The sequence below is a fragment of the Propionimicrobium sp. BV2F7 genome, from assembly GCF_000510445.1.
In the GTDB taxonomy this organism is placed as follows: domain Bacteria; phylum Actinomycetota; class Actinomycetes; order Propionibacteriales; family Propionibacteriaceae; genus Propionimicrobium; species Propionimicrobium lymphophilum.
This window is the reverse complement of the sequence record NZ_AZIS01000002.1, coordinates 1-112,628: the sequence shown is the minus strand read 5'-3', so window position 1 is coordinate 112,628 and position 112,628 is coordinate 1. Positions and strand designations below refer to the sequence as shown.

The following is a 112,628-nucleotide window of genomic DNA, read 5'->3' as shown; positions in this document are numbered from 1 at the left end:
AAGAAATCACCCATCGCGTGAATCTGCGGTTCGACGCCAGAGAGCGCCTGGGCCCAGTCGTCTGCAACCAAGTCAGAAAGGGGATGTCTCGTCATATCAGTTCTCCTGGGATACGTGCGGGATTCGCGTCGCAAGGACCGCGACCAACAACATGATTACCGAACCCACAGCGATTGCGGCCTGCATGTTGAACAAATCGACCATAGCGCCGGCGGCCAGCGGGCCGATGATGTTTCCCAAATCCGAGGACATCTGGAAAACCGCGACCGGAGTGCCACGGCCTGCTACATCGCCGACGATAGAGGCGGGCGCTGTGCCTAACATGGATGCGCCGATCGAGAACACACACATGGCGATGGTCAGCCAAACCACGTTCGGCATCTGCGGGAACGAAAGGCTGACCAGCCCGCAGATGATCAGGCCGGCGATAAGGATCGGCTTTCTGCCAGCCTGGTCGACAGCACGGCCGACTGGGTTGATCACCAACATCTGGAACGCCGCTGCGATGGCGAATACGATTCCGGTGGTGGTTGTGGGCTGGCCGAGAATTTCGACGATGAGAATCGGCAGCAGCGTCGAACGGACGCCGAAGGCCTGCCAGCCGGTGGAGAAGCTCGCCAAGCAGGCGATTTGGTAGCGCTTATCTTTCCAGACCTTGCCTAGCGAGCCGGTTGTTGGCCCGCGCCCGAAACGGCTGGGCGCCTGCAATGCGAAGATCGCGACGATTGCTCCGATGAGTAGCGTGCCCGCGTAGAAAAAGAAAGGCGCGCGGAGCGAGATGGCGACGAATATTGCGCCGACCGCAGGCCCTGACATGTTGCCGATCAGGGAACCGGACTGGAAGAGCGCAGTTGATCTTCCCCTGTTCTGACGGGTTGTGGCCGCGAAAAGTTGAGACAATCCGGCGGTGGAGAAGAGTGCTGAACCGATGCCGCCCGCGCCCCGGAAGAGCAGCAACTGGAGATAGCTTTGGGCCATTCCGCAGCCGAAGCTGGATGCGCCCACAATCAACATTCCGATACCGAGCGCGGTTCGCTCGCCGATCTTTGAGTTGATGATTCCGCAAAACGGGCCCATCAGAAGACGCATGATGGCGAAGAACGAAACGATCGCGCCCACCTGGGTTGCGCTAGCGCCAAAATCCCTTGCGTAGATGGGTAGGACCGGAACAACGACGCCGAATCCGAGGGCGACGAGGAAAGAAATTATCGTCAAAATCCAGGCATCACGGGGGATAGCTACTTTTTCGCGCACGCATGTAACGCTATCTCGAGTAAATGAATAGGACTAGGCTGGGGGCACTAGTGGTCTTTCAAATGGACGGGAAAAGATGGACTCTAAACTCGACACCTACACACCCAAAGCCCTAAAAGTGGGCGCCGCGTGGAGCTGGCGATTCCTGGCTATTGCTGGTGCCGTAGCCGTTCTCTGGTGGCTGGGCAGCTACCTTTCTGTGGTCGTTGTGCCGGTCATCCTGGCCGTCATGGTCACAGCCGGGTTAGCTCCGTTGCAGCGGACGTTCATCAAGTGGCGCTGGCCGTCTTGGTTGGCGGCATTGACGCCGATGCTGATCATCTTCCTAATCTTCTGCGGGCTGGTCACGTTGGTCGGAGCCCAGATCGCGGGCCAGTGGCGGATGCTCGTCGACCAGGCGGTACTCGGCTTTGGAGGAGTCGTTAAATGGCTAGGCGATGGCCCCCTGCACGTTAGCCAAGACCAGATCAATGATCTGTTGAATCAGGCGATCCATGCCGCAAACAATTCCCGTCAACAGATCGCTAGCGCCGCTGCTTCTGCGGGTAGCAGTGTAGGCAAGTTCTTTGCGGGCGCCGCCACCTGCGTATTCGCGACCTTCTTCTTCATGAAGGACGGCAGGCATTTCATGAACAAAGCCGCTCACAGGCTGCCGGTTTATGCCCAGAAGAGCTTCGTGCCTGCAGTGCGTAACGGCTGGAAGTCCCTCGTCGTCTACATGCGAGCCGCCGTTATCGTCGCCGGCATCGACGGTGTTGGTGCTGGAATCGGTGCTTTAGTGCTCGGTTCGAACATGTGGCTGGCGATTTTGGTGCTCACCTTCATCTGCTCCTTCGTTCCTCTTGTCGGTGCCTTCGTCGCGGGCACGATCGCCACAGTCGTGGTGCTGGTCACGCTCGGCTTCTGGAAGGCGGTCATCATGCTGGTGGTGTTCGTCGCCGTCATGTCGATCGAGTCTCATGTGTTGCAGCCGATGATTCTTGGCCGCGCGGCAGAGATTCATCCACTTCTGGTCTTGTTGGGCATCGCGGTGGGCAGCATCTTGGCAGGGATCGCTGGTGCGCTCTTTGCCATCCCCATCGTGGCCTTCTTGTCCGGAATGATCAGACACTTGGTCGAGCTATCAGACGCGAAGCGCAGGAGCCTGGCAACTGCGCAATAACCCTCCTCTCGCGCTCGTGCGCGGAGTAGGTTTGTTTCATGGCAGGCTGTGAGTTCAGGCGATCGGTTTTGAGTGAACTTGCCGATGGAAAGATCTCCGTCGACGAGGCTTGGGGCAAATTATTTGCTGCCGTTCCAGAAGATGGCTGGCCGGAGGAATTCTACGAGGCCCCCGAGCTGGCAAGCGAAAACCTCGGAACCGGTTCGGCGCGCCCCGACGTCGCCAACCAACTTGGTGATGTCGCATCGCAACTAGGTTCTTTTGTTACGGGCGCCGCCAAGGCAATTTTCGGTGGCCGCCTGCCCGGGCAGTCGGTCCCGACTCCGGTCGAGGACACCTCGAAAGAAGAGGCTGCTTTCTCGACTGACGACAGAGTCTCCACGAAGCGAGTGCGAATCAGGGCGATATCAAGGCGAGTGCGGGTGATAGCAGATCCGAAAGTCGCCACAGTGTCCGTTGATGGCCCGCACAAGCTTCGCAGCAATGGCAATGTTCTCGAGGTCGTAAGCGAAGGAGAATTAACCGGAAATCTGAAGATCAACGTGCTTAGAGGCCTGGACGGTATCCGGCTGGTCGAGCTTGTCGTCCGGGTCAACCCACGAATCGTCGTAGACGCTGAGGTGACGAGCGGAAGGCTGGTGACTCAGGGAGTGGAGAAGCTAGGCAGTATTCGGGTGACGGGTGGCAGCTCGCGGCTGGTGGGTGTGCATCATCTTGACGACGCGCTTATGCAGGCGAGCACTTCGCACATTTCTGGAAGCTTCGACACCTCCAACTCGGTTCTGCGGGTTGAATCCGGGTTGGCCACCGTCGAACTCGTGAACGCGGACGTAGCGGTGACCGCATCAGCACATCTTGGCCGTGTCAGCTGGCCGGATGGACAAAACGGAGTCGACGAGTACGTGGCAGGTGTCGGAACCGGCCGCTTAAAGATCATCGTCGTCATGGGCAAGGTGAATGTTGCTAAGGCATAGCTTTGGCCAACAAAGTGCGACGAGGCGCATATACATGTAAGCAATTGTTCATTACTTAAATTACTTAGGATGTACTTACTAATCTTCAAGTAGCAATAGTTAGTTCGGCTGCGCAAAAACTAGTTGCGGTTGGCCGGCAAAAGAAAGGTTGATCCGATGACGTATCGAATGATTTTGAATCAGACCTCTTACTTCGGACGAGGCGCTATTAGCAACCTTGCCGACGAAGTGAAGTCGAGGGGCTTCGAGCGTGGCCTGTTGATTACCGACAAGGTCTTGCTGGAAACCGGAGTGGTTAAAAAAATAACCGATATTTTGGATGCCGCCGGTGTTAAATACGATGTGTTCTCCGACGTGGCTCCTAACCCACCTGTCGAGAACGTGAAGGCTGGTGTCGCGGCTGCCAAGAAAATCGATGCACAGTTCCTCATCGGTCTCGGTGGTGGTTCGCCGCAGGATACCGCAAAGGCTGTGGGCATCATCGTCGAGAACCCTGAGTTCTCTGACGTGCTTTCGCTTGAGGGCGTTGCTGCGACGAAGAATCCCGCACTTCCAATCATCGGCATCCCCACCACGGCCGGCACGGCATCCGAGACCACAATTAACTACGTCATTACCGACACGGACGCCAAGCGCAAGTTCGTCTGCGTCGACCCGCACGACATTCCCGTGATCGCCATCGTCGACCCGGACCTGATGGACACCATGCCACGTTCACTCAAGGTGGCTACCGGGCTGGATGCGCTTACTCACGCCATCGAGGGCTACATCACACCTGGAGCTTGGGAACTTTCCGATAGCGTTCACCTGACCGCGATCCGCTTGATCGCCGCGAACTTGCGGGCGTCCGCCGACGGAGATAAGGAGGCTGGCGAAAAGATGGCCTACGCCTCGTACATCGCTGGAATGGGGTATTCCAACGTAGGTCTAGGCCTGGTGCACGGCATGGCGCACCCGCTCGGTGGCCGTTACAACGCGCCGCATGGTGTGGCAAACGGCATCCTGCTTGCGCCCGTGATGCGCTACAACGCCGGGTACACCGGCGAAAAATATCGCGATATCGCCGAAGCGTTCGGCGTCGAAGGCGCTGCGACCATGCCGCTTGACGAGGCCCGCAAGGCGGCATGCGATGCGGTGGCGAAGCTAACCGTCGATCTTGGCAACCCGACCAAGGTCTCCGAGATCGGTGTTACAGAAGAGGGCTTGGATGCCCTCGCCGACGACGCTTTCGCAGACGTGTGCACTCCCGGTAACCCGCGCAAGGCCACCCGCGACGAAATTCGAGAGCTTTACACCTCTCTTCTCTAGGGACTGTCAGAAGAGTAAATAGTTTGGGCGGCCGCGATTGTGGCCGCCCGAACTTTGTTGAAGTGCCGTGATCCGTCTCTCGGCAGCCCTTGAGGTGGGCGGACCCGGAAATGAAACAAGGTCTGCTCGATCGGGGCTTTAAGCTTCCGTTTCGGCAGACCTTGCTCTTAAAATCTGGGCTTTTTAATTTTACGGATTAGAAATTTTATTTGTCCTCGAAGGGCTCTACGTTAATGATGGTGACCTCGATGGTCTTGCCGGTTGGGGCCTTGTAGCTGACCTCTTCGCCCTTGCTGTGCCCGACCACCGCTGCACCGAGTGGGGACTGCGGGCTGAATACCTGCGTGTCAATGTCTTCATCCAGACCGAGCATCTCGCGGCTGCCGAGCAGGAAAATGTCGGTGTCGTCTTCGTCGCCGAAATATGCGACGGTCACCAGGGTGCCGACGGCTGCCTCGTCCGGGTTAGAGGGTGCCTCACCAACCTCGGCCAGACGCAGCATGTGCTCCAGCTGGGCGATGCGGCCCTCTTGCTGGCCCTGTTCCTCGCGCGCGGCGTGGTAGCCGCCGTTCTCGGAAAGGTCACCCTCTTCGCGAGCTGCCGCAATTTTCGCCGAAACCGTCGGACGGCCGACCTCCTTTAGGTAGGTCAGTTCCTCTTCGAGCTTGTCATAGGCTTCCTGGGTAAGCCAGATTACTGATTCTTCGGACATTCTGTCAGCATAGCGCGAAAGGCAGAAAAGACGGTTTTTTAATTTCTTAAACTGCTGTGACTAGCTGATTTGAGATGTCAACGCCTTGGTGCATCATTGAACCTATGGGTTCCGGTTCTAAATCTTTGGCTGCCGATGGCTCTCAGCTTAGAGTCCTTCACTTCCACGCTCACCCGGATGATGAGTCCAGCAAGGGCGCTGCGACCACGGCGAAGTACGTAGCTGAGGGGGCTCGCGTGATGATCGCAACTTTCACGGGTGGCGAGCGCGGCTCAGTGCTGAACCAAGCCATGGATAGGTCGGACGTTTGGGCCAACATCACTCAGATTCGCAAGCAGGAGATGGCCGAGGCGCAGCGAATCCTTGGTGCGGAACACATTAATTTGGGTTTTGAAGATTCGGGGCTGCCTGAAGGCGATCCGCTGCCACCGCTACCGGTTGGCACTTTCGCAACCTACGATCCAAAGGATGCGGCAGAGGGCGCAGTTAAGTTGATTCGCGAGTTCTGCCCGCACGTCGTCACTACTTACGACGAGGCTGGCGGGTATCCGCACCCGGACCACATTCAGACGCACCAAGTCAGTGTCGTGGCCCTAAAACTTGCCGCAGACGAGTCTTATGCCCCCGAGCTTGGTGAGGTGTGGAAGACCCCGAAGGTCTACTATCAGATGGGCATGCATCGTGCTAAGTATGCAGCTTTGAGCGAAGCGATGATCGCTAAGGGGCTCGAGTCTCCCTACGCAGAGCGTCTCGTCAATTGGCAGGACCTCAACTACGAGCACCGAATCACCACCCGAATCGAGTGTGCGAAATACTTCCCGGTGCGCGACAGCGCGCTGCGCGCACACGCCACCCAGATCGATCCGCACGGTCATTGGTTCGCCGTGCCCCGCGAACTCGAGAAGAAAGTTTGGCCGACGGAGGACTGGCAGCTCGTCTACAGCAGTGTGCCAACCAAGATTCCCGAGAACGATCTTTTCGAAGGGCTGCGCCCGGCGGCTGCGGACCTCGCTGACCCTGATCCCGAGTGGATCATTTAATTGCACATCGATTTGGGTATTACCCCGCGCTCCGCATAGGATATCTAGTCGGCTCGTGCGTTTAGTGTGTCCAATTACGGGACGCTCTTAGCCGCGAGAATCGATAAGACGAAAACGGCTTCGCAATTTGAAGTCGTCCGATCAAGCCAAAAGTGGGACGTTCGTCACGAAACACTTTGGAAAATGAGAGGGTAATGGCCAAGAAAGAAGGAGCGCTAGAGCTCGAAGGCGTCGTGACCGAGGCCCTGCCTAACGCGATGTTCCGCGTTGAGCTGGACAACGGGCACAAGGTGCTAGCAACCATCAGTGGCAAGATGCGTCAGCATTACATTCGTATTCTGCCGCAAGACCGCGTAGTGGTTGAGCTTTCTCCTTACGATCTGAACCGCGGTCGTATCGTTTATCGTCACAAGTAGTCGCTAGATACTTCTGATACTGGCTAGTCCAGTTCGGGGTGTTTGGCGCGAAAAAGCAAGCAAAAGAGGAGCAGCTCGAAATGAAGGTTCAGCCGAGCGTTAAGCCGATCTGCGACAACTGCAAGGTGATCCGTCGCCACGGTGTTGTTCGTGTGATCTGCACCAATCCGCGCCACAAGCAGCGCCAGGGCTAATTGTTGATGCCCGACCGGGCCAACAACAGCTCCTGGTGAGGTCGACAACTGAATAAGGAATAACAACGTGAGAGCAAGGCCGTTGCGCAAAAGCTGAACGGTCGAACCCCTGGACGAAGGCCAGGGCCCGGGCGAAATTTAAAGACCCCCATGCAGGGTAATTTTCTTGGATGGTGAACGGGAACGCCTCACGCACACACCTTCGCAGAGCGGGGATGCAAACCCGTTCGAGAAACTATTGAAAGGTAACCGCCACATGGCACGCCTCCAAGGAGTCGATCTGCCGCGCGAGAAGCGCATCGAGATCGCACTTACTTACATCTACGGCATAGGCAAGACCCGTGCCGCGCAAACCCTGGCAGCTACAGGAATCAACCCGGACACCCGCGTGAAGGATCTCACCGAGGAAAACCTGGTTGCTCTGCGTGATCACATCGACGAGAACTACCACGTCGAAGGTGACCTGCGTCGCGAGGTTGCAGCAGACATTCGTCGCAAGATCGAGATCGGCACCTATCAGGGTCGTCGTCACCGCGCCGGACTTCCGGTTCGTGGTCAGCGCACCCGCACCAACGCACGCACTCGTAAGGGCCGCAAGAAGGCCGTCGCCGGTAAGAAGAAGGCAACGCGCTAAGCGTTAGCAGTCTACCTAACTGCCAAGGAGAAATTTTATGGCTACAAGCCGCAAGGGCGCCGGCAAAATAAAGCCGCGCCGCAAGTCTCACAAAAATGTGATCGCTGGAGCAGCGCACATCAAGTCGACTTTCAACAACACCATCATCTCGATCACCGACGCCGGTGGCCAGGTTATTTCCTGGGCTTCTGCTGGCACGGTTGGCTTCAAGGGCTCGCGCAAGTCGACCCCGTTCGCCGCTCAGATGGCAGCCGAGGCCGCAGGCCGTCGCGCCATGGAGCACGGTTTGAAGCGCATCGACGTCTTCGTCAAGGGTCCGGGTTCGGGCCGCGAGACCGCGATCCGTTCGCTTGGTGCCATCGGCCTTGAGGTCGGTGCCATTCAGGACGTCACCCCGATGCCGCACAACGGCTGCCGCCCGCCTAAGCGTCGTCGCGTCTAACCCGAAACCGAAAGGACTGGTACATCATGGCCCGTTACACAGGCCCAATCACTAAGAAGTCCCGCCGTCTCGGGACAGACCTAGTTGGCAACGACAAGTCGTTCGAGCGTCGCCCGTACGCGCCTGGCCAGCACGGCCGTGGCCGCGTTAAGAACTCCGAATACTCGATGCAGTTGAAGGAGAAGCAGAAGGCTCGTTACGCATACGGCGTTCTAGAGAAGCAGTTTCTGCGTTACTACAAGGAAGCTGCTCGCCGCGAAGGCAAGACCGGTGACCTGCTGCTGCAGATCCTCGAGTCTCGTCTCGACAATGTTATTTACCGTGCTGGCTTTGCGGCTACCCGCCGCCAGGCTCGTCAGCTCGTTAGCCACGGCCACTTCCAAGTCAATGGCGTCCGCGTTGACGTCCCCAGCTACCGCGTAACTCCGTTTGACATCATCGATGTGATGCCCAAGTCCAAGGACATCACTCCGCTGGTTGTCGCCCGCGAAACTTGGGGCGAACGCGAGGTTCCGGCTTGGTTGACCGTGCGTCCTAACAAGATGCGCATCTTCGTGCACCAGCTGCCGACCCGTGATCAGATCGTCATTGACGTCAACGAACAGAACATCGTCGAGCTCTACTCTCGTTAATAGCACAAATACCTGGGGCCGGGGAGGTCCCGACCCCAGGTGCTTCTGCAAGCTAAAAAGGCTTGTTGGGGCGAACCAATCGCGTCATCAGATGAAGGTTGGCGCGGGAAGGAAAATCAATGCTTATTGCTCAGCGTCCGACACTGTCGGAGGAGTACATCAGCGACAGCCGCAGCCGCTTCGTTATCGAGCCGCTGGAGCCTGGTTTTGGCTACACTCTCGGTAACTCGCTGCGTCGCACGCTGCTGTCGTCGATTCCCGGCGCGGCAGTCACCAGCATCAAAATTGCTGACGCTCAGCACGAATTCGCGACGCTCCCGGGCGTTCTCGAGGACGTGACTGAGATCATCCTGAACCTCAAGCAACTGGTTGTAACCAGCGAAGAGGATGAGCCCGTCGCCATGTACCTGCGCAAGTCTGGTGCCGGCAACGTGACCGCAGCCGACATCGCTGCTCCCGCTGGCGTGGAGATCCTTAACCCGGACCTGCACATCGCTGAGCTCAACGAGCATGGTTCGATCGACATGGAGCTGATCGTTGAGCGTGGCCGTGGCTACGTTTCTGCATCCCAGAACAACAGCCCCGATCACGAGATCGGTCGCATTGCGATCGACTCGATCTACTCTCCGGTTAACAAGGTCAGCTACAAGGTTGAGGCCACCCGCGTTGAACAGCGCACCGACTTCGACCGTCTGATCATCGACGTTGAGACTCGTCCGGCCATCAGCCCGCGCGATGCACTGGCTAGCGCCGGCAGCACTCTGGTTGAGCTGTTCGGCTTGGCCCGTGACCTCAACGTGAACGCCGAGGGCATCGAAATTGGCCCTGGCCCGGTTGATGAGCAGCTGGCAAATGACCTTGCCCAGCCGGTCGAGGATCTTGATCTTTCCGTTCGCTCCTACAACTGCCTGAAGCGCGAAGGCATCGAGACTGTTGGCGAACTCGTCAGCCGTTCCGAGCAGGATCTGCTGGACATCCGCAACTTCGGCACGAAGTCCATCGATGAGGTCAAGCAGAAGCTTGCCGAGATGGGGCTTTCCCTGAAGGACAGCGCCCCGGGCTTCGACCCGCTAGCCGCTGCCGAGGAGTTCGGCGATCTGGCCGACGACGAAGAGTCCGAGGAGACCGGCGAGGACTTCGCCGAGACCGAGCAGTACTGATGCCACACGGCTTGCAAGCTGTGAAGATTTAAGAAATTTGGAGAACTAATATGCCTAAGCCAACTAAGGGCCCCCGCATCGGTGGCTCGCCTGCACACCAGCGCATCATTTTGGCTAACCTTGCCTCCCAGCTCTTCGAGCACGGCAAGATCAAGACCACCGAGACCCGCGCCCGTCGCGTGCAGCCTCTCGCTGAGCGCCTGATCAGCCAGGCCAAGCGCGGCGACCTGCACTCGCGTCGCGTCGTAAACCGTACGATCACCGACAAGGGTATCGTGCATGTGCTGTTCACCGAGATCGCTCCGAGCTTCGAGGGTCGCGACGGTGGCTACACCCGCATCACCAAGGTCGGCAACCGCAAGGGCGACAATGCCCCTATGGCTGTGATCGAGATCGTCACCGACAAGCTCGAGCCGAAGGCCAAGCCGGCCAAGGCTGAAGAGCCCAAGGTTGAGGAAGCCAAGGCCGAAGAACCTAAGGCCGAAGAGGTCAAGGTCGAGGAAGCCGAGGCTGAAGAGGCTAAGGACGAAAAGGCTGAAGAGGCCGACAAGTAAAACATTTCCAAAGGCCCGGACCGTCGATTAGGCGGCCCGGGCCTTTGAGCATAAAAAGGAGCGAACCTTGCGCATCGCCCAGCTGGCTAATTTCGTGAGCCCCACGTCTGGTGGGATGAAAGTGGCTATTGATCAATTGGGCAAGGGATACGTAAAAGCTGGGCACGAACGGCTTCTGATCATCCCTGGAAACAAAGACCGGGTAATCGAAGATGATTGCGGCACAACAGTTACAATCCGATCGCCGAGAGTGAACTCCGTCTACCGAATGATTTTTCGTCCGGACAAGGTCTCGAATATCCTCGATGAATTCCGTCCCGACGCCATCGAGTGCTCCGACAAGTGGACCCTAACGGGCAGCGCCAAGTGGGCGAAGAGAAACTCTGCTTCATCCGTGCTGCTCAGCCACGAGCATTTAGACGATATGCTTTCTGACTGGCTGGGCACTCGTTTCGGTGTGACGAAGGCTGTGAAGGCCCTTAACAGGTCTCTGGCGCGTAAATTCGATTCAGTCGTGGTGACCAGCGACTACTCCCGGGGAGATTTCGCCGGTATTGATGTTGATCTGCGTAAGGTCTCTCTCGGTGTGGACCTGGAAACCTTCAGCCCTTGCTTCGGGCTGCCGGCGTCACCCCTGAAACTTTGCTACGCGGGACGGATGTCTCACGAAAAACACCCTCACCTGGCCATCGGAGCTGCCGTTGAGTTGGCCAGGCGCAACGTTTCGTTCGAGCTGCACGTGTTCGGAAAGGGGCCGGACCTATCGAAGATGCAGAAACTTGCGGAAGGCGCTCCGGTCTATTTTCATGGTTTTTTGTCAGGCAGGCAGGAACTAGCCGAGCAGTACGCCAGCTCGCACATCGCGCTTTCCGTGTGCCCTACCGAAACCTTCGGCCTCGCTGTTCTAGAAGCGCTCGCGTGCGGGACACCTGTGGTTACGGCAGATCGTGGGGGAGCGAGCGAGCTCATCGACCCCGACTGCGGCGAGAAGGGCGAGCCAAGCCCCGAGGGTATCGCAGATGCTGTGGAGCGGCTCGCCGGCAGACTTTCGGATGAGGTGCGCAAGGCGGCCAGGCGTAGGGCTGAAGAATTCAGCTGGGAAAAGAGCGCAAAAAAGATGCTAGAAGTCCATGAAAGTTTGCGTACCAATAGCTAAAAACAATCTATTAAGCCGAAATTTATTGGTATAGCTAACCTTACTAAAGCCCATTTCTAGGCTTACCCTTTCCTTACTTTCCTTGTCAGAGGCTGATTAAGTCAATTACTTTAATGATTGTCAACTAAATCTATATTTAGTAATTCTTCACATCACGAAGGAGAGAAAAATGGCTACTCTAACAGCAATTAAGTCTTGTTCAGCCACCACTTGTGCGTTCAACAACGGCGGCTGCACCGCTGGCGCAATCACCATCGGTGGCACTAACGGTGCCGCCAAGTGCGGCACCTTCATTGAGCTCGACGCCCGTGGCGGCATGGGCTCTGGTGAGAACGGTGTTGGCGCCTGCCACCGTCTCGAGTGTGCTCACAACAACGATCTGATGTGTGCCCTCAAGGAGATCAAGCTGGTTGGCAACACTGCTTCCTGCGAGATGTACGAGGCTCGTTAAGCAAAGCAAAAAATATGTGGCTCCCGGATACTTCCGGGAGCCACATATTTATTAGTAAGGCCTTATTCAGCTAGAGATGAATTCTTTATTTTAAGCAATTCGTATTCGAATTCTTTAATGTCTTTAACCGGTTTATCAAAGGCTGCGAAAACCGTGGTTATCTCGTCATTCTTAATGTGAGTCAGAGTGACACCGAGGCTATCGATGTCGGCGCAGACCACCTTGTTGGCAATATGCTGACAGATCGATGCCTGCGGGCAGCGGCCACAAATCTTTCCTGGCAGAACACCATTCTCGACCGCGATGCAAACCTTGCGGAGAACGTCGTTGGTGCCCAGAGACATCGAGCAGTCGATCTCGTCGGATAAAGTAGGAAAACTCACGGCCCTAGTGCTCGCTGTTATGGACTCGGGGCATACTCTCGTCACACCGGACGGCTGATGGAGTAGCAACTTATCGATTGATACGATGCCGATTCGCACTTTGGTCTCCGCCACGAAGCTCGCAATCCGTTCAGGCAGCTTGCCCGCACTAAGCATCTCTTTGCCGTCTGCGAGGCTAATCCACTCGACTTGGCCCAGTACGTGAGCGGAAGCCGTTACAACGCGAATGGATGGATCCATGCACTCCCTGATGATCTCGATGCGGACGGGATTGACCGTTTCCATTTTGTTCGCGGGGTCGGAATCCTGCGCAACGTACGCGATCAAAAACTCGTCGTCGACACTCATCCCATGCAGTAGAGAGCCGATCTCAAACTCGGGGTTCTCCTTGTAGAACAGCGCAGAGGCTCTTCCAGTGCCTGACAGCAGCCTGGACGCGAGAGAGCGCGACAACTCATCGAATGAGTATTGATGGTAACCGTTCATCTATCCTCCTGATAGGCGAGCCTAACCTATCAGAGAAGAAAAAGTGAATGTAAAAAATGGGCCGATTCTCATCGACCCATTTTCTAAGTTGGTGGTTAGCGCAGACCTAAGCGGGATGTGCAAGCCGGCCATGCGCCCCAGCCCTGCACGGCTTGAACCTTTTGGGCGATCGCGATCTGCTGTTCGCGGGTTGCCAGGTTCGCGGTAGGGGCGTAGGCGCCGCCACCAAAGGCATTCCAGGTTCCAGGGTTGAACTGCAGGCCACCGTAGTAGCCATTGCCAGTGTTGATCGACCAGTTGCCGCCCGCCTCGCACTGTGCGATGCTGTCCCAGACCGATCCGTTGGAGACGGCTGGAGCTGCCGCGCGCTTGGTGCCAACAGTGACGTGCTTTGCCTGAGCCTCTTCCAGCACCTTCTCGGAGACGACGGAGCGAGACTCTTCCTTGCCATCTACGATCACGATCTTGTAGACGACAGTCTTTCGGCCGTCTTTACCGGCCTTGGTCTCGCGGGTGACGCCCGCGTCGAGGTTAGCGTCTTCGGTCTTCTTGACCTCGCGGTCGATGCGCTCTTCGACGGTCTCTTCCTTGACCTCAACGCGCTTCACGACGATCTCTTGGCCTTCGGCGATCGCCTCGTCGAGACCGGGCTCTACGCGGTCATCGTCGTCGAAGTCGATCTTCTGTTCCTCCAGCAGGTCGCGAACGGTCGGGGCCGAGGTCTTCAGCTCGGTGGTCGAACCGTCGACAGTAAGTTTGACGTTCTTAGGGGTGGTCGCGGTCAAGGTTAGGCCTTCGCGACCGATAGGAGTGGATCGGCTAACGGAAATTTCGTGATCAGTGCCGCGTAGACCCAGCTGGTTGAGCAGCTCGTCGACCGTTGTGGCCGTGGTCCATATCTCCTTGGTGACTCCATCAATGGTGATCTTTACGAGGCGGCCGAATTTAACGTCCACCATGGTGCCATCGGAAATTTTGGAGTCCGCAGATGGGATCACCTGATCGTGTTCGCCGATCTCGATGTTGTGCTTCTTCAGCGCGTCGGAGACCGTGGTACCCCAAACGCTTACAGCTTTAGAGTTGCCATCAACAGTTAAGGTGATGTCCTTGTCCATTGCGCTAGCAAAACCGCCAAAACCGAAGGTGGTTACGGCGATGGCGGAAGCCGATGCGATAGCTAAGGTTTTCTTCTTCATCTGTTCCTTAAGTCGGTGTGTCTTTGGTGACTTGAGTAACGATAAAACAAATCCTGAGAAAAACCAAAGAATTCTTAATAATTCTTGGAAACTCTGTTCCTGGGCTGTGTGGAGTAAACGTTAAAAGCGAGCCTTGGCTAGGCGGTAAAGCTTAAAAAAGGGAAGCTGAGGAGGATTCCTAAGTTTTCTTAAGAAACTTAGTACCAGCCATTGGCGTCGGAGTGCGCAAGAGCCTGTTTCCAGCCGCCGTAGCGAGCCTTGACGTAACGGTCTCCCCATTTAAGTGCGTGCACGGGGTCGGTCCAATTGGATCCGAGCTTTGAACAGGGGAGAGCTTGAACCAAGCCGCAGGCGCCACTGGATGCGTTTATCGCGCCCGGCCTCCATCCAGATTCGCGCTGAATTAGTTTGTATGCCGCGGCAAAATCGTCGACAGAGATGCCCGCATCGCTCATTAGCTGCATCCTGTCCTCGTGGCCGACCAGGCCAGCGATCTCCATGGTCCCGACGGCCTTTTCCTCGGCCTTTGGATCCTTGACGATCTTCTCTTCAAGCACTTGCCTGTTTTTCTCGACCCCGTTGACGATCGTCACTCGCGCCCGGACTATCTTCTCGCCTTTGACGCCCTCCACGATCACGCGCTCAACGCCCTTAGGAAGGTTGGGGTCGTCGGTTTTCTTGATCTCGAAATCGATCGGTTCGCTTTCTTCCTTGTTCTCAACCGAGACGCGGTCGACAGTGATGACCATGCTGCCGGTGATCTGTGTGCCGAGACCAGGGGAGAGCTTGTCGTGTTGGCCGAGTTTGATTGATTCGCCCTGCAAAACTTCCGCGACCGTGCCCGCAGTCGTCAAAATTTCCTTTGATTCACCGCCGACCTTCAAGGTGACGGATTTCGGTGTGAAAACAGTGAGAGTGATGCCTTCGCGACCGATGGGTAGCGAACGATCCACGGAAAGCCTGTTCGCCGAATCCCGCATGCCAATTTGATTGAGCGCCTCGTCCAGGGTGGTTGCCGTCGTCCAGAAAGTCGTCACCTTGCCGTCGACCGTCATGGTGATCGGCCTGCCGTATTTGACCTCGACGACGTCGCCCTCGCCGATCTTCGCGTCCTTAGACGGCCAGACCTGGTCGTGCTCTCCTAGCTCGATTCCGGAGGCCGAAAGCAGACTAGAGACCGTGGTGCCGAAAAAGTTTGCCTGCTCGACTTTGCCGTCAACGCTGAGCATTACCTGCCGATCGAGATTTGCGCCTACAGCACCGATGGCAAAACCCGTTGCCACTACGGCGCCTGCGAGCAAACTTACCGACAGCCTACGCATGAAATTCCTCTCACTGCATCGACCGCAAAAGCGGGATCGCAGTAAACATGACACCCTTACCTAAAGACTAGGTAGGAGATGTCAATTGCTCAACACCTCGCCAAAAAGTTTCCAAAAAAAATAAGCCCGGCGACTCAGTCGCCGGGCTTAACAGGTTTTAGGTTAAAACCTGTTTAACATTTTTAATTATTTAGCAGAGCGTGCGGCATCGAAACGCTCAGCAACGTCGGTCCAGTTAACGATGTTCCAGAAGGCGTCAACGTAGTCGGCCTTAACGTTCTTGTACTGCAGGTAGTAGGCGTGCTCCCACATATCCAGCAGCAGTAGTGGAACCGAGCCAACCGGAAGGTTGTTCTGGTGATCGTAGAAAGCCAGAGTGTTCAGACGCTCGCCGATTGGATCGTAGACAAGTGCGCCCCAGCCGGAGCCCTGGATGGACTTGGCGGCAGCATTGAACTGCGCGACCAGGTTGTCATATCCGCCGAAGAATTCGTCAACTGCTGCGGCAAGTTCGCCTTCTGGGCGCTCCGGAGCGTCGGGAGATAGGTTCTTCCAGAACACGGAGTGGTTCTGGTGGCCCGCTAGGTTGAAAGCGAGATCCTTCTCCAGCTTGCTTATGGCACCGAAGTTTCCCTTTTCGCGGCACTCAGCCAGCTGCTCGAGAGCACTATTGGCGCCGTCGACGTAAGTCTGGTGGTGCTTATCATGGTGCAGCTGCATGATTTCGCCGCTGATATGCGGTTCCAGCGCGCCGTAGTCGTAGTCGAGTTCGGGCAGTGTGTAGATAGCCATAAATTCTCCTTATGTTTTGGGCTAGCTGGAGGGGCGGACGAAAACAACAATTAGTTGCCGGTTAGCTTGTCCTTAATAGTGGAGGCCGCGTCCTTGATTGCGTCTCCAACCTTGCCGGCCTCAGCCTTGATTTGATCGCCAATACCTTCGACCTGAGCCTGCTCGTTGCCAGTGGCCTTGCCTGCGGCCTCTTTTGCCTTGCCCTTGAGCTCTTCAGCCTTGTTCTGAACGTCGTCTGTGAAAGCCATTTCTAACTCCTTCTCGCGCTAAGCGCTGTTGAAAGTTTCAGCAATTTTTGCTTACTTACACCAGGTTAAACGAGAAGTAATTCGGAATTATTCCAAAAAAATAATTTTATTTTTCGGTCACTTACGCATGCGTGACTTTCAAAACGCGGAAACCCTTAGCCGATGCGAACTTTTCGCTGCTGAAGCCTTGCTGCTTTAGCCAGTTCGACAGCGAGTCTGCGCCAAGATTCTTGCCGACCACCAGCCAAGCGATCCCCCCGGGCGATAGTTTTGGCAGCCAGGTCAACAGCAATTCGTGTAGCGCCTGTTTGCCAACCCTGATCGGGGGGTTGGACCAAATCTCGTCGTAGTAGCCGTCCGGGCGTTCTGCGAGCAGCTTTTCCGGCGTGGCGGTGGTTACCTTGACGCCGGCTTTTTGGGCGTTTTCTTGGGTTAGGCGAAGCGCTAGTTCGTTGACGTCGATGGCGTCGACGTCGGCCCACGGACATTCTTTGGCGAGCGCTACAGCGATGGGGCCAAAACCGCACCCGACGTCTAGAAGCCGCTTAGCGTCTTCTTCTGGTGGGGTGGTTCGGGTCAGGAGCACCCTGGTGCCGAGGTCTAGGCGGTGCGAACTGAAGACGCCTGGGGCAGAGACGAAGTCGTATTCGCGATCCCAGATCTTTGCTCTCACCTGGTTGCGTTCGCCGGTGTCATCTGGCGTGACGAAATAATGACTCATCGCTGTTCCTTTCCGGGCAGAACGCGCTTAGATTTGGCCTGCGAAACCCTCTCCGCCAGCTTGTCGTCGCTCGGGTAGGCGACCTCTTCTAGGGTTAGCCCCCGTGCGGGCATCACCAAAACTTCGGAGCTGCGCTTAGTGGCCGATAACAGATTGGAAATCCACTTCACGCTTCGTTGCCCCGATCCTACCGAGCATAAGGCCCCGGCTAAGGAGCGAACCATGGAGTGACAGAAGGCGTCAGCTTGAACGGTCATTTCGATGGTGCCACAGCGATCGTCAGCTCTCTTGACCGACATTTTTTGTAGACACCTGATGCTCGTTGCGCCCTCGCGGTATTTGCAAAAGGCGACGAAATCGTTCAACCCGAGCAGCTGGTCACACGCCTCGTTCATTCGAGCTATATCGAGGCTGTGGCGAACCGGCGAGGTGAATCCCCTGAGCAGGGGGTCTTGGAAGCTATCTACGTCCCAGACACGGTAAACGTACCTGCGCCAGAGGGCGGAAAAACGGGCGTCGAAGTGTTCTGGGGCGACGCTGATCCGGTTGACCCTGACGTCTTCGGGCAAGATTCTGGTGAGCCTGCGCCGTAACTGCCTGGGGTCCACATCCGAGGGGAGATCCGCGTGCGCCACTTGTGCTCTTGCGTGAACCCCCGCATCGGTCCTGCCCGCGACGGTCAGCTGTGCGGGTTCATCGAGGCGCAGTACGGTGGTGATCCAGTGCTCGATTGTGCCCTGGACCGTGCGCAGGCCCTCCTGGTGGGCCCAACCGTGGAAGTCGGTGCCGTCGTAGGAGATGTCGAGTCGAAAACGGGTTGAAGACACGTTGCCAGATTCTACTTGAGCTAGCGCCAGCCCGGCCAACAAGTGAGCTGCCAGCCTCTTGCCACGGCCTTCGAGTAGGCGCCGCTCATGGATTTCGCGGCATCCTTCCTTTGGTCCGATGGGCTAGCTGCCAGGACCAAGGCCCAGCTGTCCGCGACGTCTTTTTCTAGGCCCGCCCAGATCTCTTTGTGTTTTGCGGGATCTTTGAGGCCCTCGATCTCTACGGTCACAGGACCCGGAGTTGGGGAGGTGACTTTCGCCAGGGTTTCGTCGCGTTCTCTGCGCGCCTGTTGGAGCCTAGCGGCCATAGAGTCGTTGTGGCTTACCCCATTCATGGCCTCTAACCCGGCGACCAGGTCTTGCTGATTGTCCAGCAATACCGCTTGGGCGTCCCCCAGATCGCTAGGCGATAAGATGCTCGGCGAGGAGCCTTTGAGGTTTACGTCCAGCTCGTTGCCGTTGTCAAGCGCAGAAGCGACGATGCTGGCTGTGGTGTGCAGGCTGGCGTAGAGCAAGGAGACCGAGGAATCATCGCTGATCACGTGGTCAAGATATTTTTTAGCCGCAGCTTTCTCCTGCTCGGCAAGCTGAGCAAGCGTGGCTTCGGTCGCCTCGATGGGCCCCACGCTCGGTTTTGCTCCAAACGGGTAGCCCTGGGAAAGCACCTGCGCGTGCTCCAAATGCATCGTGGCTACGTCGCCCAACCAGGGATGCTCGGTGCTGAGACCCTTCGCCATTGAAGCCAGCATCTGTTCGATCTGGGCTGCCTCCTGTTGCTCTTGGGAGGCGCTGATTGATGCCTTTGGCGGCGACGATATGACAGGGCTGGGCGAGCAGCCGGTCAGCAGTGCTAGCGAGAGAGCTGCGGCGAAAGCCGTGCCGCACATGGCCTGAACGATTCTTGTCACAGTCAAAACCTATCGCTTTGGGAGAAACGGCTGGCAGCGCGTTATAATTGAAGGCGGTTTTGGCCTGTAAGCTAACCCAAGATAATTAAGGATCTGACAAGAGGATTACGCCGTGAACGACGAATTGACGCAACTTCTGACCCCGGTCCTGCAAGAACAAGGCTTAGAGATCGACGAACTTAAGGTCGTTCGTGCCGGTAAGAATAGGGTAGTGAGGCTGGACGTCGATGGTGACGGGCCTCAGGGGCATGGCCCAGACCTGGACCAGATTTCCGACGCCACCCGTGCTATCTCCGCTCTGCTCGACGAATCCGATGTGATGGGCGAGCAACCCTACACCCTCGAGGTGAGCAGCCGCGGTGCCACCAAGCCGCTCACTAAACCCGTGCACTTTAGGCGAAACGCGGGCAGGTTGGTGCTGTTCAAGCTGGGTGAAGGAAACGCGACTGGCAAGCCGGAGCTTCTAGGCAGGATTCTCAGCGCCGACGACTCGGTAGTGGTTGTCGCCCCCGAGGTGAAACCGACCAAAAAGGGAGCCAAACCGAAGAAGCCTGATGTGGACCAGCTGAGCGTCCCCTATGAAGACATCGAAAAAGCCGTGGTTCAACTCGAGCTGAATCGCGAAGGATAGGAGATCTGATGGACATCGATATGGCCGCTCTGCGGGCAATCGAACGCGACAAGGAAATTCCCCTCGACTACCTGGTCGAGGCTCTGGAAGACGCGCTGCTAAACGCTTACAACAAGACCGATCACCCGGTCTCGGGCGCCCGCGTCGATCTCGATCGCAAGTCTGGAAAGGTCTCGGTGGTGGTTCCCGAGACTGACGAGGACGGCAACCAGATCGGCGAATACGACGACACTCCCTCCGACTTTGGCCGTATCGCCGCCTCAACAGCCCGCCAGGTCATTTTCCAGCGCTTGCGCGAGGCTGAGGACGAGCAGAAGTACGGCGAATTCGCTGCGGCCGAGGGAGACATCATGGTTGGCGTCGTCCAGCAGGACAGCGATTCCCGCACGGTTCGGGTTGATCTAGGCACCGTCGAGGCAATCATGCCGCTAGCTGAGCAGGCCCCCGGCGAGCAGTACACCCATGGCCGCAGGCTTCGGGTGTACGTCGTTGCGGTTCGTCGTGAGATGCGCGGCCCACAGATCGTCGTCAGCCGTACCCACCCGAACCTGGTTAAGAAGCTTTTTGAGCTCGAGGTTCCTGAGATTGCTGATGGCGTCGTCGAGGTTAAGGCGATCGCTCGCGAGGCGGGTCACCGTTCTAAGATCGCCGTCTATTCCGCCAACCCGGATGTGAACGCCAAGGGCGCTTGCATCGGCCCGATGGGCGCGCGCGTCAGGGCGGTAACCAACGAGCTCGGCAAGGAAAAGATCGACATCGTCGATTGGAGCGAGGATCCCGCGCAGTTCGTGGCGAACGCGCTGAGCCCCGCGAAGGTCAGCTCCGTTGAGGTCGTGGACGAGACCGCGCGCGCTGCACGCGTTATCGTGCCGGATTACCAGCTTTCTTTGGCCATCGGTCGCGAGGGTCAGAACGCCAGGTTGGCCGCCCGTCTTACCGGCTGGCGCATTGACATCAAGCCGGACACCGCGTCGACCGAAAGGTGAACCATCCGCTGCGCACCTGTGTAGGTTGCAGGGCGAAGGCCGAGCCAAGCGAACTTTCCCGTTATGTACTGCGTGACGGGAAAGTGGTGGCCGATCAGTCCAAATGCGCACCCGGTAGGGGCGCCTGGGTGCACCCCGACGAGGTCTGCCTGACGAGCGCTCAAAGGGGTGGCTTCGCCAGAAGTTTTCGCACGCGGGTCGAGTCATAGCGTCCATTCCGCGCTTGTATGTTTTACCTCGGTTAGAAGAAAAGGCCGCGAGGGTCTAAAATGATTGCGTGTGTGCAATTGCACGCGCCTAACCGCTCTATTTAGTCGTGGCCAATGGGCCATGCAGCAAGAAAGTGGGCTAGCGCTCATGAACACTCGATGAGTATGCCGAAATGAGCATTACAACTAACTAGAGGCCCTGGCGCGCAAAAAAGACGCTGGGCCTGAAGGAGATAAGTGGCTAAGGTCCGCGTCTACGAGCTAGCAAAACAGCTCGGACTCGAAAGTAAACAATTAATCGCAAAACTTAACGACATGGGCGAATTCGTTCGCTCCGCTTCCTCCACGATCGAGGCCCCAGTGGTTCGTCGTGTCAAGGAGAAGTTCGAACAAGAGGGTGGCCAGGCCGAGGCCAAGAAGGCGCCCACAAAGTCTAAGGCGGCTAGCCGTAAGGCACCCGCGCCCGGTGCGACTAACGCTCCGGTAGAAACCAAAGAACCGATAAAGCCGAGCACGACTTCGGCTGCCGAAAAGGCCGACAAGCCTGCAAAGACTTCTTCCGCTAAGCCGGCTGCCAAGAGCGCATCGTCGGCTACGAAAGTTACGCCGGCTGCAATGCCTGGTGCGAAGACCGCGTCCCGTAACGCTCCTCGCCCCAGTCAGGCTGGTGTAGTGCCGTCGACCTCGAAGCCGATCAGCGCCGAGAAGCCCGCCGCTAAGCCTTCGAGCCCTGCACAGGCTCCAAAACCTGCTGCCAAGCCAGCGCCGAAGCCCAGTCCTCGCATTACACCGAAGACTGCGCACCAGAGTGCTGCGAAGGCTAAGCCGGCGCCGAGCAATCAGGTGCGCCGCAGCAGCGGCAAGCCGCGTCCGGGCAACAACCCGTTCAGCTCCACGCAAGGCATGGGCCAGTCCCGTCACGGTTCGCAGCGTCGTGGTTCCGGCGGTTCGCAGCGTCCGCGCTCCGGTGCAGCCACGCCTGCGATGCCTCGTCCAGGCGGCACTTCCGGAATGCCCAAGCCGAACCCTGCAATGATGCCGAAGCGGGCAAATAACGCTCTCAGTAAGACCTCGGGCGGTCGCGGAGGACGCCGTGGAGGCCGCTCCAATAACAACAATGGCTCCGGCGGTTTCGGACGTCCAGGAGGTGCACCGCCTCGTGGTCGTACCTTCCGCGGCAGCACCCAGGGTGCATTCGGTCGCGGCAGCGGTGGCCGCAAGCGCAAGTCTAAGAAGCAGCGCAGGCAAGAATTCGACGAAATGAAGGCACCGGTAATCGGTGGTGTACGCCTTCGCAAGGGTGACGGTCAGACCGTTCGCCTGCGTCGCGGCGCCTCGCTTACCGATCTGGCCGAAAAGATTGACGTCGATGCAGCACAGCTCGTACAGGTGCTGTTCAACATGGGCGAAATGATCACGGCTACTCAGTCGGTTCCCGACGAGACGCTGGAGATCCTTGGCGCCGAGCTGGATTACAACATCCAGGTAGTTTCTCCCGAAGACGAGGATCGCGAGCTGCTGGAAAGCTTCGACCTCGAGTTCGGCGAGAACGAGGGCGGCGAGGAAGATCTGTCCGCTCGTCCGCCGGTCGTCACCGTTATGGGTCACGTCGACCACGGTAAAACCAAGCTGTTGGACGCCCTGCGACACTCGAACGTTCAGGCTAAGGAGGCCGGTGGCATTACCCAGTCCATCGGTGCCTACCAGATCGAGACTGAGGTGGAAGGCGAGACTCGCCCGATCACCTTCATCGATACCCCGGGCCACGAGGCCTTCACGCAGATGCGTGCTCGTGGTGCGAAGTCGACCGATATCGCGGTTCTGGTTGTCGCGGCCGATGACGGCGTCATGCCTCAGACAATCGAGGCGATGAACCACGCCAAGGCTGCTGATGTTCCGATCGTGGTTGCGGTCAACAAGATCGATAAGCCTACTGCCGATCCGGCTAAGGTTCGCGGCCAGTTGATGGAATTCGGACTGACTCCGGAGGACTACGGCGGCGACACGATGTTCGTCGATGTTTCCGCGGTCACGGGCAAGGGCATTGACGATCTACTCGAGGCGATCGTCCTAACCGCAGACGCGGCACTAGACCTGCGCGCCAACCCGGACATGCCGGCTCAGGGCGTCGCTATTGAGGCCCACCTAGACCAGGGTCGCGGCCCGGTGGCCACCGTCCTCATTCAGCGCGGTACGCTGCGCAAGGGCGAGTCCATCGTCGCTGGATCTTCGTACGGCCGCGTTCGTGCGATGATCAACGACCGTGGCGAATCCGTGGACGAGGCTCCGCCTTCGGCTCCGGTTCAGGTTCTCGGTCTGACCAGCGTTCCTGGTGCAGGCGACAACTTCCTTGTCGTCGACGACGACCGCGTCGCGCGTCAGATCGCCGATAAGCGTGAGGCACGCATGCGCGCCGCAATGCAGGCTGCAAGCAGCCGCCGCAAGACCCTCGACGAGCTGTTCGAACAACTCGAGAAGGGCGAGACCAGCGAGTTGACGCTGATCCTGAAGGGCGATGGAGCCGGCTCCGTCGAGGCCCTGGAGGATTCGCTGAGCCGTATCGAGGTCGGCGACGAGGTCAGCCTGCGCGTCATCGACCGCGGTGTTGGTGCCATCACCGAGACCAACGTTTCGCTGGCAGCCGCGAGCGATCCGCACGCCGTCATCATCGGTTTCAACGTTCGCCCCACGGCTCAGGCCGCGAAGCTGGCGGACCGCGAGAACGTCGACATCCGTTACTACTCGGTCATTTACGATGCGATCGACGAGATCGAGGCTGCTCTCAAGGGCATGCTCAAGCCGATCTACGAAGAGAAGACTCTTGGCCAGGCGGAGATTCGTCAGATCTTCCGCAGCTCCAAGGTTGGAAACATCGCGGGCTGCATGGTCGAGAATGGGCTCATCCGACGCAACGCCAAGGCAAGGCTGCTGCGCGATGGCGTCGTCGTTCGCGAGACCAGCATTGCCTCCTTGCGTCGTGAAAAGGACGACGTCACCGAGGTCCGCGAGGGCTTCGAGTGCGGTGTGACCCTCGAGCACTACGACGACATCCAGACCGGTGACGTCATCGAGTGCTACGAGATGGTGGAAAAGCCACGCGACTAGGAGAAGCATGACTAATCCGCGTATTGGAAAGATTGCAGACCAGATTCGTAAAATAATCGCGCAGTTGCTCGAGCGTCGTGTGAAGGACCCCCGCCTAGGGTTCGTCACGATCACCGACGTTCGGGTGACCGGCGACGGTCGCGAAGCTACGGTCTTCTACACCGATTTCGGTTCGTCCCTAGACGGGCGCGAAGCGGACGCCGTGGACGGCAAGACTGACACGGCGGCGGCTCTCGAATCTGCCAAGGGCATGATGCGCAGCGTCATAGGCAAGAAGCTCGGTATGAAATTCGTGCCGACCCTGACTTTCGTCCCCGACGGCTCCCAGGAGTCCGCCCGCGAGATCGAAGAACTCCTAGACAGGGTTCGCATCGCGGACGAACAGCTGGCCAGCCAACGAGGCGATAAGTTCGCCGGCGACGCCGATCCGTATCGTGCTGATGAGTGATTCTGGAATTCTGATTGTCGATAAGCCCGCCGGGCTGACCAGCCAGCAAGTGGTTGGTCGGGTCCGGCGGGTCTTCGATGCTAGGAAAAGAAAGTTGAAGGTTGGTCACGCGGGCACGCTCGACCCGATGGCCACCGGCGTTCTGATCGTGGGCGTTGGCAAGGCAACAAGGCTTTTGGGTCATCTTGCGCTTCACGACAAGGCCTATTCCGCAACCATTCGATTGGGCCAGTCGACCTCCACAGATGACGCAGAGGGCGAACTGATCCAGGCTAGCGATGCAAGCTCCATCAGCGAGCAGCAGCTAGCCGAAGCAATCAAGCCGCTGACAGGCGACATCATGCAGGTGCCCAGCTCGGTGTCTGCGATCAAGGTGAACGGGAAGCGCGCCTACGCTCTGGCCCGAAAGGGCGAGAACGTGGCGCTAGCCGCCAGACCAGTGACCGTCAGTCGCTTCGACGTGCTAGATGTTCGCAGGTTGGGCGAGGTCTTGGATGTTGATGTCGAGGTCGAAGTGAGCTCAGGGACATACGTTCGCGCGCTTGCCAGGGACCTAGGCGAAGCGCTCGGCGTCGGCGGCCACCTGACGATGTTGCGTCGCAGCAGGATTGGCCGCTACAACTTGGCGGACGCGGTGGCTCTCGACGACATTAGCGAAGAAGCCATGTTGCCGATGGCTCAGGCCGCTCGGTTTAGCTTTCCCGTACGAAACGTGGACGAAGCTCAGGCGCGAAACGTCGGCTATGGCAAACCGCTAGACATCACCGTCGAGGGGCCAGTAACTGGTTTGGTTGATCCGGAAGGTAACCTGATCGCGCTCTACGCACCAGATGACCCGGGCGCAAAGCCGCTTGCAGTGTTGATCTGATAAATCAGGTGGATCTAAAAAGTCGCCCGAAGTTCGGGCGACTTTTTAGTTTGAGCCGATTAGTGGGTGGCAAGCGAGAAGTAATCCGCGATGCCGTTCAGCGTCATCTGCACGGCCACGATGACCAACACCATGCCCATCAGGCGTTCGATGGCAGTCAAAGTCTTTTCGCCAAACAGCTTGATCAGGGACTGCGAGAAGAACAGCACGATGGCGGTGACGAGCCAAGAGACGATAAGCGCCAGCAGATACCAAGCAATGCCCTCCGGGTTGCGCGAGACGAGCACGATTTCCATCGCCAACAGACTTGGCCCGGCGACGTAAGGCACGGCGAGCGGCACGATGAAGGGCTCGTCCTCCGGCACCCTTTCGCTCAACGAATAGGTTGGCGTCGGGAAGATCATGCGCAGCGCGATCAGCATCAAGATGACGCCACCCGCAACAGTCAGAGCAGGTGGGGAGACGTCGAAAATCTTCATGAACGTCTGGCCGCCGAACAAGAATATGAGCATGACGACCAGCGCGATAAGCAACTCTCGAACCACGATTCTGCGCCTGCGGCGGGCTACCGTGTGGCGAAGAGCCGTGAGGAAAAGCGGAATATTTCCGAGCGGATCCATGATGAGGATAAAGATTGCAGCAGCTGAGATAAACAATTCCACGCAAGGCAGATTAGCGCAGTTGGTTAATTCACGCTTCTTGCCTCTAAGCTGATGTGCGGTTCACTCATCGATTTCGGAGGTCTCAATGCGCCGCAGCGTGGTGTTGATCGGAAACTTTGACGGTGTCCATCTCGGTCACCAGTCGCTGATCGATCGCGCCCGAGCACACGCAACAGCCCTCACGGACGATGAGGGGCCGCTGCCCGTGCTGGCGGTTACTTTCTGGCCGCATCCGACGAAGATTTTTAATCCAGAGCACACACCTAAGCTGCTGTGCCCGCTGCCCGAACGCCTGGATCTGCTGACCTCCAACGGCGTCGACGAGGTCCGCGTGGTTCAGTTCACCGAAGAGATCTCCGGGTGGAGCCCGCAGCAATTCATCGAGACGATCTTGATGCCGCTGAACCCGGCAGCAATAGTCGTCGGCGAGAACTTCCGATTCGGCAAGAAGGCGGCAGGGACTCCGCAGGATCTGCGTGAGTATTCAGCCGGTCTTTCAGACGGCTTCGACGTAGACGAGGTTGCCCTGGCCGAGATCGAGCATCGTGTTGCCAGTTCCAGCGCGATCAGAGAGGCGCTGCAGGCCGGGGACGTCGAGACTGCCGCGGTTAATCTAGGGCGATACTTCCGGGTCAGGGGAGTGGTGGTCGTCGGTGATCAACGCGGCCGACTGCTCGGTTTCCCGACCGCGAACCTGCCCATCAGTTCCGAATACGAGGTGCCCGCGGATGGCGTCTACGCCGGCTGGGTTAGAGTGCTCGATGATCCGGACGTGAAAATGCCTGCCGCGATCAGCGTTGGCTCCAACCCGACCTTCGACGGCGTTCTCAATCGACGCGTCGAGTCTTACGTGCTAGACCGTGACGACCTCGAGCTTTACGGAAAGTGGATCGCGGTGGACTTCGTCGCCCAGCTGCGCGGAATGATCAAATTTAGCTCCGTCGACGAGCTTGTCAAGCAGATGAATAAGGACGTGGAAAAAACCCGCGAGCTGCTGGCCCCGTCCGCCTAGGTCTTTCGCCTTGCCAGGCGATTTAGGTGGCTGGGCGCCAAACTGCTAGAGTATTCAATCGCCGTCTGATCGGCCGCGGATGCCCAAGAGCAACTTAAGTTGCGCCGCGCAACGGGAAACTGAAAGGAGAGCTGTCTTCATGGATGCAGCTGAAAAGAACAAAATTATTGAAGAGTACGCAACGCACCCGGGTGACACTGGTTCTCCCGACGTTCAGATTGCGCTGCTGAGCAAGCGAATCTCCGACCTGACCGAGCACCTGAAGGTCCACAAAGGCGACCACCACTCTCGCCGTGGCCTGATGCTGATGGTTGGTAAGCGTCGTCGTCTGCTCAACTACGTGGCTAAGGAAGACATCAACCACTACCGTGAACTCATTAAGCGGTTGGGTCTGCGCCGGTGACGTTTTGACTTATTTGGGGAGTGGCTGCTCGAGCGGTCGCTCCCCATTGGCGTGTAATGGACAATCTGCATGCCAAGTTCCCCGAGTTAAGTGGATAATGCAAGGGGAAGCGAAAAACTAAATAGGTACTGGGGAATGCGGTTTGGTCCTCGGTAGTGGCTGCCGGGAAGAATGCCCGTTGGCCTCGATCGAAGACCGGCCCGTGGTTTCCCCCTTGAAAACAGCCGAGGCGCAGATTCGCCCGGCTACGACTACATAAGGAGGACCCGTGGAGGGACCTGAAATCAAATACTCTGAGGCCATTATCGACAATGGCAAATTCGGCAAGCACGTAATGCGCTTCGAGACCGGTCTGCTGGCTCAGCAGGCCGACGGCGCCGCCGCAGTTTACATGGATGGCGACTCGATGCTGCTTTCCACTACCACCGCGCAGAAGACCCCGCGCGAATCCATCGACTTCTTCCCGCTAACTGTTGACGTCGAGGAGAAGATGTTCTCCATTGGCAAGATTCCGGGCAGCTTCTTCCGTCGCGAGGGACGTCCCAGCGACAACGCCATCCTGGCTTGCCGCCTGATTGACCGCCCGCTGCGTCCGGCTTTCGTTAAGGGCCTGCGCAACGAGGTTCAGGTAGTTGTTACCGTGCTCGCCATGGACCTGAACGTTCAGTACGACGTTGTTGCTATCAACGCGGCTTCGATGTCCACCCAGATCGCAGGCCTGCCGTTCAGCGGCCCGATCGGTGGCGTCCGCATCAGCCTGATCGACGATCAGTGGGTTGCGTTCCCGACCTACGAGCAGGACGCTTCAGCGACCTTCTCGATGGTTGTTGCCGGCCGCGTGCTGGCCGATGGCGACATCGCCGTCATGATGGTTGAGGCCGGCGGCACCGACGCCACTTGGGACAACGTCCGCGCAGGCAAGACCGCCCCGACCGAAGAGGTCGTTGCTCAGGGTCTCGAGGCTGCCAAGCCGTTCATCAAGGTTCTTTGCGACGCTCAGGCCGAGCTCGCCGAGCAGGTCAATAAGGAAACCTACCCATTCCCCGTATTCAAGGAATACGAAGACGACGTCTACGAGGCAGTCGAGAAGCTGGCCTCCGACGAGCTGGACCGCATCATGCAGATTGCCGACAAGCTCGAGCGTCAGGACGCCGAGAAGGAACTCAAGACCAAGGTCGTCGAGGAGCTCGTCGCCAAGGAGGAGTTCGCCGAGCGCGAGGCCGAAATTGGTGGCGCCTTTAAGGCAGTTCAGAAGAAAATCGTGCGCAACCGCGTCCTAAAGGAAGGCAAGCGCATCGATGGTCGTGGCCCCAAGGACATCCGCACGCTGAGCTCTCAGGTTGGCATCATTCCACGCGTTCACGGCAGTTCGCTGTTCCAGCGCGGCGAGACCCAGGTCATGGGCATCACCACGCTGAATATGCTCGACATGGAACAGAAGCTCGACACCCTGAGCCCGAACAACACCAAGCGCTACATGCACCAGTACGAGATGCCGCCGTATTCCACCGGTGAGACTGGCCGCGTCGGCTCCCCGAAACGTCGTGAGGTCGGCCACGGTCACCTGGCCGAGCGCGCTATCACCCCGGTTCTTCCGGCCCGCGAGGAATTCCCCTACGCGATTCGCCAGAACTCGATGGCGGTTGGCTCCAACGGCTCCACTTCCATGGGTTCGGTTTGTGCATCCAGCCTGGCTCTAATGAATGCTGGCGTTCCGCTGCGCGCCCCGGTCGCAGGCATCGCAATGGGCCTGATGAGCGAGACCGACGAGAACGGTGAGACCCACTACCTGACCTTGACCGACATCCTGGGTGCTGAGGACGCGCTCGGCGACATGGACTTCAAGGTTGCAGGCCCCGAGGGCTTCATCACCGCCCTCCAGCTTGACACCAAGCTAAACGGCATCCCGGCTGACGTTCTGGCTGCCGCCCTGAAGCAGGCTCACGAGGCCCGCATCACCATCCTGGACGTTATGAACGAGGCAATTAACGAGCCCGACGAGATGGCTGAGACCGCGCCGCGCATCATCACCGTCACTATCCCGACCGACAAGATCGGCGAGGTGATCGGGCCTAAGGGCAAGATCATCAACCAGATCCAGGACGAGACCGGCGCCAACATCTCCATCGAGGAGGACGGCACCGTCTACGTCGGCGCCGACAACGGCGAGTCCGCGGAGGCTGCGCGCAAGCAGATCAACGCGATCGCTAACCCTGTCATGCCGCAGAAGGGCGAGCGTTATCTGGGTACCGTCGTCAAGCTGACCAACTTCGGCGCATTCGTCTCCTTGCTCCCGGGCAAGGATGGCCTGCTGCACATCTCGAAGCTGCGCAAGCTGAACGATGGCAATCGCGTCGAGTCCGTCGAGGACGTCGTCAGCGTCGGCCAGAAGTTGCAGGTTGAGATCACCGACATCGACGACCGTGGCAAGCTGTCGCTCAGCCCGGTGGTTGAAGAAGAAAAGTCCGAGGACGCCGAGGCATCCGAGGAGTAATTCTTCAAATAAATAAATAACTTTGATTGGCGGCCCCTCCGGGCCGCCAATTTTTATTCATATTTTTGTCACCAGCACCTAGTAGTGTTCGTTGTAACGAAGTGAGGAGATTTTAAGTGATAAAGGTTGCAGTTTTTGGGGCAAAGGGTCGCATGGGTCAACGCATTTGCCAGGCGGTCGAAGAAGCCGAAGACATGGAGCTGGTTGCAGCGATTGACGCAGGAGAGGACCGCGAACCGGTCAAAGCTGCGGATGTGGCGATCGATTTCACCGTCCCCGACGCGGTTCTTGGCAATATCGAGTGGTGCCTGAGCAATAACGTCCACACCGTAGTTGGCACCACGGGGTTCACGGACGAAAAGTACGACAAGGTTCGCAAATGGCAGGCTTCCAGCAAGGCGAACGCGATCATTGCGTCGAACTTCTCTATCGCTGCCGTGCTGATGATGAGCTTTGCAGCGAAGGCAGCCCCGTTCTTCGAGTCCGTAGAGATAATCGAGCTGCACCACCCCGACAAGTTAGATGCGCCATCGGGTACCGCGCAGACCACCGCCCGCGCGATCTCTCAGGCACGAGAAAAGGCCGGCTGCGCGCAGATTCCCGATGCCACCCAGACAGATCCGAATGGGGCTAGGGGAGCGCAGATCGACGGCGTTCACATCCACGCGGTTCGCTCCCGCGGTCTGTTCGCTCACCAAGAGGTCATCTTCGGTAACCCCGGCGAGCAGTTGACCGTCCGTGACGATTCATTCGATCGCGGCAGCTACATGCCCGGCATCCTGGCCGCAGTTCGCGCTATTGGCGATCGCCCTGGCCTGACAATCGGCATAGACGAACTTTTAGGAGTCTAAATTGCGTACTGCCCTCAAGTGGATTCTCGCCATTTTGATCGTGGTCGCCCTTGCGGTGGGATTCGTTGTGGCGGATACAGCGGTCAAACGAAACGCCGAGATCGCCACCCGCGATCAGATCATGCAGGAGTTCTCAAGCGAATCGGGGCCTGCCGGCGCGAACGTGAAGTTCGATGGTTTCCCGTTCATGAAGTATTTTTTCAACCACAAAATCTCTTCCGGCACGCTCCAGGCCGACAACCTGTACATTGCCGACCAGGACTTCCGCATTGCCAAAGCAGACTTGAGTTTCGACACTTTGTACTTGCCGAAAGAGGGCAGCGGCAAGGTTGATTCTGGGCGAGGCACATTTACGCTTTCCTACGATGAACTGTCCAGGAAAACCGGTAACGAACTCAGCATGTACTACGCGGGCGATGAGCGGGTCGGGGCCAAAGGAAACGCGGAAATCATGGGCACCAGCTCCAAGATGGACATCACTTTCGGCCTAGTGCTGGCCGGCAACGAGATCCGTTACAAGGATGTCAAGGCGCAGTTCGCGGGCTTCACGATTCCTGAGGAACTATTGAACAGCGAGGAGGCCCAGAAACAGATGGCAACTACGCTGCCTGAGGCCCCCGGCTTGACCTACGAGTCTTTGACCCCCACCGAAGAAGGACTTGTGGTCGGCGTTTCAGCCAGCGGATTGGAGCTGTCAGCATAGTCGTCGGGCTCGCCTTTTGAGTTGGCGAGCCCCACTTCCTAGCGCGCCAAAGGTGAAGCTCGCTTGAGATCGCGATAGTTTATAGCTCATGGCACGACTATTTGGAACTGACGGCGTCCGTGGCGTCGCAAACATAGATTTAACAGCAGATCTGGCCCTGAAACTTTCGGTGGCAGCTGCGCACGTGCTCGGCGAGGCTGGGGCGTTTAGCGATAAGCGTCCTCGCGCGATCGTCGGGCGCGACACCCGAATCTCCGGGTCTTTCCTGAAAGCCGCCGTATGTGCTGGTCTGGCTAGCGCGGGTGTGGACGTCGTCGACGTAGACGTAGTGCCGACCCCCGGTCTTGCACACCTGGTGGCTAGCGAAAAATTCGACCTGGGCGTCATGCTTTCCGCAAGCCACAACCCGATGCCCGACAACGGCATCAAGTTCTTCCAGCGTGGCGGCGTTAAGCTTGATGACGCGATCGAGGACGAGATCGAGCGCCAGCTCGACGCCAAGTGGCAGCTGCCAACCGGCGCCAAGGTTGGCGACATCACCTACGACGACACACTGCTCGGCAAGTACATCGAGTACCTCGCAGAAAGCCTGAATGGTGAGTCTCTAAAGGGTCTGAGGGTCGTCTTGGACGGGGCTAACGGCTCCTCCTCCTACACTGCCGTTCCGGCTTTCGAGAAGGCCGGCGCCGAGGTCATCGGCATCAACGTGGAGCCCAATGGCCTGAACATCAACGACAACGCCGGATCCACCCACATCGATGGCCTTCGCAAGGCCGTCATTGAAAATGGTGCAGACGCCGGTTTCGCCATGGACGGCGATGCCGACCGCTGCCTGGCAGTCGACGCTGAGGGAAACGTAGTCGACGGCGACCAGATCATGGCGATTCTCGCTCTAGCGCTCAAATCGCAGGGCAAACTGCACGGCGACACCTTGGTTGCGACGATCATGAGCAACCTCGGCCTGAAGCTTGCCATGAAGGCCAACGGCATCAGCATCGACCAGACGAAGGTGGGCGACCGTTACGTGCTGGAATCCATGCAGGCAAACGGCTTCACCCTCGGTGGCGAACAGTCCGGCCACGTCATTATCAGCGAATACGCCAACACCGGTGACGGCGTCTTGACCGCTCTGCATGTTGCAGCTGCCATGGTCCGCCAGGGCAAACCGCTTGCCGAGCTCGCCAGCGTAATGAAGCAGCTGCCGCAAGTGCTTATCAACGTCCCTAATGTCGACAAGCTGCGCGCCTCCTTGGATCCTGAGATCACCCAGGCCGTGACCTCCGCAAATCAGGAACTCGGCGGGACCGGCCGCGTCGTCCTGCGCCCGAGCGGAACTGAGCCTCTGGTTCGCGTCATGGTTGAGGCCCCGACCCAAGAAAAGGCCGACGAGGTGGCACACCGCCTTGCCGAACTGGTCGCCGAACGCCTCGCGCTGTAAAAACAACAAATCTCAAATGTCCCCGGAGGATTCCGGGGACATTTTTTCTGTCCTACTTGTTTTTGCCTGCTGCTGGATTTGGGCCTCCTCGTCTGGTGTCGCATATCGTGGTTGATCTTGTAGCTTCTGGGTGGTTGCTGGTCTGGGTTGCTTTGTCGAGCGAGTCGCCGTGTCTTCGTTCATCTCTTATCGCTTGCGCAATGAACGAGCTATCACTCTCGCCACGCCTCGATGCTCGTCAAACCAACCCAGCCCAGCACCCTCACTTTTAAAAGTGGTCACCGCGTCGCCAGTGAAAATTAACGTGGAAGAAATTGTTCGTAGTCGGATCTTTTCTTCCTCGTTAAATCTTGGCGGATCAATGTGGAAGAAAATGTTCGATGTCGAGCTTTTTCCACCTCGTTAATCCACATGGACGCGGGTGGGCACCTAGGAATCTGAGGTTGTGGGAGTTCGGGTCTTTGAAGGAACATCATGGCGTGGCGGGAGCGACGATACCCAAGCGTCGCTTGGGTGAGAAGCGGAGACACGTGCCCAGTGACGCAAAGACCCGAATCCCACAACCGTCGATAATCAACCAGGCCAACCACCAGACGTTGGCACCCAAACCGATCACCACGTCGAAGAACAGCGGGAACCAAAAAGTTCGTAGTCGAATCTTTTGGTTCCCGTTGATTTTGCGGATACAGCGTATAGCCGCTGGGTAGGTGCCTAGATCTTGCGGATTCGCACGTGGCGGATCGAGTGGTCGGAGGACTTACGTAGCACAACGGTTGCGCGTTCGCGGGTCGGGTCGATATTGGCGCGAAGGTTCGGGCCATTAGTGGTCTCCCAGATCGAAAGCGAGGTTTCTCGGGCTTCGGAGTCGTCCAGAGTGGCGTACTTGTGGAAGTAGCTGCTCGGGTCCGCGAAAGCGCTGGAGCGCAAGGCTAGAAAGCGGGATAGGTACCAGCGGCGAATGTCGGCCTCGTCGGCGTCCACGTAGACGGAGAAATCTAGGAAGTCGCTGACGGTGAGCCGCTGACCATTGCGTTGAATGGTGGCGGGCTGCAGAACGTTCAAGCCCTCGACGATTAGCACGTCTGGCTGTTCGATGACGATTTTGTCGTCCTTGACGATGTTGTAGATGAGGTGCGAATACTTCGGCGCGACCACCCTCGGATTGCCCGATTTAACCGCGATGACGAATTCGAGCATTGCGCGCTGGTCGTAGCTTTCGGGGAAGCCCTTGCGATCAAGGATTCCGCGGCGCTCAAGCTCATCGTTGGGGAAGAGAAAACCATCGGTCGTCACCAGATCCACCTTCGGCGCGGAAGGTTGCCTGCGCAGCAGCTCAGCGAGGAGACGAGCAGTGGTGGATTTGCCGACGGCGACGGAACCGGCTACGCCGATCACGAACGGGGTGCGGGTGGGCTTGATGCCCAAGAATTCGTTGGAATTCGAGTACATCCGCGCGGTGTTTTTGCGATAAAGCTCGACAAGTTGAGTCAGCGGCAGGTAGACCTCTTCGACGTCCTGCAGGCTGGTTGGGTCTTGCAGGCCCCTGAGTTTTTCAAGGGTCGCGCTATCGAGCGTCGTGTGCGAGGCTTGGGCCAGTTGCGCCCAACTCTGCCTTGGAAGGATTAGCCAGGGCCTGTTAGGCGACTGGCGGACTGCGATAGTCATTTGCATCAAGCTTAGGGTCTCGGCGGATAAGCTCCCAAAATATTACAGTTGAAAAGCTCCTATGTCATAACGGGAAGTTATTTTTTAGTTTTCTTGAGCCTAAAAACCGTGGTTGGCTTGTTGTGACGTGCAGCTTTGCGAGAAGATAACTCTATGTGTGGAATCATCGGATACGTCGGCGCTAAGTCGGCACAGCACGTAGTAATCGAGGGCCTACGCCGCCTGGAGTATCGCGGCTACGATTCGGCGGGTATCGCGCTCGTCGGAGCTGACGGGCTGCACACCTCTAAAAAGGCTGGCAAACTGTCTAACCTGGAAAACGAGCTCGCTGCGCACGCACTGCCCGAGGCCACCACCGGAATCGGTCACACCCGTTGGGCAACGCACGGCGGCCCGACGGACGAAAACGCCCACCCCCACGTCAGCGCCAACGGCAGAGTTGCTTTGGTGCACAACGGAATCGTCGAGAACTTCGCCGAGCTTCGCAACGAGCTGATCGGCCAGGGCGTCAAGTTCAACTCGGAGACCGACAGCGAGGTTGTCGCTCAGTTGCTCGGCAAGGCAGTAGAGAACAATAACCTCCTGGATGCCATGCGCGAGGTAGTAGCCAGACTCGAGGGCACTTTCACTCTGGTCGCGGTCGACGCCACGGACCCGAAGCACGTGGTCGCGGCCCGCAGGAATTCGCCGCTCGTCGTCGGCGTGGGCAAGGGCGAGAACTTCGTCGCGTCCGATGTCGCGGCTTTCATCGAACACACCCGCGAGGCGATTGAACTCGGCCAGGACCAGATCGTTCAGATCAGCGCAGATGAAATCAAGGTCATCAACTTCGATGGAACCGACGCTGAGACCCGCAGCTATCACGTTGATTGGGACGCGTCCGCTGCCGAAAAGGGCGGCTACGACTGGTTCATGCGCAAGGAGATTTTCGAGCAGCCGCGCGCGGTAGCCGACACCTTACTTGGCCGCTATTCGGCTAACGGCGAGCTGGTTCTGGACGAGATGAGCATTCGTCCCGAGGATCTTCGCCGGGTAAACAAGATCGTCATCGTCGCCTGCGGCACGGCATACTACGCGGGTATGGTAGCCAAGTACGCGATCGAACACTGGACTCGCGTGCCTTGCGAGGTCGAGCTGGCCAGCGAATTCCGCTACCGGGATCCCATCGTTGATCCGATGACGCTGTGCGTAACGATCAGCCAGTCGGGCGAGACCGCCGACACCTTGATGGCGATTCGTCACGCTCGCGAGCAGCACTGCAAGGTGATCGCCATCTGCAACACCAACGGTGCCACCATCCCGCGCGAATCTGATGCGGTTATTTACACCCACGCCGGCCCGGAGATCGGCGTGGCCTCCACCAAGGGATTCCTGACCCAGTTGGCGGCCTGCTACCTGCTCGGTCTCTACCTGGCTCAGGTTCGTGGCATGAAGTATGGCGACGAGATCAAGACGATCATGGCCGAGCTTGAGCGGACTCCGGAGCTCATCCAGCACGTACTAGACCAGGCGGATGATGTATATGAGCTTGCTCGCGAGGTCGTCGGCCTCAACGACTTCATATTCCTTGGCCGTCACGTGGGATATCCGGTCGCCCTGGAAGGCGCTTTGAAGCTGAAGGAGATCGCCTACCAGCACGCCGAGGGATTTGCCGCAGGCGAGCTGAAGCACGGCCCGATCGCGATCATCGAGCCCGGTATGCCGGTGTTCGTGATCGTCCCACCTAAGGGACGCGATCAGCTTCACGAGAAGGTCGTGTCTAATATTCAAGAAGTAAGGGCTAGAGGAGCGCGCACGATCGTGCTGACCGAAGAAGGCGATGAGTCAGTGGTTCCGTTCGCCGACAAGGTCATCTGGCTGCCGCACGTTTCCACGCTGCTACAGCCGCTGGTCTCAGTCATTCCGCTGCAGCTCTTCGCCTGTGAACTGGCCACCTTGCTGGGCAACGACGTCGATCAGCCGAGGAACCTGGCCAAGTCGGTAACAGTGGAGTAACTAGGTAAGGGATGCGTAATGACCCGGATCATCGGTATCGGTGTTGATATTTGCCAGGTAGACCGGATGAGCGCCGCTCTGAAGCGACATCCCGGTTTGGCGAACAAGCTGTTTACAGCCGATGAATTGGTCAACAGCGAGGGCGAGAGACGCTCCGACCAGTCTCTGGCTGCCAGGTTTGCCGCTAAGGAGGCGCTGGTGAAGGCCTTGGGCGGACCTGGTGGATTGCGCTGGCACGATTGCCAGGTGATCTCGGACTCGTCCGGAAAAGTTCATCTGGTGCTCAGCGGAACGGTTAAGGCCGCCGCGGAAAAGGCAGGCGTGCTAGACACCCATCTGTCGCTTTCACACGATGCCGGTCTTGCCGTCGCCCAGGTGGTCTGCGAGGGGCTATGAGGCAGGTTGCCCGCGTCGCCCAGATCCGTGTGGCTGAGGAGGCCTTCTTTCAGGCGAATCCCGACGTCGATCTGATGCAGCGTGCCGCCGCGCAGGTGGCCGAGATGGCGGATTCGATGATTGTTCCCGGCGGTACCGTGCTCGTCGCGGCGGGGCCGGGCAACAACGGCGGCGACGGGTTGTACGCGGCCAGCCGGCTGGCGAAGCTGGGGTTCCAGGTTTACGTTTGGCTGCCCCTGAATAAGACCCACGAGGCTGGTCTGAGCGCGGCCTTGCAGGCAGGAGCGACGCTAGTCGATTCTTTCGATGAATTAGACGTCGATCTGGTCATCGACGCTGTGTTCGGCATCGGCGGGCGTCCAGGCATTCCAGCCAACATGGTGGGACTGGCCGAGTTTGTGGAGTATACGGGCGCCCCGGTTCTAGCGGTGGATATTCCGTCCGGTCTGGATGCCGATAGCCACCGGGTTTCGGCTCCATGTCTGCCTGCCGATGTGACCGTCACTTTTGGCGCTTTCAAGTTCTGCCAGGTGGCCTATCCAGCTAAGGCGAAGTGCGGCGAGGTTCGGCTGCCAGACATCGGTCTAAAGGTGCCCGAAACAGCTATCGGTCAGCTGGACGAGTTGGACGTCGGCGGGCTGTGGCCGGTTCCGGATCACACAAGCGACAAATATTCTCGTGGCGTGCTGGGCATAGACACTGGCTCGCAGAAGTATTTCGGGGCCGCTTTTCTAAACCTTTCCGGCGCACTCCATGCGGGTGCCGGCATGGTTCGATACGCCGGTCCAGTTCCTAAAGAGACCGTGGTCTCGAAATTTTCTTCCGTCACCATCGGCGTCGGGAAAGTGCAGGCCTGGTTGGTCGGTTCGGGCTGGGGTGGGCCTGATAAGCAACGCCTGGAAAAGCGTGTCAGCGACGACGTCCCGATGGTCATCGATGCCGAAGCCATCGATTCCCTAGAGGGGCTAAAGTTGCCCGAAAACAGCCTGCTAACTCCGCACGCGGGCGAGCTGGCCAGGCTGCTTCGAGTCGAACGTTTCGAGGTGGAAGACGACCCCATCGGAAGCGTCAAAAACGCCGCGAACAAGGTTGGTGCCACGGTTTTGCTGAAGGGCGCCACCCAATTCGTCAGCGACGGCGAGAACGTGATCATCGCCACCGAGGGCTCCGCTTGGAGCGCGCAAGCCGGTTCCGGGGACGTTCTCGCTGGTATCTGTGGCACTTTGTTAGCCGCAATGGGCGGTGAGTACCCAGCAATTCTCATCGGAGCGTTGGGCGCCTCCATCCAGGCTATGGCTGCACGGTCAAACCCAGGCCCGCACACTCCCGAAGAGGCTGCAAAGGCCATGGCCGAACTGATTGGCAGGTTAGTTTAGGCTCCCGTGACGAGCGTGCTCGAGATCGCCTCGTCGTAGTATCCGACGAGCTGCTCGCAAAGCTTCGCCCAGCTCCTGTTCAAAGCTCGCCGGCGCCCTGCCTGGCCGAACGCTTGGCGTTTGTCTGGATCAGAAACCAATCCGGCGACTGACGAGCGCAGCGCGCCCAGTTCACCCGGCGGGTAGAGGTATCCGTTGAAGCGGTCTCGGACGATGTCTATCGGCCCGCCTTTGCCCGTCGCGACCACCGGAAGACCGGATGCCTGGGCCTCCTGTAGGGTCTGACCGAACGTCTCAGTTTCGCCTGGGTGAACGAAAATGTCGGCGCTGGCCAGGTACACGGGCAGTTCGTCACCGGTTTTCATTCCCGTGAATATCGCCCCAGGTAGCATGGTTTCGAGCTCTTTGCGCTTGGGCCCGTCTCCGATGACCACCAGCTTTGTGTTCGGCAGATTCAAAAGCACCCGCAGATCCTCGACCTGTTTTTCGCGCCCGAGACGTCCCATGTATGCGATTACCGTCTCGCCGTTCGGAGCCCAAGAGTCGTGCAGCGACTGGTTGCGTTTGGCCGGACTGAACCGCTCGGCGTCCACGCCTCGACCCCACACCTGAACCCTCTCGAAGCCTCTCCTTTCGAGCTCATCGCGGGTGTAAGAAGAAGGCGCCAGCGTCATTGTGGCCATGTTGTGCATCCGCTTCACGTAGCGCCAAAAAAGCGGTTCCACGGCCGGATAACCGTAGGTGGCAACATATTTCGGAACTTCGGTCTGGTAGAGCGCGACGGTCGGGATGCCCAGCTTCGACGCCGCCAATATGCCCGTGTGACCAAGCGCAAATGGCGCAGCCAGGTGCACGACGTCCGGACGGAACTGGGCGAACATTTTCTTGATCGTGCGGTTGCGTGTCGTCGACAACCTGAGCTCCGGATACCACACCAGACTCATCGAGGACGTGGCGTAAACGGGGAAGCCCTGGTAGGAGGTGGGCATGCCGTCTGGGTGCTTAGGAGCTATGACGATTGCCTCATCCCCACGGCGTTTCAGGTGCTCCAACATCCTAAGAACTGAGTTCGTCACTCCGTTGACGCTGGGCAGGAAGCTCTCAGACACAAAAGCGACTCGCATGAGTTAAAGGATAACCCCACATGCCCCATATTCCGCACGTCGAATGTCTTCGCGGGCAACGAGAGAGTTGCCTCGTCTGGCATTTGGCAATTTTCGCAGGCACAATTGAATGGCTGGAGGGGAGTAACCTCACATGTGAAGATCGTCATCCCGAAGCGAAAGCTTCCGGTCTCACAGCGATTGATCGCGGCCAGACCTCCTAAACGTTTTAGGCATCTGCCATAAGGAAGGTTTTAATGCATGTAACGCCATTGGCGTGGGTGATCACCATTGCCGTGCTCACCACTGTGCTGGTTGTTGACGTCATCATGATGAAGCGCAAACCGCACGAGCCATCAATGAAGGAATGCGCCATCGCGATCTCGATTTTCGTGGGCGCAGCGATCTTGTTTGCTATCGGAATCGGTTTATTCGCGCACCCCACTGACCCGACTAAAACCAGTTGGAACTACGCAACCGAGTTCATCGCCGGCTACCTGACTGAATATTCGCTTTCGATCGATAACCTGTTCGTCTTTATCATCCTCCTGGGCAGCATGAAGGTGCCCCGCAAGTATCAGCAGTTCACGCTTATGATGGGCATTATCCTCGCCCTGATCTTCCGCGGAATCTTCATCGCCCTCGGTGCCGTAATCATCAACACCCTCGCCTGGGCGTTCTTCATTTTCGGCGTGTTCCTGCTGTACACCGCCTGGAAGCTGGTGGATGATTACCGCAAGCCCGAACACGAAGAGACGAGTCAGCCCTCAGACAACAAGCTGATGCTCTGGATCAAGAACGTCGTGCCCTCCACCGAGGAGTACCACGACACCCATCTGAGCCTGAAGATCGACGGTAAGCGCGTCTTCACCCCGTTGTTCTTCGTGATCGTTGCGCTCGGCTCCGTCGATATCATGTTCGCGCTCGATTCGATTCCGGCCATCTTTGGCCTGACCCAGGAGCCATACCTGGTATTTACCGCGAACTTCTTCGCCTTGATGGGTCTGCGCCAGCTTTACTTCCTGCTCGGTGGTCTGCTCAAGCGCCTGGTCTACCTGTCGCTTGGCCTCTCGTTCATCTTGGCCTTCATTGGCGTGAAGCTGCTGCTACATGCCGCGCACCACTACGGCTGGATCGGCTGGGAGGTGCCCACCTGGCTATCGCTGGTGGTCATCATCGTCACTCTCGTCGTGACTGCGGTGGCGAGCCTAATGAAGACCAGGCACGCCCCCAAGCTCGAGCCGGAGCACGAGCTCTAACTCACCAACCTCGTTGACGCCACTGCTCTAGCTGCCCTCGCTCGGCACCTAGGGTGGTGGCGTCGCCGTGTCCGGGGTGGATTACGGTGTCGTCGTCGAAGACATCGAAGATCTTCTTTGTGACGTCGTCTAGCAGTTGGTCAAAGTCGTCCCGGCTATTCGTTTTGCCGACGCCTCCGGGGAACAGCGAGTCTCCGGTGAAGATGTGTGCGGTGCCTTCGTCCGGGGCAAGCGCAACGGCGATCGAGCCTGGAGTGTGCCCGACCAGCCCAATGATCTCCAGCAGGCTGTCTCCGACTACAAAGTGGTCGTTGTCCCAGACTGGCTCGCTGACGACGCCGGTCTCGTCCGTGATGGCGTGAGCGTCGTCTTCACCCGCGAGGACCTGGGCGTCGCAGGAGTCTGCGATGGCTTTAAGCGCCTGCAAATGATCGTGGTGACGATGAGTGGTGAGAATGTGTCCGAGCTTGTTTTCCCCGATCAGTTTCTTCAGGAGGTCGGGGCTGTCCGCGGCGTCGATGAGCAGCGCGGAACCCTCGTCGGGCACCAAAAGATACGTGTTGTTGTCCATATCTGAAACGCTCGCCTTGGTGACCGTTATGTCTGCCACCTTGAAGGTGAGCGGGCTGGCAAATGGTTCGACGTGATACATGGTTTCCTCCATGGAGATTATGGCAGGTTATCGTGCGGCGGTGCGCCGAGTTCTAGCATTCTTTCCTGGCTCATTCGCCCGGTCAACCAGCCGAGAAGCAGATTATCTGGTCCGGTTACGGTCGGGGCGGAGATTCGGTCTGGTCCCACTTGAGCCTCGATACCGCTATCCGAGACGATTCGGGCCGCCGGCGCGTTTTGCCTCACGGATGGCAGCAGCGTGTTCAGCTCGAGCAGCCAGGTTGCGACGGGCTGGCTGACGTCGTCGATGGTCTGACCGCAGCCGAGATCGATGTGATGCAGAACCGTCTCGTTTAGCCGCAGCACGGTCAGAATGTCGGAACTTACCGTCAGGCCATCGGCTGTCTCGAACGTGAAGCTTGGGCAGATGCTCTGCAGGCATTGATTTAGCTGGCCCGCAGTGGTGTCAAGCGCCACCTGAAGCTCCAGCGCGCTACGTTCGGATGCGCGCTCTAGGGCTTCGGAGCTTTGTCGCGGCATCCGTAGTCGGTAGCCGGGCGGGGCAACCCTGGCGTCCCGGACCAGCTGCATGGTGTTCTCCGCTTGGATCGCCAGGTGCGCGGCGATGTGTGCTCTGGTCCAACCGGGCAAGAGGGACGGCTTTTGCCAGTCTTCGTCAGAAATGGCGATGGTGTCGCCGAGCAGTTTGCTCGTCTCTTCCAGCTTGTGCTTCGCCAACTCTGTGAAGTTGGTAACGCTCGTCAGCCGCCTTAAGCCTAGGGTTTCCATATCTTTAGCAAACCACGTTAGGGCAAAACTGTCATTGTCTTTTCCCTGTTTCGATGCGGCAGGGATGGTTTAGGCGGGCAAGTAGCATTGAAAGAGTGATTGATCGGCTAGTGATTCGTGGCGCCCGCCAACATAACCTGAAGAACGTCTCCCTGGACCTGCCTAGGGATTCCCTGGTGGTTTTCACAGGGCTTTCGGGCTCGGGTAAATCGTCTTTGGCGTTCGACACTATTTTCGCCGAAGGTCAGCGCCGTTACGTCGAGTCTCTTTCCGCATACGCCAGGCAGTTCCTGGGACAGATGGATAAGCCCGCGGTGGACTTGATCGAGGGGCTTTCGCCGGCGGTCGCCATCGACCAGAAGTCGACGAGCCGCAACCCGCGTTCGACGGTCGGCACGGTCACCGAGATCTACGACTACCTCAGGCTTCTTTTTGCTCGCGTCGGCCACCCGCACTGCATTGTGTGTGGCGAGCCGATCGCTAAGCAGAGCCCGCAGCAGATCGTCGACCAAATTTTGGCTATGCCCGAACGAACGCGCGCCCAGGTTCTTGCGCCGATGATCCGAGGCCGCAAGGGCGAGTACTCCGAGATGTTTAGGAACCTGTCGACGCAGGGCTACGCCAGGGTGAAGGTGGACGGCGAGACGTACCGCATCGGCGAGGTCCCCGCCCTGAACAAGCAGAAAAAGCACGACATTGACGTTGTCATCGACCGAATCTCCGTCAAGGATGAGGCCAAGCAGCGCATTACTGATTCCGTCGAGACCGCGCTCGAGCTGGCAGGCGGCATCGTGACGCTGGACTTCGTTGATCTTGCCGAGGACGACCCGCAAAGGATGCGGACGTTCTCCGAAAACATGGCTTGCCCGAATGGCCACAACGTCGAGATGGACGAGCAGGAGCCAAGGCAGTTCTCGTTCAACTCTCCGTGGGGTGCGTGCCCCGCCTGTGACGGTCTCGGCTTTTCCGAGGAGGTAGACCCCGAGTTAGTGGTCCCGGACACCTCGAAGTCTCTTGCTGAGCGTCCCATCGCGCCTTGGGCCAACCCAATGACCGCCAAGCATTACAGTCACGTCTTCGAGTCTCTGGCCGAGCGCGATGGCTTCTCGATGGATACACCGTGGCGAGACCTGCCGGCAAAAACCCGCAAGTACATTTTGGAGGGCAACAAGGACGCCGTCGTGGTGCGCTACCGCAACCGGTTTGGTCGCACCCGCAGCTACACGCAGAAGTACGAGGGCGTGCTGCCAAACGTCAAGCGCCGCTACCAAGAGGCAGAGACGGATGCCGCGAGAACGCGCTGGGGTCAGTACATGCGAGAGATCCCCTGCCGGGCCTGTAAGGGACGCCGGCTCAAGCCTACGACTCTGGCCGTTACCGTCGGTGGTCTGAACATCGCCGAGGTTTCCGAGCTGCCGATCTCTAAAGCTGCGACTTTCTTCTCGGATCTCGAACTGAGCGATACCGAGCGCCAGATCGGCAAGATGGTGCTGCGCGAGATCGACGAGCGGCTCAAATTCTTGGTCGATGTCGGCCTCGATTACCTGACGCTGTCCAGGGCGGCAGCTACTCTCTCGGGCGGTGAGGCGCAGCGCATCAGGCTCGCCACGCAGATCGGATCTGGGCTGGCCGGCGTGCTTTATGTGCTCGACGAGCCCTCTATCGGTCTTCACCAGCGCGACAATGATCGGCTCATCGCCACGCTCAAAAAGTTGCGCGATCTGGGCAATATGCTGATCGTCGTCGAACACGACGAGGACACAATCCGCGAGGCCGATTGGCTGGTGGACATCGGCCCGGGCGCTGGCGTCAACGGTGGCGAGGTCGTGGTCAACGGCACGCTCGACGACATGCTTAAGAACGAGCGCTCCATCACGGGTGCCTATCTTTCCGGGCGAAAGAAGATCGAGGTGCCGGCCAAGCGACGTCCGGGTAACGGCAAGGAGATCGTGGTCCGAGGAGCTCGAGAAAACAATCTCAAGGACATCACCGTCCACTTCCCGCTTGGCAAGCTCGTTGCGGTTACGGGCGTCTCCGGCTCGGGTAAGTCATCGCTGGTGAATTCGATCCTTTACACCGCGCTTGCTCACGACATTCACGGGGCCCGCGCTGTGCCCGGCAAACACAAGCAGATCGATGGCGCGGAAGAAATCAATAAAATCATCCACGTCGACCAATCGCCGATCGGACGCACACCTCGTTCGAATCCCGCCACGTACACCGGTGTTTTCGACAAGGTGCGCCAGCTTTTCGCAGCCACTCCGGAGGCGAAGATGCGCGGCTACCAACCCGGACGATTCAGCTTCAACGTGAAGGGCGGGCGCTGCGAGAATTGCTCCGGCGACGGCACCATCAAGATCGAGATGAACTTCCTGCCCGACGTCTACGTGCCCTGCGAGGTCTGCCACGGCGCGCGCTATAACCGCGAGACGCTCGAGGTGCGCTACAAGGGCAAGACCATCTCCGAGGTTTTGGACATGCAAATCGACGAGGCTGCGGAGTTTTTTGCCCCGATCAAAGCCATATCAAGGCACCTGGACACGCTGGTCGACGTCGGCCTGGGCTACGTCCGCCTCGGTCAGCCGGCAACGACACTCTCCGGTGGCGAAGCGCAGCGTGTGAAGCTCGCCACCGAACTGCAGCGTCGCTCCACCGGGCGCACGATGTACGTCCTGGACGAGCCGACCACCGGACTGCATTTCGAGGACATCCGCAGGCTGCTGGACGTGCTGAACAGGCTGGTTGATCAAGGCAATTCCGTGGTCGTCATCGAGCACAATCTTGACGTCATCAAGACCTCCGACTGGGTCATTGACCTTGGTCCGGAAGGCGGCGACGGCGGCGGCACCCTGGTGGCTCAGGGCACGCCGGAAAAGATCGCGGCGGACAAGAACTCTTACACAGGTAAGTACCTAAAGCGAGTTCTATGACAGATCCCGCTAGCTACCGGCCGGCGCCGGGGTCCATTCCGACGGATCCCGGCGTCTACCGCTACCTGGATCCGCACGGCAAAGTCATCTACGTCGGCAAGGCAAAAAATCTTAGAAACCGGCTGAATTCTTACTTTGCCGACCCAGCGAGCCTGCATCCGCGCACGCAGACGATGATGAGGACAGCGGCCAAAATCGAGTGGACGGTGGTGCAGAACGAGCTCGAGTCGCTGCAGCTCGAGTACACCTGGATTCAGCTTTACAAGCCCAGGTTCAACATCATGTACCGCGACGACAAGAGCTACCCGTGGCTTGCGGTTACGTCAAGCGACGAGTTCCCGAGGGTGTTCGTCGGCAGGGGAGCCAAGCGCAAGGGGTGGAAATACTTCGGTCCGTTTGGCACGGCGTGGGCGGTTCGCGACACATTGGACACCCTGTTGTGGGTATTTCCGATGCGCTCGTGCAGGAATGGCGTTTTCAATCGCGCCCAGGCCTCAGGCAGGCCGTGCCTGTTCGGTTATATCGGAAAGTGTTCGGCGCCGTGCGTCGGCAAGATCAGCGCCGAAGATCACAGGCAAATCGTCAACGATTTCTGCGCTTTCTGGGCGGGCAAATCCAACAAGATGGAGCGAAAGCTCACGGCTCAGATGGAGGAGGCCTCCGCGAACCTAGATTTCGAGCAGGCGGCCGTGTTGCGCGATCGCATCTCTGCGCTTCGCAAGGCCACCGAGAAGAACGCAATCGTGCTCTCCGACGACACCGATCTGGACGTCATCAACGTCTGCGACGATCCGCTGGAAATCGCTGTGCAGATCTTCCGAGTGCGTTCCGGGCGTGTCAGGTCGGAGAACTCGTGGGTTGCCGACCGGGCAAACGATGCGCCGGTCTCCGAGCTGCTCGAATCGTTCATCCTGCAGCTATACGACGACCACCACGTGCGCACCGAGACCGAAAACATTCCTCCCGAGATTCTGGTGCCCGATATGCCGCCCACTGCGAGCTTGCTCGAAGAGTTGCTCTCGAAGAAGGCCGGGCGAAAGGTTCGACTGCGCGTGCCCAAACGGGGCCAGAAACTGGATCTGCTGGACACCGTAGGCAAGAACGCCCAGCAGGCGCTCGCCAGGCACAAGACGAAGCGAGCCAGCGACCTGACGACGCGCAGTCAGGCGCTCGATCAGCTTCAGGAGGCACTCGGTTTAGAGAGTGCCCCGCTGCGGATCGAAGGTTTCGACATTTCGCACACCCAAGGCCAAGAAGTCGTCGCCTCGATGGTTGTTTTCGAGGACGGCCTGGCCAGAAAGAGCGAATACAAGCGCTTCCTGATCAAGAGCTTCGAGGGCTCCAACGACGTTGCCGCCATGGGCGAGGTGTTGCGGCGCAGGCTTGGCAGGCTGCTCGACGATCGCAAGGCGATGGGGGAGGACGAGACCCTTATCGACCCGACGACGGGTGCCCCACGCAAATTCTCTTACGCCCCTTCGCTGATCGTCGTCGACGGTGGCCTGCCTCAGGTTAATGCCGCCCAGGAGGTGCTCGACGATCTCGGGTTGTCCGCAGAGATAATGCTGATCGGCCTTGCTAAACGCTTGGAGGAAGTCTGGATCCCCGGCGAGGAATTCCCCGTGATTTTGCCGCGCAACTCCGAGGGCCTATACCTGTTGCAGCGGGTCCGTGACGAGTCGCACCGTTTCGCCATCACCTTCCACCGCAGCCGCAGGGGCAAGGCGATGCTGGAGTCTGCACTTGACGGAGTGCCCGGGCTGGGTGAGGTGCGTCGTAAGACGCTAATCAAGGCATATCCGAGCATGAAGAAGCTTCGCGCAGCGAGCGCAGAGGAAATCGCCGAGCTGCCTGGCTTCGGCATAAAAACCGCGGAGGGCATCGTCGACGCGCTTGCTGCTGAACCCGAGGGCCAATCGATAAACATGACCACCGGCGAGGTCACCTAAAGTTTGTGCGTTTCGGTAGGATTAAGAGCGTGAGTCAAGAAAAAGATGACAAGTGGGTAGTTAGCGTCCACGACCTGTCCGGCGACGGCCAGATGCGCGAGATCGAGGATCAGCTGCCGGCCCCGCAAGACCTAGGTATCGAGATGGCTAAGGTGCCAGCTGGCGAGCCGCTGGATGTTAACCTGCGCCTAGAGTCGGTTAGCGAGGGCGTACTGGTGACGGGGTCCGTCGACGCCGATATCGAGGGCACCTGCTCCCGCTGTCTCAAGGAAATCTCTTGGCCCCAAAACTTTACGGTTCAAGAGCTCGTTTATTACCCCAGCAAGGATGCGGAAGAGGACGCCTTCCTGGTGGCGGACGACGCCATCAACCTGGAGCCGATCATTCGCGAGGCCATCGTTTTGAACCTGCCGTTCAGCCCCCTGTGTGACGACGATTGCGCCGGCCTTTGCCCCAGGTGCGGGATGGACCTGAATGAGTTCCCGGATCACGTCCACGAGGCTCCGATCGACGACCGCTGGAGCGCGCTCAAAGGTCTGAATTTGGAAAACTAGATGCCTTCACGGTTTTGTTTGATTGGCCAGACGCGATAGCATGAACCGCTGGCGGATTCGATGTGCTCTTTTGCGTGCGCTTGAACGTGCGGTTAATCGAGCCCGATGGCGCCTTGAACTTAAATATGAGGCATAGGGCCTCAACCATCCTAAGGAGAAGATAGTGGCTGTTCCCAAGCGCAAGATGTCGCGCAGCAACACTCGCTCGCGTCGTTCGCAGTGGAAGACTACCCCTGTGCAGACCGTGACCTGCGCCAACCCGGCTTGTGGCGCGCAGCACCTGCCGCACACCGCTTGCCCCGAATGCGGCCAGTACGGTCCGCGCGGCGAGCGTCGTCAGGTTTTGGACGTTTAATTGAACTCCGACGAGGGTCGGCTCACCAGCGAAAACTCGCCTGCATGGCTGGAACACTTCGCTGAGTCGGGGCTCGGAAAACTCTTAGACAGGTTGGGTGTACATGTTTCACCCGACCTGTTTGATTTAGCGCTCACACACAGGTCTTGGGCGTACGAAAACGGCCATGCTCCGCACAACGAACGCCTGGAGTTCCTTGGCGACGCGGTGCTCGGCGTGATCGTCACGGATCACCTCTACCGCACGTTCCCGGACGAGCCCGAGGGGCAACTAGCTAAGCTGCGTGCTGCCGTCGTCAGCTCAGTTGCGCTTGCCGACGTGGCACGCGACCTGCACATCGGTGGCCTGATCAAGCTCGGCAAGGGCGAGATAGGCACTGGTGGAGATGACAAGACCTCGATTTTGGCCGACACTATGGAGGCCATCATCGGTGCGATCTTCATCGGCTGTGGAATGCAGGCGGCATCCCGCTACGTCCACACCCTGATCGATCCGCGCATCGAACTTGCTGCTAACGCAGGCGAGAGCCTCGACTGGAAGACATCACTTCAAGAGATAGCTTCCGAGATGGGGCTGCCGGCGCCCAAGTATGACGTCACGGGCTCTGGTCCAGACCACCGTCGCACCTTCTCCGCGGAGGCGATTCTGGGCGATCTTTCGTTTGGCCCTGGCGTCGATTCCAGCAAGAAGCGTGCCGAGCAGCAGGCTGCCTCTATTGCTTTCCGAGAGTTAAAGGCCCGCCAGGATACTCAAGTGTCAGATGCCTGAGCTTCCCGAGGTTGAGGTAGTCCGCAGGGGACTTGAAAAGAACGTTACAGGCCGGATGGTCTGTGACGTAACTGTTCTGCGCGAACGTCCGGTGCGCTGGGATGGCCCAGACGCCTTCAAAGCGGGTGTTGTTGGACGCACTTTTGCCGCACCACGCAGACGCGGCAAATACCTCTGGTTCCCGTTCAGCGATGGAGATGCCATGCTCGCGCACTTGGGCATGAGCGGGCAGTTTCGGATCGATGCGCCGGGCGCCGATCTGGCCCCAAATACTCGGGTGCTTTTCGATCTGGACGACGGCCGTCAGCTGCGGTTCGTCGATCAACGAATGTTCGGCGGCCTACAGCTTGCCCCGCAGGGCGCTCAGCTGCCGGCCCAGGTGAGCCACATTGCCCTCGATCCGTTCGATGAATACTTCAACATCGAGCAGACCATCGAGCGAATCCGTGCGAAGCGCTCGACCATCAAGCGGGCGATTCTCGATCAGTCCGTTATTAGCGGCATCGGGAATATTTACGCAGACGAATGCCTTTGGCGTGCCAAGACCCATTACGATCATCCCACTCAGCGGCTCACCGCGGCCCGGGCCCGTCGGGTATTGGTGGCGGCGAAAGAGGTCATGACCGAATCGCTGGCCCAGGGCGGCACCAGTTTCGACGAGCTGTACGTCGACGTGAACGGCTCGAGCGGTTATTTCTCGCGCAGCCTGAACGTTTACGGTCAGGAAGGCAAGCCGTGTGCCAGGTGTGGCACGCAGATCCGAAGGGATTCGTTCATGAATCGGTCGAGCTATCTTTGCCCGAAATGTCAGCGTTTACCCCGCCCAATCCACGGCGATAAGTAAATTACGCGATAGGTTTGGTAGCTATGGGGAAAAGTAAGGCTGGAGTAGTCGCGGAGTTTTTGCGTTTCGGCATCGTCGGCGGTTCCGGGTTCCTGGTCAACATGCTCATCACCTTCGTCATGACGAAGCTCAACGGCGGCACCCAGAACGACAACGACATCGTCTTCCAGCTTCCTGGCCCGTTCGCTTTTCGCTTCACTATCCTGGTGTGGATCGTTTCGTTTTTAATCGCGAACGTTTGGAACTTCCAGATCAACAGGTCCTGGACGTTCAAACGCGAACACAAGCGCGGCTGGTGGGCGGAATTCTGGCCGTTCTTCATCGTGGGGCTGGTGGCGGCCATCGCGGGCATCTTCATCAAGATCGGGTTCACCAACCCGCACTCCTTCATGTACCTGCCCGACCCGCCGTTTAACGACCACGAGGGCCTACGCGCCAGGGCTTATTGGGCACAGCTTTTCACCATCGTTTTGACCATGCCCATAAATTACATCGTCAACAAGTTGTGGACTTTTAGGTCAGTTACCCCCTCGGATCAAGGGTAGGGCATGTATCTAAAGAGCCTCACGCTAAAAGGTTTTAAGTCCTTCGCTTCGGCGACGACCCTAAACTTCGAGCCCGGAATCACCGCGATCGTCGGGCCTAACGGATCGGGTAAATCGAACGTCGTTGACGCGCTCGCCTGGGTGATGGGCGAGCAGGGTGCGAAGTCTCTGCGTGGCGGCAAAATGGAAGACGTCATATTCGCGGGCACCTCGGGCAGGGCGGCGCTCGGGCGTGCGGAGGTGTCGCTGACCATCGACAACTCCGACGGGTTGTTGCCCATCGATTACACCGAGGTGACGATCAGCAGGACGCTGTTTCGGTCTGGTGGCTCCGAGTACGCGATCAACGGCACCACTTGTCGGCTGCTGGATGTTCAGGAGCTGCTGAGCGATACGGGCATGGGCCGCGAGATGCACGTCATCGTCGGGCAGGGGCAGCTAGATCAGATTTTGCGTGCCACCCCGGAGGTTAGGCGAGGCTTCATCGAAGAGGCAGCGGGAGTCCTGAAGCATAGGCGCCGCAAGGAAAAAGCAAGCAGGAAGCTAGCCTCCACCCAACAAAATCTAGAGCGGCTCAACGATCTGATTCGCGAGATTCGTCGTCAACTGAAGCCGTTGGGCAGACAGGCTCAGGTGGCGCGCAGGGCCGCTGTTATCCAAGCCGAGTTGCGTGATTCCAGAGCCAGGCTGCTTGCTGACGACTACACCCAAGCCAAGTTGGCGCTCGACTCTGAGCTTGCCGGAGAGCAGGCAGCCGCGGACGCCAAGCGCGCAGCCACTCAGCGGGTCGAGCAGGCCCAAAGCGATGAGCTGGCGGCTGAGCAGGCGGTCAGCGAGTTGGTGCCGGTGCTTAACCAGGCCCAAGAAGTCTGGTATTCCATTAGCGCCCTTCGCGAACGAGTCTCCACGACTATCTCGATCGCCGCGGAAAGAATGCGCTACAGTGCTGCTCAACCGAACGTCTCCACGGGCCGGGACCCGGATGAGCTCGAGGCAGAAGCGGCCCAGGCTAGGGAAAAGGAGGCCGCGCTGGCGGCCCAGGCCGAGCAAGCCAAGGCCAAACTCGAGGAGGCAACGGAAAAACGTAAGGGCGCCGAGGCCGATTACGAAGCTGCCGAAAAGAGTTACAGCAACGCCTTACGAGCCGTGGCGGACCGGCGAGAGGGGCTGGCTAAATTAAACGGCAAGGTTTCATCTCTCAAGTCGAGGATGCAGGCCGGGCTGGAAGAGGTCGAGCGTCTGAAGAAACGTCATGCGGAAGCGCTCGAGCGGTCTAAGCAGGCGGACGTTAAATTCGCCGAGCTCGAAACCCAGATCACGGGCGCCAGCGATGGCGAGGTCGACCTGGACGCAGCCTTCGAGCGAACTGACGAGGCGCTCGCCAAGGCTGAGAAGCACCGCCAGGAGATTTTGGAGCATTCGCAACAAGCCTCCAGCGAATTGGCGGCGGTTGCTGCCCGTCTAGAGGCGTTGAAGCTAGGCCTTCAGCGTCGCGATGGTTCAGCGGCACTCCTCGAATCTGATCTTTCCGGCACATTGGGATCGCTGGCGCAGCTGGTTAAGGTGGAGCCGAAGTGGCAGACCGCGGTCTCCGCTGCGCTAGGTGCGGCCACGGAAGCGATCGCCGTGTCTGCAGCCAAGGACGCTGACGAGGCCCTCGCGCTGCTGAAGGAAAAAGATCTCGGCCGAGCATCGATGCTGGTGGCCGATGCCCCGGAACCTGAGATTCCGATGCCCCAGCTGCCCGACTACGCGGTTTACGCCATCGACGTGGTCCAGGCGGACGACGGCGTTAAGAATGGCCTTCGCTCGGTGCTGGGGTCTACGGTCCTAGTCGAGGACCTCGCCGCCGCCAGAAAGTTAACCGCAGATTTTCCGCAGGTCACCGCCGTCACGGCTGGCGGTGACGTCGTCAGCGCCTGGTTGACTTCCGGTGGCTCGGACTCTAAACCCTCCCTGATCGAGGTGCAATCCGCGGTCGATGAGGCAGAAACCGCGAAGGTGAAGGTCGAGGCGCAGGTGCAGCGACTGAAGTTCGAGATGGCCAAGGCAGATAGCGCGCTTGTCGAGGCGCAGAAGAAAAACGATGCTGCGCTTGAGCGACTGAACGAATCCGATGCCAGGATGACCGCCCTTGCCGAGCAGATCAATTCGCACGCCCAGGAATCCGCCGCTGCGCTTTCCGAGGCGGAGCGGCTCAAGCAGGCGATTGACAACGCAGAACAGTCCGGTTCTAAAGACCGGGTTGAGTTGGAGGAACTCGAGGCAAGGTTAGCCGCGGCGAGCGGCGAGGCAGACGTCGAGGAGCCGGATCCCGCCGAGCGCGATCAGCTTTCGGTGGCTTCAAGGATGGCCCGGCAGAGTGAAATGGACGCCAGGCTCGCGCTGCGAACTGTAGAAGAGCGGGTCAGGTCGCTTTCCGGGCGCGCGGACTCGTTGGCTAGGGCCGCCGCAACCGAGCGGCTTGCCAGGGCTAAGGCAGAGGCAGAGGCAGAGCAGCTTCGCAGGGAAGCGATGATCGCCGCAGCCGTCCACGAGGGCGCGCTCTGGTTGGCAGATCGCGTAGACGAGGCCAAGCAGGCCGCGGGCGCCCGGCGAGCCGAGTTGGAAGAGGCAAGGACGAAGGCGGACGCAGACCTGTTCGCAGCCCGCGAGGTCAGCAGGCAGGCGCAGCGAGAGCTAGACAAGCTGGTCGAGGGCGCCCACAAGGACGAAATGGCCAGGGTGGAGATGAAGATGCGCGTCGAGCGCGTCGCGGAGCAGGCCATGACCGAGCTAGGGCTGGAGCCAGATGCGCTGATCGAGGAGTACGGCCCTGAACTGATGGTTCCGGTGCTGGTACACAAGGATGGCACCGCGGTCAGCCCGGACGACGAGGAGAAGCCAGAGCCGATTCCTTACGTCCGCGAACAGCAGACACGTCGAGCGAAAAAGGCGCAGAAGGATCTGGAGCTGCTCGGGCGGGTCAACCCCCTCGCGCTTGAAGAATTCGACGCGATGAGCGAACGCCACACATTCCTGGCCAACCAGGCCGAGGATCTCAAAAAGACCCGCAAGGATCTTCTGGACCTAATCGACGACGTCGATAACCGCGTTCAGGAGGCCTTCGTCAGCGCCTACGAGGACATTGCAAAGACGTTCACCGACGTGTTTGCCAGGCTGTTTCCTGGCGGCAAGGGCAAGCTCATCCTCACCGATCCCGACGACATGCTCAATACGGGTGTCGACGTGGAGGCCAAGCCGGCAGGCAAGAAGGTCAAACGGCTGTCGTTGCTTTCCGGTGGCGAACGCTCGCTGGTCGCGGTTGCCTTCTTGGTCAGCCTGTTCATTGCGCGCCCGAGCCCGTTCTACATCCTCGACGAGGTCGAGGCTGCCCTGGACGACGTGAACCTCGGCCGGCTCTTGGATATCTATCAGCAGCTTCGTGACTCGTCCCAGTTGTTGGTCATCACCCACCAGAAGCGCACGATGGAGATCGCCGACGCGTTATACGGCGTCACTATGCGCCAGGACGGCATCTCCACGGTTATCTCTCAGCGGTTGATTGATGGGTGATTTTCAAAAATTCTGCCAAACTCAACTTAATAACCGTTCGCTGCGACTGCAATTTCGTGTTCACCCTTGTCAGGCGGTTTTCATTAATCTGAGTCTCAGTAATCGGGGTTTACAGAGTTGAGTTTGGCAGAAAAACTTGAAATAGACTCGCCTGCTGTGGCGCTAAAAGTTGAGATTCGACGCAGCGCGCGACGCAAAAAGACCGTTTCTGGTCGTGTCGATGGCGACACGATAATCGTCAACGTGCCTGCCAATCTTTCCGCTGCCCGCGAGCGAAAGCTAGTCGACGACATGGTCCGCAAGCTGCGCGACAAAGTGCGTAAGGGTGCCGCCCCCAAAACTGATCGCGAGCTTTTTGAGCGCGCCCAGCGAATCGCCACAGAGTATCTGGATCCGCAGGTCGGGCGGCCTGTGCGCCCGTCCAGCGTGCGCTGGGTTAGTAACCAGAATCAGCGCTGGGGCTCGTGCACGATAGATGACGCCACGATCAGGCTCAGCGACAGGATGCAGGCGATGCCGCAGTGGGTGGTGGACTACGTCTTGTTGCACGAGCTAGTTCACCTTGTTGAGGCGAATCATTCGCCCAGATTCAAGAAGCTGCTTAGCGCGTATCCGAAGGAGGAGCGAGCGCAGGGCTTTCTGGAGGGCTGGACTGCAGCCATGCGCTGGTAGGGGCTGAGCACAATGTGTTGTCCCTCGGCCTGTGCTATTTCCAGCTATTAAAAGCTTCCGGGTAGGCTTGGGTGCGTGGGAAATCTTGTTTTTTGGATTCTAATTGCAATTATGCTGGCCGCGGCCGCCGTCGCCGGTCTGAGCGTCTACCTGACTCGCGGCCGTCGCAAACCGATTGCTCGCGGCGAGGAGCCGAAGCAGGTTACAGCCGGAGGTGACGAGGAACCGCTGGTCACTGCCCCGAGCGTGGAGAACGAGCCGGTTGCCGAGCCCGCAGAAACCACCGAGGTAGTTGAAGAACCCGCTGCAGAGGTAGTGGAGCCGCAGGTAGAAGAGGTGGAGCAGCCTCGTTCTCGCATGGCTCGCCTGCGCAGGCGGTTGGCCTCGTCCAACAACGCGCTGGCCAAGGCGCTTGCCGATCTGCTCTCCAGCGACAACATTGACGACGATACCTGGGACGATTTCGAGACCACCTTGATCACTTCGGACCTCGGCGTTGGCCCCTCCACTGAGCTGGTTGAGACGCTCCGTAAGAGGCTGTCCATCGACGGCATCGACGATCCCGCCCAGGCCAAGGAGGCGCTGCGCGAGGAGCTGGTTAAACTAGTCGATCCGAGCCTGGACCGCTCGTTGAACCTCGACCACGAGGAGGGCAAACCCGCCGTCGTGATGATGGTCGGTGTCAACGGCACAGGTAAGACCACCACCGTCGGCAAGCTGGGTCGCGTGCTGGTCGCCGAGGACAAGAAGGTGCTTTTCGGCGCCGCCGACACCTTCCGCGCGGCAGCCGCCGAGCAGCTCACCACTTGGGGCGATCGCGTCGGCGTCCAGACCATTCGCGGTGAGGAGGGCACCGATCCTGCCTCGATCGCATTCAACGCCGTTGACGCCGGCATCGAACAGGGTGTCGACGTCGTGCTGGTAGACACCGCTGGCCGTCTGCACACCAAGACCGGCCTGATGGACGAGCTCGGCAAGGTGAAGCGAGTCGTAGAGAAGAAGGCGCCAGTCAGCGAGGTGCTTCTGGTTCTCGACGCCACCACCGGCCAGAATGGCCTGACCCAGGCACGAATTTTCGCAGAGGTCGTAGACGTTACTGGCATCGTACTCACTAAGCTGGACGGTTCCGCCAAGGGCGGCATCGTCGTGCAGGTTCAACGTGAACTAGGTGTTCCGGTCAAGTTCATTGGGCTTGGCGAAGGCGCCGACGACCTGGCTCCGTTCGAGGCAGACGGCTTCGTTGCGGGACTACTGGGCGAGTAATCCAGCATTCGGGCTAGGCTATAAGCCGAAAACTTACGGAGGAACGCGTGTTTGACACCCTGCAAGATCGCCTTGCCGCGACTTTTAAGAATCTGCGCAACAAGGGCAGACTGACCGACGCCGACATCGACTCGACCGCGCGCGAGATTCGCATCGCGCTGCTCGAGGCCGACGTCAACCTGTCGGTGGTGAAGGAGTTCATCGCCGCGCTGAAGCAGCGCGCCCATGGCGAAGAACTATCCAAGGCTTTGAACCCGACGCAGCAGATCGTCAAGATCGTCAACGAGGAGCTAATCGAGATCCTCGGTGGGGCGACCCGCACGATCCAGTTTGCGAAGAATCCTCCCACGGTCATCATGCTGGCAGGTCTGCAGGGTGCCGGTAAGACGACCCTCGCAGGAAAGCTGGCCAAGCACCTCAAGGAGGGCAAGCACAGCCCGCTTTTGGTTGCGGCCGACCTCCAGCGTCCGAACGCAGTTCAGCAGCTGCAGGTGGTTGGCGAGCGCGCAGGCGTATCCGTTTACGCGCCCCAGCCGGGTAACGGCGTCGGCGACCCGATCCAGGTCGCTCGCGATTCCGTCGAATACGCCCGCACGCAGCTGCACGACGTGGTGATCGTCGACACCGCCGGTCGGTTGGGTGTCGACGAGGAGATGATCGCCCAAGCTCGCGACATTAAGCAGGCAACCAACCCCGACGAGACACTTTTCGTTGTCGACGCGATGATCGGTCAGGACGCCGTCAACACGGCCCGCGCTTTCGAAGACGGCGTTGGCGTCAGCGGCGTCGTGCTTACCAAGCTGGACGGCGATGCCCGAGGCGGTGCCGCGCTGTCCATCGCTAAGGTGCTTGGCAAGCCGATCATGTTCGCCTCCAATGGCGAGAAGCTGGAAGATTTCGACGTCTTCCACCCCGACCGCATGGCCAGTCGAATCCTTGGCATGGGCGACATGCTCACGCTAATCGAGCAGGCAGAGAAGGCGTTCGACAAGAAGCAGTCCGAGGAGGCGGCCGCTAAGCTGCTGTCCGGCAAGGGCGAGTTTGGCCTCGACGACTTCTTGGCTCAGATGCAGCAGATGCGTCGCATGGGCCCGATGTCTAAGATCTTCGGAATGCTGCCCGGCATGGGGCAGATGAAGGACGCAATCGCCAACATCGACGAGAAGCAGATTGACCGCATCGAGGCGATCATCTACTCGATGACCCCGGCGGAACGCGCGGACGTCAGCATCCTCAACGGTTCCCGGCGCGCTCGAATTGCGCGCGGCTCCGGTGTCGAGGTGAAGGACGTCAACGAGCTGGTTAAGCGTTTCACCGAGGCGAAGAAGATGATGAGCCGAATGGGCTCCATGATGGGCGGACTGCCCGGCATGGGCGGTGGCAACCGCAAGCAGGCCCGCGCTCAGCAGCGTAAAAAGAAGGGTCGCGGCGGCCGGAAGGTCTCCGGCAACCCGGCCAAGCGCGCAGCGCAGGCGTCCGGAAAGCCGCAGGCCGACCAGAAACCGGCAGAGTCTCCGTTCGGAATTCCGCAGACGCAGGGTTCGGACTTCCAGCTGCCGCCCAACGTCGCGCAGATGCTTAAAGACTCGGGTCTTGGCAACTAGGAGAAGATCGTGAAGTTCGGTATCGAGGCTACTGTTCTACCCAGCGGTGAACGTAAGACGCTGTGGGTAGCTGACGGAAAGATCAGCGAAGAGGCGAAGGGCTCGCCCATCCTGCTGAAGGATGTTTGGGTGATGCCTGGGCTGGTCGACGCTCACTGCCACATCGGACTGGCGGCAAAGGGCCCAGCCACCGACGAGCAGACTATCGAGCAGGCCATCACAGACCGCGATACCGGCGTGTTGTTGGTCCGCGACACTGGCGTTCCCCGCGATACGCACTTCGTCGATCGACGCGAAGACCTGCCTCGAATCATCCGCAGTGGCCAGCACGTCGCAAGGTACAAGCGCTACATCCGCAACTATGCGGTGGAGGTTGAGCCCGAAGAGTTGGTGGACGAGGTTGCCAGGCAGGCCTCTAAAGATGGCCAGTGGGTAAAGATCGTGGGGGACTGGATCGATCGCGAGCTTGGTGATCTGGCTCCGCTTTGGCCAGCAGACGTCGTCAAGAAGGCCGTCGACAAGGTGCACGAGTTAGGCAAGCGCGTCCAGGTGCACACCTTTGGCGAGGAAGCGGTGGCTGATTTCGTTGCTGCTGGTGCGGACTGTATCGAGCACGGAACCGGCCTGAGCGACGAGGCCATCGAGGAGATGGCGGAGACCGGCATCGCGCTGGTTCCCACCATGACCCAGCTTGCAACCTTCCCGGAGCTCGCCGCAGGTGGCGACGAGAAATACCCGACCTGGGCCGCTCACATGCGGGCGCTGCACAAAAAGCACTTCGACGTCATGGGCAAGGCGTTGGAGGCCGGCGTTCAGATTTATGCTGGAACAGATGCCGGCGGCAGGCTTGTCCACGGCAGGATCGCTCAGGAAACCGACCTGCTTGCTAAGCTCGGCGGCGCTGAATTTGCTGCCGGCGCGGCCAGCTGGAGGGCTCGCGAATGGCTCGGCGCAATGCAGTTGGAAGATGGGGATTCGGCAGATTTCGTTTGCTATCGGGAAGATCCGCGCAAAAACATCTCGGTGCTGCATGATCCGAAGGCAATCGTTTTGCGCGGCAAACCTGTTAAGGGTTTGCAGTCAGATTTCTGCTGAAGTGCCAAATCTGGCATAATCTGTAAATGCGTCTGTGTCCAGGTGCCCTCTCAACACTGGCGACGCAGGACCGACGGTTTCAGCGCAACGTGCCCCACACGTGAGCGAAACCAAAAACTTGGATTTGTAACAGGAGATTCCACACAAGTGGCAACGAAAATTCGTCTGAAGAGACTAGGCAAGATACGTCAGCCGCACTACCGCGTCATCGTCATCGACGAGCGCGCTAAGCGCAATGGCACTGCTATCGAGGAGATCGGTCAGTACCACCCGAAGTCTGAGCCCTCGGTTATCGAGATCAACTCCGAGCGCGTGCAGTACTGGCTCGGCGTCGGCGCGCAGCCGACCGAGGCCGTTGTTGCTCTGCTGAAGCGCACGGGCGACTGGCAGAAGTTCACTGGCGACAAGAGTCCCTCCGGCATTGATCCGCAGCCCGTTAAGGCTGACAAGCTGGAGATCTTCAACAAGGCTCTGGCCGAGGCTGATGACGAGCCCACCACTGAGGCCATCAGCAAGAAGCAGGATAAGGCGCAGGAGCCGGCAGCAGAGAAGGCCGAGGAAGCCGAAGAGGCTGAAAAGGCTGAGGAGCCGGCCGAGAAGACCGAGTCCGAAGAGGCGTAACGAATGCTTGCTGAGGCTATTGAGCACCTGGTGTGCGGCATCGTCGCTAACCCCGCCGACGTCTCCGTTCGCGACAAGCAGATTCGCAGCGGACGAATGCTTGAGGTGCGCGTTCACCCCAGCGACGTTGGCAAGGTCATTGGTCGCCAGGGCCGCACGGCCACTGCTATTCGCAAGGTGATCGGCGCACTGGCAGACGGTGAACAGGTCCGCATCGATTTTGTGGACGTTGACCGCAAGCCACGAGGCCGTCGCTAATTTACGCGTTGATCGGCGTCCCACTTGTGTGGGGCGCCGATTTTTTATAGATGGGTTTTGAAATGACTGAAGTGATCGTCGCGAAGATTGGCCGGGCGCACGGTATTAGGGGAGATTTTTTCATCGACCTGCGCACCGACGAGCCTGAACTGCGTTTCAAGGTGGGCGAAAAGCTGAAGATTCAGGGTGAAAAGATTTTCCGCGAGGTTACTGCGAATAGGAAGCAGGGTAATCGTCTGGTCCTTCACCTGCAAGGTATCGATGATCGCAATCTTTCTGAGGCGCTGACCGGGAAACTGCTATTTGCTGAGGTCGGCGATGAATCTCCCGCAGACCCGGAAGAATTCTACGACCGTCAGCTAATCGGGCTCCAACTTCTAACTTCGGAAGGTGAGAATCTCGGCGAGATAACAGAGGTCTGGCACGCCCCCGCTCAAGACATTTTGGTGGCCGGTGAAATCGCGGTTCCATTCGTCTCCGAGCTGGTCGAGCGTATCGATCTCGGCTCGAAGAGTGCGGTGCTGACCGATAAGGGATCGCAGGTAGTTGGCCGATGAGAATTGACGTCATTTCAATCTTTCCGGAATACCTTTCTGGGTTGGAGCTGAGCCTGATTGGCAAGGCTGCGAAGGCTGGACTGCTGGATATCCGCGTTCACGATCTGCGGGATTGGACGCACGATCGGCATCGCACCGTCGACGACACTCCTTATGGCGGGGGAGCGGGGATGGTCATGAAGCCCGAGCCGTGGGGCGAGGCGCTGGACGATCTAGCTGAAAGCTACGAATCAGACGAGCGTCCGACCCTGATTTTCACCAGTCCTTCGGGTGAGGTTTTTAACCAGAAGCTCGCAGAGGAGCTGTCGGCTAAGGAATCGATCGCATTCGCTTGTGGGCGATATGAGGGCATCGATGCCAGGGTGGCCAAGTGGGCGAACGAAAAGTTCGACGTTCGCGAGGTCAGCATCGGCGATTACGTTCTTAACGGCGGAGAGGTCGCCGCGATGGTGATGACCGAAGCGATCGTCCGGCTGATTCCGGGCGTGATCGGTAATCCGCAGTCTTTGGTCGAGGAGTCCTATTCCGACGCCGAAGAGGGGCTGCTGGAATACCCGATCTACACTAAGCCGGCGTCCTGGCGCGGCTTAGACGTCCCCGAGATCCTGTTGAGCGGCAATCACGGCAAAATCGATCGGTGGCGTCGTGAGCAATCTCGCATGATTACTAGTCTGCGTCGACCGGAATTGCTCGAGGAGGGAGAATAATTTCCCCACAACGCCCTCTGTCATACTGAGGTAGTAGCTGCGCGGTTGTGGCTACAGTTTCAGTTAGGTCTGCTTAACCTGAAAAAATATGCCGAAAGGCATACCCGAGCAAGAAAAAGCGGGGTCTATGGGCTATGGTATTTCCGTGGCCACGAAACTAATTACGAAGTCAGGGGAGACGACTCCCCATAAGGCTGCCCTGCACTCGTCCGTCGCCCGTAAGGTGCTGATGGCTATCACGGGCCTTTGCCTTATCCTGTTCCTACTAATGCACGTGTTCGGCAACTTGAAGCTGCTCGTGCCCGACAACGGTGCGGAGTTCGACGAGTATTCACACTCGCTGCGCACTCTGCTCTACCCGATCCTGCCAGAGCGTTTCTTCCTCTGGGTCTTCCGTCTGGGGCTGCTGGCCTGCGCGTTGATCCACATCTACGAGGCAGTAAAGCTTACCTTCCGCAGCTACACCGGTGGTAACCGTGTGCGTTACCTCCAGCGCAAGTACCTCGAAGGTAGCTTCGCGGCTCGCACCATGATCTGGACCGGCGTCCTGATTCTCATCGGTGTTGTAGTCCACCTGCTGCAGTTCACCACCCAGACAATCAAGGTTAACTACCCTGCTGGCGAAGAGAGCATTCTTCCTCACCTGCGTGTCGTGAACGCATTCCAGGAGCCCTGGATGCTGATCGCCTACGCCATTTGGGTTGGGCTCGTCTGCTACCACATCTGGCACGGCTTCAGCAGTGCATTCTGCACGTTGGGTCTGCGCATGGGTGCGACTAGCGAGAAGGTTATCCATGTCTGCGCTCTCATCTGCGCTCTCGCTTTGTTCGTCGGATTCATGCTGACCCCGACACTGATCACGTTTGGAGTGATTTTCTGATGACTGTCACCAACATTCCTGCCGGCGACGAGGTCTACTACTCGCTCGGCGACGAGATTCACGACACCAAGGCTGACACCTCCAAGCCGATTGATCAGGTCTGGAAAGACCGCCAGTTCCGTGCGGCCCTGGTCAACCCGGCCAACCGACGCAAGATGACGGTCATCGTCGTCGGTTCGGGTCTTGCCGGTGGCGCTGCTGCCGCTTCGCTCGGCGAGGCCGGCTACCACGTCCAGTGCTTCTGCTACCAGGACAGCCCGCGTCGTGCACACTCTATTGCTGCGCAGGGTGGTATCAACGCTGCCAAGAACTACAAGAACGACAACGACTCGGTATACCGCCTGTTCTATGACACCGTTAAGGGTGGCGACTACCGTGCACGCGAAACCAACGTACACCGTCTGGCAGAGGTCAGCGCGGCGATCATCGACCAGTGCGTAGCCCAGGGCGTCCCGTTCGCTCGCGACTACGGCGGCCTGCTAGACAACCGTTCGTTCGGTGGCGTTCAGGTGCAGCGTACCTTCTATGCTCGCGGTCAAACGGGTCAGCAGCTGCTGATCGGCGCCTACCAGGCTCTTGAGCGTCAGGTGGCCGAGGGCACCGTCGAAATGTTCTCCCGTCACGAGATGCTCGAACTGATCGTCAAGGACGGTCACGCACGCGGCATCGTTGTTCGCGACATGGTGACCGGCGAGGTCAACGCCCACACCGCAGACGCCGTATTCCTGGCGACCGGTGGCTACGGAAACGTGTTCTTCCTTTCCACCAACGCTATGGGCTGCAACGCAACCGCATCTTGGCGTGCATACCGCAAGGGTGCCTACTTTGGTAACCCGTGCTTCACCCAGATTCACCCGACCTGCATCCCGCAGCACGGCACCAACCAGTCCAAGCTCACCCTGATGAGTGAGTCGCTGCGTAACGACGGTCGTATCTGGGTTCCGAAGAAGGCTGAGGACTGCGACAAGGATCCTCGCGAGATTCCCGAGGAAGATCGCGACTACTACCTGGAGCGCATCTACCCGTCCTTCGGTAACCTGGTTCCCCGAGACATCGCTTCGCGTCAGGCAAAGAACGTTTGCGACGAGGGTCGCGGCGTTGGCCCGACCGTTAAGGAGGTCGGTCCGGACGGCGTCCAGCGCGAGGTTCGTCGCGGCGTCTACCTGGACTTCTCCGACGCGATCGAGCGCATGGGCAAGGATGGCGTTTCAGCCAAGTACGGCAACCTGTTCGACATGTACAAGCAGATCACCGCTGATGACCCCTATGAGGTTCCGATGCGCATCTACCCGGCTGTTCACTACACGATGGGCGGCATCTGGGTTGATTACGATCTGGAGACGACCATTCCTGGTCTGTTCGTCGGTGGCGAGGCCAACTTCTCCGACCACGGCGCTAACCGCCTCGGTGCTTCCGCTCTGATGCAGGGGCTGTCCGATGGATACTTCGTTTTGCCGAACACCATCAACGACTACCTGGCTAAGAACCACGACGGTAAGCTCGCCGACAACGACCCCGCGGTTCGCGAAGCACTCGATTCGGTTAACGCTCGCATCGACAAGTTGATGTCCATTCAGGGCACTCGCACCGTCGACTCCATCCACAAGGAACTCGGTCACATCATGTGGGAGTACTGTGGCATGGCTCGCGAGGAGGCCGGCCTGAAGAAGGCGATCGGCATGATCCGTCAGCTGCGCGACGAGTTCTGGCGCAACGTCAAGGTCACTGGTACCCGTGATGATTTCAACCAGACTCTGGAGCGTGCTCTCCGTCTCGCCGATTTCCTTGAGCTCGGCGAACTGATGTGCATCGACGCTCTACACCGTCGCGAATCTTGTGGTGGCCACTTCCGTCTGGAACACCAGACCGACGAAGGCGAGGCGATGCGTGATGACGAGAACTTCACCTACGTCGCAGCCTGGGAGTGGACTGGCGAGAACAGCAAGCCTGTTCTCCACAAGGAACCGCTGATTTACAAGGCAATCGAGCTCAAGCAGAGGAGTTACAAGTGAGGGTAAAACTCAAGATCTGGCGTCAGGCTCGAGGCGAATCTGAAGGCCGTCTGGAAGATTACGAGATCGACAACATCAGCGAGGACATGAGCTTCCTCGAGATGCTCGATCAGCTAAACGAGGAACTGACCGAGAAGGGCATCGAGCCGGTAGCGTTCGACTCCGACTGCCGCGAGGGTATCTGTGGTACCTGTGGCATGGTGATAAGCGGTACCGCTCACGGCCGCGGCAGCTCCCCGGTCCGCACCACCACCTGCCAGCTGCACATGCGCTCCTTCAGCGATGGCGAGACCATCACGATCGAGCCTTGGCGCGCCGGTGGCTTCCCGATCATCAAAGACCTGGTCGTCGACCGCACCGCTCTGGATCGCATCATCCAGGCCGGCGGCTTCGTCTCGGTCAACACGGGTGCCGCCCCGGACGCACACGCCAACGCAGTCTCGAAGCTGAAGGCCGACAAGTCCTTCGACAACGCGACCTGCATCGGCTGTGGCGCCTGTGTTGCTGCCTGCCCGAACTCTTCGGCGATGCTGTTCATGTCGGCTAAGGTGACCCATCTGGGTCAGCTGCCGCAGGGCCAGCCGGAGCGTTGGCTGCGCGTCAAGGGCATGGTCGGCCAGCACCAGGCAGAGGGCTTCGGTAACTGTTCCAACATTGGCGAATGCGCCGCGGTTTGCCCGAAGGGCATCTCGCTCGAGGCCATTAGCCAGCTCAACCGTGACCTGATGCACTCGCTGTTCAAGGCTGACGGCAAGTAATAACTAACTACTCAGTTGGGGACGCTGCAGGCGTCCCCAACTTTGTGTTTTCAGGCTTTTTGCTCATGCTGGTTGAAGTATGACAAAATGACTTTTCGGGTTTGTTCTCGGCTCCTGCCACGGGGGGATCGTCCGAGTCCAGGCTCACAATTGTTGATTTTATCGAGGTGACCTGTGGCACTGACGAGGGAAAATTATGAAGACCAAACTGATTCGTGAGATCGATCAGGCTTCGCTGAAGGCCGATCGTCCTGAGTTCCGCGCTGGCGACACCGTTCGCGTGCACGTGAAGGTTGTTGAGGGCAACAAGTCCCGTATTCAGCTGTTCACCGGCGTTGTGATTGCGAAGAATGGTGGTGGCCTCCAGGAGTCCTTCACTGTCCGCAAGGTTTCTTACGGCACTGGTGTTGAGCGTACGTTCCCGCTGCACTCGCCGATCATCGACAAGATCGAGGTCGAGCGTCGTGGCGATGTTCGTCGCGCCAAGCTCTACTACCTGCGCGGTCTGCGCGGTAAGGCTGCCAAGATCAAGGAAAAGCGCTGATCTTATAAAGAGGCCGTCACCTATTCTTAGGTGGCGGCTTCTTCCTTTTTGTGGACTATTTTGTTCACAGGTTGTTCGGATATTCTGTGCGGGTGAGCAATATGGAAACTACTGGCAGGTACGAAGAATTTGATGCCAGCGAGCGTCCCAAGCCGGTTTCGGCGCCTAAAGCACGTAAGCATCGGGGCCCAGTGGCTAGGTTCGCGATAAACGTCGGACAAATTCTGCTGGCCGTCCTTGTTGCTCTAATCATTACCGCGTTGATCAGGGTTTTCATTTTCCAGGTGTTCCGTGTGCCTTCTGGGTCCATGGAACAGACGCTCGAGACTCGCGACCGGATCGTCTCTATCCGAATGGCCGATTGGCAGCGTGGGGACATCGTCGTTTTTGAAGACACTAACGGGTGGCTGGGTGAGCCACAGATCACGCAGAATCCCGTCCTTCGTGGGCTGGAGAAAGTCAAGCTGCTTCCCGATTCAGAAAAAAACTACCTGGTAAAGCGCGTCATCGGCACCGCTGGCGACAAGGTCAAGTGCTGCGACGTCGAAGGTCGCCTTACGGTCAACGGCCAGCCGCTGGACGAGGAATCGTACCTTTACCAGACCGAATCTGGGGTGCCGGTTGCCGCCTCCGAGACGAGGTTCGAAGTGACGGTCCCGCAAGGTCATATTTTCGTGATGGGCGACCACCGCGACAGGTCGGGGGATTCCCGCCTGCACATGTGCAGCACAGTCGAAGGACAGCCGTTCGGTTCGGCCGGTTTCATTCCGGAATCTGCGGTGGTCGGGCCCGTCAAGGCAATCGTGCTGCCGCTAAACCGCATTCAGGGCTTCGAACGTCCAGCTACGTTCGATGCAGTCCCCGCGGCACAAGAGGCGCCGCAAGATCCTGTTTTGGGGCCTGGCACGTGCCGCTGAGCCAGTACGAACTCGAACTCAAAAGAGCCGGGTTTTCGCCTATCGCCGGCGCAGACGAGGCAGGCAGGGGAGCCTGCGCGGGGCCGCTGGTTGCGGCAGCCGTGATTTTGTCTGATGAGCCGGCCCGAAAGATCGAAGGGCTAAACGACTCAAAAAAGCTGACCGCCCGTAAACGAGACCAGCTATACGACGAAATTTTGGCAAAGGCGCTAGCGGTTTCCTGTGTTGAGGTCGGTCCACAGGAGTGCGACAAACTCGGCATGCAGGAGGCTGACCTGCAGGGGCTGCGTCGCGCGATCCTGCGGCTTGATCCGCAGCCGGCCTATGCGCTCACCGACGGTTTCTTCGTGCCCGGTCTTTCTATGCCTTCGCTGGCTGTTTGGAAGGGCGACGCGATCTTGGCGTGTGTCTCTGCGGCGTCCATAGTGGCTAAGGTCCACAGGGACCGGTTGATGATTAAAATGGATGAAAAATACCCCGGTTACGGCTTCGCCAAGCACAAGGGATACGACACAAAAGCGCACCAGGAAAACCTTATGGAGCTTGGGCCCTGCGAGATCCACCGATTTAGTTATCGGAATGTGCAGCAGGCTATGGAGACTAAACGAGTAGGCTAACAGGATGAGCGCAGAAGATTTAGAGGCATACGAGAACAAGCTGGAGCTTGATCTGTATCGCGAATACCGCGATGTCGTAGACATTTTTACTTACGCTGTCGAAACTGAGCGCCGTTTTTATCTGTGCAATGCCGTCGATCTGAAGGTTCGCACTGAGGGCGGGGATGTCTACTACGAACTCTCAATGGCGGATGCCTGGGTTTGGGATATGTACCGTCCGGCGCGATTTGTTAAATCTGCCAAGGTGCTTACTTTCCGTGACGTCTCGATCGAGGAGATCCAGCACCGCGAACTTTCGGTGCCAGATAGTAACTAAATTCCGCCGGGTAGAAGAATTTTCTCACGTCTCGTAACAATCATGCAGGTATGCGAGACGTACCTAACAAGACCATTGCCCTGGGCAGGGCGGGCGAGCAAGAGGCGGCTGAATATCTTTCCAACCTTGGCTGGCAAATCGTTGAGAGAAACTGGCGTTGCCCGATCGGAGAGCTAGACATCTGCGCCCTAGCTCCGAACGAATTTGGTGCGCCTACCGCCGTCGCCGTCGAGGTCAAAACCCGCAGTGGGCTTAAATTCGGCGATCCACTGGAAGCAATCACCTGGGAGAAGACCGCCAGGCTTCGCAAACTCGCGGCTGTCTGGGCTAGGTCTTTGGACGCTCGCCACGACGGCGTTCGGTTGGATGCCGTCGGAGTATTAAAGAGGCGGGGCAGGGCCGTCGAAATCCATCACGTAATGGGGCTTTGATGAGTACCAGTGCGTGGTCCATGGCATTAGTTGGGGTGACGCCCAAGCCCGTAGAGGTTGAGGCAGCACTTACCCCTGGGCTGCCCAGGACGATCATGGTCGGGCTGCCAGATACAGCCCTCTACGAAGCCAGGGACAGATGCAGGGCCGCTGTCGCGGGCGCAGGGTTAACTTGGCCGAATCAACTGTTGACCATCAATCTGACTCCTGCGAATCTGCCAAAGTCAGGTTCGCACTTCGATCTGGCGATTGTCTCTGCTGTCCTGGCCGCCTCGCAGTTAGTTCCACCCGAGATCGCGTCAAAAGCCATCATGCTGGGTGAGTTGGGCCTTGACGGCAAGGTTAGGCGGGTTCCAGGCCTGTTGCCGGCATTGCTCGGGGCCAGGGAGATCGGTATGACCACGGCGATCGTTCCGGCGAATCAAGCCCGCGAGGCCGAATTGGTGAGCGGAATGACCGTCTGGCCTGTCAGCAGCATTTCGGACCTCATTGAAGTGTTGCACGGTCGCCCCGGAAACCCCGACATTCCGGATGCGCCCCAGTTAGAACCAGAAACCAATATTCGCCCAGATTTTAGCGACGTCATCGGCCAGCCGATGGCGGCGTGGGCGTTAGAGGTGGCTGCAGCAGGAGGTCATCATGTTTTTATGCAGGGGCCACCCGGAGTGGGCAAGACAATGCTTGCAGAGAGGCTGGTCGGCATCCTTCCCGATCTGACGGAGCAAGAGTCGCTTGAGGTATCGGCGATTCATTCCGTTTTGGGCAGAGACCTCAGCTCAGGGTTAATCGAGCGGCCCCCCTTTGCGCATCCGCACCACAACGCTTCCATGGCATCTCTGATCGGTGGCGGTGCTCGGATAGCCAAGCCGGGTGCGATCTCCTTGGCGCACCGCGGAGTGCTGTTTTTGGACGAAGCTCCAGAGTTCTCGTCTCGTTGTCTGGAGGCCCTCAGACAGCCCCTCGAATCGGGCAGCGTGACGATAGCCAGGTCTTTAGGTCAGGTGAGTTTCCCAGCCCGTTTTCAGCTCGTACTTGCGGCTAACCCGTGTCCGTGCGGTCATTACGGAGTGCGCGGCCAGATGTGCAGCTGCGCCCCTAATGCCGTCCGCAGGTATTCGCAGAAGTTGTCGGGCCCGATCCTCGATCGAGTCGATATTCACATTCACATGGAGCCACCAGTCGGGGCTCTGCTTTCAGAAGATGCGGCCAGGGCGGATTCCTCGGAAAAGATTTTGTCGAGGGTGTATGAGGCCAGACAGCGGCAACGGATACGGCTGAGGCGGACCGATTGGCGGCTAAACAGCGAGATTCCTGGCTATTACCTGCGGCAAATGAGTGTTCCCGAGGGCATAGAGATGCTAGACGATGCTGTCGCCACTGGAGCCCTCACAAGCAGGGGAGTGGACAAGGTGTTGAGGGTCACCTGGACCTTGGCGGACCTGGATGGCAAGGATCTGCCCACCCGCGAACACCTGATGGCGGCATTATCACTACGAATGGGAGAGGAATTGGTCTTTGCATGAGCGAATGGGATGAGGAAAGGCTGGCCCGAGCTGCGCTCACCTACGTGGTGATGCCAGGTGATGGGCGACTGCAGAAACTCGTGGCCTCCGAGGGCGCGGCTGACGTCTTGAAAGGCCTGGCCCGTCAGGGCAACGAATCATTTTGGGGTAGACGCGCCCAGGCTATAGATCCTGAAAAGATCGCCTGTGATTCTGAAAAGCTAGGCATCAGGTTTGTTATCCCTGGCGACAGTGAGTGGCCAGAGCAACTCTCAGACCTAGACCAGTGCGAAGACGTCGTCGGAATGTCAGGAAGTCCGTTCGGACTGTGGCTGAAGGGCAAAGGAAATCTTGCAAGGTTGGCCGCTAGCTCGATCGCCGTGGTCGGTTCTCGGGCGGCTAGTAGGTACGGAGTAAACGTTGCTGCGGAGATGTCTGCGAGGCTGGCCCGCAACGAGTACCGCTCCTACGCAGTGGTCTCTGGGGGCGCATACGGCATCGACGCGGCCGCCCATCGCGGAGCGTTATCGACTGGGCGCACCATTGCGGTATGTGCACGTGGTTTGGACGATTTTTATCCGCGTTCAAATCGCCCGGTTTTCGAAGAGATAATGCGTGATGGAGTTATCTGCGCCGAGCCGCCGGTTGGAGTGGAACCCAAGCGACAGGGCTTCCTAGCTCGTAACAGGATCATCGCAGCACTCACCAAGGCAACCGTGGTGGTAGAGGCGGCTGCACGGTCTGGCGCGTTGAATACGGCGACATGGGCAAACACACTTAACAGGCCAATCATGGCGGTGCCGGGGTCGGTCAATTCGACAATGTCAGTGGGCTCAAATCGGTTGATCAGGGACGGTAAAGCTTCCCTAGTCACGGGGGCAAACGACGTCCTCGCCCTTGTCAACGAGCTAGGTAACTCTCCCGAGCTGGCGGAAACGGGAATGGACCGAAGCCTGGATAGGTTGCCGAATAAGTTAATGAACGTTCGCGAGCAATTGTCATCAAGAAAGTGGAAAAGCACGCAAGAACTTTCGATAGAGGTTGGGTTCCCAGTTCCGCAGCTAATGGCTTCCTTGGCAGAACTTCAGTTGCGGGGACATGCGGAGACGGACTCTGCCGGTAGATGGCGCCTGGCGCCAGCCGGCTCGGGTGGGCAATCGCCCCTGGTTTTTTAGACGGACTTGATCGATATGTGAGGATTGAGGAAAGGAACGAAAAAGGAGTTTATATGGCTGAGAATCAGGGCTGCTGCGGAGGCGGTTGCGGCTGCGGCGGTGGCGCCGGAAACAGCGAAAACGTCATCAGCATCGAAGAGGTCGTCGGCACCAGCGGTGTAGCGGCTCAGGCTATGCGCGACGCACAGTGCGTGATCGTGACAGTTCCCGTCACCGAGGACGAAAGCATCGAGCGTCGTTTCGGCAAGGCGCCGAGGATGGCCGTTGCAAAGGTCTGCGGGGATGGGCTGCTGGATTGGCAGGTCTACGACGTCAACTGGGATGTCCTGCACGATCAAAGCCAGCACGGCGAGCACCACGCGCGAATCGTTAAGTTCATGAGGGAAAACCAGGTTGAGCGCGTGCTATTCGAGCACATGGGCCCTCCTATGATGAACACGCTGAACAAGATGGGCCTCACGTTGATTCAGGTCGACGACCCGGACTCGTTCGAGAACGCGAAGGAAGCAGCAGTCGCGGCTGGCCAGCTAGAGGTCTAAAACTTAAAAAGGCAAAAAATAAGGGCGGGTAGAAAAAACTACCCGCCCTTAAATAGTCTTTTTACTTGTTCTTGCCGGTGATCGCGTTGTAGATGAACAGAACGATGATCGAACCGACGATAGCCAACGCCCAGGTGCTGAGCGAGAAGAAGCCGCTCAGGTTGACGTTGAACAGGGCGCCGCCAATCCAGCCGCCAACAATCGCGCCCAGGATGCCCAGGAGCAGGTTGCCCAGCCAGTTACCGGTGCCAGCTTTACCGCTGATCGCGCGACCGATAGCGCCGCAGATCAGACCAATCAAAATCCAACTAATAATTGACATATCTCAAACTTACCATTGGCCCCAAAACAACAAAATAAAGCAAGATGCGTTATTGCTAACAAGTCGGTAAACAAAAATGGCTGTGCCAGATGCTCGAAGCCAGTTGATTGCCCCGATCCGGTGGGTTGATTTTTCAAAAAAGCCAACAGGTGCTACAGTTCAGTTCTGCTGCAAATGAAGCGCCTGTCCGGGTGGCGGAATGGTAGACGCGCTAGCTTGAGGTGCTAGTGCCCGATTATAGGGCGTGGAGGTTCAACTCCTCTTCCGGACACCAATAAAAAACGTTCTGACAAGGGTAAACGTTCGGAACACTCCTATCTAGGATGAGAATGGGAGGACATTAGCCCGCTTTGGTGCGTTCTCCTCTTTGGATTTAATACCCATTAACCCGCAATCGCGTTCATCGGTAGGCCAACTCGAACCTGGTCATGCCTTTTAACATGTCCGTCGATTTCAGATCGATAGAAATGAGGCTGACAGTTAAGAAACGAATTGCAGCCGCGTTTCGTTCGTGACTGGGTGGTCCAAAGTGATGAGCTGGGTGCGATTGGCCACCAACTTTGGTTGGCCGGCCACCCATATCGCGATCGAGACGAAATCCGCGATCATCAATAGTGCTGTGGTCATCACGTTTCCTTTCGTGAGGACCACTAAGCAGGCTAAGTCTTTGAACCTCCGGTGAAGAACCTTTGCGTAACTAATATGCCGAAATCTATTTTCTGAGCTGGTTTTGGCCACCCGTGACGTCGTCGAGGGCAGAAACGATCGGTTCCGGAAGCGTTTTTCCGGCAACATCTAGAAGTCCGCTGAGCTGCTCGACCGTCCTAGCGCCAAGCAGGGGAGCGGTGACGCCAGGGGCGTCCCTAACCCACAAAAGAGCCACCTGCGAAGGCGTTAGGTCTAGGCCGCTGCCGGCCTTCTTTACGGCCTCTACGACTGCCCGAGAACGCTGGTCGAGGTAAGGCTCGACAAACCAAGACAGGTTGTCCTTGGCACCTCGGGAATCCCTCGGAGTGCCATTTGAGTACTTCCCGGTCAGAACGCCCCTGCCTAGCGGCGACCAAGGGAAGAACCCCATCTGGTGATATCGCAATGCGGGCAGCACCTCGATCTCGGCCCTTCGTGCGAGAAGCGAGTATTCAATTTGGCCACTGACCAGCGGGACCCTTCCGGGCACGGCCTTCTGCCACATCGCCGCGGCGCTGGTTTGCCAACCGATGAAGTTGCATATTCCGGCGTATAGCGCCATGCCCGTGCCCACGGCGTGATCGATTGCTGCCAGGCTCTCCTCGAGAGGTGCGTCACCCCAGGCGTGGATCTGCCAGAGATCGATGTGGTCGGTGCCGAGGCGGCGAAGCGAACCTGCAAGGTCATCGAGCAAAGCGCGACGAGAAGTGTCGATGGTCTGAGACGTCCCGTGCGTGCCGAAACCAGCCTTAGTCGCGATCACGATGTCGTCGCGGCTGACGACGTCTCGCATTATTTGGCCTAGCGTCTGCTCTGCGAATCCTCCGCCGTAGGCGGGCGCGGTGTCGATGAGGTTGCCGCCGTTTGAAACGAACTCGGCAACCAGGTCGCCGGCTTCGTCAGCGTCGACGGAAGAACCCCATGTCATAGTGCCGAGGCCTAGATCGCTAACTACTAGGCCGCTGTTACCCACCTGACGTTTGCGCATCATGCACCACAGGTTACCTGGGTAGAAACCGGATCTAGCACTCCAAGTGCCAAGAGAATCGCCAGAACGAGTGCCAGACCGATGCGGTAGATGACGAACGGCTTGAAGCTGTGGGTGGTGATGTAACGGATCAGCCACGCGATTACGGCGTAACCGATGACGAACGAGATGACCGTCGCGAGGATCGTCGGGCCCCAACGTACGCAGGCATCGTCACCGATATCCTTGAGCTTGAACAGGCCGGACGAGTAAATCGCGGGAATGGCAAGCAAGAAGGAGTAGCGGGTCGCAGCCTCGCGTGTGTAGCCCAAGAAGAGACCGCCGGAGATCGTGCCACCGGAACGCGATACGCCGGGAATCAACGCGCATGCCTGACAGAACCCGTAGATGATGCCGTCTTTCAAGCTCAACTGGTCAAGGGTTTTCGTCTGGTGAGCGATCGCGAAACGGTCTGCAACGCCCAAAACGATGCCAACGCCGGCGAGCATTGCGACAGTCAGCCACAGGTTGCGCAGGTGAGTGTCGATTGCGTCCTGGAAGATGATCCCCAGAATGCCGATAGGTAAAGTGCCAATGATGACGAGCCAACCCATTCGTGCGTCCGGGTCGCTGCGATCAATCTTTCCGACCAGCGACAGTCCCCAGTGCTTGATGATGCGGACAATGTCACTGAAGAAGTAGACGATCACCGCTGTCTCGGTGCCGAGCTGGGTGACGGCGGTGAACGCCGCTCCAGGGTCTCGCCCGCCCATCGCCAACTGACCGAAGATGAATTGGTGAGCGCTAGAACTGATCGGCAGGAATTCCGTCAGACCTTGAATAATTCCTAGCCATATAGCCTCAAACCAGCTCATTGGCGTCCTTTCGAGATAAAAAAGCTCTTTGACCTGGGTTAGCTTACTAGTTTTCCGATCTGTTTAGATTTATCACTACGGCAAGCCGATATTCGGCCTACGCTAAATTTTATGGATTTATCCGCGCTGGATCGCCACAGCTATGAAAACCCGGACAGGTTCGTCGCCGGGCTCGTTGGCGAGCGCGGGCACAGGGTCTACTACCTTCAAGCACGCAAAGGAAACCGCGTTACGAATGTGGTTTGCCAGCCGCAACAGTTGGCTAGCCTGAGCGACCACATCGACGCAGTACTCGACAAATTAGACGAGTACGGGCTTATCGAGGGCATGCCGGTGCTGCAGAAGAGCCCCAAAGACGACCGTCCGTTGGACGTGCCGCTAGAAGCCGATTTCATTGCAGGAACGATGGCAATTAGCTGGCAACCTGACAACCAATACCTACATGTTGAGCTATTCGAATACGGCCACTTCGACGACGCAAACCACGGCGCGGCCTGTGTGCTGCAGGCATTCATCACGCTCAGGCAGGCAAGAGAATTTGCTGCCAGAGTCAGGAAGATAGTTGATCTGAACACGCAAGTATGCCCGTTTTGTGGCCAGCCGCTGACTGCTAGAGGCCACGTCTGCCCGAGCGCCAACGGCTTCAGGCGCATGACCGAAATCTAAGTTTTTACGATCAGATAGGTTGAATACATGCACTCATGGCCTGCCCCAAAAGTTCCCCTAATCGATTGCGAGCAGATCCCCGAGAGGGTCAGCGCGTTCGACGCTAGATCCTTGAAGATTAAGAATGTCGGCCCTGAAACCGGCACCGCCAAGCTCTACGTGTGTGGAATCACCCCATACGACGCAACCCACCTGGGCCACGCGTTCACCTACCTGACTTTCGACACAATGAATCGCGCCTGGCGCGATGCCGGCCTTGACGTCAAATACGTGCAGAACATCACGGACGTTGACGACCCGCTGCTTGAGCGTGCGGACGCCACCGGCCAAGACTGGCTAGAACTCGCGACCGATCAGATGCAGCTTTTCAGCACGGACATGGAGGCCTTGAGGGTCCTGCCGCCAGACCACCTTGTTCCGGTTTCGGAGATCATGGACGAGGTTGAGGAGATGGTCCTCAACCTCAAAGAGAAGGGTTTGGTCTATCAGTTAGACGACGAATACCCGGACTGGTATTTCCGTTGTTCTAAAGTTCCAGGATTCGGCAAAATCAGCCATTTGAATCGCGCCCAGATGCTACCCGAATTCGCCGAGCACGGCGGAGATCCAGAACGCCCGGGCAAGGAAGACCCCCTCGACGCTCTAGTCTGGCGACTGGAGAGGCCGGGCGAGCCCAGCTGGGAATCCTCGCTTGGTAAGGGCAGGCCGGGGTGGCACATCGAGTGCACTGCGATCGCGCTCAACCGATTAGGCGCCAATCTGTGCGTTCAGGGCGGCGGTAGCGACCTGATCTTCCCACACCACGAGATGTGCAATGCGCAGTCGCTCGCTGTTAGCGGAGAGGATTTCGCTCACGACTTCGTCTACGCCGGGATGGTCGGCCTCGACGGAGAAAAAATGAGCAAGTCGAAGGGTAATCTGGAACTGGTCTCCAGGCTGCGCGCTAGGGGAGAGGACCCGATGGCCATCCGTCTGGCCCTACTCAACCACCACTACCAGAGCGACTGGGAGTGGTTCGCCAGCGACATGGAAGCGGCAAATCGCAGAGCCGACGCCTGGAAGGCCGCTTTCTGCGCAGGTAAGGGCACCGCGGCCAAGCCAGTCATCCAGGAACTCCGTAAGGCGGTTCGCAACAACTTGGACACGCCTAAGGCGCTCCGCGTAATCGACGAGTGGACGTCCGCTGTTTTAGCTGGTGACGGAGAAGACACCCAGGCCCCAGCCAAGGTCGCTGACGCGGTCGACGCCCTGCTGGGTGTCCGTTGGGACTAGGGCTGCCTACTGTGCGGAATCCTCCGCTCGGGCCGGACGGTTACCGGGACGCTCGATGCCCGCCACTGCGTAGACCTCTTCCTCGTTTAGGGTCTCCTTGACCATGAGCTCCTCCGCGATAGCGCAAAGCTGATCGCGGTGATCCTCAAGCATCCGGACCGCCTGCTCCTGGCATTCCGCGATAATCCTGCGGACCTCTTCGTCGACCGTGCGAAGCGTAACATCAGAGATTCCGATAGTGCGGGGATCTGCGTCATCGATTAACACTGTCATGGGGCCGACCTTTTCACTCATGCCCCACTTGCCGACCATCTGACGGGCGATGGCGGTTGCCTGTCGCAGATCGGATTCAGCGCCGGTGGTGACCACGCCGTAGATAGCGTTCTCTGCGGCCATGCCGCCGAGCGCGCCGATGATTCGCCCGCGCAGGTAGTCTTCGTCGTAGCCGTAGCGGTCAGCGTCCGGGGTGGAAAGCGTGACGCCCAAAGCCTGACCTCTAGGGATGATCGAGACCTTACGCACCGGGTCTGCACCCTTGCGCAACATGCCGAGAAGCGCGTGCCCGGATTCGTGGTAGGCGGTGCGACGGCGCTCCTCCTCGGGGATTACAACGTTGCGCTCTACGCCCAGCTGGATCTGTTCTAGCGCATTCATGAAATCGGTGTGCCGCACCGACTCGTCCTCGCGGCGAGCCGCCTGCAGGGCTGCCTCGTTAGCAAGGTTGGCTAGGTCCGCGCCGGTGGCTCCAGGCGTTACGGATGCGATGCGATGCAGATCCACGTCGTCGGCAAGCGGAATCTTACGGGTGTGGACCTTGAGGATCTGCTCTCGACCACCCATGTCCGGTGCGTTCACGGTGATGACCCGGTCGAAGCGTCCCGGCCTGGTCAGCGCATTATCTAAGACGTCCGCCCGGTTTGTCGCACCGATGACGATGACGCCCTCCGTGCCGTCGAAGCCATCCATCTCCGTGAGGATCTGGTTAAGAGTCTGCTCGCGCTCGTCGTTCCCGCCGGACACACGGGCCGAACCGCGGCTGCGGCCGATCGCGTCGATTTCGTCGATGAAGATGATCGCGGGCGCAACTTTGCGGGCCTCTTCGAAGAGCTGACGGACGCGCTGTGCGCCGACACCGACGATCATCTCGATGAATTCGCTGGCCGACGCGCTGAAGAAAGGCACCTCGGCCTCGCCAGCTGTTGCGCGAGCAAGCAGTGTTTTACCAGTGCCGGGCGCGCCTTCGAGCAGCACGCCCTTAGGTGCCCGCGCGCCCAGCTTGGCGTACTTAGACGGGTTCTTTAAGAAATCGACGATTTCGCCGACCTGGGCCTCGACCTCGTCGATGCCGGCCACGTCGTCAAAATTGACCCTAACGTTGCTCTGCTCGATGGGCTTGACCTCGCGGCCCATGCCGAACGGACCTGTGCGATTCATCCTGCGGAAGAACCAGATCGCAATTCCGATCAGGATGCCCCACATAAGCATGGTGCCGACGAAGTTAACGATCGGACCGCGCTGATCTATGACTGGGGTTGCCTTGACGATTCCGTCGCTGGCAGCAAGCTTGGCGAGCGGATCGTCCTTAGCGAAGGTCGGCCGCTCGGTGGTGAACTTGGCATATTCCCTGTCCGACTTGCTGCCGTCCTCGTTCGGGATCGGCCGGGCAGCCTTCAGCTCGCCCTGGATGGTGTCGCCTTTTGCGTAGATTTCCTTGACGTTGCCGGCTTTTACTTGGGCGCTAAATTCCGTGTAGGCGATCGACGGAGGAGCGTTGCGCGCGTCCTGCCAGCTAAATATTCCCCAGATGAGCGCAAACAAGGCTGCGGCACAGACCCAGAAGATCCAGCGCTTGGGTTTCTTCTTGTCGTTTTTCGGCAGGCCCTCGGTGTGCCACGGGCGCGGTGACTCTAAGGGGGAGTCGGGCCGTGACGTCGAGGCATTGCCGCTGCGTTCGTATTCGCTGGCCTGCCTGGACTCGTCTTTATTCGTGGCCTTGCCGTTTATCTTGGCTCTATCACCCTGCTGGGGGTTGGTCATTCGGTCTCCTTGATTGCTTCAAATCAATCTTATGGTGTGTCACCGACATTTCTAGATCATCAACCTTGGTCTAGGCTGTCGATGTGAATAAAAGTTTCGAAGAGCTGTTTGAAGAACTAACCAACACCGCGAAAACTCGTCCCGAAGGTTCTGGCACAGTAGCTAGGCTCGACGCTGGCGTCCACGCGATTGGCAAAAAAATTGTCGAAGAGGCCGCGGAAGTTTGGATGGCTAGCGAGTACGAGGGCAAAGAGGCCGCTGCCGAGGAAATCAGCCAGCTGATCTATCACTTGCAGACCATGATGATTAAGCTTGGTATCAGCCTCGAAGATATGTATAAGTACCTCTAACTTTTTAGTTAAGTCACTGCGCTACGACGAGAGAGAGTATGAGCAAAAAATTGATTAAAATCGCCGTCCCCAACAAGGGAGCGTTGTCAGGCGCCGCAGCGACTCTTTTTAAAGAGGCGGGCTACCCGCAGCGCAGCGACTCCAAAGAACTCGTTCTTAGGTGCGTCGAAGAAGGCGTGGAATTTTACTACTTGCGCCCACGCGATATCGCGGTCTACGTAGGCGAGGGCACGCTAGACCTGGGCATTACCGGGCGGGACATGCTGATCGATTCGGGCGCGAACGCCGAAGAAATCATGCAGCTTGGCTTCGGACTCAGCAAATTCAGGTTTGCTGGCCCTGTCGCAGATATGGACATCCCCGATCTCGATGGCAAAAGGATTGCCACCAGTTATCCCGGTCTGCTGGAGAAGTTCCTCGAAGAAAAGGGTATCTCCGCCAGGTTGATTCACCTAGACGGGGCAGTCGAAAGCTCCATTCAGCTCGGTGTCGCCGACGCGATCGCTGACGTCGTCGAGACCGGCACAACCTTGCGCAAAGCGGGTCTGCATGTTTTTGGTGAGCCGATTCTGTTCAGCGAAGCCATCCTGATCAAGCCCTCTGACTCAAAGCTTGATTCTGCCAACGGTTTCTTCGAGCACCTGATGCAGCGAATTTCCGGCGTGCTCGTCGCTCGCGATTACGCGCTGATGGATTACGACATTCCGGAGGGCCTCCTAGACGACGCAATCAAGCTGACCCCTGGTCTCGAGGCACCGACCATTTCCCCGCTGAGCAAGGACGGCTGGGTCGCGGTGCGCTCCATGGTTCCTTCTGCGAAGACTCAGAAGCTGATGGACGATCTCTACGATCTCGGCGCACGCGCCATCATCGTTACTGATCTGCGAGCCTGCAGGCTCTAGCCGCCTATTCGGGCGCTAGTCCTAACATGAACGTGACGCTTCCTCTGGCGCTTTTTGCCGGATTCGTCTCATTCGTGTCGCCGTGCTTCCTGCCAGTCGTGCCCGCATTCGTCGGGCAGCTGGTTGGGGTGGCCGACGACAAGATCCCCACCCGTAACGCCGTGGTAAATTCGCTCGGTTTCGTTGGCGGCTTCAGCCTCGTCTTCATCGGTTTGTGGGCCGGAATAGGTGCGATAGGCAACGTGCTCGGGCAGTATTCGACCGTGCTGCGGATATTAGGCGGTGCGATCCTCATACTTATGGGGTTGCACGTCGCTAGATTAATCAACATCCCGTTTCTCGATAGGGTGGTTCGCGCTCCCATGCGCAAGGGCAAGCCCGGCATCGGGCGCGCGGCATTGTTGGGCATCGTATTCGGCGCCGGATGGACGCCCTGCGTCGGGCCCGTGCTGGGCGGGATAATCGCGCTTGCAACCACCTCCGAGACGATGCTGAGCGGGCTGGCGCTGATGATCGCCTACTGTCTGGGGCTCGGAGTGCCCATTGTCCTTGTGGCGGTGGGTGCCGTAAACGTGATCGACAGATTTGGTTGGTTTAAGACTCATTCTGTCGCCATCTCTTTGATCAGCGGAGCTTTGCTTATCTGCGTAGGGCTTCTCATGGTCTTTGGTGTGCTGCAGAAATTTGCCTCCATGCTGTTACCCGTATGAGACTCAGGCGATTTCCGTCTTAGGGGAGCCTTGCTAGACTCGAAAGCCTGATGAGTGAAACGAATCCAGCCGACGAACCCCTCTGGCGCGCCAAACTACGAAACAGCAAGATCGCGACGGTCTCCATCGTTCTTTTGGTCGCGCTGGTGGCGATTATCGCGTTTGCGTTGACAAATTCGGCCTCTAAGGAATCCGCTCAGTCTGTGGAGACTCAGGTGCCGGGCGTTGCAGAGGTCGGCAAGCCTGCCCCAGATTTCACGGCAACACTTATCGACGGCAGCACCTTCAAACTGAGTGATTATCAAGGTGAGCCGGTCTGGTTAGTTTTTCAGACTACCTGGTGCTCCGGTTGTAAGGCAGAGCTAGAAAGCGTGCAGAAGGTGTCGGATTCTGCTCAAGACTCGGGTTTGCGAGTGCTGGCGATATACGTCGGCGAGGACGTAGATACAGTTCGTGGCTTCGTCAGCAGGATGGGCATTAGCTTTGGCCACGCCGCTGACGAGAACGGGAAACTGTCCAAGGCCTACGGGGTGTCTGGTGTGCCCGCACACTTCTTCATAGCAGCTGACGGCACCATTGCTCAGAGCCATGTTGGTGTTCTGGACGAGCGCCAAATGTCTGAGAATCTGCTCAGGATTCGCTAGTTGTAGCTGTCAAAGCTGAACGCTCTTTTATTTTTGTAACGAGTTTGTCTCGAATCTACATAGCATATTGGGTTTTATTTAGGCCACGCTAGGTTAAGTCTGCCCGCAGGGACCTTTGTAATTGTTCTTCGAATGTGTCTCCGGGCGCCAAAGCTTTGGTTTAATCCGCCTCGCTCGTCTGTGCGGACGAGCCCGGCAGAAAGACAATATGCGTAAACCACTAGCTGGCATTGTCGCCATGATTGCGGCAATAGCCATGATGCTCAGCGCCTGCACTTCCAACACGCCTAGCGCGGATAGCAGCGCCGCAAACACCGATAAAGCAACCGTCGCGGTAAAGGACGCTAAGGGCAACGACGTCGAGGCCCCGTGAATTACGTTCTTTTCCCGGCCCGGCCATGGTCGCCAGAATGACAGTTGCGATCATTTTCGCCTTCATCGGCACGATGGTTTTCTTCGGATTCCTGCGTCGCGTGCGGCTGCGTTCTTCGCTAATTGTGCCGATCATCGGCATCATGCTGGGCGCGGTTATTTCCGCGGCCACCTACTCCGACCGGATCTGCGCCATGAAGGGCGGCAAGATCGTGAAGTTCGGCCCGCCCGCGGAGGTAATGAAGCCGGATGTGCTGTCCGGCATCTTCGACACGGACATCGACATCATCCAGGACCCCGCGGGTCGGTGGCTATCTACTAGAAGTTCTGAGCGATTCGCTCGGTGCACATTACGCCATCGCGAATCTCAACCTTGAGGACTACAGCACCGAGGTTCGGCACCTCGCCAAGTGACTCGGCGATCAGGTGCTCGACCGTGTAGCGCAGCACGGACCCGTGGGTGGCAACCACGATGTTTGAATCCGGTGCGATGGTAGCCATCGACCGCAACGCGTAAACGCCCCTGTTGATTACCTGTAGGCGCGGCTCGCCGCCGAGAATTCCCTCCCTGGCCTGGCGCTGCGGCAGCCCCGCCAGTACGGGGTTCGCGGCGTTGATCTCCTCGAGGGTATGACCCTCGGCCCAGCCCCAGTCGCGCTCGACCATGCTCGGTAGCACGCGGCGATCTTCGATGCCAAGGGCGTCGGCGATGATGTAGCCGGTCTCTCTGGCCCGCTGCAGCGGAGAGAAACGCAGCGTGTCCCAATCCTTGTTCGTCTTTTCCGCGAATTCTCGCAAGAACGGGACGGCGATCTGGGCCTGCTCTCGGCCCAACTCATTTAGCGGAATGTCGGATGAGCCTTGAAACTTTCCGGTGGCGTTCCAATCGGTTTGGCCATGTCGGACTAATGCAACGATCGTCATGACGCAAAGAATACCCGGTTAGACGGAGGACCGACTAACCGGGTGAGTTAAAAATTAACTTTACTTGTCGTTCTTTTGCTGGGAAACAGCCTTCACGCTGCTGGTCTTGTAGGCGCCCGGGGCGTCCACGATGATGGCTGCGCCGTCTGCCTGACGAATCATCTCGCGGGGAGCGATCGCCCTGGCCAGGTGGTAGCCAATCACGGTCACGATGGTGCCTAGCGCGATGCCTCCTAGGGTGAAGTGCTCGCCGAAGTTAAGCGAAACGTTGCCGACGCCGATGATGATGCCAGCCGAAAGCGGAACCAGGTTGATCGGATTACCGAAGTCGACGCGGTTTTCCTTCCAAATCTTCGCGCCCAGCAGGCCGATCATGCCGTACAGCACGACGCAGATGCCGCCCAGCACACCGCCGGGAGTGGCCGAAATTACTGCGCCGAACTTGGGGCTGAAGCCGAAGAGGATCGCGACGATCGCGGCAACGACATAAGCGGCTGTGGAATAGACGCGGGTTGCGGCCATTACGCCGATGTTTTCGGAGTAGGTGGTCGTGGGGCCGGCACCTGCGGTGGTGGCCAGCATGGAGGTTAGGCCGTCGGCAGCGATTGCTCGGCCCATTACGTCGTCCAGGTCTTCGCCGGTCATCTCGGCGACGGCCTTGATGTGCCCCGTGTTCTCGGCGATCAGCGCGATGACGACGGGAAGCGCGATGAGGATGAACTCGATCGAGAACTGCGGCATGTGCAGGCCGACGACGTTATCGGTGGCGCCGTAGGTCCAGTTGGCTAGGTCTGTTACCGGGGGCAAGCCGATCCAGTCAGCCTGCTGGACCTGCGTCCAATCGACGCGCAGGTGGGAGGTGCCGTCTTGAGAGGCCACTGGGCCGGCTATGACGTCAAGGATCCAGCTGAGCAGGTAGCCAAAGATCAAGGACAGGAAGATGGCGATTCGGCCGATGAAGCCCCTGGCGCCGACAGAAAGCAGGGTTACCACGATCATCACGGTGAAAGCCACCCACTGATCCTGTGGCCAATAGGTCGCCGCGACTACGGGTGCCAGATTGAAGCCGATGAGCATAACAACAGCGCCAGTGACGGCCGGGGGCAGCAGCCTGTGAATTGGTCGGGAACCCGCGAAGTGAATGATCAGGCCGACGATGAAAAGCGTCAGACCGACGGCGAACAGCGATCCGGAAACATGCGCCGGGTTGCCTCCGCCCTGGTAGATGAGGGTTGCGACGCCGACGAAGGAAGCCGAGCTGCCCAGGTAGCTGGGCACGCGGTTTTTGACGACCAGTAGGAAGATGAGGGTTGCGACACCACTCATCATGACGGCAAGCTGCGGGTTCAAGCCCATTAGCAGCGGGAATACGAAGGTGGCTCCGAACATCGCCACCACGTGCTGGGCGCCTAGCCCGATTGTTTTGCCCCAGCCGAGGCGTTCCTCAGGGCGAACTACTGCGCCAGGCAGCAGTTTTCCGTTGTTGTGCAGTTTCCAAATCGCCATTTTCTAACCTTTCCGACGCGAAAGTTTAGGGCACATTCATAGGAACTCCACATTTTGTGTCGGCAAATCGAAGAAAGCGCAGTTGGGGACGCCCAGATTGAGCCCACGACAAATTGTGGTCGGTAATTAGATTTTTCTGCAACAGAAAAACGTTTCACCTAGTCAGGAAGATTTTCCCCGCATTTCACCCGAAAATCGGCGACGGTGGTTACGACTTGTCACGGTCCTTAGGACTATCAAGAGTTCGCTAAATCCAACTCTTAAACCACATTCGCAGGCTCCAGGCATCCCGCGTCATCAGTTCATCGGTCAAAACGGGATAGATGAACCAGAAATTCAAAATAACCAGGATGATGAATCCGAAGACTATCGAGGTGCCAACTTTCCTTCGTTTTGCCGAAGGCGAGCCAATTATTTTGCCCGCGACGAGCGCCAGCGCGATGCAGGTGAATGGCACCATCATGATCGCGTAGAAGAAGAAAAGTGGGCGATCGGCGTTGGGGAACCAGGCCAGCCAGGGCACGGCCCAACCGAGGACGACAATTGCGAAGCGCCAATCTCGTCCGGCTAGCCAGAAGACCAGGCCGGCGATTATCGCCGCTAGCCCGACCCACCAGAGCACGGGGGTGCCCATTCCGGAGATAACCCTCAGGCATGTGCTGCCCACGTCAGCCTCACAACCGTCCGTGCCGGGCTTAATCCCGTTGACGGCGTCGATTCCGATGGTTCGACCCATAACGGGCCAGGTTGCGGGGTGGGCTTCGTAGGTGTGCGTCTGGCCGGCCATGAAGTCGCCGGTGTGGAAGTCGTAAATTTGCTTGTGATATTGCCAAAGCGATGCCAGCGGCGCGCCCAGCGCTCTGACTAGTGGATCGTCGGGATTCTTGGCGCCCCAGTCTCGTCCCCAGCCGATGTCAGTCATCAACCATGAAGCCCAGGACGCGATATAAACGATGGCCGACACTACCACCATTTTCACGAATGCGATCGGAGCGTCGATCAGCAACGCCTTCGACGCCTCGGCCCGCGCTCCCGCTAGCTTTCTAGAAGAAAAATCGAATGCGACCGATAGCAGCCCCATCGCAGCCAACACGTAGACAGCGTTCCACTTGCAGGCGATAGCCGCGCCGAACATCAGCCCGGCAGCTAGGCGCCAGGGCCGCCAGAAAATCAGCGGACCAAACTTTCCGTTAAGGTTCACCGCCCCCTTCTGACGCAGGTACGTCGCCAACCTGAGTTGGAACCAGTCGCGATCTGCGGCCACGCAGGCCACCGCGAGAACGGTAAAAGTCGCCTCGAAAATGTCGAGCAGCGCGATTCGACTCATGACGAAGTGCAGACCGTCGAAGGTGAGCAGCAGCCCAGCGATCAAACCAATCAGGGTGGAGCGGGAGAGCCTGCGGGCTAGTCGAATAACCGCGACCACCATGATCGTGCCGAAAACCAACGCGCTGATTCGCCATCCGAATGAATTCATGCCGAAGATTTGCTCGCCGGCGGCGATCAGCCATTTGCCAAGCTGTGGGTGAACGATGAAACTCGGGTCGTTAGTGAAGATGTCGACGTTGCCAGACACGACCTGTGAGTTGGCGTCTTCAGGCCAACTCATCTCCGCGCCGCGCTGAAGCAAAGTCCACGCGTCTTTGGCGTAATAGGTTTCGTCGAACATTAAGTTCGAAGGCCTGGAGAGGCTAACCAGGCGCATGATGAAACACAATGCGGCGACTAGGTCCGTCAGAATCCAGCTGAGCGCTCGGTCTTTTCCTAAGACTAGCGACTCTTCGAGCGCTGCCAGTGTCGATTTTTTCTCCACCCGGTCAGTCTAGGTTAAGTGAGGACAATCGGTCTTTCCGCAGGCCTGTCTAGGCGCAATAAGCGATTTTTCTCGGGGCACAACCCGTATGCAACGTATCCTGAAAGTTATGAGTGATAATTCTCCCGGCGTCCTTGTCCTCGCTGCCACCCCAATTGGCGATGATGCCGACGCCTCACCTGCTCTGCTTAGGGCACTCGGTGAGGCCGATGTGATCGTCGCGGAGGACACCAGGCGCGCCCAGCGGCTATTTTCTCGTTTGGATTTGCACGTCGATGCTCCTTTGATCAGCTGTTTTGAGGGTAATGAGCGCGAGAGAATCCCAGGGCTTTTGGGAGATCTCAGGCAGGGCAAACGCCTGGTGCTGATTACAGACGCGGGCATGCCTGTGGTCAGCGACCCCGGTTATCGACTGGTAAACGCTGCGATCGAGGAAGAGATTCGTGTTACAGCGGTTCCTGGCCCATCCGCGGTGCTCACAGCACTTGCGTTGAGCGGTTTGCCCAGCGATAGATTCTGTTTTGAGGGCTTTCTGCCGCGCAAACCGGGGGAGAGGCGTCGGAAACTCTCCGAGCTGGTGGATGAACAGCGCACGCTCATTTTTTTCGAAGCGGTGCACCGGCTGGCGGATTTTTTGGCCGACATGCGCGATGCGTTCGGGCCGGATCGGCAGGCTGCAGTTTGTCGGGAGCTCACTAAGACCTACGAGGAAGTCAAGCGGGGCAATCTCGAAGAGCTTGCCGAATGGGCAAAGGCAGACGTGCGGGGCGAAATCACGATCGTGGTTCACGGTGCGCAGCAAAAGGCGCCGGATGCCGAAGCGGCACTCGCACAGGTCATGGAGCTAGTCGAGCGGGGCGATAAGCTCAGCTTCGCGGTGACCGAGGTGGCGCGGAGAACAGGCGTGCGTCGAAAGAGCCTATATGATGCCGCTTTGGCGGCTAAGAAAGAGGATAATTAAGTGAGCGAAATCTCTAAGACCCTAGAGAGGCTCGAGCTGCCGGAGCTGCCGGCTCCACTTGCGGGTGAGCTGATTGACGCCCACACCCACTTGGACACTACTCAGGAATATTCCATGCTACGCCCAGTCGACGCTTTAGGGGCTGCGGCTGAGGTCAACGTCCATCGGATCGTTCAGATTGGCTGCGATGTGGATAGCTCGCAGTGGGCGGTCCGCTTCGCCTCGACTCATCCGCAGGCTGTCGCTGCAGTCGCCATTCATCCAAACGACGCTCCTGGTTTGAGCGACGAGGACTACGAGAATTCGATCTCGACCATCGATTCTTTAGCGGGGGCGGGCCAGCACGTGCGTGCGGTAGGCGAGACGGGCTTGGACTATTTCCGCACGGATCCCACGCTCGATGGTGGTTCGGAGGCCATCGAACGGCAGAAGGATAACTTCCGCAGGCACATCGCGATCGCTAAAAAACATTCTCTGGCGCTTGCCATCCACGCTAGACGAGCCGAGAGCCGCAAGGCTAGGAAGTTCGGGGACGCGTTGGTGGACGTAGCTGACATCCTCGACGAGGTCGGCTGGCCCGAACGCACGATCTTCCACTGCTTCACCGGCGACCCGGAATTTGCCAAACGCGCGCTCGCGGCCGGGGCCTATCTGAGTTTCAGTGGCAACGTCACGTATCCCGCTAACAAGCACATTTATGAATCTCTGCTTCTTACCCCGAATAATCGAATAATGGTAGAAACCGATGCGCCATTTCTCACGCCGGTGCCTGAGCGGGGCAGGAAGAACGCTTCCTATTTGGTGCCTCACACACTGCGCTTCGTGGCTCAAGCAAAGGGGCTGGACGAAGCTCAGGCCTGCGCCCAGCTGACCGCAAACACGGTCGAGGCGTACGGCGGCGAGTGGGGAATCGGAATCGAACAGGATTAAGCATGAGCGAACTTCTAGACCCGAAACTGGTGCGCGAGCTGGCAGCGAGCATCGATCTGAGGCCAACTAAGCAGCGCGGCCAGAACTTCGTCACGGATGCTAATACCGTTCGCAGGATTGTGCGCAAGGCGCAGATCGGGCCAGACGACGTCGTCCTTGAGGTCGGCCCCGGGCTGGGGTCCCTGACACTAGGTTTGCTTAGCACCGGCGCTCAAGTAACAGCCATCGAGATCGATGAGCGGTTGGCTGGTCTGCTGCCTGCAACGGTCGAGCGCCTGCAGCCGGACGCGAAAGATCGTCTTCGCGTGGTCACCTCCGACGCGCTGGACGTTACCGAATTGCCCGGACCCGAGCCTACGGCTGTGGTTGCCAACTTGCCCTATAACGTCTCGGTTCCCGTTTTACTGACGCTTCTGGAGCGCTTTCCTAGCTGGGATCGCGGCTTGGTGATGGTGCAGCTTGAAGTCGCGAATCGCCTGGTCGCCGAGCCCGGCTCAAAGATCTACGGCGTGCCAAGTGTGAAACTCGCCTGGTACTGCGACGCCGAACTGGCCGGTCTGGTGCCGCCCAAGGTGTTTTGGCCGGTGCCGAACGTCGACTCGGGTCTGGTTCGGTTGACTCGTCGCGAACCCCCGGCAACAACCGCAGAAAGAAAGCAGGTCTTTGCCCTAGTGGACGCAGCTTTCAACCAGAGAAGGAAAATGTTGCGCTCGAGCCTAAACAAGTTCTTCGGTTCTTCTGCGCGAGCGGCCGAGACGTTGCAAGCTGCTGGTATCCCCGAAACCGCTCGTGGTGAGGCATTGCGTGTGCAAGACTTCGCTGCGTTGGCCGAACAGATCGGAGCTAATAATGAGGGTGACTAACTGCACGGTAAGAATGCCGGCGAAGATCAACCTGTGCCTTGGCGTCGGACCCAGACGCAGGGACGGTTTCCACGAGCTAGCGACGGTGTTCCAGGCGGTTGATTTATACGACAAGATCAGTGTCAGGCAGGCAGCTGACATCACTTTGACGATGCCGGGTTCCGAGTCAGAAAACCTGCCGTTGGGCGACAAAAATTTAGCAGTTAAGGCAGCAAAACTGCTTCGGCTGCGCCACGGCAGCCCTGACATGGGCGTGCACATCGAAATTACGAAGAAAATTCCGGTCGCTGGTGGAATGGCGGGAGGCTCCGGAAACGCCGCTGGTGTTCTCCTGGCATGCAATAAACTGTGGGGCTTGGATCTCAGCGACGAGCAACTCCATGCCTTAGCCCTCGAACTAGGTTCGGACGTGCCTTTCATGCTTTCCGGTGGCACAGCGCTGGGCTTCGGGCGGGGAGAGGAGCTGACGCAGCTGCCACATTCTGGGAAACTCAATTGGGTCCTGGCCACCAACAGGCAGGGGCTGTCCACGCCACGCGTTTTTGAGACTTTCGACGCGATGGGAGCTAACGGCGACGTGAGTTCTCCCGACGATCTTGTCGAGGCGCTTAAACGCCCTGATGTGGACGCCGTAGCCGGGTTGCTGAGAAACGATTTGCAGCCGGCGGCGTTGAGCATGCGTCCCGATCTGAAAAATATTTTGAAGGCTGGTATCGAGGCTGGTGCATTGTCCGGATTAGTTTCCGGGTCCGGCCCGACCTGTGTTTTTCTGGTTAAAGACCGTAGGGCGGCCAGGAAGGTAGGGGCGGCCGTGGGCTCCTGCATGGGCGTGGCATCGGCGCTGGCCGTCAGCGGCCCCGCAGTGCCGAGCGTAAGAAGTAACACTGACGGCGAGTAGGTGAACGGTTGAAACCCGAATCCGATGAGGTAGACGAAATCGTCGCCGCTTGGCATGAGCAACTGCCGAGTTCAGACGCGTCTGCGATGCATGTCTGGTCCAGAATCACCAGGTTAGGTCAACTGCTGGCGGACGAGCGTGGAAAGATCTTTGCGTCTAACGACTTAGGGATGTGGGAATTTGACGTGTTGGCGGCGCTCAGAAGAGCAGGCGAGCCGTATCGAATGACGGCCGGACAATTGGTCAGCGCCACTTACGTCACCAGCGGAACGATGACTAATCGAATAACCCGGCTTAGCGAACGCGGCTTGGTCGTGCGAACCAAGGGCCAGGACAAAAGGACGGTCTACGTGCAGCTAAGCGAAGAGGGGATGCGCCTAGCCGACGCCTCTATCCGAGAACTGACCAGACTCGAGTCGAAGATGCTGGCCACTCTCGATGAGACCGAGCGCGAACAGCTGGTCAGTCTTCTTCGCCGGCTTCTGATTGATCTGGCTTAGCTAGGTCGTTTTTCTCCAGGTTGGCGAGTCCGTTCCAGGCCAGGTTCGTCACTTGCCTGGCAAGGTCCTCCCTGGACAAGCTGCGATCTTCTAGCCTGCGCTGGCCTGCCATCGCGACCAGGCCGACCAATCCCTGGGCGAAAACGGGGCCGAGTCGCTCGTCGTATCCGTGTCTGGCTAGCGGTTCGATCAGCAAGTCTTCGACCCTGACCACGATGTCGTTGAGGATCGACGCAAAGCCTCCGTGGTTTCCTGCGACTAACGAATCTCGGTTGATGATCCTAAAGCCGTCGGTGTGTTCGTCGATGTAGCTCAGCAATGCCAGAGCGCCCTTTTCGATGGTGTCTCGGTAGGTTGTTGCCTCGGCTAATGCGCTGTGAATGGCGTTTTCTAAACGTTGCACTTCACGGTCGACTACAACGGCGTAAAGACCTTCTTTGCCGCCGAAGTGCTCGTAAACCACGGGCTTGCTGACGTTTGCCGCGGCCGCGATTTCCTCGACGGAGGTTCCGTCTAGGCCGTTTTGCGCAAACACGCCTCGCGCGATGCCGATCAGCTGTTCACGGCGCTGCGCGCTGGTCATTCGCTTCTTAATTCGTCGGGCACGGCTTGGCTCACTTACAGGCATGACATCTAGTTTGGCACAACTTCGTATTGGTCGATCTAACTAATATGCCGTATAGTTCACTAAGCATTCCCCGGTTGGTCTGCTGGTAGGGCCCGCCTGACTTTGAATCAGGATTTAGCGACGCAGGTTCGATTCCTGCCCGGGGAACTCTTCATGTCTAGATTCTTTTGACTACTTTATTCTCTCTATTTGCTGCTGTCGGGTTTTGTTGTCGGTGCAGGTAGCTAAAATACTGAAAGGTATACGCCTAACAGGGGAGAACGAATGCAAGATCACCAGGTTTCAGCGGTTATCGTCTTGGCTGCCGGCGGTGGCACTCGGATGAAATCAGCAAAATCTAAGCTTCTTCACGAGGTTGCCGGCCGACCGATGCTCAGTTACGCGGTTTCCGCGGCGAAGGCGCTGTCTCCTCAGCACCTGGTGGTCGTGGTCGGTCACCTCCGCGAGCAGGTGGAAGAAATCCTGTCGAAAGACTGGCCTGACGTCGAAGTTGCGTTGCAGCCCGAGCGAAACGGCACGGGTGGCGCGGTGCAATGTGGCATCACTAGCTTGGGCGACGCAACCGGCGAGATCATCGTCACCTATGGCGATGTTCCGATGCTCGATTCCGACACGCTTTCCGACCTCGTCGACGCCCACCGTGCCCAGCACAACGCTGTCACCGTGTTGACCGCGCGCGTTCCTAACCCAACCGGCTACGGCAGGGTAGTTCGCGTTGGCGAAGAGGTGGCGAAGATTGTCGAGCACAAGGACGCCACCGAGGAAGAGCTGAAGATCGACGAGATCAACTCCGGTATCTACGTTTTCGATGCAGTGACGCTGCGCGACGGTCTCGGCTCTTTGAAGGCAGACAACGCTCAAGGAGAGCTGTACCTAACCGATGTCATCGGTTACGCGCGCAGTCAGGGCAAGCGTGTTGGTGCGCTGGTCACCGACGATGTCTGGCAGACCGAGGGCGTGAACGACCGCGTGCAACTCGCGGCCATGAACGCAGAGGTAAACCGACGAATCTGTGAGCGCTGGATGCGCGAGGGCGTCACAATCGTCGATCCGTTGACCACCTGGATCGAGACTGACGTGGAGCTGTCTGAGGACGTCACGATTTTGCCGAACACTCAGTTGCTTGGCGCTACCAAGATTGAATCCGATGCAGTTGTCGGCCCAGACACCACCCTGCGCGACGTAGAGATTGGTAAAGGCTCGCACGTCATTCGTACACACGGCGAGTTGGCTGTGATTGGCGAAAACTGTGAGGTCGGCCCATTCAGTAGGCTGCGTCCAGGCACCACCCTGGGTAACGGTGGCAAGATCGGCTCGTTCGTCGAGACCAAAAACGCGCACATTGGCGAAGGCTCCAAGGTTCCGCACCTTACTTACTGCGGAGACGCCAACATTGGTTCTGGCGTAAATATTGGAGCTGGAACGATTTTTGCCAATTACGACGGCTTCAACAAGTCGAAGACTACCCTGGGAGATGAGGTATTCATCGGCTCCAATTCGGTGCTGGTCGCCCCCGTAACCGTCGGGGACGGCGCTTTCGTAGCAGCCGGATCAGCGGTGACCAATGACATTCCCGCCGGTGCTTTGGGCATTGCCCGCTCTAGGGAACACGTCTCCGAAGGCTGGGTGCCTCGCACTAGGCCGGGAAGTAAGGCAGCAAAAGCTGCAGAAAAATCGACGAAAACTGAAAAAGCAGATTAAAAGTTGGCACTCACTGGGTTGAAGACCCAAAATAGTGACTGCTTAGAGCGGCTTCGTTGCCGGGGAATTTGAACATTAGGGAGCATGGCGTGACCGGAGTAAAGAAACCGACGAAAAAGCATCTAATGCTTTTTTCGGGGCGATCGAATCCTGGGTTAGCTGAAGAGATTGCAAAAGAGATGGGCGTGGAGCTGACGCCCTCTAGGTTGATTACATACGCAAATTCTGAGATCTACGTGCGCTACGAAGAGTCGGTTCGCGGCTCTGACGCGTTCGTCATCCAGTCTCATCAGGCGCCGATTAACGAATGGCTGATGGAGCAGTTGATCATGGTGGACGCGCTGAAGCGCGCATCTGCCAAGAGGATCACCGTGGTTGCGCCGTTCTATCCCTACGCCCGTCAAGATAAGAAGCACCTAGGTCGCGAACCAATTTCTGCTCGTCTCGTTGCAGACCTTTATTGGGCTGCTGGTGCAGACCGAATCATGAGCGTCGACTTGCACACTGCGCAGATTCAGGGCTTCTTCAACGGTCCGCTGGACCACCTGACCGCGATGCCGGTTCTGGCCGATTACGTTGCCGAGAACTACGAGACCGAAAACATGACGATCGTCAGCCCGGACGCGGGCCGTGTGCGTCTTGCCGATCAGTGGAGCGATCGGTTGCACGCGCCGCTGGCCATCATCCACAAGCGTCACGATCCCACCGTTGCTAACCAGGTCAAGGTGCACGAGGTCGTCGGCCGGGTTGAGGGACGCACATGTCTGATAGTCGACGACATGGTAGACACCGCCGGAACTATCTGCCAGGCGGCTCAGGCGCTTCGCGAGCACGGTGCTGCGAAGGTGCTCTGTGCTTCGACGCACGCTGTTCTTTCCGATCCTGCTCCGCAGCGCCTTCGCGAGGCGGGTTTTGACGAGATCATCTTCAGCAACACCCTGCCAATCCGCAAGGACATCGATATCCCGAACCTGACTGTTCTGTCCATCGCACCGCTGATCGCTAAGGCGATCCACCAAGTTTTCGAGGACGGCTCGGTGGCATCTCTCTTCCCGGATGGAATTCGCTAAGAACTAGAACTAAACATGAAAGCCGAGGCGCCAGATTTGGTTGCCTCGGCTTTCGCACGCTATCGTTTCCTATTGCTTGGCGAGGGGCTTTGCCGCCCGTTATCGACTGGCGGATATCTTATCTTGCCACGATGACTGTGGCTTCCAGCTTCTCCCATCTGAAAATTCTTATTTAGGAGAAACTATGGCTAACGAAATTCTTCTCGACGCCGAAACTCGCACCGAGTTCGGTAAGGGTGCCGCGCGTCGTATCCGTCGCGAAAACAAGATTCCTGCCGTTATGTACGGCCACGGCTCTGATCCGGTTCACGTAGCCCTGCCTGGTCACCAGACCATGCTGGCTCTGCGTAACTCGAACGCGCTGCTTACCCTCAACTTGGAAGATGGCGAGCAGCAGCTGGCTCTGCCGCGTCAGATTCAGCGTCACCCGGTTACGTACGAAATCGAGCACGTAGACCTGATTATGGTTAAGCGTGGCGAGCGCGTCACCGTCGAAATTCCGATCATCATCGTTGACGAGGACAAGCTGGAAGACGTTTCGCTGGTTGTTAACACCGAGCGCGGCGAGCTGACCGTTAGCGCCGAGGCAACCAACATTCCTCGCGACGTCGAGATCTCCGTTGCTGGCTTCAACCTGGATAACCAGGTTGTCGCGGGCGACATCGAGCTGCCTGAAGGCGTTCAGCTTGAAGAGGATCCCGAGACTCTGGTCGTTTCGATCAGCGTTCCGGACGCAGTTCCCGAGACCTCGGCTGAGGAAGAGGGCGAAGAGGCTGAGGCAGAAGCCGAGGCCGAAGAGTCCGCTGACGAAGAGTAATTTCCTTAAGGAGCTATGCATCATGACCTGGTTGATTGCTGGGCTGGGTAACCCCGGCCCGAGGTACGATTCGACCAGGCACAATGTTGGCTTCATGGTCGCCGATGAGCTTGCCCGACGTGCTCGGGCGAGCTTCACGGCGGCCAGGAACTCTCGCGCTGAGGTCGCTAAGACGGTTATTTCCCCCAGCGGCCTCGGCGTTATTCCAGGCGAAAGCCTACTTATAGTTAAACCACTCACATACATGAACGAGTCCGGTCAGGCCGTGGGCTCGCTGGCTAGGTTTAACAACATTTCGGCAGACCATGTGATCGTTGTTCACGACGAGCTCGACTTGGATCTTGGTAGGCTCAAGATGAAGTCGGGTGGTTCCGACAACGGCCACAATGGGCTTAAGTCCGTTCGTGCTCATCTTTCAACCGGAGACTTCTACCGTGTCCGGTTCGGCATCGGTCGTCCACCTGGGCGAATGCCCGGTGCAGACTACGTTCTCGGAAAGTTCGCCGCTAGGGAACGAACCGAGCTAGAAATTCAGATCGCGCTGGCGGCCGACGCATGCGAGACGATCATCAACGATGGGCTGGCCCAGGCCCAGAACAGGTTCAACAGTTAGGCCTGTTGGCCTCGTGTTTTAAACTGGGTTCGTGTCTTCTGCTCTCAGGCTTAGTGGGTTAATCAAATCTTTTTGCGCGCACCGCAGCGTTTCGTCCTGCCTGGAGGATGCTAGGGCGGGTGTTCCTGCACTCGATTTCACTTGCGTTCGCCCTGCGCGTTCCGTTTTAGCGACCGCCCTGAACGAACACACTGATAGAACTATTCTTTACGTGACTTCCACGTTCCGCGAGGCCGAGCAGCAGGCTGGCGAGCTCTCTTCGCTGTTGGGTGAGGATAATGTTTGCTATTACCCGGCTTGGGAAACCTTGCCGCACGAGCGTCTCAGCCCACGCTCGGACACCGTGGGTAAGCGCCTGGCGGTGCTACGTCGGCTTTGCGGCAACGACGAGATGCCTGTCCCGAAGGTGGTCGTTGCGCCCGTGCGCGCAATGCTGCAACCCCAGGTCAGCGGGTTGGGCGCTATCTCTCCGGTTAAGTTCGAAGTTGGTCAGGAATATCCTCTGGATCAATTGGCCCAAGACCTGGTTAACGCCTCATATGCGCGCGTCGATCTGGTTGAGCGCCGTGGCGAGTTCGCGATTCGTGGTGGCATCGCCGACGTGTTCCCGCCAACTCTCGAGCACCCGGTTCGTGTCGATTTTTTCGGCGACGAAATTGACTCGATAACTTTCTTCTCCGTTGCCGATCAGCGCTCCAGCGACGAAACAATCGACGAGGTGGTCGCTTCACCTTGCCGCGAGCTGCTCATTACTGATGACGTACGTAATCGCGCTGCGGATCTGATCGAGACGCAGCCAGAGCTTTCCGACATGCTCGGCAAGATTGCCGAGGGGCAGGTGGCCGAGGGCATGGAGTCTCTGCTCCCAGCGCTGGTTGACAAGCTCGAATTGCTCGTGGACGTTGTGCCTAAGGACACACTCGTCTTGGTTGCCGACCCGGAACTGGTTCGCACTAGGGCAGAGGATCTGGTTCGGACAAGCCAGGAATTTTTACATGCAGGTTGGGCAGCGGCGGCAGATGGTGGCAAGGCGCCGATCGATCTTTCTGCGAGTGCATATCAGGAGTTAGTGGATGTGCGCGCTCATGCTCTTTCCCGAGGCCTCGGCTGGTGGACGCTAAGCCCGTTCGCCGCAGATGCCGAGGAAACCGAGACGGAAAAGCACCTAGAAATCGAAGAGTTGCCCAATTGGCGAGGCGAGGTGGACAAGGCGATCGAGTCGATTGCCGACGAGGTTCGCTCGGGTGTGACCACGCTGTTTAGCGTCGAGGGTAAGGGCCTCGGTTCGAGGATATCTGAGCTGCTCAGTGGGCACGAGGTGGGCTCAAAGCTCGTCGAGGAGTTGCCTGAAACCCCTGAAAAGAACATCGTCACGATTTTCTGCAGCCAGTTGCATCGAGGCTTCAGATTGCCCGATGTCAATCTTGTAGTGCACGCCAGCGGCGACATGACCGAGACAAGATCCGTTGACAAGTCTCGACGCAAGATGCCGAGCAGGCGGAAGAATCAGGTCGTTGTAGAGGACCTAAAGGCAGGGGAGCTGCTTGTTCACGAGCAACATGGTGTTGGACGTTTTGTCGAACTGGCTGCTCGCACGATTGGTGGTGCCACCAGGGAATACCTGGTGCTCGAGTACGCCCCCAGCAAGCGAGGCCAACCGGGCGACAGGCTGTTCGTGCCGATGGATCAACTCGACCAGATCACGAAATATGTCGGTGGCGAATCACCTCAGCTGGACAAGATGGGCGGCGCAGATTGGAAGAAGCGCAAGGCTAAGGCTAAGAAGGCGGTCAAACAGATCGCTGCAGGCCTGATCAAACTCTATGCGGCAAGACAGGCGACTAGGGGACACGCCTTCGCTCCTGATACGCCCTGGCAGCATGAGCTTGAGGACGCATTCAGCTATGTGGAGACCCCAGATCAGCTATCCGCCATCGAAGAAGTCAAGCGAGACATGGAGCGAGAGGTCCCGATGGACCGGCTGATTTCGGGAGATGTCGGCTACGGCAAAACAGAAATTGCTGTCCGGGCTGCTTTCAAGGCCGTCCAAGACAACAAGCAGGTGTTGGTTCTGGTGCCGACGACGCTTTTGGTTCAGCAGCACTATTCGACTTTCGCGAATCGCTACGCGGGCTTCCCCGTGACCGTAGAGGCGATGAGCCGGTTTCAAAGTGAGAAGGAAATTCAGGCGACCTTGGACGGCCTCGCCGCAGGCACCGTGGACGTGGTTATCGGCACTCACCGTCTCCTTTCCGACAAGGTAAAAGTTAAAGATTTGGGACTCGTGATCATCGACGAGGAGCAGCGATTCGGCGTCGAGCACAAGGAAAAGTTGAAGAAGCTGCGTGTGAATGTGGACGTGCTCGCAATGTCCGCGACACCGATTCCGCGAACGCTAGAGATGGCGATCACCGGCATTCGTGAGATGTCCACCATTGCCACGCCGCCGGAGGAACGCCATCCGGTGTTGACCTTCGTGGGACCATACGACCGGGCCCAGGTCGGAGCGGCGATTCGCCGCGAGTTAGCCAGGGAAGGGCAGGTGTTCTATGTTCACAACCGCGTGCAGGACATCGAAAAGGTCGCCTCGGAGGTAAGCAAAGCCATCCCGGAGGCGAGGATCCTCGTCGCGCACGGTCAGATGAGCGAGCGTCAGCTCGAACAGGTCATGGTCGATTTCTGGGAACGCCGGGCGGACGTGCTGGTCGCGACGACGATCGTTGAAGCCGGCATCGATATTTCAACTGCAAATACGCTCATCGTGGATAGGGCAGACCAGATGGGTTTGTCTCAGCTGCATCAGCTCAGGGGACGTGTCGGTCGAGGCAGGGAGCGCGGTTATGCATACCTCATGTACCCGCCGTCCAAGCCGCTGACTACCACCGCCCATGAAAGGCTGAACGCACTCGCCACCAACACGGATCTTGGCGCTGGCATGGCAATCGCCATGAAAGACCTAGAGATTCGCGGCGCCGGAAACCTGCTTGGTGCGCAGCAGTCTGGTCATATCGCAGACGTCGGCTTCGATCTTTACCTGCGGCTGGTCGGCGATGCAGTGGCTAACTTCAAGAGCGAGGGCGCCGAAGAGGAAGCAGCCCCAGTTCGCATCGAGCTGCCTATCGACGCTCACCTTCCCGAGAACTACGTCGAATCTGAGCGCCTGCGTCTGGAGATGTATCGCAGAATAGCCGCGGTCAGGAATGACGCAGAAGTGGACGCCTTGGCTGACGAGATGGCGGACCGTTACGGTTCGCTGCCGGACGTGACGAAGCGGTTGCTGCAAACCGCTAAATTCAGGCTACTTTGCCAGAGCGCAGGCCTGCATGAGATCGTCATGCAGGGGAGGTCCGTTAGAGTCGCCCCCGTTTTCGATCGGGTCTGCGACGGTAAAAAGATGGGGCTGCCGGATTCCCGAAAGATGCGTCTCGATCGGCTCTATCCGGGCACAGTGATTAAGGAAGCCACCAACCTGATGCTAGTTCCCAAGCCAGACGAGAATGACGATATTCTCTCCTGGGCGAGCGATTTCGTTAAGGGCATCCTGTTGCCGAAGAATCATGGCAAGAAGGCGGATTAGCTTTCTTAAGGCTTGGCAAATGTTTCTGCTTGGTAACTTCATGCCGCTATGCTGGAATCATGAAGTTACGCTTTCGAGCCACAATCTGTTTAGTTTCTTTGGCTAGTTTGCTTACTGGATGCGCTGGCGCATCCGGCATGGCTGCTCAGGTAGGCGACAACAAAATTGACGCCTCCGACGTGACTAAACTTCAACAGGGTTGCGAACAGGCTAGCCAAGAGGCTGGCGAACGGTCCGGCGTTTCCAAATACGAAATGATCAACTGGCTGGTGTCCGGAAAGATCGGGCAGGAAGTCGCCAAGGTCAACGACATTTCTGTCAGCGAATCGGAACAGCTTGATTTCTTGCGCGCCCAGAATCCTGCCGTTCAGGTGCTGATGAATAACGATCAGTGCCGTTCTGGCCTGATGGATGTCGCATACTTCAGCCAGGTGATGACGAAGCTGCAAGCCAGCGGTCAGAGGGCTGTCGTCCCCAACATTGAGGTGAAGGTTAATCCCCGGTTCGGAAAGTGGGACGCCAACCGCAACATGATCATCGACAACCCCGGTGTGCTAGCTGGCCCACCGGAGAGCTACCTGCGTGATCTCGCGCAGCGGATGCAACAAGTTCCGGTGCAGCAGCCCTAACAAGAAAGAGTGCCTAAAGGCCGCCTAATCAGTAAGGGTTGTCTTAGCTGACGGCTAGGCTGGGCACAGACAAGATTTTTAAGGTCCATCTAAATTAAGCCAAACAAAAGGAAGGCAAAACCTATGGCTCAGATTGAAATGATTAACGGACGTGAGATCCTTGACTCTCGCGGCAACCCGACCGTCGAGGTGGAGGTTGTCCTGGAGGATGGCGCTTACGCCATCGCACAGGTTCCGTCCGGCGCTTCGACTGGCGCTTTCGAGGCAGTCGAGCTTCGCGATGGCGACAAGTCCCGCTACGGCGGCAAGGGTGTTCTTAAGGCTGTTGAGAACGTCAACAACCAGATCCTCGAAGAGGTCATCGGCTTCGAGGCTACCGATCAGCGTGGCCTCGATCAGGCTATGCTCGCGCTCGACGGCACCGATAACAAGGCCAAGTTGGGTGCCAACGCTATCCTCGGTGTTTCGCTTGCCGTCGCCAAGGCTGCTGCCGAGTCCGCAGATCTGCGTCTTTACGAGTACCTGGGTGGCCCCACCGCCAACCTGCTTCCTGTCCCGATGATGAACATTCTCAACGGTGGCGAGCACGCTGACACCAACGTTGACATTCAGGAGTTCATGATTGCTCCGATCGGTGCCGAATCCTTCGCCGAGGCCTACCGCATCGGCGCTGAGGTATACCACGCGCTGAAGAGTGTCCTCAAGGAGAAGGGCCTGAACACAGGTCTGGGCGACGAGGGCGGTTTCGCACCGAACCTCGACACTAACCGCGAGGCTCTCGACCTTATCGAAGAGGCGATTAAGGCTGCAGGCTACAAGCCTGGCAAGGATGTAGCCCTGGCTCTCGACGTCGCCGCCACGGAGCTCTACGAGGATGGCAAGTACAACTTCGAGGGCAAGAAGCTCTCCAGCGCCGAAATGATCGAGTACTACGAGAAACTGGTTGTCGATTACCCGCTGGTTTCCATCGAGGACCCGCTAGACGAGGAAGACTGGGAAGGCTGGGCCGCCATGAACGAGCGCCTGGGCGACAAGGTCCAGATCGTTGGCGACGACCTTTTCGTCACCAACGTTGAGCGTCTGTCCCGCGGCATCAAGGAGAAGTCGGCTAACGCTCTGCTGGTTAAGGTCAACCAGATTGGCTCGCTGACCGAGACCATCGACGCCGTAAACCTGGCCCACCGCAATGGCTTCCGCACCATGATGAGCCACCGCTCCGGCGAGACCGAGGACACCACCATCGCCGACCTGGCTGTTGCTCTTGGTTGTGGCCAGATCAAGTCGGGTGCTCCGGCTCGTGGCGAGCGCATCGCTAAGTACAACCAGCTGCTTCGCATCGAGCAGGAGCTCGGCGAAGAGGTTGCAGTTTACGCAGGTGCCGGCGCTTTCCCGCGTTTCGACGCTGACAAGTGGTAACCACTGAGCCAAAGTAAGCTCAAAAACTGCCGGGTGCCCTGTGTGGGGTGCTCGGCAGTTTTACGTCTAGGGTTAGGCTGATCAGGTGACAAATGCGAGCGGTTCAAGACGTCCCGACTCTCCTGCCGTGCGAACGGCTAGGCGAGTCGCCGAACGCTCTGCACGCACTAAGAGATCCGTCAGTGCTCCTGCTGCACAAGCTCAGGAGAATGGCGAGGCAAAAACTCGGCGTGGCTGGCACTTCACGTTCAGAATGGGCGTGGTGATTGTCGTCGTCGCGGCGCTTCTGTTTAGCGGTTTGAATACGCTACGCGTTTTTCTGGCAATTAGGCGAGACATCGCAGACGCTAAGCAAGAGATAGTGACCACGCAAAAGCGCATCGAAAGCCTTGAGGATCAACTTAAGCGCTGGGAAGACCCGGAATACGTCAAAACCCAGGCTCGCGAGAGGCTTGGATGGGTGCTGCCGGGTGAGCGAGGCTATAGGGTGGTTGGGCCCGATGGCCAGCCCTACGGGTCGGTTGCTCAGATCCAAAAGGATGAGTCTTTGCCGCAGAATGAGCGGATTGGCAGTGCATGGTTCGCTAAGCTTTGGACTTCTGTGGAGGTGGCCGACGATCCAAGCCCTGCAGAACCAGAGATCAAGACTGTTCCAGCTCCAGGAGAGGAAGGCAATGGCTGATTACGAACCCGCAACTGACGAGGACATGCGGATCGCGACTATTCAGCTAGGTAGGCCAGTGCGTGGGGTAGCGGGCGTAGCCTGGCGCTGTAAGTGTGGCGTTCCGGGCGTCCTGGTGACTTACCCTCGTCTGCCCAATGGCGGACCGCCTTTCCCGACTACCTACTATCTGAGCCATCCTGGAATGGTCAGGGAATGTTCTCGTCTGGAAGCCAGTGGAATAATGGCCGAATGGACTGAATTGCTGAAGACCGATAAAGAGCTGGCTAAGGCTTACAATCTAGCTCACAAATCCTATCTAGAAGATCGCGCGAAACTCGGCGCTGAGATCGGCGACGAAGTGCTGGAGATAGCAAACATTACGGCTGGCGGAATGCCGGATCGGGTCAAGTGCCTACATGCTTTGGTCGGTCACGCGCTTGCTAAGGGGCCGGGCGTAAACCCAATCGGAGACATGGCCTTGGAAATGATCGGGGACGTTTGCGAGCATCCGTGCAGGACGGAAGCAATCGATGAATGAGACTGTTGCGGCATTGGACGCTGGAACGAATACCTTCAGGATTTTCATCGCGAGCATTGACGATGCGGGCTGCCTGAAAGAGCATGTCAAGCAACTGCGTTTCGTCGGTCTTGGTCAGGGCGTAGATGAGACCCGCAGATTCGATCAAGGCGCAATTGAGCGGGGGCTGGACGCACTGAGGGAATTCGCCCCGATGATCCGTGAGTATGGCTGTACAAAAGCTAGGTTCGTCGCCACCTCCGCCTCTAGGGACGCCGAAAACCGCGACGATTTTTTTGTACCTGCCGAACGGATTCTGGGTTTTGCTCCCGAACTTATCAGTGGCGAAGAAGAAGCTCAGCTATCTTTTAACGGCGTTCTCTCCAGCGTAAAAGAATGCGTCGACCCTGTGCTGGTGGTTGATTCTGGCGGCGGCTCAACCGAGCTCGTCCTAGGCGACGCAAGCGGAAAAATATTCGAGAAGATCAGCTTGAATATCGGTTCACGACGAATTCGTGAGCGTTTTCTGCACAGCGATCGTCCGACTAAAGAGCAGCTGGATGCGGCAAATGAGGAAATCTACCGACAGCTAGATGACCTTTCGTGGCTAACTGATGTGAACACATTCATCGGTGTCGCGGGTACAGTGACTTCGATGGCGGCGTTGGATCTGGGGCTCCAATCCTACGATCGTTCCAGAGTTCATCGTTCATCTCACGAAGTCGATAATTTGTTGAGGATCTCGAAGGAGCTAAACGAGATGACCTCAGACCAGATTGCGGCGCTCGGCCCGGTCGCGCCGCAACGTGCGAAGGTGCTAGGCGCGGGCTCCTTGATTGTTGCCCAGCTTGCCCGCAAAGTAGGCAAACCTTTGATCGCAAGTGAATCTGATCTGCTAGATGGTCTAGCATTGGCTATGCTTTCTTAAAGATCGCCCTCGTAGCCCAACGGCAGAGGCAAGCGGCTTAAACCCGCTCCAGTATGGGTTCGAATCCCATCGAGGGCACAAAATATTTCAGATCAGCCTGACTGATCTTCTCCGTAGTTCGGCTAACGCAAGTTCAGCTTGCCAATCTTGAGGCTGCGGAAGAAATTTGTTATTCTCTACGGGTTGATTCAAAAAGGATCAGCTTTTAGCAAGTGAGGAAACTCCACCTGAGTGATCTTTCGGTCGCTGGGTCGAACGTAGGAAGCGTCGTTTCGACGCACCCTTGTTAGCCTCGCTTGCGCGGGGCTTTTCTTTTTGTTCAAAGAATTTACGCAAGAGGGTTAATTCGCAAGATATAAGGTGCCCCTAGCCTGGGCGCCTGAACGATGGAGGAAATATCAGCAACGAGTTTCGGGTTAACGAGCGAATCAGGGTTCCGGAAGTTCGCTTGGTTGGGCCAAGCGGTGAACAGGTTGGCATCGTCCGTACGCAGCAGGCGCTTGATCTCGCCGAGGAGGCAAACCTCGATTTGGTCGAGGTAGCCCCGCAGGCTAAGCCGCCGGTCTGCCGTCTTATGGACTATGGCAAGTTCAAGTACGAGAACGCGCAGAAGGCTCGGGAATCCCGCCGTAATCGGTCTAATACTGTCATCAAAGAGATGAAGCTGAGGCCGAAGATCGACGAGCATGATTACAACACTAAAAAGGGTCACGTTGAGCGCTTCCTAAAGGGCGGCGACAAGGTAAAGATCACGATCATGTTCCGCGGACGCGAGCAGTCTCGTCCGGAGCTCGGCAGGGAACTGCTTCAGCGCTTGGCTGAAGACGTTGTCGATTTGGGAACCATCGAGCAGAAACCTCGTCAGGAGGGCCGCAACATGCACATGGTGCTGGCTCCCACGCGTAAGAAGAGCGAGGCTCGCAAGAAGACCAACGAGGAGCGCGACCGTAAGGCTGCCGAGCGTAAGGCTGCCGCTGAAGCGGACAAGCAGTACGAGGCCGCCCAGCGCGCTAAGGCTGCAGGCCAACCCAAGAAGAAGCGTGGTCCGGCGGACAACTTGGATCCCGATATCCAGTTGTAGATCGCTAGATACCTAGAAAGACCAATAAGTGGGCGCGCAAGCGCCTCAAGGTAAAGGAGCAACAATGCCTAAGATGAAGACGCATTCTGGCGCCAAGAAGCGGTTCAAGATTTCCGCTAACGGCAAGGTTATGCACAAGCGCGCCGGCAAGGGCCACTTGAACGAGCACAAGTCCAGCCGTCGCAAGCGCGCGCTGAATGTTGACGCCCCGCTGCACAACATTGGCGATCAGAAGAAGGCCAAGAAGCTGCTCGGCGGTTACAAGCCCAAGTCGAAGCGCGCATAAGCGCTGCTAGGCATTCCAACAAATATTTTAAGTTTTAAGGAGTACATATGGCACGCGTAAAGCGCGCGGTTAACGCGAAGAAGAAGCGCCGCGAGGTTCTGGAGTCCGCATCTGGCTACCGTGGTCAGCGTTCGAGGCTCTACCGCAAGGCTAAGGAGCAGATGCTGCACTCTGCGACTTACGCATTCCGCGATCGTCGCAAGAAGAAGGGCGATTTCCGTCGTCTGTGGATTCAGCGCATCAACGCTGCTTGCCGCGCTAACGACATGACCTACAACCGTTTCATCAACGGTCTGCGTAACGCCCAGGTGGAGGTCGACCGCAAGGTCCTGGCTCAGCTGGCAGTCGAGGACGCAGCCGCTTTCGCGAAGCTGGTTGAGGTTGCCCGCAATAACCAGCCGAAGGCTGCTTAATTGAGCTCTTCTGAGGCTTTTAACGAACCGAGCGTGACCCCGCTTTCCAAGACGCGGGCACGCTCGGTTCGTGCTTTGTTGCGCAAAAAGGAGCGGGCAGCCACAGGCCTGTTCCTTGCTGAGGGCATGCAGGCCGTTTCCGAGGCGATGAATTATGGTTTCGTCGAGACGCTAATTGTCGATGACATAGAGCGCTTTGCGGGCGACTTCGAAGGCCTAGAGGTGCTGGTCGGCACCCGTCAACAGCTTGCCGGTTTCTCCCAGACGGTGAATACGCAGGATGTGTTCGCGATTTGCCGCAACCCTGCTGTTGGGCTGGGGGCTATCGGTCAAGCCAAACTCGTGGTCATTTGCTCGCAGATTCGTGACCCTGGCAATGCCGGTACCGTCGTGCGCTGCGCCGATGCGTTCGGTGCGGATGCGGTCATTTTCACTAACGATTCCGTTGAGTTGACCAACGCGAAGACGGTCCGAGCGAGTGTGGGCAGCATATTCCATCTTCCGATCGCCGTCGACGTGGAATTTGCAGATGCGATCGATTGGGCACATAAACGAGGCCTAAACGTTTTAGCGGCCGATGCTGGGGGCGAATCAATCAATAGTCTTGATTTGTCTAAACCAACCGCTTGGGTTTTCGGTAACGAGGCTTGGGGCCTTACGGCAGACATCTCAGCGCAATGCGACGCGGTAGCTTCCATCCCGATGAGGGGCAAGGCGGAGAGCCTTAACTTGAGTACGGCTGCTGCGGTCTGCCTATTTTCGTCCCAATCCGCTCAGTCGTGAGGTCCAGCATTTTTTGTGAAAAATTCGCAAGATTTCGTTCTGCTAAGGTTGTTCTCATGACTCGAATCTTTGCGCAGCTGCTTCTAGGGGAATTCTTTACCGTGCAGGTCTAGGCCTGCCAGCTAGCGTTTTATAGGTTTCAAAATTTTGTAAGGAGCGCCCATGTCCGGGCAAGAAAAAGGCAATAGTGTGCCGCTCCAGACGCCTGATCTTCCGAATGCAAAGCCGACTCCTGCTCCCGGTTCACCGCTGGATGCAGACTTCATCGGTAAGTGCGTCGAAGAGGCTCTGAGCGCAATCGAAGCCGCAAATTCGACTGAAGAACTCAAGAAGGCTCGAGCCGATCATGCGGGAGATAAGTCTCCGCTGGCTTTGGCTAACAGGGAAATTGGAAAGCTGGTTCCTGGCCAGCGCAAGGCCGCCGGCAAGCTGATCGGTCAGTCCAGGGGAGCGGTCAATCAGGCCCTCGCCGCGCGAGCTAAGGCGCTCGCGGCTGCAGAGCTTGAGGCTCAGTTGGCTTCCGAGCATGTCGACGTTACTCTTCCAGTTGAGCTTTCGCCGGTTGGTGCAATCCACCCGATTACCGCTCTGATCGACGACATGTGCGATGTCTTCTTGGCTATGGGCTGGGAGGTCGTTGAAGGCCCCGAGTTCGAGGCGGAGTGGCTGAACTTCGATGCCCTCAACACGGGCCCGCATCACCCTGCACGCGCTCTGTCGGACACACTGTTCGTCGAGCCGCTCGAAAATCACCTGCTGATGCGCACCCAGACCTCGCCGGTTCAGATGCGCACCATGCTGACCCGTGATGTCCCCCTATATATCGTCAGCCCCGGTCAGGTCTACCGCGCGGACGAATATGACGCCACGCATCTGCCCGTTTTCCACCAGCTCGAAGGCCTAGCGATCGACAAGGGAATCACCCTTGCAGATCTTAAGGGCACGCTCGACCACCTGGCTCGAGCCATGTTTGGCGACATTAAGACCAGGCTGCGTCCGCACTATTTCCCGTTCACCGAGCCCAGCGCTGAGATGGATCTTGAGTGCTTCGTCTGCCACGGCGAATCCGTTGGGAACCCGGCAAAGCCGTGCCGCACTTGTAAGTCTGAGGGCTGGATCGAATGGGGTGGCTGTGGAATCGTCAACCCACGCGTTCTCGAGACCGCAGGCATCGACCCGAGCGTCTACACCGGTTTCGCGTTCGGCATGGGCATCGACCGCACGGTCATGTTCAGGAACAACGCCCCCGACCTTCGCGATTTCGTCGAGGGCGATGTCAGATTCTCTCGTTCGCTGATTGGAGGCGCCCGATGAGGGTTTCGCTTAAATGGCTACACAGCTTGGTTGATCTTCCAGAAGACGTCACGACCGAACAGATCGGTGCGGCTTTGACTCGCATTGGCCTGCAGGTGGAGCGCATCGAAAAGATCGGCGATGTTTCTGGCCCGATCGTCGTCGGTAGGGTGCTCGAGTTCAGTGAGAAGGAACAGAAGAACGGCAAGGTAATTCGCTGGTGTCAGGTTGATGTCGGCGAGGACGAACCGCGCGGAATTATCTGCGGTGCGCACAACTTTGCTCCTGGCGATTTGGTTGTCGTCTCGCTGCCCGGGGCGGTTCTGCCCGGAGGTTTCGAGATCACCGCTCGCAAAACCTACGGCCATATTTCCGACGGCATGATCTGCGCTGTCGACGAACTGGGAATCGGCGAGGACCACACCGGTATTCTCGTTCTGGATCCGGAGCTCGGCGCCAAGCCCGGTGACGATGCTATGGCCGTTTTGGACGCGTCCGACGAGGTCTTCGAGATCGACGTCACCCCCGATCTTGGCTGCTACGCGCTGTCAATGAGGGGTATGGCTCGCGAGGTGGCGCAGGCTTTCGGCGTCGACTTCAAGGATCCTTACGCAGAGAAGCTTCCGTCCGAGCAGAACACTGGTCAGCCGGTCCGTATCGAGACCGAGAATTGCTCCAGCTTCGTTGCGCTAACTGTCGAGGGGCTAGACCCCAAGGCATCTTCTCCGACTTGGATGGCTTCGCGGCTGGCTGCCGCCGGGATGCGTTCCATCTCCTTGGCGGTGGACGTCACAAACTACGTCATGATCGAGTCCGGTCAGCCGCTACACGCTTACGATGCCGACCGCCTTAGCGGAGCCATCGTAGTCCGGCAGGCTAAGGACGGCGAGAAACTGGTCACCTTGGACGATCAGGAGCGCAAGCTAACCGCTGACGACGTTCTCATCACCGACGACTCTGGCCCCATCGGGCTGGCAGGCGTCATGGGCGGCCAGACCACCGAGGTCGAGGACGACACCACGAACATTGTTCTCGAAGGAGCGTACTTCAGCCCGGTTTCGATCGGCCGCACATTCCGCCATCACAAGCTGCCCAGCGAAGCCTCGACTCGTTTTGCGCGCAGTGTGGACCCGCAGCTCGGATACGCGGCCGTTCGCCGCGCAGCCGAGCTTCTGGCGGAGTTTGGCGGTGCAACAATAACGGATAAATTGACCGTGGCCGGCAAGGCAAAAGAGATGCCGCAGCAGACCATGGCAGCGGATCTGCCCGGTCGTATTCTCGGCACCGAGGTGTCCGCTCAGAAGGTGGCAGATCTGCTTCGCACAGCGCGCGTTGACGTGCAGGAGGGTGACGAATTAACCCTGACCCCGCCGTCCTGGCGAGCCGACCTGGTCGACAAGTTCGACTATGTCGAGGAGATTGCCCGCAAGGTTGGCATGGACACTCTGCAGTCGCGCGTGCCCAGGGCAACCGCCGGCAGGGGGCTGACTAAGGAGCAGAAGGCCCGTCGCTCGATAATTCGAACGGCGGCCGACAGTGGTTTCGTCGAGGTGCTTTCGCTGCCATTCGTCAGCGATGCTGACCTGGACAAGCTTGGTGTCGAGCCCGACGACGAGCGCCGCAAGATGGTTAAGCTCGCTAACCCGCTTTCTGATACGCAGCCGTATGTTCGCACGACACTCTTGCCGGGGCTGTGTGCGGCAGCAGCAAGGAACGTTTCTCGTAGCCAAACAGACCTGGCGATTTTCGAGGTCGGCTCGGTGTTCCCTGGTGGCCAAGAGCACGCCGCTCCGATGCCGAAGGTGCGTCAGCGCCCCAGCGATGAGGAAATTGACGAGCTATTTAGCTCGGTGCCGACTCAGCCTAAGTATCTAGGCGCGCTTTTGACCGGTAACTGGGTTCCTGCCAGTTGGCGTGGCCCCGCTGTGCCGGCCGATTGGGCGCACGCGGTAGCCCTCGCCCAGAACGTGGTGGCTGCTGCCGGGCTGAAGCTCGAACGCCGAAACGCCCAGCGCGCGCCGTGGCACCCCGGCCGTTGTGCGGAACTGCTGGCAGGCGGAGAGGTAATCGGCTACGCCGGCGAGCTGCATCCGAATGTGGTCAAGGCCTACGAACTTCCTCCTCGTGCTTGCGCGCTGGAAATCAATCTAGATGCCTTGATCGCCGTCGCTCCCGACGGTGGCGAGGTTTCCGCGCTCTCTGCCTTCCCGATGACTAAGGAGGACGTCGCCCTTGTCGTAGACGAGGACGTCCCCGTGGTCAAGGTTCAGGAGGTGCTGACCGAGGGCGCAGGCGAGTGGTTAGAAAGCATTCGTCTCTTCGACGTCTTCCGCGGCGAGCAGCTCGGCGAAAACAAGAAGTCTCTGGCGTTCGCGCTAGGCTTCCGCCATCCAGAGCGCACGCTTAAGGAGTCCGAGGCCGTGGAAGCCCTTAACAGGGCAGTGAAGCTGGCCGCAGATAAACTCGGAGCGGTTCAACGCGCCTAAGTTGCAAGGCAAAAAAATAGCGGGCCCGATCGTGCCCGCTATTTTTTATGTTTTAATCCCTGCGAGTTTCTTCGCAGTAGTCAGCTATTCGCTCGATAGCATCTCGAAGTTTCTTTTCTTCTAGAAGCGCGACCAGCCTGAAGTGATCGGGTTCTGGCCAGTTGAAGCCGCGTCCGTGGCTGACCAAGATCTTCTTGGACTGCAGCAAACCAAGCGCCCAGTCCTCGTCATCCTCGATGGGGTAGCGTTCCGGGTCGAGCTTGGGGAACAGATACAGGGCGCCTTTCGCAGGTACGCAGCTAACTCCTGGTATTTCGTTGAGTAGTTGCGCGGATAGTTTCGTCTGATCGTAGAAACGTCCGCCTGGTTTAACCAGGTCTTCGATGGACTGAACTCCGCCCAGACAAGTCTGGATAGCGTGCTGGCCCATGACGTTGGCGCACATGCGCATGTTTGCAAGCAGGTTGATGCCCTCGAAAAGGCTCTTTGCGTCGGCTAGCGGTCCGGTGGCGACCATCCATCCGGCTCGGTAGCCGCATGCGCGATACGCCTTGGACAGCCCGGAATAGGTTATGCACAGCACGTCTTTACCCGCGCTCTTAGCAGCGTAGGTGTGCTGTCCGGAGTAGATGATTTTTTCGTAGATCTCGTCGGAAAGAACCACCAGATCGTTTTCACGAGCCACCTGGATGATGGCGTCTACTGCTTCCTTGCTGTAAACGGCACCGGTCGGGTTATTCGGGTTGATCAGGACGATTGCTCTAGTGCGGTTGGTAACTTTAGAGCGAATGTCATCGATGTTGGGATTCCAGCCGTTCTCCTCGTCACAGCGGTAGTGAACTGCCACGCCGCCGGTCAAGGTGGTTTGAGCTGTCCACAACGGATAATCGGGTGCGGGGATGAGGATCTCATCGCCGGGATTAACCATTGCCTGGAGGGTGATCGAGATGAGTTCGCTGACGCCGTTACCCAACAGAACCTGGTCGACGTCAACGTCGAGACCCTTGGTTTGGTAGTAGTTCGCGACTGCGGTACGAGCGCTGTATACACCTTGTGAATCGGAATAGCCTTCTGCCTGCTCCATGTGAGCGATGACGCTGCGACGGACACTGGCTGGGGTGTCGAAACCGAACGGTTTCAGGTTTCCGATGTTTAGGTGCATGATTTTTTCGCCGCGGGCTTCCATTTCCTGAGCGGCGACCATGTTCCGGCCACGGACGTCATATCGCACGCCTTGGAGCCGGCTAGCCTGCTGAAATTTCATATTGCACACCTTAGTAGTATCTAGGCCATGGCAGACACCCGAACGGCAATTGTGGACGCTGCGGTCGAGATTCTCGATTCGTATGGGCTCGCTGACTTATCCATGCGCAGGGTTGCGGACGCCGTCGGTATCCAGGCGGCCTCAATTTATTGGCACTTCGCCAACAAGCAAGAGCTGTTAGCGGGCGTCGCAGACCAGATCCTCTCAGAGAGGCAAAGCTCGGTAACTATCAGCGAATGGTGCTTCAATCTTCGCCGCGCGTTGCTGCGGCATCGTGACGCTGCGGATCTTCTCGCGGCGACACTGCCGGTTGGCTTAGGCGCAAAGGGGCTTCTAAGCGAGGCGATCGACTTGCTAGAGGACGAAACCAGCCTGCCCGCCCCCGATTCTGCCGCAAAAGCTTTCTTGAGTTTTATCCTCGGCCATGTTGGTCAAGAGCAGGCTAGGCAACAGGCCGTGCAGTTATCCGTGCTGCCTAAAAACTCGATAACTATCGACGATTCGGGCTTCGAGTCGGGTGTTTCTTTGCTCGTTGCCGGTACTGCAAAACTTGGCGTCTAAGATAGTTAAGCGTAGGTCTTTATAATTTTTGAATGCCTGTCAATCTAACTTTGAGAGCACATTAACTTGAGTATGAAACGTAAAGCTGTCTCGCGGACTGCGCGGCACGGGATAATTCTGGAGCTGATCACAAACCACAAAATCAGCTCTCAGGCCGAGCTATCCAATTTACTGGCTGAACAGGGCATCGAGGTCTCGCAAAGTACGCTTAGCAAGGATCTATTGGAGATCGGCGCGGTTCGCGTCAGGTCGGATAATGGTCTTTTGATCTATGCCCGCCCGGGGTCTGAAATGGCGTCGGATCACGCGGCGTTGGAAAGCAGGCTGGCGAGGATCTGTGCCGAGGTTTTGATCTACGCCGACGCTTCGGCGAATCTGGTTGTCTTGAAGACACCGCCGGGTGCCGCTCAGTATTTCGCGTCGGCAATCGATAGGGTGGCTAACCCGATGATCCTTGGCAGCATCGCTGGCGATGACACAGTGATGGTCATTTCTAAAAAACCTGACGGCGGTCAGGAACTCGTGCAATGGTTCGTTGAACTAGCGGCGCGCTAACGCAAATTTTACGAAAGGACGATAGTGAACGCTGATCACCAAGAAGGTTTTTTGTGGGGTGGCCGCTTTGAGGGTGGCCCGACCGAGGCGATGTTCGCGCTGAGCGTTTCCACCCAGTTCGACTGGCGGCTGGCGGATCTAGACATCACAGCTTCCAAGGCGCACGCACACGCACTCGCCAAAGCCGGCCTGCTTAAGCAGGTCGAGCTGGAACGGATGGAAGATGCCCTCGATTCTATGCTCGATGATCTAGCCGCCGGAAAGTTGCGTCCCGCAGATACCGATGAGGACGTACACGGTGCACTCGAGCGAATTCTGATCGAGCGGGTCGGTGACGAATTGGGTGGCAGGCTGCGTGCCGGTCGTTCTCGTAATGACCAGATCGCCACTTTGATCAGAATTTACTTGCGTCAGCAGATTCGGGTTTTAAGCCAGGAAATTCTGGACGTAGTGGATGCGCTTAAGGGGCAGTCCGAAAAGCACTTTGGCGCAATCATGCCTGGACGCACACACATGCAGCCTGCTCAGCCGGTTCTGCTGAGCCACTCGCTTCTGGCCCACGCCTGGCCGCTGCTTCGAGACGTCTCCAGGCTTCGTGACTTGGATGCTCGTCTAGCCGAGAGCCCGTATGGTTCTGCTGCCTTGGCGGGCACGTCTCTGGGTCTGGACCCGGTTTATGTCGCCACCCAGCTCGGTTTCGAGAATTCGGTTGCTAACTCTATCGATGGCACTTCGTCTCGCGACCTGACGGCCGAGGCAGCCTGGGTTCTCGCTCAGGTTGGCGTCGATCTTTCTAGGTTGAGCGAAGACATCATCTTCTGGGTGACCCCAGAATTTGGCTTCGCTAAGTTGGACGATCGTTGGTCTACTGGTTCCTCCATCATGCCGCAGAAGAAGAACCCGGACGTGGCTGAACTGGCTAGGGGCAAGGCCGGACGTTTGATCGGTAACCTGACCGGTCTGTTGTCCACGTTGAAGGGTCTTCCGCTGGCCTACGATCGCGATCTACAGGAGGACAAAGAGCCTGTTTTCGACGGCATCGATCAGCTGAAGATTTTGCTTCCTGCAATCACGGGATTGGTCTCGACCCTGACGTTCGACACGGAACGCATGGAGCAGGCCGCACCTCGGGGATTCTCGCTGGCCACCGATGTCGCCGATCACCTAGTTCGGCAGGGAATTCCGTTCGCTCGCGCTCACGACATCGCCGGCCTAACCGTTAAGTACTGCGAGTCCAAGAACATTGAATTGTCAGACCTCACCCCGCAGGATCTGGGAGAGATCGCCGACGAGCTCGATGACGGTGTTCTCGAGGTGCTCAACATCCAAGGCAGCGTGGCTAGCCGAAACGGAAGAGGCGGAACCGCTCCCGAGGCAGTCAAGGCACAGCTCGCTGAGCTATCTGAAGTTGTCGCGAATCACGCACAATGGGCCTCGTCGCCGTTGAAACTTGCTATCGGGGCTTAGCGCATTATTCAAATTGCGCTAGGCTCGGCTAGGTGAATGCACTACTGGATGAATTGACCTGGCGAGGGCTCATCGCCGATTCCACCGATATCGATGCGCTAGCAGCGCATCTGGATTCGGGGCCAATCAGTTCTTATGTGGGCTTCGATCCGACCGCTGCTAGTTTGCATATCGGTCACCTAGTTCAGCTGTTAGTCGCTCGCAAGATCCAGGAAGCCGGAAATCGTCCCATCTTGCTGGTGGGCGGTGCAACTGGCATGATCGGCGACCCGAAGCAAACGGGCGAGCGCACCATGAATCCCGCTGGGGTGGTTGAAGAATGGACCGCAGGCCTGAGCGAGCAGGTTAAGAAGTACGTAGATTTCTCGGGTAGCAACGCAGCCATAGTCGTTAATAACTACGACTGGGTTTCTAAGATTCCGACGCTTGAGTTTTTGCGCGACGTCGGCAAGCACTTCTCGGTTAGCCGAATGCTTGCTCGAGACGTCGTTGCCCGCAGGCTAGAAAGCGGCATCAGCTTTACCGAATTCGCTTACGTCTTGCTGCAGTCGATGGACTATCGCGAGCTATACAGGCGATATGGTGTAACACTTCAGACCGGCGCCCAAGATCAGTGGGGCAACATCACCGCCGGTGCGAACTTTATTAAACGAACCGAACAGGCAACAGTCCACGGTCTTGTGACGCCGTTGCTCACCAAGGCGGACGGCACTAAGTTCGGCAAGACCGAGTCCGGCACTGTCTGGATCGATCCCAAGCTAACCAGCCCGTATGCCTTCCATCAGTTCTGGTTGAATACCGAGGACTCGAAGGTTATCGAGATGCTCAAGGTCTTTAGTCCGCGTGGCAAGGAAGAGATCGAGGAGCTTGCCAGGGAGGTTGAGGAGGCCCCCTATAAGAGGGTTGCACAGCGAACTCTTGCTAACGACGTCACCGATCTGGTTCATGGCGAGGATCTGAGGAAGTCCGCTGAGAAGGCTGCAGCCGCCCTGTTCGGACGCGGAGAGCTAGCTGAGCTGGACGAATCCACACTCGACGCAGTTATGGGTGAGGTACAGACACAGAAGATGGAATGTGGCTCGGAGCTTCCTTCCGTCGTGGACGCACTGGCTGCCAGTGGGGTAGTTCCTAGTAAGGGACAGGCCCGCAGGACTATTAGCGAGGGTGGCGCTTACGTCAACAACCGCAAGGTTGAGGACGCCGAGGCAAAGATTTCCGAAGAAGATCTGTTAGCCGGCAAGTACATATTGCTTCGTAGGGGCAAGAAGACTGTTGGCGGCGTAGAAATAGTCAAGTAATACTCTGACTAGGCGTTTTATGTCGTTAAATCGCCGGTGCGAAATGGCTTGCAACAGCTTTCGCACCGGCGATTTTGCATCTTGGCTTCATTGCAGTAATGTTCTTCGAGCTGCCTGAGAAGGGACACCGACGAGGGCAGTGAGATACTTAAAACTCAAGAGTGCTGATTGAAGAATCAAGATAAAACTTCGATTTGAAATCTGCTCGAGATTGTTTTAAGGTTGATCTCCGGCTCGAACGAAGAGATAGTTTCCGACTTCGAGTTTGATCTTCTTAATAAAACTGAAGATCACCTAGCCGTTTCAGTTACCTCTAAAAATTTTGGGGAACGGTGTGCGTCCAAAATAGGGCCCGCCTTGGATCCAAAAGGTTTGAAAAAGGGATTGAGACATGTCTAAAAGGACAAGGTTGGGTAAAAATAAAATTCCACAGTGGG

Annotated in this window: 115 protein-coding genes and 3 tRNA genes (1 of these 118 running past the window's edge); 92 read left to right on the top strand and 26 right to left on the bottom strand. The window is 58.1% G+C overall.

Annotated elements, in window-relative coordinates; genetic code table 11:
* Together HMPREF1255_RS00595 and HMPREF1255_RS00590 are read right to left on the bottom strand one after the other, a co-directional pair.
* A protein-coding gene (locus HMPREF1255_RS00595) for a uracil-DNA glycosylase (protein WP_024110394.1) crosses the window boundary here: on the bottom strand, positions 1 to 95 show its beginning. It extends 586 nt beyond the left edge of the window; 95 of the gene's 681 nt are visible here — the first part of the coding sequence; its start codon is at positions 93 to 95; its stop codon lies beyond the left edge, outside the window.
* A 1-nt stretch (position 96) separates the two neighbouring features.
* Positions 97 to 1,254, bottom strand: coding sequence for an MFS transporter (locus tag HMPREF1255_RS00590; RefSeq protein WP_024110418.1), 1,158 nt, complete (start codon positions 1,252 to 1,254; stop codon positions 97 to 99).
* A 76-nt stretch (positions 1,255 to 1,330) separates the two neighbouring features.
* Between HMPREF1255_RS00590 and HMPREF1255_RS00585 the strand changes: the two genes are divergently transcribed.
* The 3 genes from HMPREF1255_RS00585 (at position 1,331) to fucO (ending at position 4,698) form a co-directional block, all read left to right on the top strand.
* Positions 1,331 to 2,416, top strand: coding sequence for an AI-2E family transporter (locus tag HMPREF1255_RS00585; protein ID WP_024110433.1), 1,086 nt, complete (start codon positions 1,331 to 1,333; stop codon positions 2,414 to 2,416).
* 38 nt (positions 2,417 to 2,454) lie between these two features.
* Positions 2,455 to 3,390: a hypothetical protein gene (locus HMPREF1255_RS09270; RefSeq protein WP_024110464.1), complete on the top strand. Its 936-nt coding sequence runs from the start codon at positions 2,455 to 2,457 to the stop codon at positions 3,388 to 3,390.
* A 156-nt stretch (positions 3,391 to 3,546) separates the two neighbouring features.
* Positions 3,547 to 4,698, top strand: a complete 1,152-nt coding sequence (fucO, locus tag HMPREF1255_RS00575) for a lactaldehyde reductase (protein ID WP_024110429.1) — start codon at positions 3,547 to 3,549, stop codon at positions 4,696 to 4,698.
* A 205-nt stretch (positions 4,699 to 4,903) separates the two neighbouring features.
* On the opposite strand, the gene greA is transcribed toward fucO, so the two are convergent.
* Positions 4,904 to 5,410, bottom strand: coding sequence for a transcription elongation factor GreA (gene greA, locus HMPREF1255_RS00570; RefSeq protein WP_024110451.1), 507 nt, complete (start codon positions 5,408 to 5,410; stop codon positions 4,904 to 4,906).
* 74 nt (positions 5,411 to 5,484) lie between these two features.
* On the opposite strand from greA, the gene mca reads away from it, so the two are divergent.
* From mca to HMPREF1255_RS00520, 10 genes are all read left to right on the top strand, one after another.
* Complete coding sequence (gene mca / locus HMPREF1255_RS00565; RefSeq protein ID WP_231477433.1) at positions 5,485 to 6,450, top strand: mycothiol conjugate amidase Mca; 966 nt, start codon at positions 5,485 to 5,487, stop codon at positions 6,448 to 6,450.
* Between the two features lie 194 nt (positions 6,451 to 6,644).
* A complete protein-coding gene (gene infA / locus HMPREF1255_RS00560) occupies positions 6,645 to 6,866 on the top strand; it encodes a translation initiation factor IF-1 (protein ID WP_016455544.1) in 222 nt (73 codons plus the stop codon).
* Between the two features lie 80 nt (positions 6,867 to 6,946).
* The gene (gene rpmJ / locus HMPREF1255_RS00555; protein ID WP_016455545.1) at positions 6,947 to 7,060 is read left to right on the top strand and encodes a 50S ribosomal protein L36; all 114 of its coding nucleotides are present in this window, start codon (positions 6,947 to 6,949) and stop codon (positions 7,058 to 7,060) included.
* Between the two features lie 256 nt (positions 7,061 to 7,316).
* Positions 7,317 to 7,694, top strand: a complete 378-nt coding sequence (gene rpsM, locus HMPREF1255_RS00550; RefSeq protein ID WP_016455546.1) for a 30S ribosomal protein S13 — start codon at positions 7,317 to 7,319, stop codon at positions 7,692 to 7,694.
* Between the two features lie 37 nt (positions 7,695 to 7,731).
* Entirely contained in the window at positions 7,732 to 8,136 is a 405-nt protein-coding gene (gene rpsK, locus HMPREF1255_RS00545) for a 30S ribosomal protein S11 (protein WP_016455547.1), read from the top strand.
* Between the two features lie 26 nt (positions 8,137 to 8,162).
* Positions 8,163 to 8,768 carry a 30S ribosomal protein S4 gene (gene rpsD, locus HMPREF1255_RS00540; RefSeq protein WP_016455548.1) on the top strand — a complete coding sequence of 202 codons (606 nt, stop codon included), beginning with the start codon at positions 8,163 to 8,165 and terminating at the stop codon, positions 8,766 to 8,768.
* A 119-nt stretch (positions 8,769 to 8,887) separates the two neighbouring features.
* Complete coding sequence (locus tag HMPREF1255_RS00535) at positions 8,888 to 9,928, top strand: DNA-directed RNA polymerase subunit alpha (RefSeq protein ID WP_024110500.1); 1,041 nt, start codon at positions 8,888 to 8,890, stop codon at positions 9,926 to 9,928.
* A 50-nt stretch (positions 9,929 to 9,978) separates the two neighbouring features.
* Complete coding sequence (gene rplQ / locus HMPREF1255_RS00530) at positions 9,979 to 10,482, top strand: 50S ribosomal protein L17 (protein ID WP_024110405.1); 504 nt, start codon at positions 9,979 to 9,981, stop codon at positions 10,480 to 10,482.
* A 67-nt stretch (positions 10,483 to 10,549) separates the two neighbouring features.
* Positions 10,550 to 11,638: a glycosyltransferase gene (locus HMPREF1255_RS00525; RefSeq protein ID WP_024110413.1), complete on the top strand. Its 1,089-nt coding sequence runs from the start codon at positions 10,550 to 10,552 to the stop codon at positions 11,636 to 11,638.
* A gap of 169 nt (positions 11,639 to 11,807) precedes the next feature.
* The gene (locus HMPREF1255_RS00520) at positions 11,808 to 12,089 is read left to right on the top strand and encodes a DUF1540 domain-containing protein (protein WP_016455552.1); all 282 of its coding nucleotides are present in this window, start codon (positions 11,808 to 11,810) and stop codon (positions 12,087 to 12,089) included.
* A 62-nt stretch (positions 12,090 to 12,151) separates the two neighbouring features.
* On the opposite strand, the gene HMPREF1255_RS00515 is transcribed toward HMPREF1255_RS00520, so the two are convergent.
* The 8 genes from HMPREF1255_RS00515 to HMPREF1255_RS00480 form a co-directional block, all read right to left on the bottom strand.
* Complete coding sequence (locus HMPREF1255_RS00515; RefSeq protein WP_024110437.1) at positions 12,152 to 12,958, bottom strand: hypothetical protein; 807 nt, start codon at positions 12,956 to 12,958, stop codon at positions 12,152 to 12,154.
* Positions 12,959 to 13,053: 95 nt separating this feature from the next.
* Positions 13,054 to 14,154, bottom strand: coding sequence for a resuscitation-promoting factor (locus tag HMPREF1255_RS10005; RefSeq protein WP_024110396.1), 1,101 nt, complete (start codon positions 14,152 to 14,154; stop codon positions 13,054 to 13,056).
* A 197-nt stretch (positions 14,155 to 14,351) separates the two neighbouring features.
* Positions 14,352 to 15,437 carry a ubiquitin-like domain-containing protein gene (locus HMPREF1255_RS00505; protein ID WP_197016951.1) on the bottom strand — a complete coding sequence of 362 codons (1,086 nt, stop codon included), beginning with the start codon at positions 15,435 to 15,437 and terminating at the stop codon, positions 14,352 to 14,354.
* 225 nt (positions 15,438 to 15,662) lie between these two features.
* Positions 15,663 to 16,268, bottom strand: a complete 606-nt coding sequence (locus HMPREF1255_RS00500) for a superoxide dismutase (protein WP_016455556.1) — start codon at positions 16,266 to 16,268, stop codon at positions 15,663 to 15,665.
* Between the two features lie 50 nt (positions 16,269 to 16,318).
* Positions 16,319 to 16,516: a CsbD family protein gene (locus HMPREF1255_RS00495; RefSeq protein ID WP_016455557.1), complete on the bottom strand. Its 198-nt coding sequence runs from the start codon at positions 16,514 to 16,516 to the stop codon at positions 16,319 to 16,321.
* 121 nt (positions 16,517 to 16,637) lie between these two features.
* Positions 16,638 to 17,237: a class I SAM-dependent methyltransferase gene (locus tag HMPREF1255_RS00490; protein ID WP_016455558.1), complete on the bottom strand. Its 600-nt coding sequence runs from the start codon at positions 17,235 to 17,237 to the stop codon at positions 16,638 to 16,640.
* Positions 17,234 to 18,064 (bottom strand): tRNA pseudouridine(38-40) synthase TruA, encoded by an 831-nt coding sequence (gene truA / locus HMPREF1255_RS00485; RefSeq protein ID WP_016455559.1) that lies wholly within the window; start codon positions 18,062 to 18,064, stop codon positions 17,234 to 17,236. The genes HMPREF1255_RS00490 and truA overlap by 4 nt, the downstream gene beginning before the upstream one ends.
* Before the next feature lie 20 nt (positions 18,065 to 18,084).
* Positions 18,085 to 18,972, bottom strand: coding sequence for a hypothetical protein (locus HMPREF1255_RS00480; RefSeq protein ID WP_024110458.1), 888 nt, complete (start codon positions 18,970 to 18,972; stop codon positions 18,085 to 18,087).
* Between the two features lie 112 nt (positions 18,973 to 19,084).
* On the opposite strand from HMPREF1255_RS00480, the gene rimP reads away from it, so the two are divergent.
* The 6 genes from rimP (at position 19,085) to truB (ending at position 25,219) form a co-directional block, all read left to right on the top strand.
* Positions 19,085 to 19,603 carry a ribosome maturation factor RimP gene (gene rimP / locus HMPREF1255_RS00475; protein ID WP_016455561.1) on the top strand — a complete coding sequence of 173 codons (519 nt, stop codon included), beginning with the start codon at positions 19,085 to 19,087 and terminating at the stop codon, positions 19,601 to 19,603.
* 8 nt (positions 19,604 to 19,611) lie between these two features.
* The gene (nusA, locus tag HMPREF1255_RS00470; protein ID WP_016455562.1) at positions 19,612 to 20,589 is read left to right on the top strand and encodes a transcription termination factor NusA; all 978 of its coding nucleotides are present in this window, start codon (positions 19,612 to 19,614) and stop codon (positions 20,587 to 20,589) included.
* Positions 20,586 to 20,798, top strand: a complete 213-nt coding sequence (locus tag HMPREF1255_RS09540) for a YlxR family protein (protein WP_081636638.1) — start codon at positions 20,586 to 20,588, stop codon at positions 20,796 to 20,798. The genes nusA and HMPREF1255_RS09540 overlap by 4 nt, the downstream gene beginning before the upstream one ends.
* 237 nt (positions 20,799 to 21,035) lie before the next feature.
* The gene (gene infB / locus HMPREF1255_RS00465; RefSeq protein ID WP_016455563.1) at positions 21,036 to 23,903 is read left to right on the top strand and encodes a translation initiation factor IF-2; all 2,868 of its coding nucleotides are present in this window, start codon (positions 21,036 to 21,038) and stop codon (positions 23,901 to 23,903) included.
* 7 nt (positions 23,904 to 23,910) lie between these two features.
* A complete protein-coding gene (gene rbfA / locus HMPREF1255_RS00460) occupies positions 23,911 to 24,351 on the top strand; it encodes a 30S ribosome-binding factor RbfA (protein WP_016455564.1) in 441 nt (146 codons plus the stop codon).
* Positions 24,344 to 25,219 (top strand): tRNA pseudouridine(55) synthase TruB, encoded by an 876-nt coding sequence (truB, locus tag HMPREF1255_RS00455; protein WP_036916602.1) that lies wholly within the window; start codon positions 24,344 to 24,346, stop codon positions 25,217 to 25,219. Before rbfA ends, truB begins: the two co-directional genes overlap by 8 nt.
* Positions 25,220 to 25,278: 59 nt before the next feature.
* Here the strand turns inward: truB and HMPREF1255_RS00450 are convergent, their stop codons facing one another.
* Positions 25,279 to 25,881: a MarC family protein gene (locus HMPREF1255_RS00450; RefSeq protein WP_016455566.1), complete on the bottom strand. Its 603-nt coding sequence runs from the start codon at positions 25,879 to 25,881 to the stop codon at positions 25,279 to 25,281.
* Between the two features lie 85 nt (positions 25,882 to 25,966).
* On the opposite strand from HMPREF1255_RS00450, the gene HMPREF1255_RS00445 reads away from it, so the two are divergent.
* From HMPREF1255_RS00445 to glmM, 6 genes are all read left to right on the top strand, one after another.
* Positions 25,967 to 26,893: a bifunctional riboflavin kinase/FAD synthetase gene (locus tag HMPREF1255_RS00445; RefSeq protein ID WP_016455567.1), complete on the top strand. Its 927-nt coding sequence runs from the start codon at positions 25,967 to 25,969 to the stop codon at positions 26,891 to 26,893.
* A gap of 139 nt (positions 26,894 to 27,032) precedes the next feature.
* Positions 27,033 to 27,296: a 30S ribosomal protein S15 gene (rpsO, locus tag HMPREF1255_RS00440; RefSeq protein ID WP_016455568.1), complete on the top strand. Its 264-nt coding sequence runs from the start codon at positions 27,033 to 27,035 to the stop codon at positions 27,294 to 27,296.
* A gap of 268 nt (positions 27,297 to 27,564) precedes the next feature.
* Positions 27,565 to 29,790, top strand: coding sequence for a polyribonucleotide nucleotidyltransferase (locus HMPREF1255_RS00435; protein ID WP_016455569.1), 2,226 nt, complete (start codon positions 27,565 to 27,567; stop codon positions 29,788 to 29,790).
* Between the two features lie 116 nt (positions 29,791 to 29,906).
* Complete coding sequence (gene dapB / locus HMPREF1255_RS00430; protein WP_024110417.1) at positions 29,907 to 30,641, top strand: 4-hydroxy-tetrahydrodipicolinate reductase; 735 nt, start codon at positions 29,907 to 29,909, stop codon at positions 30,639 to 30,641.
* A gap of 1 nt (position 30,642) precedes the next feature.
* Positions 30,643 to 31,344, top strand: a complete 702-nt coding sequence (locus HMPREF1255_RS00425; protein ID WP_024110397.1) for an LmeA family phospholipid-binding protein — start codon at positions 30,643 to 30,645, stop codon at positions 31,342 to 31,344.
* Positions 31,345 to 31,432: 88 nt separating this feature from the next.
* Positions 31,433 to 32,782 carry a phosphoglucosamine mutase gene (gene glmM / locus HMPREF1255_RS00420; protein ID WP_016455572.1) on the top strand — a complete coding sequence of 450 codons (1,350 nt, stop codon included), beginning with the start codon at positions 31,433 to 31,435 and terminating at the stop codon, positions 32,780 to 32,782.
* A gap of 711 nt (positions 32,783 to 33,493) precedes the next feature.
* On the opposite strand, the gene coaA is transcribed toward glmM, so the two are convergent.
* Positions 33,494 to 34,453: a type I pantothenate kinase gene (gene coaA / locus HMPREF1255_RS00410; RefSeq protein WP_036916596.1), complete on the bottom strand. Its 960-nt coding sequence runs from the start codon at positions 34,451 to 34,453 to the stop codon at positions 33,494 to 33,496.
* Between the two features lie 147 nt (positions 34,454 to 34,600).
* Here coaA and glmS point away from each other — a divergent pair, with 147 nt between their 5' ends.
* From glmS to HMPREF1255_RS00395, 3 genes are read left to right on the top strand one after another with little or no spacing between them, the layout of a single operon-like run.
* On the top strand, positions 34,601 to 36,442 hold the full coding sequence (glmS, locus tag HMPREF1255_RS00405; RefSeq protein WP_024110486.1) for a glutamine--fructose-6-phosphate transaminase (isomerizing): 1,842 nt from the start codon (positions 34,601 to 34,603) through the stop codon (positions 36,440 to 36,442).
* Positions 36,443 to 36,460: 18 nt separating this feature from the next.
* Positions 36,461 to 36,838, top strand: coding sequence for a holo-ACP synthase (locus tag HMPREF1255_RS00400; RefSeq protein WP_016455575.1), 378 nt, complete (start codon positions 36,461 to 36,463; stop codon positions 36,836 to 36,838).
* Positions 36,835 to 38,214, top strand: a complete 1,380-nt coding sequence (locus HMPREF1255_RS00395) for an NAD(P)H-hydrate epimerase (RefSeq protein WP_024110462.1) — start codon at positions 36,835 to 36,837, stop codon at positions 38,212 to 38,214. The genes HMPREF1255_RS00400 and HMPREF1255_RS00395 overlap by 4 nt, the downstream gene beginning before the upstream one ends.
* On the opposite strand, the gene HMPREF1255_RS00390 is transcribed toward HMPREF1255_RS00395, so the two are convergent.
* Positions 38,211 to 39,338 carry a glycosyltransferase family 1 protein gene (locus HMPREF1255_RS00390; protein ID WP_016455577.1) on the bottom strand — a complete coding sequence of 376 codons (1,128 nt, stop codon included), beginning with the start codon at positions 39,336 to 39,338 and terminating at the stop codon, positions 38,211 to 38,213. The genes HMPREF1255_RS00395 and HMPREF1255_RS00390 overlap by 4 nt on opposite strands.
* A gap of 236 nt (positions 39,339 to 39,574) precedes the next feature.
* Between HMPREF1255_RS00390 and HMPREF1255_RS00385 the strand changes: the two genes are divergently transcribed.
* Positions 39,575 to 40,576: a TerC/Alx family metal homeostasis membrane protein gene (locus tag HMPREF1255_RS00385; RefSeq protein WP_024110401.1), complete on the top strand. Its 1,002-nt coding sequence runs from the start codon at positions 39,575 to 39,577 to the stop codon at positions 40,574 to 40,576.
* Position 40,577: 1 nt separating this feature from the next.
* Here the strand turns inward: HMPREF1255_RS00385 and HMPREF1255_RS00380 are convergent, their stop codons facing one another.
* Both HMPREF1255_RS00380 and HMPREF1255_RS00375 read right to left on the bottom strand, forming a co-directional pair.
* A complete protein-coding gene (locus tag HMPREF1255_RS00380; RefSeq protein WP_024110466.1) occupies positions 40,578 to 41,228 on the bottom strand; it encodes an MBL fold metallo-hydrolase in 651 nt (216 codons plus the stop codon).
* A 17-nt stretch (positions 41,229 to 41,245) separates the two neighbouring features.
* The gene (locus HMPREF1255_RS00375) at positions 41,246 to 41,977 is read right to left on the bottom strand and encodes a maleylpyruvate isomerase family mycothiol-dependent enzyme (protein WP_024110504.1); all 732 of its coding nucleotides are present in this window, start codon (positions 41,975 to 41,977) and stop codon (positions 41,246 to 41,248) included.
* A 53-nt stretch (positions 41,978 to 42,030) separates the two neighbouring features.
* Between HMPREF1255_RS00375 and uvrA the strand changes: the two genes are divergently transcribed.
* From uvrA to HMPREF1255_RS00240, 27 genes are all read left to right on the top strand, one after another.
* A complete protein-coding gene (gene uvrA / locus HMPREF1255_RS00370) occupies positions 42,031 to 44,907 on the top strand; it encodes an excinuclease ABC subunit UvrA (protein ID WP_051394948.1) in 2,877 nt (958 codons plus the stop codon).
* The gene (gene uvrC, locus HMPREF1255_RS00365; RefSeq protein ID WP_024110453.1) at positions 44,904 to 46,856 is read left to right on the top strand and encodes an excinuclease ABC subunit UvrC; all 1,953 of its coding nucleotides are present in this window, start codon (positions 44,904 to 44,906) and stop codon (positions 46,854 to 46,856) included. The genes uvrA and uvrC overlap by 4 nt, the downstream gene beginning before the upstream one ends.
* A 92-nt stretch (positions 46,857 to 46,948) precedes the next feature.
* The gene (locus HMPREF1255_RS00360) at positions 46,949 to 47,410 is read left to right on the top strand and encodes a DUF177 domain-containing protein (RefSeq protein ID WP_155938431.1); all 462 of its coding nucleotides are present in this window, start codon (positions 46,949 to 46,951) and stop codon (positions 47,408 to 47,410) included.
* Between the two features lie 163 nt (positions 47,411 to 47,573).
* Positions 47,574 to 47,765, top strand: a complete 192-nt coding sequence (gene rpmF / locus HMPREF1255_RS00355) for a 50S ribosomal protein L32 (protein WP_016455584.1) — start codon at positions 47,574 to 47,576, stop codon at positions 47,763 to 47,765.
* On the top strand, positions 47,766 to 48,533 hold the full coding sequence (gene rnc / locus HMPREF1255_RS00350; RefSeq protein WP_024110426.1) for a ribonuclease III: 768 nt from the start codon (positions 47,766 to 47,768) through the stop codon (positions 48,531 to 48,533).
* Positions 48,526 to 49,377 carry a bifunctional DNA-formamidopyrimidine glycosylase/DNA-(apurinic or apyrimidinic site) lyase gene (gene mutM / locus HMPREF1255_RS00345; protein ID WP_024110387.1) on the top strand — a complete coding sequence of 284 codons (852 nt, stop codon included), beginning with the start codon at positions 48,526 to 48,528 and terminating at the stop codon, positions 49,375 to 49,377. The genes rnc and mutM overlap by 8 nt, the downstream gene beginning before the upstream one ends.
* Positions 49,378 to 49,400: 23 nt before the next feature.
* Positions 49,401 to 49,922 carry a GtrA family protein gene (locus HMPREF1255_RS00340; protein ID WP_024110445.1) on the top strand — a complete coding sequence of 174 codons (522 nt, stop codon included), beginning with the start codon at positions 49,401 to 49,403 and terminating at the stop codon, positions 49,920 to 49,922.
* 3 nt (positions 49,923 to 49,925) lie between these two features.
* On the top strand, positions 49,926 to 53,477 hold the full coding sequence (gene smc, locus HMPREF1255_RS00335) for a chromosome segregation protein SMC (protein WP_024110383.1): 3,552 nt from the start codon (positions 49,926 to 49,928) through the stop codon (positions 53,475 to 53,477).
* A gap of 156 nt (positions 53,478 to 53,633) precedes the next feature.
* A complete protein-coding gene (locus HMPREF1255_RS00330; protein WP_036916591.1) occupies positions 53,634 to 54,149 on the top strand; it encodes a M48 family metallopeptidase in 516 nt (171 codons plus the stop codon).
* A 111-nt stretch (positions 54,150 to 54,260) separates the two neighbouring features.
* Entirely contained in the window at positions 54,261 to 55,412 is a 1,152-nt protein-coding gene (gene ftsY / locus HMPREF1255_RS00325; protein ID WP_051176697.1) for a signal recognition particle-docking protein FtsY, read from the top strand.
* A gap of 47 nt (positions 55,413 to 55,459) precedes the next feature.
* On the top strand, positions 55,460 to 57,016 hold the full coding sequence (ffh, locus tag HMPREF1255_RS00320) for a signal recognition particle protein (RefSeq protein ID WP_024110428.1): 1,557 nt from the start codon (positions 55,460 to 55,462) through the stop codon (positions 57,014 to 57,016).
* Positions 57,017 to 57,025: 9 nt separating this feature from the next.
* Complete coding sequence (locus tag HMPREF1255_RS00315; protein WP_024110503.1) at positions 57,026 to 58,111, top strand: amidohydrolase family protein; 1,086 nt, start codon at positions 57,026 to 57,028, stop codon at positions 58,109 to 58,111.
* A gap of 147 nt (positions 58,112 to 58,258) precedes the next feature.
* Positions 58,259 to 58,732 carry a 30S ribosomal protein S16 gene (rpsP, locus tag HMPREF1255_RS00310; RefSeq protein WP_024110446.1) on the top strand — a complete coding sequence of 158 codons (474 nt, stop codon included), beginning with the start codon at positions 58,259 to 58,261 and terminating at the stop codon, positions 58,730 to 58,732.
* A gap of 3 nt (positions 58,733 to 58,735) precedes the next feature.
* Positions 58,736 to 58,990 carry an RNA-binding protein gene (locus HMPREF1255_RS00305; protein ID WP_024110448.1) on the top strand — a complete coding sequence of 85 codons (255 nt, stop codon included), beginning with the start codon at positions 58,736 to 58,738 and terminating at the stop codon, positions 58,988 to 58,990.
* Between the two features lie 62 nt (positions 58,991 to 59,052).
* A complete protein-coding gene (rimM, locus tag HMPREF1255_RS00300) occupies positions 59,053 to 59,547 on the top strand; it encodes a ribosome maturation factor RimM (protein WP_036916647.1) in 495 nt (164 codons plus the stop codon).
* Positions 59,544 to 60,254, top strand: a complete 711-nt coding sequence (gene trmD / locus HMPREF1255_RS00295) for a tRNA (guanosine(37)-N1)-methyltransferase TrmD (protein WP_016455596.1) — start codon at positions 59,544 to 59,546, stop codon at positions 60,252 to 60,254. The genes rimM and trmD overlap by 4 nt, the downstream gene beginning before the upstream one ends.
* Before the next feature lie 145 nt (positions 60,255 to 60,399).
* Complete coding sequence (locus HMPREF1255_RS00290) at positions 60,400 to 61,134, top strand: succinate dehydrogenase cytochrome b subunit (protein WP_231477432.1); 735 nt, start codon at positions 60,400 to 60,402, stop codon at positions 61,132 to 61,134.
* Complete coding sequence (locus HMPREF1255_RS00285; protein WP_024110477.1) at positions 61,134 to 63,146, top strand: fumarate reductase/succinate dehydrogenase flavoprotein subunit; 2,013 nt, start codon at positions 61,134 to 61,136, stop codon at positions 63,144 to 63,146. Before HMPREF1255_RS00290 ends, HMPREF1255_RS00285 begins: the two co-directional genes overlap by 1 nt.
* On the top strand, positions 63,143 to 63,904 hold the full coding sequence (locus HMPREF1255_RS00280) for a succinate dehydrogenase/fumarate reductase iron-sulfur subunit (RefSeq protein ID WP_016455599.1): 762 nt from the start codon (positions 63,143 to 63,145) through the stop codon (positions 63,902 to 63,904). The genes HMPREF1255_RS00285 and HMPREF1255_RS00280 overlap by 4 nt, the downstream gene beginning before the upstream one ends.
* Positions 63,905 to 64,100: 196 nt before the next feature.
* Positions 64,101 to 64,448: a 50S ribosomal protein L19 gene (gene rplS / locus HMPREF1255_RS00275; RefSeq protein WP_016455600.1), complete on the top strand. Its 348-nt coding sequence runs from the start codon at positions 64,101 to 64,103 to the stop codon at positions 64,446 to 64,448.
* Between the two features lie 101 nt (positions 64,449 to 64,549).
* The gene (gene lepB / locus HMPREF1255_RS00270) at positions 64,550 to 65,365 is read left to right on the top strand and encodes a signal peptidase I (RefSeq protein ID WP_036916642.1); all 816 of its coding nucleotides are present in this window, start codon (positions 64,550 to 64,552) and stop codon (positions 65,363 to 65,365) included.
* Positions 65,356 to 65,982 (top strand): ribonuclease HII, encoded by a 627-nt coding sequence (locus tag HMPREF1255_RS00265; RefSeq protein ID WP_016455602.1) that lies wholly within the window; start codon positions 65,356 to 65,358, stop codon positions 65,980 to 65,982. The genes lepB and HMPREF1255_RS00265 overlap by 10 nt, the downstream gene beginning before the upstream one ends.
* Before the next feature lie 4 nt (positions 65,983 to 65,986).
* Positions 65,987 to 66,298: a DUF2469 domain-containing protein gene (locus HMPREF1255_RS00260; RefSeq protein ID WP_016455603.1), complete on the top strand. Its 312-nt coding sequence runs from the start codon at positions 65,987 to 65,989 to the stop codon at positions 66,296 to 66,298.
* 50 nt (positions 66,299 to 66,348) lie between these two features.
* Positions 66,349 to 66,729, top strand: a complete 381-nt coding sequence (locus HMPREF1255_RS00255) for a YraN family protein (RefSeq protein ID WP_016455604.1) — start codon at positions 66,349 to 66,351, stop codon at positions 66,727 to 66,729.
* Positions 66,729 to 68,252 (top strand): YifB family Mg chelatase-like AAA ATPase, encoded by a 1,524-nt coding sequence (locus tag HMPREF1255_RS00250; protein WP_024110475.1) that lies wholly within the window; start codon positions 66,729 to 66,731, stop codon positions 68,250 to 68,252. The genes HMPREF1255_RS00255 and HMPREF1255_RS00250 overlap by 1 nt, the downstream gene beginning before the upstream one ends.
* Positions 68,249 to 69,406, top strand: a complete 1,158-nt coding sequence (gene dprA / locus HMPREF1255_RS00245) for a DNA-processing protein DprA (RefSeq protein ID WP_024110505.1) — start codon at positions 68,249 to 68,251, stop codon at positions 69,404 to 69,406. Before HMPREF1255_RS00250 ends, dprA begins: the two co-directional genes overlap by 4 nt.
* A 53-nt stretch (positions 69,407 to 69,459) precedes the next feature.
* Positions 69,460 to 69,945 (top strand): NifB/NifX family molybdenum-iron cluster-binding protein, encoded by a 486-nt coding sequence (locus tag HMPREF1255_RS00240; protein WP_016455607.1) that lies wholly within the window; start codon positions 69,460 to 69,462, stop codon positions 69,943 to 69,945.
* 61 nt (positions 69,946 to 70,006) lie between these two features.
* Here the strand turns inward: HMPREF1255_RS00240 and HMPREF1255_RS00235 are convergent, their stop codons facing one another.
* On the bottom strand, positions 70,007 to 70,267 hold the full coding sequence (locus HMPREF1255_RS00235; RefSeq protein ID WP_016455608.1) for a GlsB/YeaQ/YmgE family stress response membrane protein: 261 nt from the start codon (positions 70,265 to 70,267) through the stop codon (positions 70,007 to 70,009).
* Between the two features lie 185 nt (positions 70,268 to 70,452).
* On the opposite strand from HMPREF1255_RS00235, the gene HMPREF1255_RS00230 reads away from it, so the two are divergent.
* A tRNA-Leu gene (locus tag HMPREF1255_RS00230) sits at positions 70,453 to 70,541 on the top strand.
* Between the two features lie 206 nt (positions 70,542 to 70,747).
* On the opposite strand, the gene HMPREF1255_RS09720 is transcribed toward HMPREF1255_RS00230, so the two are convergent.
* The 3 genes from HMPREF1255_RS09720 to HMPREF1255_RS00220 form a co-directional block, all read right to left on the bottom strand.
* Positions 70,748 to 70,894: a hypothetical protein gene (locus HMPREF1255_RS09720; RefSeq protein ID WP_024110440.1), complete on the bottom strand. Its 147-nt coding sequence runs from the start codon at positions 70,892 to 70,894 to the stop codon at positions 70,748 to 70,750.
* A gap of 85 nt (positions 70,895 to 70,979) precedes the next feature.
* Complete coding sequence (locus HMPREF1255_RS00225) at positions 70,980 to 71,942, bottom strand: aldo/keto reductase (RefSeq protein WP_036916636.1); 963 nt, start codon at positions 71,940 to 71,942, stop codon at positions 70,980 to 70,982.
* Complete coding sequence (locus HMPREF1255_RS00220) at positions 71,942 to 72,796, bottom strand: undecaprenyl-diphosphate phosphatase (RefSeq protein WP_024110506.1); 855 nt, start codon at positions 72,794 to 72,796, stop codon at positions 71,942 to 71,944. The genes HMPREF1255_RS00225 and HMPREF1255_RS00220 overlap by 1 nt, the downstream gene beginning before the upstream one ends.
* A gap of 111 nt (positions 72,797 to 72,907) precedes the next feature.
* Here HMPREF1255_RS00220 and HMPREF1255_RS00215 point away from each other — a divergent pair, with 111 nt between their 5' ends.
* Together HMPREF1255_RS00215 and mshC are read left to right on the top strand one after the other, a co-directional pair.
* Entirely contained in the window at positions 72,908 to 73,462 is a 555-nt protein-coding gene (locus HMPREF1255_RS00215; protein ID WP_024110480.1) for a DUF3090 domain-containing protein, read from the top strand.
* Positions 73,463 to 73,489: 27 nt separating this feature from the next.
* Positions 73,490 to 74,734: a cysteine--1-D-myo-inosityl 2-amino-2-deoxy-alpha-D-glucopyranoside ligase gene (mshC, locus tag HMPREF1255_RS00210; RefSeq protein WP_024110414.1), complete on the top strand. Its 1,245-nt coding sequence runs from the start codon at positions 73,490 to 73,492 to the stop codon at positions 74,732 to 74,734.
* 6 nt (positions 74,735 to 74,740) lie between these two features.
* Here the strand turns inward: mshC and ftsH are convergent, their stop codons facing one another.
* Positions 74,741 to 76,771 (bottom strand): ATP-dependent zinc metalloprotease FtsH, encoded by a 2,031-nt coding sequence (ftsH, locus tag HMPREF1255_RS00205; protein ID WP_016455614.1) that lies wholly within the window; start codon positions 76,769 to 76,771, stop codon positions 74,741 to 74,743.
* Positions 76,772 to 76,854: 83 nt separating this feature from the next.
* On the opposite strand from ftsH, the gene HMPREF1255_RS00200 reads away from it, so the two are divergent.
* The 6 genes from HMPREF1255_RS00200 to HMPREF1255_RS09880 all read left to right on the top strand — a co-directional run bounded on the left by HMPREF1255_RS00200 (position 76,855) and on the right by HMPREF1255_RS09880 (position 80,126).
* Positions 76,855 to 77,121: a phosphoribosyl-ATP diphosphatase gene (locus HMPREF1255_RS00200; protein ID WP_016455615.1), complete on the top strand. Its 267-nt coding sequence runs from the start codon at positions 76,855 to 76,857 to the stop codon at positions 77,119 to 77,121.
* A gap of 38 nt (positions 77,122 to 77,159) precedes the next feature.
* Positions 77,160 to 78,023 carry an ATP phosphoribosyltransferase gene (gene hisG / locus HMPREF1255_RS00195; RefSeq protein WP_024110390.1) on the top strand — a complete coding sequence of 288 codons (864 nt, stop codon included), beginning with the start codon at positions 77,160 to 77,162 and terminating at the stop codon, positions 78,021 to 78,023.
* A gap of 26 nt (positions 78,024 to 78,049) precedes the next feature.
* Positions 78,050 to 78,733, top strand: a complete 684-nt coding sequence (locus tag HMPREF1255_RS00190; protein WP_024110509.1) for a cytochrome c biogenesis CcdA family protein — start codon at positions 78,050 to 78,052, stop codon at positions 78,731 to 78,733.
* Positions 78,734 to 78,783: 50 nt separating this feature from the next.
* Positions 78,784 to 79,377: a peroxiredoxin gene (locus HMPREF1255_RS09265; RefSeq protein ID WP_024110452.1), complete on the top strand. Its 594-nt coding sequence runs from the start codon at positions 78,784 to 78,786 to the stop codon at positions 79,375 to 79,377.
* 208 nt (positions 79,378 to 79,585) lie between these two features.
* Positions 79,586 to 79,750: a hypothetical protein gene (locus tag HMPREF1255_RS09715; protein ID WP_024110489.1), complete on the top strand. Its 165-nt coding sequence runs from the start codon at positions 79,586 to 79,588 to the stop codon at positions 79,748 to 79,750.
* A 37-nt stretch (positions 79,751 to 79,787) separates the two neighbouring features.
* Positions 79,788 to 80,126, top strand: coding sequence for a hypothetical protein (locus HMPREF1255_RS09880; protein ID WP_197016950.1), 339 nt, complete (start codon positions 79,788 to 79,790; stop codon positions 80,124 to 80,126).
* Here the strand turns inward: HMPREF1255_RS09880 and HMPREF1255_RS00175 are convergent.
* From HMPREF1255_RS00175 to HMPREF1255_RS00165, 3 genes are all read right to left on the bottom strand, one after another.
* Positions 80,068 to 80,673, bottom strand: coding sequence for a histidine phosphatase family protein (locus HMPREF1255_RS00175; protein WP_024110470.1), 606 nt, complete (start codon positions 80,671 to 80,673; stop codon positions 80,068 to 80,070). The genes HMPREF1255_RS09880 and HMPREF1255_RS00175 overlap by 59 nt on opposite strands.
* 60 nt (positions 80,674 to 80,733) lie before the next feature.
* Positions 80,734 to 82,179, bottom strand: coding sequence for a uracil-xanthine permease family protein (locus HMPREF1255_RS00170; RefSeq protein WP_024110381.1), 1,446 nt, complete (start codon positions 82,177 to 82,179; stop codon positions 80,734 to 80,736).
* A 247-nt stretch (positions 82,180 to 82,426) separates the two neighbouring features.
* Positions 82,427 to 83,992 carry a dolichyl-phosphate-mannose--protein mannosyltransferase gene (locus HMPREF1255_RS00165; protein WP_024110478.1) on the bottom strand — a complete coding sequence of 522 codons (1,566 nt, stop codon included), beginning with the start codon at positions 83,990 to 83,992 and terminating at the stop codon, positions 82,427 to 82,429.
* A 109-nt stretch (positions 83,993 to 84,101) separates the two neighbouring features.
* On the opposite strand from HMPREF1255_RS00165, the gene rsmI reads away from it, so the two are divergent.
* Genes rsmI through HMPREF1255_RS00140 form a run of 5 tightly spaced genes read left to right on the top strand, consistent with a single transcriptional unit; the run spans position 84,102 to position 88,144 of the window.
* Positions 84,102 to 84,953 (top strand): 16S rRNA (cytidine(1402)-2'-O)-methyltransferase, encoded by an 852-nt coding sequence (rsmI, locus tag HMPREF1255_RS00160; RefSeq protein WP_036916625.1) that lies wholly within the window; start codon positions 84,102 to 84,104, stop codon positions 84,951 to 84,953.
* On the top strand, positions 84,954 to 85,883 hold the full coding sequence (locus HMPREF1255_RS00155; protein WP_024110388.1) for a TatD family hydrolase: 930 nt from the start codon (positions 84,954 to 84,956) through the stop codon (positions 85,881 to 85,883).
* A 2-nt stretch (positions 85,884 to 85,885) separates the two neighbouring features.
* Positions 85,886 to 86,746 (top strand): 16S rRNA (adenine(1518)-N(6)/adenine(1519)-N(6))-dimethyltransferase RsmA, encoded by an 861-nt coding sequence (gene rsmA / locus HMPREF1255_RS00150; RefSeq protein WP_016455626.1) that lies wholly within the window; start codon positions 85,886 to 85,888, stop codon positions 86,744 to 86,746.
* The gene (locus tag HMPREF1255_RS00145) at positions 86,733 to 87,644 is read left to right on the top strand and encodes a 4-(cytidine 5'-diphospho)-2-C-methyl-D-erythritol kinase (RefSeq protein WP_024110431.1); all 912 of its coding nucleotides are present in this window, start codon (positions 86,733 to 86,735) and stop codon (positions 87,642 to 87,644) included. The genes rsmA and HMPREF1255_RS00145 overlap by 14 nt, the downstream gene beginning before the upstream one ends.
* A gap of 8 nt (positions 87,645 to 87,652) precedes the next feature.
* Positions 87,653 to 88,144, top strand: a complete 492-nt coding sequence (locus HMPREF1255_RS00140) for a MarR family winged helix-turn-helix transcriptional regulator (RefSeq protein ID WP_024110473.1) — start codon at positions 87,653 to 87,655, stop codon at positions 88,142 to 88,144.
* On the opposite strand, the gene HMPREF1255_RS00135 is transcribed toward HMPREF1255_RS00140, so the two are convergent.
* A complete protein-coding gene (locus HMPREF1255_RS00135; protein WP_231477431.1) occupies positions 88,107 to 88,727 on the bottom strand; it encodes a TetR/AcrR family transcriptional regulator in 621 nt (206 codons plus the stop codon). The genes HMPREF1255_RS00140 and HMPREF1255_RS00135 overlap by 38 nt on opposite strands.
* A gap of 112 nt (positions 88,728 to 88,839) precedes the next feature.
* Between HMPREF1255_RS00135 and HMPREF1255_RS00130 the strand changes: the two genes are divergently transcribed.
* From HMPREF1255_RS00130 to pheT, 18 genes are all read left to right on the top strand, one after another.
* A tRNA-Gln gene (locus HMPREF1255_RS00130) sits at positions 88,840 to 88,919 on the top strand.
* A gap of 117 nt (positions 88,920 to 89,036) precedes the next feature.
* Entirely contained in the window at positions 89,037 to 90,473 is a 1,437-nt protein-coding gene (glmU, locus tag HMPREF1255_RS00125; RefSeq protein ID WP_016455630.1) for a bifunctional UDP-N-acetylglucosamine diphosphorylase/glucosamine-1-phosphate N-acetyltransferase GlmU, read from the top strand.
* A gap of 125 nt (positions 90,474 to 90,598) precedes the next feature.
* Entirely contained in the window at positions 90,599 to 91,543 is a 945-nt protein-coding gene (locus tag HMPREF1255_RS00120; RefSeq protein WP_036916623.1) for a ribose-phosphate diphosphokinase, read from the top strand.
* Between the two features lie 184 nt (positions 91,544 to 91,727).
* On the top strand, positions 91,728 to 92,360 hold the full coding sequence (locus HMPREF1255_RS00115) for a 50S ribosomal protein L25/general stress protein Ctc (RefSeq protein ID WP_024110492.1): 633 nt from the start codon (positions 91,728 to 91,730) through the stop codon (positions 92,358 to 92,360).
* 22 nt (positions 92,361 to 92,382) lie between these two features.
* Entirely contained in the window at positions 92,383 to 92,973 is a 591-nt protein-coding gene (gene pth / locus HMPREF1255_RS00110; protein ID WP_024110423.1) for an aminoacyl-tRNA hydrolase, read from the top strand.
* Between the two features lie 31 nt (positions 92,974 to 93,004).
* Positions 93,005 to 96,550 carry a transcription-repair coupling factor gene (mfd, locus tag HMPREF1255_RS00105; RefSeq protein ID WP_024110485.1) on the top strand — a complete coding sequence of 1,182 codons (3,546 nt, stop codon included), beginning with the start codon at positions 93,005 to 93,007 and terminating at the stop codon, positions 96,548 to 96,550.
* A 59-nt stretch (positions 96,551 to 96,609) separates the two neighbouring features.
* Positions 96,610 to 97,179, top strand: coding sequence for a hypothetical protein (locus HMPREF1255_RS00100; RefSeq protein ID WP_016455635.1), 570 nt, complete (start codon positions 96,610 to 96,612; stop codon positions 97,177 to 97,179).
* Positions 97,180 to 97,302: 123 nt separating this feature from the next.
* The gene (gene eno, locus HMPREF1255_RS00095; protein ID WP_024110439.1) at positions 97,303 to 98,595 is read left to right on the top strand and encodes a phosphopyruvate hydratase; all 1,293 of its coding nucleotides are present in this window, start codon (positions 97,303 to 97,305) and stop codon (positions 98,593 to 98,595) included.
* Between the two features lie 85 nt (positions 98,596 to 98,680).
* Entirely contained in the window at positions 98,681 to 99,277 is a 597-nt protein-coding gene (locus HMPREF1255_RS09260; protein ID WP_024110488.1) for a septum formation initiator family protein, read from the top strand.
* On the top strand, positions 99,270 to 99,797 hold the full coding sequence (locus tag HMPREF1255_RS00085) for a DUF501 domain-containing protein (RefSeq protein WP_024110450.1): 528 nt from the start codon (positions 99,270 to 99,272) through the stop codon (positions 99,795 to 99,797). Before HMPREF1255_RS09260 ends, HMPREF1255_RS00085 begins: the two co-directional genes overlap by 8 nt.
* On the top strand, positions 99,790 to 100,704 hold the full coding sequence (locus HMPREF1255_RS00080; RefSeq protein WP_024110410.1) for a Ppx/GppA phosphatase: 915 nt from the start codon (positions 99,790 to 99,792) through the stop codon (positions 100,702 to 100,704). The genes HMPREF1255_RS00085 and HMPREF1255_RS00080 overlap by 8 nt, the downstream gene beginning before the upstream one ends.
* 5 nt (positions 100,705 to 100,709) lie before the next feature.
* Positions 100,710 to 100,782: transfer RNA gene (locus tag HMPREF1255_RS00075), tRNA-Leu, on the top strand.
* 301 nt (positions 100,783 to 101,083) lie between these two features.
* Positions 101,084 to 101,785, top strand: coding sequence for a translation initiation factor IF-3 (gene infC, locus HMPREF1255_RS00070; protein WP_081636639.1), 702 nt, complete (start codon positions 101,084 to 101,086; stop codon positions 101,783 to 101,785).
* A gap of 64 nt (positions 101,786 to 101,849) precedes the next feature.
* A complete protein-coding gene (rpmI, locus tag HMPREF1255_RS00065; RefSeq protein ID WP_016455641.1) occupies positions 101,850 to 102,071 on the top strand; it encodes a 50S ribosomal protein L35 in 222 nt (73 codons plus the stop codon).
* A 47-nt stretch (positions 102,072 to 102,118) separates the two neighbouring features.
* Positions 102,119 to 102,484: a 50S ribosomal protein L20 gene (rplT, locus tag HMPREF1255_RS00060; protein WP_016455642.1), complete on the top strand. Its 366-nt coding sequence runs from the start codon at positions 102,119 to 102,121 to the stop codon at positions 102,482 to 102,484.
* Positions 102,485 to 103,267 (top strand): RNA methyltransferase, encoded by a 783-nt coding sequence (locus HMPREF1255_RS00055; protein WP_016455643.1) that lies wholly within the window; start codon positions 102,485 to 102,487, stop codon positions 103,265 to 103,267.
* A 162-nt stretch (positions 103,268 to 103,429) separates the two neighbouring features.
* Positions 103,430 to 104,581, top strand: coding sequence for a phenylalanine--tRNA ligase subunit alpha (gene pheS, locus HMPREF1255_RS00050; protein ID WP_024110406.1), 1,152 nt, complete (start codon positions 103,430 to 103,432; stop codon positions 104,579 to 104,581).
* Complete coding sequence (pheT, locus tag HMPREF1255_RS00045; RefSeq protein ID WP_024110455.1) at positions 104,578 to 107,046, top strand: phenylalanine--tRNA ligase subunit beta; 2,469 nt, start codon at positions 104,578 to 104,580, stop codon at positions 107,044 to 107,046. The genes pheS and pheT overlap by 4 nt, the downstream gene beginning before the upstream one ends.
* Positions 107,047 to 107,098: 52 nt before the next feature.
* On the opposite strand, the gene HMPREF1255_RS00040 is transcribed toward pheT, so the two are convergent.
* Positions 107,099 to 108,310, bottom strand: coding sequence for a pyridoxal phosphate-dependent aminotransferase (locus HMPREF1255_RS00040; RefSeq protein ID WP_016455646.1), 1,212 nt, complete (start codon positions 108,308 to 108,310; stop codon positions 107,099 to 107,101).
* A gap of 27 nt (positions 108,311 to 108,337) precedes the next feature.
* Here HMPREF1255_RS00040 and HMPREF1255_RS00035 point away from each other — a divergent pair, with 27 nt between their 5' ends.
* The 4 genes from HMPREF1255_RS00035 to tyrS all read left to right on the top strand — a co-directional run bounded on the left by HMPREF1255_RS00035 (position 108,338) and on the right by tyrS (position 112,191).
* Complete coding sequence (locus HMPREF1255_RS00035) at positions 108,338 to 108,871, top strand: TetR family transcriptional regulator (RefSeq protein ID WP_024110444.1); 534 nt, start codon at positions 108,338 to 108,340, stop codon at positions 108,869 to 108,871.
* A gap of 72 nt (positions 108,872 to 108,943) precedes the next feature.
* Positions 108,944 to 109,426, top strand: a complete 483-nt coding sequence (gene argR / locus HMPREF1255_RS00030; RefSeq protein WP_016455648.1) for an arginine repressor — start codon at positions 108,944 to 108,946, stop codon at positions 109,424 to 109,426.
* A 24-nt stretch (positions 109,427 to 109,450) separates the two neighbouring features.
* Positions 109,451 to 110,893: an argininosuccinate lyase gene (gene argH / locus HMPREF1255_RS00025; protein WP_024110487.1), complete on the top strand. Its 1,443-nt coding sequence runs from the start codon at positions 109,451 to 109,453 to the stop codon at positions 110,891 to 110,893.
* A 32-nt stretch (positions 110,894 to 110,925) separates the two neighbouring features.
* On the top strand, positions 110,926 to 112,191 hold the full coding sequence (gene tyrS, locus HMPREF1255_RS00020) for a tyrosine--tRNA ligase (RefSeq protein ID WP_016455650.1): 1,266 nt from the start codon (positions 110,926 to 110,928) through the stop codon (positions 112,189 to 112,191).
* Positions 112,192 to 112,628: the final 437 nt, after the last annotated feature.

Bases quoted from the DNA above. Each gene is read 5' to 3' on its own strand.
- HMPREF1255_RS00585 (WP_024110433.1), top strand. From the start codon at position 1,331: ATGGACTCTAAACTCGACACCTACACACCCAAAGCCCTAAAAGTGGGC.
- HMPREF1255_RS09270 (WP_024110464.1), top strand. From the start codon at position 2,455: ATGGCAGGCTGTGAGTTCAGGCGATCGGTTTTGAGTGAACTTGCCGAT.
- fucO (WP_024110429.1), top strand. From the start codon at position 3,547: ATGACGTATCGAATGATTTTGAATCAGACCTCTTACTTCGGACGAGGC.
- greA (WP_024110451.1), bottom strand. From the start codon at position 5,410: ATGTCCGAAGAATCAGTAATCTGGCTTACCCAGGAAGCCTATGACAAG.
- mca (WP_231477433.1), top strand. From the start codon at position 5,485: ATGTCAACGCCTTGGTGCATCATTGAACCTATGGGTTCCGGTTCTAAA.
- infA (WP_016455544.1), top strand. From the start codon at position 6,645: ATGGCCAAGAAAGAAGGAGCGCTAGAGCTCGAAGGCGTCGTGACCGAG.
- rpmJ (WP_016455545.1), top strand. From the start codon at position 6,947: ATGAAGGTTCAGCCGAGCGTTAAGCCGATCTGCGACAACTGCAAGGTG.
- rpsM (WP_016455546.1), top strand. From the start codon at position 7,317: ATGGCACGCCTCCAAGGAGTCGATCTGCCGCGCGAGAAGCGCATCGAG.
- rpsK (WP_016455547.1), top strand. From the start codon at position 7,732: ATGGCTACAAGCCGCAAGGGCGCCGGCAAAATAAAGCCGCGCCGCAAG.
- rpsD (WP_016455548.1), top strand. From the start codon at position 8,163: ATGGCCCGTTACACAGGCCCAATCACTAAGAAGTCCCGCCGTCTCGGG.
- HMPREF1255_RS00535 (WP_024110500.1), top strand. From the start codon at position 8,888: ATGCTTATTGCTCAGCGTCCGACACTGTCGGAGGAGTACATCAGCGAC.
- rplQ (WP_024110405.1), top strand. From the start codon at position 9,979: ATGCCTAAGCCAACTAAGGGCCCCCGCATCGGTGGCTCGCCTGCACAC.
- HMPREF1255_RS00520 (WP_016455552.1), top strand. From the start codon at position 11,808: ATGGCTACTCTAACAGCAATTAAGTCTTGTTCAGCCACCACTTGTGCG.
- HMPREF1255_RS00515 (WP_024110437.1), bottom strand. From the start codon at position 12,958: ATGAACGGTTACCATCAATACTCATTCGATGAGTTGTCGCGCTCTCTC.
- HMPREF1255_RS10005 (WP_024110396.1), bottom strand. From the start codon at position 14,154: ATGAAGAAGAAAACCTTAGCTATCGCATCGGCTTCCGCCATCGCCGTA.
- HMPREF1255_RS00500 (WP_016455556.1), bottom strand. From the start codon at position 16,268: ATGGCTATCTACACACTGCCCGAACTCGACTACGACTACGGCGCGCTG.
- HMPREF1255_RS00495 (WP_016455557.1), bottom strand. From the start codon at position 16,516: ATGGCTTTCACAGACGACGTTCAGAACAAGGCTGAAGAGCTCAAGGGC.
- HMPREF1255_RS00490 (WP_016455558.1), bottom strand. From the start codon at position 17,237: ATGAGTCATTATTTCGTCACGCCAGATGACACCGGCGAACGCAACCAG.
- nusA (WP_016455562.1), top strand. From the start codon at position 19,612: ATGGACATCGATATGGCCGCTCTGCGGGCAATCGAACGCGACAAGGAA.
- rbfA (WP_016455564.1), top strand. From the start codon at position 23,911: ATGACTAATCCGCGTATTGGAAAGATTGCAGACCAGATTCGTAAAATA.
- truB (WP_036916602.1), top strand. From the start codon at position 24,344: ATGAGTGATTCTGGAATTCTGATTGTCGATAAGCCCGCCGGGCTGACC.
- HMPREF1255_RS00445 (WP_016455567.1), top strand. From the start codon at position 25,967: ATGCGCCGCAGCGTGGTGTTGATCGGAAACTTTGACGGTGTCCATCTC.
- rpsO (WP_016455568.1), top strand. From the start codon at position 27,033: ATGGATGCAGCTGAAAAGAACAAAATTATTGAAGAGTACGCAACGCAC.
- glmM (WP_016455572.1), top strand. From the start codon at position 31,433: ATGGCACGACTATTTGGAACTGACGGCGTCCGTGGCGTCGCAAACATA.
- coaA (WP_036916596.1), bottom strand. From the start codon at position 34,453: ATGCAAATGACTATCGCAGTCCGCCAGTCGCCTAACAGGCCCTGGCTA.
- glmS (WP_024110486.1), top strand. From the start codon at position 34,601: ATGTGTGGAATCATCGGATACGTCGGCGCTAAGTCGGCACAGCACGTA.
- HMPREF1255_RS00400 (WP_016455575.1), top strand. From the start codon at position 36,461: ATGACCCGGATCATCGGTATCGGTGTTGATATTTGCCAGGTAGACCGG.
- HMPREF1255_RS00395 (WP_024110462.1), top strand. From the start codon at position 36,835: ATGAGGCAGGTTGCCCGCGTCGCCCAGATCCGTGTGGCTGAGGAGGCC.
- HMPREF1255_RS00390 (WP_016455577.1), bottom strand. From the start codon at position 39,338: ATGCGAGTCGCTTTTGTGTCTGAGAGCTTCCTGCCCAGCGTCAACGGA.
- HMPREF1255_RS00385 (WP_024110401.1), top strand. From the start codon at position 39,575: ATGCATGTAACGCCATTGGCGTGGGTGATCACCATTGCCGTGCTCACC.
- HMPREF1255_RS00380 (WP_024110466.1), bottom strand. From the start codon at position 41,228: ATGTATCACGTCGAACCATTTGCCAGCCCGCTCACCTTCAAGGTGGCA.
- HMPREF1255_RS00375 (WP_024110504.1), bottom strand. From the start codon at position 41,977: ATGGAAACCCTAGGCTTAAGGCGGCTGACGAGCGTTACCAACTTCACA.
- uvrA (WP_051394948.1), top strand. From the start codon at position 42,031: ATGCGGCAGGGATGGTTTAGGCGGGCAAGTAGCATTGAAAGAGTGATT.
- uvrC (WP_024110453.1), top strand. From the start codon at position 44,904: ATGACAGATCCCGCTAGCTACCGGCCGGCGCCGGGGTCCATTCCGACG.
- HMPREF1255_RS00360 (WP_155938431.1), top strand. From the start codon at position 46,949: ATGCGCGAGATCGAGGATCAGCTGCCGGCCCCGCAAGACCTAGGTATC.
- mutM (WP_024110387.1), top strand. From the start codon at position 48,526: ATGCCTGAGCTTCCCGAGGTTGAGGTAGTCCGCAGGGGACTTGAAAAG.
- HMPREF1255_RS00340 (WP_024110445.1), top strand. From the start codon at position 49,401: ATGGGGAAAAGTAAGGCTGGAGTAGTCGCGGAGTTTTTGCGTTTCGGC.
- smc (WP_024110383.1), top strand. From the start codon at position 49,926: ATGTATCTAAAGAGCCTCACGCTAAAAGGTTTTAAGTCCTTCGCTTCG.
- ftsY (WP_051176697.1), top strand. From the start codon at position 54,261: ATGCTGGCCGCGGCCGCCGTCGCCGGTCTGAGCGTCTACCTGACTCGC.
- HMPREF1255_RS00305 (WP_024110448.1), top strand. From the start codon at position 58,736: ATGCTTGCTGAGGCTATTGAGCACCTGGTGTGCGGCATCGTCGCTAAC.
- rimM (WP_036916647.1), top strand. From the start codon at position 59,053: ATGACTGAAGTGATCGTCGCGAAGATTGGCCGGGCGCACGGTATTAGG.
- trmD (WP_016455596.1), top strand. From the start codon at position 59,544: ATGAGAATTGACGTCATTTCAATCTTTCCGGAATACCTTTCTGGGTTG.
- HMPREF1255_RS00285 (WP_024110477.1), top strand. From the start codon at position 61,134: ATGACTGTCACCAACATTCCTGCCGGCGACGAGGTCTACTACTCGCTC.
- rplS (WP_016455600.1), top strand. From the start codon at position 64,101: ATGAAGACCAAACTGATTCGTGAGATCGATCAGGCTTCGCTGAAGGCC.
- lepB (WP_036916642.1), top strand. From the start codon at position 64,550: ATGGAAACTACTGGCAGGTACGAAGAATTTGATGCCAGCGAGCGTCCC.
- HMPREF1255_RS00260 (WP_016455603.1), top strand. From the start codon at position 65,987: ATGAGCGCAGAAGATTTAGAGGCATACGAGAACAAGCTGGAGCTTGAT.
- HMPREF1255_RS00255 (WP_016455604.1), top strand. From the start codon at position 66,349: ATGCGAGACGTACCTAACAAGACCATTGCCCTGGGCAGGGCGGGCGAG.
- HMPREF1255_RS00250 (WP_024110475.1), top strand. From the start codon at position 66,729: ATGAGTACCAGTGCGTGGTCCATGGCATTAGTTGGGGTGACGCCCAAG.
- dprA (WP_024110505.1), top strand. From the start codon at position 68,249: ATGAGCGAATGGGATGAGGAAAGGCTGGCCCGAGCTGCGCTCACCTAC.
- HMPREF1255_RS00240 (WP_016455607.1), top strand. From the start codon at position 69,460: ATGGCTGAGAATCAGGGCTGCTGCGGAGGCGGTTGCGGCTGCGGCGGT.
- HMPREF1255_RS00235 (WP_016455608.1), bottom strand. From the start codon at position 70,267: ATGTCAATTATTAGTTGGATTTTGATTGGTCTGATCTGCGGCGCTATC.
- HMPREF1255_RS09720 (WP_024110440.1), bottom strand. From the start codon at position 70,894: ATGACCACAGCACTATTGATGATCGCGGATTTCGTCTCGATCGCGATA.
- HMPREF1255_RS00225 (WP_036916636.1), bottom strand. From the start codon at position 71,942: ATGCGCAAACGTCAGGTGGGTAACAGCGGCCTAGTAGTTAGCGATCTA.
- HMPREF1255_RS00220 (WP_024110506.1), bottom strand. From the start codon at position 72,796: ATGAGCTGGTTTGAGGCTATATGGCTAGGAATTATTCAAGGTCTGACG.
- HMPREF1255_RS00215 (WP_024110480.1), top strand. From the start codon at position 72,908: ATGGATTTATCCGCGCTGGATCGCCACAGCTATGAAAACCCGGACAGG.
- mshC (WP_024110414.1), top strand. From the start codon at position 73,490: ATGCACTCATGGCCTGCCCCAAAAGTTCCCCTAATCGATTGCGAGCAG.
- ftsH (WP_016455614.1), bottom strand. From the start codon at position 76,771: ATGACCAACCCCCAGCAGGGTGATAGAGCCAAGATAAACGGCAAGGCC.
- hisG (WP_024110390.1), top strand. From the start codon at position 77,160: ATGAGCAAAAAATTGATTAAAATCGCCGTCCCCAACAAGGGAGCGTTG.
- HMPREF1255_RS00190 (WP_024110509.1), top strand. From the start codon at position 78,050: ATGAACGTGACGCTTCCTCTGGCGCTTTTTGCCGGATTCGTCTCATTC.
- HMPREF1255_RS09265 (WP_024110452.1), top strand. From the start codon at position 78,784: ATGAGTGAAACGAATCCAGCCGACGAACCCCTCTGGCGCGCCAAACTA.
- HMPREF1255_RS09715 (WP_024110489.1), top strand. From the start codon at position 79,586: ATGCGTAAACCACTAGCTGGCATTGTCGCCATGATTGCGGCAATAGCC.
- HMPREF1255_RS09880 (WP_197016950.1), top strand. From the start codon at position 79,788: ATGACAGTTGCGATCATTTTCGCCTTCATCGGCACGATGGTTTTCTTC.
- HMPREF1255_RS00175 (WP_024110470.1), bottom strand. From the start codon at position 80,673: ATGACGATCGTTGCATTAGTCCGACATGGCCAAACCGATTGGAACGCC.
- HMPREF1255_RS00170 (WP_024110381.1), bottom strand. From the start codon at position 82,179: ATGGCGATTTGGAAACTGCACAACAACGGAAAACTGCTGCCTGGCGCA.
- rsmI (WP_036916625.1), top strand. From the start codon at position 84,102: ATGAGTGATAATTCTCCCGGCGTCCTTGTCCTCGCTGCCACCCCAATT.
- rsmA (WP_016455626.1), top strand. From the start codon at position 85,886: ATGAGCGAACTTCTAGACCCGAAACTGGTGCGCGAGCTGGCAGCGAGC.
- HMPREF1255_RS00145 (WP_024110431.1), top strand. From the start codon at position 86,733: ATGAGGGTGACTAACTGCACGGTAAGAATGCCGGCGAAGATCAACCTG.
- HMPREF1255_RS00135 (WP_231477431.1), bottom strand. From the start codon at position 88,727: ATGACCAGCGCGCAGCGCCGTGAACAGCTGATCGGCATCGCGCGAGGC.
- glmU (WP_016455630.1), top strand. From the start codon at position 89,037: ATGCAAGATCACCAGGTTTCAGCGGTTATCGTCTTGGCTGCCGGCGGT.
- HMPREF1255_RS00120 (WP_036916623.1), top strand. From the start codon at position 90,599: ATGCTTTTTTCGGGGCGATCGAATCCTGGGTTAGCTGAAGAGATTGCA.
- HMPREF1255_RS00115 (WP_024110492.1), top strand. From the start codon at position 91,728: ATGGCTAACGAAATTCTTCTCGACGCCGAAACTCGCACCGAGTTCGGT.
- pth (WP_024110423.1), top strand. From the start codon at position 92,383: ATGACCTGGTTGATTGCTGGGCTGGGTAACCCCGGCCCGAGGTACGAT.
- HMPREF1255_RS00100 (WP_016455635.1), top strand. From the start codon at position 96,610: ATGAAGTTACGCTTTCGAGCCACAATCTGTTTAGTTTCTTTGGCTAGT.
- eno (WP_024110439.1), top strand. From the start codon at position 97,303: ATGGCTCAGATTGAAATGATTAACGGACGTGAGATCCTTGACTCTCGC.
- HMPREF1255_RS00085 (WP_024110450.1), top strand. From the start codon at position 99,270: ATGGCTGATTACGAACCCGCAACTGACGAGGACATGCGGATCGCGACT.
- HMPREF1255_RS00080 (WP_024110410.1), top strand. From the start codon at position 99,790: ATGAATGAGACTGTTGCGGCATTGGACGCTGGAACGAATACCTTCAGG.
- rpmI (WP_016455641.1), top strand. From the start codon at position 101,850: ATGCCTAAGATGAAGACGCATTCTGGCGCCAAGAAGCGGTTCAAGATT.
- rplT (WP_016455642.1), top strand. From the start codon at position 102,119: ATGGCACGCGTAAAGCGCGCGGTTAACGCGAAGAAGAAGCGCCGCGAG.
- pheS (WP_024110406.1), top strand. From the start codon at position 103,430: ATGTCCGGGCAAGAAAAAGGCAATAGTGTGCCGCTCCAGACGCCTGAT.
- pheT (WP_024110455.1), top strand. From the start codon at position 104,578: ATGAGGGTTTCGCTTAAATGGCTACACAGCTTGGTTGATCTTCCAGAA.
- HMPREF1255_RS00040 (WP_016455646.1), bottom strand. From the start codon at position 108,310: ATGAAATTTCAGCAGGCTAGCCGGCTCCAAGGCGTGCGATATGACGTC.
- HMPREF1255_RS00035 (WP_024110444.1), top strand. From the start codon at position 108,338: ATGGCAGACACCCGAACGGCAATTGTGGACGCTGCGGTCGAGATTCTC.
- argR (WP_016455648.1), top strand. From the start codon at position 108,944: ATGAAACGTAAAGCTGTCTCGCGGACTGCGCGGCACGGGATAATTCTG.